Annotated in this window: 108 protein-coding genes (1 of these 108 only partly in view); 53 read left to right on the top strand and 55 right to left on the bottom strand. The window is 61.7% G+C overall.

Features of this window, described 5'->3' with window-relative positions:
- Window positions 1-6 precede the first annotated feature (6 nt).
- The 4 genes from GH983_RS16100 to GH983_RS16085 all read left to right on the top strand — a co-directional run bounded on the left by GH983_RS16100 (window position 7) and on the right by GH983_RS16085 (window position 4,180).
- Complete coding sequence (locus GH983_RS16100) at window positions 7-1,239, top strand: sugar ABC transporter substrate-binding protein (RefSeq protein ID WP_153762916.1); 1,233 nt, start codon at window positions 7-9, stop codon at window positions 1,237-1,239.
- A 138-nt stretch (window positions 1,240-1,377) separates the two neighbouring features.
- Window positions 1,378-2,280: a carbohydrate ABC transporter permease gene (locus GH983_RS16095; protein WP_054147777.1), complete on the top strand. Its 903-nt coding sequence runs from the start codon at window positions 1,378-1,380 to the stop codon at window positions 2,278-2,280.
- Window positions 2,277-3,104, top strand: coding sequence for a carbohydrate ABC transporter permease (locus GH983_RS16090; RefSeq protein WP_153762915.1), 828 nt, complete (start codon window positions 2,277-2,279; stop codon window positions 3,102-3,104). The genes GH983_RS16095 and GH983_RS16090 overlap by 4 nt, the downstream gene beginning before the upstream one ends.
- Window positions 3,101-4,180 (top strand): ABC transporter ATP-binding protein, encoded by a 1,080-nt coding sequence (locus GH983_RS16085; RefSeq protein WP_153762914.1) that lies wholly within the window; start codon window positions 3,101-3,103, stop codon window positions 4,178-4,180. Before GH983_RS16090 ends, GH983_RS16085 begins: the two co-directional genes overlap by 4 nt.
- A gap of 8 nt (window positions 4,181-4,188) precedes the next feature.
- On the opposite strand, the gene glnT is transcribed toward GH983_RS16085, so the two are convergent.
- From glnT to GH983_RS16025, 12 genes are all read right to left on the bottom strand, one after another.
- A complete protein-coding gene (glnT, locus tag GH983_RS16080) occupies window positions 4,189-5,496 on the bottom strand; it encodes a type III glutamate--ammonia ligase (RefSeq protein ID WP_153762913.1) in 1,308 nt (435 codons plus the stop codon).
- Between the two features lie 87 nt (window positions 5,497-5,583).
- The gene (locus GH983_RS16075) at window positions 5,584-6,912 is read right to left on the bottom strand and encodes an FMN-binding glutamate synthase family protein (protein ID WP_153762912.1); all 1,329 of its coding nucleotides are present in this window, start codon (window positions 6,910-6,912) and stop codon (window positions 5,584-5,586) included.
- A gap of 14 nt (window positions 6,913-6,926) precedes the next feature.
- Complete coding sequence (locus tag GH983_RS16070) at window positions 6,927-7,613, bottom strand: GXGXG domain-containing protein (RefSeq protein WP_069043212.1); 687 nt, start codon at window positions 7,611-7,613, stop codon at window positions 6,927-6,929.
- A gap of 26 nt (window positions 7,614-7,639) precedes the next feature.
- A complete protein-coding gene (locus tag GH983_RS16065; RefSeq protein ID WP_069043213.1) occupies window positions 7,640-8,545 on the bottom strand; it encodes a glutamine amidotransferase family protein in 906 nt (301 codons plus the stop codon).
- Window positions 8,546-8,634: 89 nt separating this feature from the next.
- Window positions 8,635-9,294, bottom strand: a complete 660-nt coding sequence (locus tag GH983_RS16060; protein ID WP_153762911.1) for an XRE family transcriptional regulator — start codon at window positions 9,292-9,294, stop codon at window positions 8,635-8,637.
- Window positions 9,295-9,375: 81 nt separating this feature from the next.
- Entirely contained in the window at window positions 9,376-10,422 is a 1,047-nt protein-coding gene (locus GH983_RS16055) for a YeiH family protein (RefSeq protein WP_069043215.1), read from the bottom strand.
- A gap of 97 nt (window positions 10,423-10,519) precedes the next feature.
- Window positions 10,520-11,575 (bottom strand): TRAP transporter substrate-binding protein DctP, encoded by a 1,056-nt coding sequence (gene dctP, locus GH983_RS16050; RefSeq protein ID WP_054147786.1) that lies wholly within the window; start codon window positions 11,573-11,575, stop codon window positions 10,520-10,522.
- 23 nt (window positions 11,576-11,598) lie between these two features.
- A complete protein-coding gene (locus GH983_RS16045) occupies window positions 11,599-12,888 on the bottom strand; it encodes a TRAP transporter large permease (RefSeq protein ID WP_054147787.1) in 1,290 nt (429 codons plus the stop codon).
- Window positions 12,888-13,478, bottom strand: coding sequence for a TRAP transporter small permease (locus GH983_RS16040; protein WP_054147788.1), 591 nt, complete (start codon window positions 13,476-13,478; stop codon window positions 12,888-12,890). The genes GH983_RS16045 and GH983_RS16040 overlap by 1 nt, the downstream gene beginning before the upstream one ends.
- Window positions 13,479-13,671: 193 nt before the next feature.
- Entirely contained in the window at window positions 13,672-14,190 is a 519-nt protein-coding gene (locus GH983_RS16035; RefSeq protein ID WP_069043217.1) for a flavin reductase family protein, read from the bottom strand.
- Entirely contained in the window at window positions 14,190-15,083 is an 894-nt protein-coding gene (locus tag GH983_RS16030; RefSeq protein ID WP_069043218.1) for an aldo/keto reductase family oxidoreductase, read from the bottom strand. The genes GH983_RS16035 and GH983_RS16030 overlap by 1 nt, the downstream gene beginning before the upstream one ends.
- On the bottom strand, window positions 15,083-16,240 hold the full coding sequence (locus GH983_RS16025; RefSeq protein WP_054147791.1) for an LLM class flavin-dependent oxidoreductase: 1,158 nt from the start codon (window positions 16,238-16,240) through the stop codon (window positions 15,083-15,085). The genes GH983_RS16030 and GH983_RS16025 overlap by 1 nt, the downstream gene beginning before the upstream one ends.
- A gap of 63 nt (window positions 16,241-16,303) precedes the next feature.
- On the opposite strand from GH983_RS16025, the gene GH983_RS16020 reads away from it, so the two are divergent.
- The 3 genes from GH983_RS16020 to treZ all read left to right on the top strand — a co-directional run bounded on the left by GH983_RS16020 (window position 16,304) and on the right by treZ (window position 20,069).
- Window positions 16,304-17,053, top strand: coding sequence for a GntR family transcriptional regulator (locus GH983_RS16020; protein WP_150127496.1), 750 nt, complete (start codon window positions 16,304-16,306; stop codon window positions 17,051-17,053).
- Window positions 17,054-17,090: 37 nt separating this feature from the next.
- A complete protein-coding gene (locus GH983_RS16015) occupies window positions 17,091-18,206 on the top strand; it encodes a Gfo/Idh/MocA family protein (protein WP_083229668.1) in 1,116 nt (371 codons plus the stop codon).
- A 93-nt stretch (window positions 18,207-18,299) separates the two neighbouring features.
- Window positions 18,300-20,069, top strand: coding sequence for a malto-oligosyltrehalose trehalohydrolase (gene treZ, locus GH983_RS16010; protein ID WP_153762910.1), 1,770 nt, complete (start codon window positions 18,300-18,302; stop codon window positions 20,067-20,069).
- Window positions 20,070-20,098: 29 nt separating this feature from the next.
- Here treZ and GH983_RS16005 read toward each other — a convergent pair whose 3' ends face one another.
- From GH983_RS16005 to GH983_RS15995, 3 genes are all read right to left on the bottom strand, one after another.
- Entirely contained in the window at window positions 20,099-21,025 is a 927-nt protein-coding gene (locus tag GH983_RS16005) for a B12-binding domain-containing protein (protein WP_236759280.1), read from the bottom strand.
- Between the two features lie 121 nt (window positions 21,026-21,146).
- Window positions 21,147-22,961: a 1-deoxy-D-xylulose-5-phosphate synthase gene (dxs, locus tag GH983_RS16000; protein ID WP_246727577.1), complete on the bottom strand. Its 1,815-nt coding sequence runs from the start codon at window positions 22,959-22,961 to the stop codon at window positions 21,147-21,149.
- A 279-nt stretch (window positions 22,962-23,240) separates the two neighbouring features.
- The gene (locus GH983_RS15995; RefSeq protein ID WP_054147794.1) at window positions 23,241-23,627 is read right to left on the bottom strand and encodes a cytochrome c family protein; all 387 of its coding nucleotides are present in this window, start codon (window positions 23,625-23,627) and stop codon (window positions 23,241-23,243) included.
- Between the two features lie 166 nt (window positions 23,628-23,793).
- Between GH983_RS15995 and GH983_RS15990 the strand changes: the two genes are divergently transcribed.
- Window positions 23,794-24,240 carry a TspO/MBR family protein gene (locus GH983_RS15990; protein ID WP_054147795.1) on the top strand — a complete coding sequence of 149 codons (447 nt, stop codon included), beginning with the start codon at window positions 23,794-23,796 and terminating at the stop codon, window positions 24,238-24,240.
- Here the strand turns inward: GH983_RS15990 and GH983_RS15985 are convergent.
- The 6 genes from GH983_RS15985 to GH983_RS15960 form a co-directional block, all read right to left on the bottom strand.
- Complete coding sequence (locus tag GH983_RS15985; protein WP_153762908.1) at window positions 24,207-24,509, bottom strand: hypothetical protein; 303 nt, start codon at window positions 24,507-24,509, stop codon at window positions 24,207-24,209. The two genes, GH983_RS15990 and GH983_RS15985, sit on opposite strands and share 34 nt — an antisense overlap.
- Entirely contained in the window at window positions 24,506-25,711 is a 1,206-nt protein-coding gene (locus GH983_RS15980) for a geranylgeranyl diphosphate reductase (protein WP_153762907.1), read from the bottom strand. The genes GH983_RS15985 and GH983_RS15980 overlap by 4 nt, the downstream gene beginning before the upstream one ends.
- Before the next feature lie 34 nt (window positions 25,712-25,745).
- Window positions 25,746-27,110, bottom strand: a complete 1,365-nt coding sequence (locus GH983_RS15975) for a BCD family MFS transporter (protein ID WP_069043222.1) — start codon at window positions 27,108-27,110, stop codon at window positions 25,746-25,748.
- Between the two features lie 11 nt (window positions 27,111-27,121).
- Window positions 27,122-28,045, bottom strand: coding sequence for a chlorophyll synthase ChlG (chlG, locus tag GH983_RS15970; RefSeq protein WP_069043223.1), 924 nt, complete (start codon window positions 28,043-28,045; stop codon window positions 27,122-27,124).
- 61 nt (window positions 28,046-28,106) lie between these two features.
- Complete coding sequence (gene ppsR / locus GH983_RS15965) at window positions 28,107-29,558, bottom strand: transcriptional regulator PpsR (protein ID WP_069043224.1); 1,452 nt, start codon at window positions 29,556-29,558, stop codon at window positions 28,107-28,109.
- Complete coding sequence (locus GH983_RS15960) at window positions 29,555-30,337, bottom strand: cobalamin-binding protein (protein WP_054147801.1); 783 nt, start codon at window positions 30,335-30,337, stop codon at window positions 29,555-29,557. Before GH983_RS15960 ends, ppsR begins: the two co-directional genes overlap by 4 nt.
- A 377-nt stretch (window positions 30,338-30,714) precedes the next feature.
- On the opposite strand from GH983_RS15960, the gene bchF reads away from it, so the two are divergent.
- The 15 genes from bchF to idi are packed head-to-tail and all read left to right on the top strand — an operon-like array spanning window position 30,715 to window position 47,067.
- The gene (gene bchF / locus GH983_RS15955; RefSeq protein ID WP_082347538.1) at window positions 30,715-31,260 is read left to right on the top strand and encodes a 2-vinyl bacteriochlorophyllide hydratase; all 546 of its coding nucleotides are present in this window, start codon (window positions 30,715-30,717) and stop codon (window positions 31,258-31,260) included.
- A complete protein-coding gene (locus GH983_RS15950; RefSeq protein WP_153762906.1) occupies window positions 31,257-32,561 on the top strand; it encodes a ferredoxin:protochlorophyllide reductase (ATP-dependent) subunit N in 1,305 nt (434 codons plus the stop codon). Before bchF ends, GH983_RS15950 begins: the two co-directional genes overlap by 4 nt.
- The gene (gene bchB, locus GH983_RS15945; protein WP_069043228.1) at window positions 32,558-34,120 is read left to right on the top strand and encodes a ferredoxin:protochlorophyllide reductase (ATP-dependent) subunit B; all 1,563 of its coding nucleotides are present in this window, start codon (window positions 32,558-32,560) and stop codon (window positions 34,118-34,120) included. The genes GH983_RS15950 and bchB overlap by 4 nt, the downstream gene beginning before the upstream one ends.
- A complete protein-coding gene (locus GH983_RS15940; protein ID WP_153762905.1) occupies window positions 34,092-37,865 on the top strand; it encodes a magnesium chelatase subunit H in 3,774 nt (1,257 codons plus the stop codon). Before bchB ends, GH983_RS15940 begins: the two co-directional genes overlap by 29 nt.
- The gene (bchL, locus tag GH983_RS15935; RefSeq protein ID WP_054147805.1) at window positions 37,862-38,791 is read left to right on the top strand and encodes a ferredoxin:protochlorophyllide reductase (ATP-dependent) iron-sulfur ATP-binding protein; all 930 of its coding nucleotides are present in this window, start codon (window positions 37,862-37,864) and stop codon (window positions 38,789-38,791) included. Before GH983_RS15940 ends, bchL begins: the two co-directional genes overlap by 4 nt.
- A 7-nt stretch (window positions 38,792-38,798) precedes the next feature.
- Window positions 38,799-39,515: a magnesium protoporphyrin IX methyltransferase gene (gene bchM, locus GH983_RS15930; RefSeq protein ID WP_153762904.1), complete on the top strand. Its 717-nt coding sequence runs from the start codon at window positions 38,799-38,801 to the stop codon at window positions 39,513-39,515.
- Entirely contained in the window at window positions 39,512-40,951 is a 1,440-nt protein-coding gene (locus tag GH983_RS15925) for an MFS transporter (protein ID WP_083229670.1), read from the top strand. Before bchM ends, GH983_RS15925 begins: the two co-directional genes overlap by 4 nt.
- 37 nt (window positions 40,952-40,988) lie before the next feature.
- A complete protein-coding gene (gene puhA, locus GH983_RS15920) occupies window positions 40,989-41,768 on the top strand; it encodes a photosynthetic reaction center subunit H (protein ID WP_153762903.1) in 780 nt (259 codons plus the stop codon).
- Window positions 41,765-42,439, top strand: a complete 675-nt coding sequence (gene puhB, locus GH983_RS15915) for a photosynthetic complex putative assembly protein PuhB (protein WP_054147808.1) — start codon at window positions 41,765-41,767, stop codon at window positions 42,437-42,439. The genes puhA and puhB overlap by 4 nt, the downstream gene beginning before the upstream one ends.
- A gap of 10 nt (window positions 42,440-42,449) precedes the next feature.
- Complete coding sequence (puhC, locus tag GH983_RS15910) at window positions 42,450-42,944, top strand: photosynthetic complex assembly protein PuhC (protein WP_054147809.1); 495 nt, start codon at window positions 42,450-42,452, stop codon at window positions 42,942-42,944.
- Window positions 42,941-43,246, top strand: coding sequence for a hypothetical protein (locus GH983_RS15905; RefSeq protein ID WP_082347540.1), 306 nt, complete (start codon window positions 42,941-42,943; stop codon window positions 43,244-43,246). The genes puhC and GH983_RS15905 overlap by 4 nt, the downstream gene beginning before the upstream one ends.
- Before the next feature lie 56 nt (window positions 43,247-43,302).
- Window positions 43,303-44,352: a magnesium-protoporphyrin IX monomethyl ester (oxidative) cyclase gene (gene acsF, locus GH983_RS15900; protein ID WP_153763626.1), complete on the top strand. Its 1,050-nt coding sequence runs from the start codon at window positions 43,303-43,305 to the stop codon at window positions 44,350-44,352.
- Between the two features lie 10 nt (window positions 44,353-44,362).
- Entirely contained in the window at window positions 44,363-45,262 is a 900-nt protein-coding gene (puhE, locus tag GH983_RS15895) for a putative photosynthetic complex assembly protein PuhE (protein WP_153762902.1), read from the top strand.
- Window positions 45,262-46,479, top strand: coding sequence for a 5-aminolevulinate synthase (gene hemA / locus GH983_RS15890; protein WP_153762901.1), 1,218 nt, complete (start codon window positions 45,262-45,264; stop codon window positions 46,477-46,479). Before puhE ends, hemA begins: the two co-directional genes overlap by 1 nt.
- 54 nt (window positions 46,480-46,533) lie before the next feature.
- Window positions 46,534-47,067 (top strand): isopentenyl-diphosphate delta-isomerase, encoded by a 534-nt coding sequence (gene idi / locus GH983_RS15885; protein ID WP_153762900.1) that lies wholly within the window; start codon window positions 46,534-46,536, stop codon window positions 47,065-47,067.
- A 179-nt stretch (window positions 47,068-47,246) separates the two neighbouring features.
- Here the strand turns inward: idi and pufC are convergent, their stop codons facing one another.
- The 12 genes from pufC to GH983_RS15825 form a co-directional block, all read right to left on the bottom strand.
- Complete coding sequence (gene pufC / locus GH983_RS15880) at window positions 47,247-48,416, bottom strand: photosynthetic reaction center cytochrome PufC (RefSeq protein WP_054147814.1); 1,170 nt, start codon at window positions 48,414-48,416, stop codon at window positions 47,247-47,249.
- Window positions 48,417-48,427: 11 nt separating this feature from the next.
- Entirely contained in the window at window positions 48,428-49,393 is a 966-nt protein-coding gene (pufM, locus tag GH983_RS15875; RefSeq protein ID WP_069043235.1) for a photosynthetic reaction center subunit M, read from the bottom strand.
- A gap of 13 nt (window positions 49,394-49,406) precedes the next feature.
- Window positions 49,407-50,252, bottom strand: a complete 846-nt coding sequence (pufL, locus tag GH983_RS15870; protein WP_054147816.1) for a photosynthetic reaction center subunit L — start codon at window positions 50,250-50,252, stop codon at window positions 49,407-49,409.
- Window positions 50,253-50,351: 99 nt separating this feature from the next.
- Window positions 50,352-50,549 (bottom strand): light-harvesting antenna LH1, alpha subunit, encoded by a 198-nt coding sequence (gene pufA / locus GH983_RS15865; RefSeq protein ID WP_054147817.1) that lies wholly within the window; start codon window positions 50,547-50,549, stop codon window positions 50,352-50,354.
- 12 nt (window positions 50,550-50,561) lie between these two features.
- A complete protein-coding gene (gene pufB / locus GH983_RS15860) occupies window positions 50,562-50,783 on the bottom strand; it encodes a light-harvesting antenna LH1, beta subunit (protein ID WP_006724822.1) in 222 nt (73 codons plus the stop codon).
- Window positions 50,784-50,899: 116 nt separating this feature from the next.
- Window positions 50,900-51,133, bottom strand: coding sequence for a hypothetical protein (locus tag GH983_RS15855; RefSeq protein ID WP_054147818.1), 234 nt, complete (start codon window positions 51,131-51,133; stop codon window positions 50,900-50,902).
- A 44-nt stretch (window positions 51,134-51,177) separates the two neighbouring features.
- The gene (gene bchZ / locus GH983_RS15850; protein WP_153762899.1) at window positions 51,178-52,629 is read right to left on the bottom strand and encodes a chlorophyllide a reductase subunit Z; all 1,452 of its coding nucleotides are present in this window, start codon (window positions 52,627-52,629) and stop codon (window positions 51,178-51,180) included.
- The gene (bchY, locus tag GH983_RS15845; RefSeq protein ID WP_153762898.1) at window positions 52,623-54,206 is read right to left on the bottom strand and encodes a chlorophyllide a reductase subunit Y; all 1,584 of its coding nucleotides are present in this window, start codon (window positions 54,204-54,206) and stop codon (window positions 52,623-52,625) included. The genes bchZ and bchY overlap by 7 nt, the downstream gene beginning before the upstream one ends.
- Window positions 54,207-54,221: 15 nt before the next feature.
- Window positions 54,222-55,229, bottom strand: a complete 1,008-nt coding sequence (locus GH983_RS15840; RefSeq protein ID WP_069043238.1) for a chlorophyllide a reductase iron protein subunit X — start codon at window positions 55,227-55,229, stop codon at window positions 54,222-54,224.
- Window positions 55,226-56,164 (bottom strand): chlorophyll synthesis pathway protein BchC, encoded by a 939-nt coding sequence (gene bchC / locus GH983_RS15835; RefSeq protein ID WP_153762897.1) that lies wholly within the window; start codon window positions 56,162-56,164, stop codon window positions 55,226-55,228. Before bchC ends, GH983_RS15840 begins: the two co-directional genes overlap by 4 nt.
- Window positions 56,165-56,276: 112 nt before the next feature.
- Complete coding sequence (locus GH983_RS15830; protein WP_153762896.1) at window positions 56,277-57,473, bottom strand: methyltransferase; 1,197 nt, start codon at window positions 57,471-57,473, stop codon at window positions 56,277-56,279.
- Window positions 57,474-57,477: 4 nt separating this feature from the next.
- Window positions 57,478-58,344, bottom strand: a complete 867-nt coding sequence (locus tag GH983_RS15825) for a polyprenyl synthetase family protein (RefSeq protein ID WP_054147823.1) — start codon at window positions 58,342-58,344, stop codon at window positions 57,478-57,480.
- A gap of 109 nt (window positions 58,345-58,453) precedes the next feature.
- Between GH983_RS15825 and crtD the strand changes: the two genes are divergently transcribed.
- On the top strand, window positions 58,454-60,037 hold the full coding sequence (crtD, locus tag GH983_RS15820; protein ID WP_153762895.1) for a 1-hydroxycarotenoid 3,4-desaturase CrtD: 1,584 nt from the start codon (window positions 58,454-58,456) through the stop codon (window positions 60,035-60,037).
- A complete protein-coding gene (locus GH983_RS15815) occupies window positions 60,034-60,885 on the top strand; it encodes a hydroxyneurosporene synthase (RefSeq protein WP_069043240.1) in 852 nt (283 codons plus the stop codon). The genes crtD and GH983_RS15815 overlap by 4 nt, the downstream gene beginning before the upstream one ends.
- Here the strand turns inward: GH983_RS15815 and GH983_RS15810 are convergent.
- From GH983_RS15810 to GH983_RS15765, 10 genes are all read right to left on the bottom strand, one after another.
- Window positions 60,882-61,046 (bottom strand): hypothetical protein, encoded by a 165-nt coding sequence (locus GH983_RS15810; RefSeq protein WP_153762894.1) that lies wholly within the window; start codon window positions 61,044-61,046, stop codon window positions 60,882-60,884. The genes GH983_RS15815 and GH983_RS15810 overlap by 4 nt on opposite strands.
- The gene (locus tag GH983_RS15805) at window positions 61,039-62,208 is read right to left on the bottom strand and encodes a phytoene/squalene synthase family protein (protein ID WP_153762893.1); all 1,170 of its coding nucleotides are present in this window, start codon (window positions 62,206-62,208) and stop codon (window positions 61,039-61,041) included. Before GH983_RS15805 ends, GH983_RS15810 begins: the two co-directional genes overlap by 8 nt.
- Entirely contained in the window at window positions 62,205-63,776 is a 1,572-nt protein-coding gene (locus GH983_RS15800) for a phytoene desaturase (protein ID WP_153762892.1), read from the bottom strand. The genes GH983_RS15805 and GH983_RS15800 overlap by 4 nt, the downstream gene beginning before the upstream one ends.
- The gene (gene bchO / locus GH983_RS15795; protein WP_054147827.1) at window positions 63,773-64,681 is read right to left on the bottom strand and encodes an alpha/beta fold hydrolase BchO; all 909 of its coding nucleotides are present in this window, start codon (window positions 64,679-64,681) and stop codon (window positions 63,773-63,775) included. Before bchO ends, GH983_RS15800 begins: the two co-directional genes overlap by 4 nt.
- Window positions 64,678-66,513: a VWA domain-containing protein gene (locus GH983_RS15790; protein WP_194842730.1), complete on the bottom strand. Its 1,836-nt coding sequence runs from the start codon at window positions 66,511-66,513 to the stop codon at window positions 64,678-64,680. Before GH983_RS15790 ends, bchO begins: the two co-directional genes overlap by 4 nt.
- The gene (gene bchI, locus GH983_RS15785) at window positions 66,506-67,555 is read right to left on the bottom strand and encodes a magnesium chelatase ATPase subunit I (RefSeq protein WP_153762890.1); all 1,050 of its coding nucleotides are present in this window, start codon (window positions 67,553-67,555) and stop codon (window positions 66,506-66,508) included. The genes GH983_RS15790 and bchI overlap by 8 nt, the downstream gene beginning before the upstream one ends.
- A 137-nt stretch (window positions 67,556-67,692) precedes the next feature.
- The gene (locus GH983_RS15780) at window positions 67,693-70,881 is read right to left on the bottom strand and encodes an efflux RND transporter permease subunit (RefSeq protein WP_153763625.1); all 3,189 of its coding nucleotides are present in this window, start codon (window positions 70,879-70,881) and stop codon (window positions 67,693-67,695) included.
- A gap of 53 nt (window positions 70,882-70,934) precedes the next feature.
- Window positions 70,935-71,912 (bottom strand): efflux RND transporter periplasmic adaptor subunit, encoded by a 978-nt coding sequence (locus GH983_RS15775; protein WP_083229674.1) that lies wholly within the window; start codon window positions 71,910-71,912, stop codon window positions 70,935-70,937.
- Between the two features lie 10 nt (window positions 71,913-71,922).
- Complete coding sequence (locus GH983_RS15770) at window positions 71,923-72,123, bottom strand: DUF2892 domain-containing protein (RefSeq protein ID WP_006724805.1); 201 nt, start codon at window positions 72,121-72,123, stop codon at window positions 71,923-71,925.
- 101 nt (window positions 72,124-72,224) lie between these two features.
- On the bottom strand, window positions 72,225-72,542 hold the full coding sequence (locus tag GH983_RS15765) for a metalloregulator ArsR/SmtB family transcription factor (protein ID WP_006724804.1): 318 nt from the start codon (window positions 72,540-72,542) through the stop codon (window positions 72,225-72,227).
- A 127-nt stretch (window positions 72,543-72,669) separates the two neighbouring features.
- On the opposite strand from GH983_RS15765, the gene GH983_RS15760 reads away from it, so the two are divergent.
- The 3 genes from GH983_RS15760 (at window position 72,670) to GH983_RS15750 (ending at window position 74,665) form a co-directional block, all read left to right on the top strand.
- Window positions 72,670-73,005, top strand: coding sequence for a TIGR01244 family sulfur transferase (locus GH983_RS15760; RefSeq protein WP_153762889.1), 336 nt, complete (start codon window positions 72,670-72,672; stop codon window positions 73,003-73,005).
- 124 nt (window positions 73,006-73,129) lie between these two features.
- Window positions 73,130-74,017, top strand: coding sequence for a MarR family transcriptional regulator (locus tag GH983_RS15755; RefSeq protein WP_153762888.1), 888 nt, complete (start codon window positions 73,130-73,132; stop codon window positions 74,015-74,017).
- Window positions 74,018-74,194: 177 nt separating this feature from the next.
- Complete coding sequence (locus GH983_RS15750; RefSeq protein WP_054147833.1) at window positions 74,195-74,665, top strand: chemotaxis protein CheW; 471 nt, start codon at window positions 74,195-74,197, stop codon at window positions 74,663-74,665.
- A gap of 332 nt (window positions 74,666-74,997) precedes the next feature.
- Here the strand turns inward: GH983_RS15750 and GH983_RS15745 are convergent, their stop codons facing one another.
- A complete protein-coding gene (locus GH983_RS15745) occupies window positions 74,998-75,723 on the bottom strand; it encodes a ParA family protein (RefSeq protein WP_153762887.1) in 726 nt (241 codons plus the stop codon).
- A 361-nt stretch (window positions 75,724-76,084) separates the two neighbouring features.
- On the opposite strand from GH983_RS15745, the gene ytfQ reads away from it, so the two are divergent.
- From ytfQ to GH983_RS15720, 5 genes are all read left to right on the top strand, one after another.
- Complete coding sequence (ytfQ, locus tag GH983_RS15740; RefSeq protein ID WP_054147835.1) at window positions 76,085-77,047, top strand: galactofuranose ABC transporter, galactofuranose-binding protein YtfQ; 963 nt, start codon at window positions 76,085-76,087, stop codon at window positions 77,045-77,047.
- Window positions 77,048-77,152: 105 nt separating this feature from the next.
- A complete protein-coding gene (locus GH983_RS15735; protein WP_153762886.1) occupies window positions 77,153-78,676 on the top strand; it encodes a sugar ABC transporter ATP-binding protein in 1,524 nt (507 codons plus the stop codon).
- The gene (locus tag GH983_RS15730; protein ID WP_054147837.1) at window positions 78,673-79,716 is read left to right on the top strand and encodes an ABC transporter permease; all 1,044 of its coding nucleotides are present in this window, start codon (window positions 78,673-78,675) and stop codon (window positions 79,714-79,716) included. Before GH983_RS15735 ends, GH983_RS15730 begins: the two co-directional genes overlap by 4 nt.
- On the top strand, window positions 79,713-80,693 hold the full coding sequence (yjfF, locus tag GH983_RS15725; RefSeq protein ID WP_054147838.1) for a galactofuranose ABC transporter, permease protein YjfF: 981 nt from the start codon (window positions 79,713-79,715) through the stop codon (window positions 80,691-80,693). Before GH983_RS15730 ends, yjfF begins: the two co-directional genes overlap by 4 nt.
- Window positions 80,690-81,427, top strand: a complete 738-nt coding sequence (locus GH983_RS15720) for a FadR/GntR family transcriptional regulator (RefSeq protein WP_069043252.1) — start codon at window positions 80,690-80,692, stop codon at window positions 81,425-81,427. Before yjfF ends, GH983_RS15720 begins: the two co-directional genes overlap by 4 nt.
- A 31-nt stretch (window positions 81,428-81,458) precedes the next feature.
- Here the strand turns inward: GH983_RS15720 and GH983_RS15715 are convergent, their stop codons facing one another.
- Entirely contained in the window at window positions 81,459-82,172 is a 714-nt protein-coding gene (locus GH983_RS15715) for a GntR family transcriptional regulator (RefSeq protein WP_054147840.1), read from the bottom strand.
- 260 nt (window positions 82,173-82,432) lie between these two features.
- On the opposite strand from GH983_RS15715, the gene GH983_RS15710 reads away from it, so the two are divergent.
- The 6 genes from GH983_RS15710 (at window position 82,433) to GH983_RS15685 (ending at window position 88,299) form a co-directional block, all read left to right on the top strand.
- Entirely contained in the window at window positions 82,433-83,521 is a 1,089-nt protein-coding gene (locus GH983_RS15710; protein WP_069043253.1) for an ABC transporter ATP-binding protein, read from the top strand.
- A gap of 32 nt (window positions 83,522-83,553) precedes the next feature.
- Window positions 83,554-84,843: a PotD/PotF family extracellular solute-binding protein gene (locus GH983_RS15705; protein WP_069043254.1), complete on the top strand. Its 1,290-nt coding sequence runs from the start codon at window positions 83,554-83,556 to the stop codon at window positions 84,841-84,843.
- A 134-nt stretch (window positions 84,844-84,977) separates the two neighbouring features.
- Window positions 84,978-85,883 (top strand): ABC transporter permease, encoded by a 906-nt coding sequence (locus GH983_RS15700; RefSeq protein WP_153762885.1) that lies wholly within the window; start codon window positions 84,978-84,980, stop codon window positions 85,881-85,883.
- 1 nt (window position 85,884) lies between these two features.
- A complete protein-coding gene (locus tag GH983_RS15695; RefSeq protein ID WP_153762884.1) occupies window positions 85,885-86,703 on the top strand; it encodes an ABC transporter permease in 819 nt (272 codons plus the stop codon).
- A 4-nt stretch (window positions 86,704-86,707) separates the two neighbouring features.
- Window positions 86,708-87,451: an aspartate/glutamate racemase family protein gene (locus GH983_RS15690; RefSeq protein WP_153762883.1), complete on the top strand. Its 744-nt coding sequence runs from the start codon at window positions 86,708-86,710 to the stop codon at window positions 87,449-87,451.
- A complete protein-coding gene (locus GH983_RS15685) occupies window positions 87,448-88,299 on the top strand; it encodes a GNAT family N-acetyltransferase (protein ID WP_153762882.1) in 852 nt (283 codons plus the stop codon). The genes GH983_RS15690 and GH983_RS15685 overlap by 4 nt, the downstream gene beginning before the upstream one ends.
- Window positions 88,300-88,305: 6 nt before the next feature.
- On the opposite strand, the gene GH983_RS15680 is transcribed toward GH983_RS15685, so the two are convergent.
- The 5 genes from GH983_RS15680 to GH983_RS15660 are packed head-to-tail and all read right to left on the bottom strand — an operon-like array spanning window position 88,306 to window position 92,719.
- Window positions 88,306-88,806 (bottom strand): GNAT family N-acetyltransferase, encoded by a 501-nt coding sequence (locus GH983_RS15680; protein ID WP_153762881.1) that lies wholly within the window; start codon window positions 88,804-88,806, stop codon window positions 88,306-88,308.
- Between the two features lies 1 nt (window position 88,807).
- Window positions 88,808-89,740: an ROK family protein gene (locus GH983_RS15675; RefSeq protein ID WP_153762880.1), complete on the bottom strand. Its 933-nt coding sequence runs from the start codon at window positions 89,738-89,740 to the stop codon at window positions 88,808-88,810.
- Window positions 89,737-90,921 (bottom strand): N-acetylglucosamine-6-phosphate deacetylase, encoded by a 1,185-nt coding sequence (nagA, locus tag GH983_RS15670; RefSeq protein WP_153762879.1) that lies wholly within the window; start codon window positions 90,919-90,921, stop codon window positions 89,737-89,739. The genes GH983_RS15675 and nagA overlap by 4 nt, the downstream gene beginning before the upstream one ends.
- Entirely contained in the window at window positions 90,918-91,940 is a 1,023-nt protein-coding gene (locus GH983_RS15665; RefSeq protein WP_153762878.1) for an SIS domain-containing protein, read from the bottom strand. Before GH983_RS15665 ends, nagA begins: the two co-directional genes overlap by 4 nt.
- A gap of 11 nt (window positions 91,941-91,951) precedes the next feature.
- Window positions 91,952-92,719: a GntR family transcriptional regulator gene (locus tag GH983_RS15660; RefSeq protein WP_069043263.1), complete on the bottom strand. Its 768-nt coding sequence runs from the start codon at window positions 92,717-92,719 to the stop codon at window positions 91,952-91,954.
- Window positions 92,720-93,200: 481 nt separating this feature from the next.
- On the opposite strand from GH983_RS15660, the gene GH983_RS15655 reads away from it, so the two are divergent.
- The 6 genes from GH983_RS15655 (at window position 93,201) to GH983_RS15630 (ending at window position 99,932) form a co-directional block, all read left to right on the top strand.
- Window positions 93,201-94,385, top strand: coding sequence for a Gfo/Idh/MocA family protein (locus GH983_RS15655; protein ID WP_153762877.1), 1,185 nt, complete (start codon window positions 93,201-93,203; stop codon window positions 94,383-94,385).
- 12 nt (window positions 94,386-94,397) lie between these two features.
- Window positions 94,398-95,282: a carbohydrate ABC transporter permease gene (locus GH983_RS15650; protein ID WP_054147853.1), complete on the top strand. Its 885-nt coding sequence runs from the start codon at window positions 94,398-94,400 to the stop codon at window positions 95,280-95,282.
- Entirely contained in the window at window positions 95,279-96,139 is an 861-nt protein-coding gene (locus GH983_RS15645) for a carbohydrate ABC transporter permease (protein WP_054147854.1), read from the top strand. The genes GH983_RS15650 and GH983_RS15645 overlap by 4 nt, the downstream gene beginning before the upstream one ends.
- Window positions 96,140-96,203: 64 nt before the next feature.
- Window positions 96,204-97,424, top strand: coding sequence for an extracellular solute-binding protein (locus GH983_RS15640; protein ID WP_054147855.1), 1,221 nt, complete (start codon window positions 96,204-96,206; stop codon window positions 97,422-97,424).
- Window positions 97,425-97,523: 99 nt separating this feature from the next.
- Entirely contained in the window at window positions 97,524-98,654 is a 1,131-nt protein-coding gene (locus GH983_RS15635) for an ABC transporter ATP-binding protein (RefSeq protein WP_153762876.1), read from the top strand.
- Between the two features lie 489 nt (window positions 98,655-99,143).
- On the top strand, window positions 99,144-99,932 hold the full coding sequence (locus tag GH983_RS15630; protein WP_153762875.1) for a hypothetical protein: 789 nt from the start codon (window positions 99,144-99,146) through the stop codon (window positions 99,930-99,932).
- A 35-nt stretch (window positions 99,933-99,967) separates the two neighbouring features.
- Here the strand turns inward: GH983_RS15630 and GH983_RS15625 are convergent, their stop codons facing one another.
- Genes GH983_RS15625 through GH983_RS15615 form a run of 3 tightly spaced genes read right to left on the bottom strand, consistent with a single transcriptional unit; the run spans window position 99,968 to window position 103,066 of the window.
- On the bottom strand, window positions 99,968-101,056 hold the full coding sequence (locus tag GH983_RS15625; protein ID WP_153762874.1) for a D-TA family PLP-dependent enzyme: 1,089 nt from the start codon (window positions 101,054-101,056) through the stop codon (window positions 99,968-99,970).
- Complete coding sequence (locus GH983_RS15620; RefSeq protein ID WP_153762873.1) at window positions 101,056-102,537, bottom strand: M81 family metallopeptidase; 1,482 nt, start codon at window positions 102,535-102,537, stop codon at window positions 101,056-101,058. The genes GH983_RS15625 and GH983_RS15620 overlap by 1 nt, the downstream gene beginning before the upstream one ends.
- A gap of 37 nt (window positions 102,538-102,574) precedes the next feature.
- Window positions 102,575-103,066: a hypothetical protein gene (locus GH983_RS15615; RefSeq protein ID WP_069043269.1), complete on the bottom strand. Its 492-nt coding sequence runs from the start codon at window positions 103,064-103,066 to the stop codon at window positions 102,575-102,577.
- Window positions 103,067-103,178: 112 nt separating this feature from the next.
- Between GH983_RS15615 and GH983_RS15610 the strand changes: the two genes are divergently transcribed.
- Genes GH983_RS15610 through GH983_RS15580 form a run of 7 tightly spaced genes read left to right on the top strand, consistent with a single transcriptional unit; the run spans window position 103,179 to window position 110,693 of the window.
- Complete coding sequence (locus GH983_RS15610; RefSeq protein ID WP_054147861.1) at window positions 103,179-103,565, top strand: RidA family protein; 387 nt, start codon at window positions 103,179-103,181, stop codon at window positions 103,563-103,565.
- 16 nt (window positions 103,566-103,581) lie between these two features.
- Entirely contained in the window at window positions 103,582-104,448 is an 867-nt protein-coding gene (locus GH983_RS15605) for a MurR/RpiR family transcriptional regulator (protein ID WP_153762872.1), read from the top strand.
- Between the two features lie 31 nt (window positions 104,449-104,479).
- Window positions 104,480-105,256, top strand: a complete 777-nt coding sequence (locus GH983_RS15600; protein WP_153762871.1) for an SDR family oxidoreductase — start codon at window positions 104,480-104,482, stop codon at window positions 105,254-105,256.
- Between the two features lie 25 nt (window positions 105,257-105,281).
- A complete protein-coding gene (locus GH983_RS15595; RefSeq protein WP_153762870.1) occupies window positions 105,282-107,213 on the top strand; it encodes a beta-N-acetylhexosaminidase in 1,932 nt (643 codons plus the stop codon).
- 13 nt (window positions 107,214-107,226) lie between these two features.
- On the top strand, window positions 107,227-108,666 hold the full coding sequence (locus GH983_RS15590; protein ID WP_153762869.1) for a M81 family metallopeptidase: 1,440 nt from the start codon (window positions 107,227-107,229) through the stop codon (window positions 108,664-108,666).
- Between the two features lie 59 nt (window positions 108,667-108,725).
- Window positions 108,726-109,937 carry an MFS transporter gene (locus GH983_RS15585; protein ID WP_069043272.1) on the top strand — a complete coding sequence of 404 codons (1,212 nt, stop codon included), beginning with the start codon at window positions 108,726-108,728 and terminating at the stop codon, window positions 109,935-109,937.
- Between the two features lie 9 nt (window positions 109,938-109,946).
- Window positions 109,947-110,693, top strand: a complete 747-nt coding sequence (locus tag GH983_RS15580) for a copper homeostasis protein CutC (protein WP_069043273.1) — start codon at window positions 109,947-109,949, stop codon at window positions 110,691-110,693.
- Between the two features lie 8 nt (window positions 110,694-110,701).
- Here GH983_RS15580 and GH983_RS15575 read toward each other — a convergent pair whose 3' ends face one another.
- Window positions 110,702-112,714, bottom strand: coding sequence for a bifunctional diguanylate cyclase/phosphodiesterase (locus tag GH983_RS15575; RefSeq protein WP_153762868.1), 2,013 nt, complete (start codon window positions 112,712-112,714; stop codon window positions 110,702-110,704).
- Between the two features lie 176 nt (window positions 112,715-112,890).
- Here GH983_RS15575 and GH983_RS15570 point away from each other — a divergent pair, with 176 nt between their 5' ends.
- Complete coding sequence (locus GH983_RS15570) at window positions 112,891-113,487, top strand: DUF922 domain-containing Zn-dependent protease (RefSeq protein ID WP_371418357.1); 597 nt, start codon at window positions 112,891-112,893, stop codon at window positions 113,485-113,487.
- A gap of 39 nt (window positions 113,488-113,526) precedes the next feature.
- Here the strand turns inward: GH983_RS15570 and pcaF are convergent, their stop codons facing one another.
- A protein-coding gene (gene pcaF / locus GH983_RS15565; protein WP_153762866.1) for a 3-oxoadipyl-CoA thiolase crosses the window boundary here: on the bottom strand, window positions 113,527-113,670 show its 3' portion. Its footprint extends 1,062 nt past the window's final position; only the last 144 of its 1,206 coding nucleotides appear in the window; its start codon lies beyond the right edge, outside the window; the stop codon is at window positions 113,527-113,529.

Below are 113,670 nucleotides of genomic sequence, written 5' to 3'. Positions count from 1 at the left end.
GAAACCATGGGTATTCGCAAGCATATCGCCTTCGGCGCCTTGGCGCTGGCCAGTGTCTCCTTGTTCGGGCTATCGGCCCAGGCAGAGGACGTGAAGATCACCGTCTGGTCGCTCGACCGCGACATCCAGCCGGCACCCAATCTGATCAAGGACTTCAATGCACTCGGTAACGGCATCACGGTCGAATACCGCCAGATCCAGTTCGACGACGTCGTCAGCGAGGCGATGCGCGCCTATTCGACCGGACAGGCGCCCGATATCATCGCGATCGACAACCCCGAGCATGCCTTGTTTGCCTCACGTGGCGCCTTTCTCGACCTGACGGACCGGATCGCGAAATCGGAAGCCATCAAGACCGAAAACTACTTTGCCGGACCGCTTAATTCGGTGACCTGGGACGGGAAGCTCTTCGGTGTGCCGAAGGCCACCAACACGATCGCCCTCTACTACAATGCCGACATGTTCAAGGAGAAGGGCCTCGATCCGGACAAGCCGCCGCAGACCTGGGCGGAACTCCTCGATGCCGCGCGTAAGCTCAACGATCCGGCGAAAAACGTCTACGGCCTCGCTTTCTCGGCCAAGGCCAGCGAAGAAGGGACCTTCCAGTTTCTTCCCTGGGCGCAGATGGGCGGTGGTGGCTATCAGACAATCAATGCCGAGGGCGCTGTGAAGGCGCTCGAGACTTGGAAAATCCTGATGGACGAGAAGCTCGCCTCTCCTGACAGCCTGACGCGCGGACAGTGGGATTCCACTGGCACCTTTAACTCTGGCAATGCGGCCATGGCGATCTCCGGGCCATGGGAGCTGAACCGGATGAGCGATGAAGCCAAGTTCGACTGGCGCGTGGCGCTTCTGCCGGTGCCGGAAGCCGGTGCCGAGCGCTCGTCGGCCATGGGTGACTTCAACTGGGCAATTTTCGCCAACACGAAGCAACCGGAAGAAGCCTTCAAGGTCCTGGAATACTTTGCCGCACAAGATGACCAGATGTTCGAGAAATTTGGCCAGCTGCCGGCCCGTTCCGACATAACCTTGCCGGCGACCGGCAACGAGAGGAAGGACGCGGCCCTCAAGGTCTTCCAGGAGCAATTGCAATATGCCCAGCCGCGCGGGCCGCATCCCGAATGGCCGAAGATCTCCAAGGCGATCCAGGATGCCATCCAGGCGGCGCTCACGGGTCAATCGTCGCCTAAGGAAGCGCTCGATCAAGCGGCTGAAACCATCGCGGCCATCACCGGTTGACCCTATCCGCAGGGCTCCGAAGACCTGCTCTCAACGTGTCGGATCCCTGTTCAACCTATCTCCCGGAGGGCCGTCCTCGTTCCGACAAGTGGCGGGGGCGGCCTGACCGGAGATGCCAATCGCGATGCGGAGACCAGCATGCGCAAGATACTGTCCAGCCTGACTGATGGCCGCGGTTTCGATATCGGCCTGATGGCGCTGCCGCTCGCCTTTCTCTTCGTTCTGTCCGGCTTGCCGTTGCTCTACAACGTGCTGATGAGTTTTCAGGAAGTCGACATGTTCTCGCTCGGGACGTTCTTCCGGCCCTTTGTCGGCTTCAAGAACTATGTCTCCTTGTTCGCTCAACGCGAGACCTGGCCGATCCTGAGCAACACGGCGATCTTCGTCGTGGCTTCGATCGCCGGGCAGTTCGTGATCGGCTTTGGTCTTGCTCTTTTCTTCTGGACGAATTTTCCAGGCGCGTCCTGGCTACGCGGTCTCTTTCTCGTCTCCTGGGTCATGCCCGGTCTCGTCGTCGGGGCGATCTGGAACTTGATATTGTCGGGTGATTTCGGCGTCCTGAACTACGTCCTGCGGGAAGCAGGCATCATCTCGCAGAACATCTTCTGGCGCTCGGATCCGAACTACTCGCTCTGGGCCGTGATCATCGCCAATATCTGGCTTGGGACATCCTTCAACATGATCCTGCTTTCCGTCGGTCTTTCCGGTATCCCGAAAGATCTCTACGAGGCAGCGGAGCTGGATGGTGCCAATGTCTGGCAGCGGTTCTGGACGATCACGTTGCCGATGATGCGCTCGACCATCGGGGCGATCATCTCGCTCGGGCTGATCTTTACCCTGCAGCAGTTCGACCTCTTCGCCGCCATCACATCGGGCGGGCCGAACAATTCGTCCAATGTCGCGCAATACTGGGCCTGGGATCAATCCTTCCGGCAATATGACTTCGCCCGTGGAGCCACGATCTCTGTCCTGATGATCGTCGTCGTGATGTTTGCTTCGGTGGTCTATGTCCGCTCGACCAAGCAGGAGGTACGCGGATGACCGAGACCTGGCGCAACCGACTGATGCTGGCGATCGCAATCGTGCTCGCCGCAATCTATCTCTTCCCGCTCTACTGGATGTACATCACCACCTTGAAGAGCGGTTCCGCGATGTTCGCCACGCCGCCCAGCTTTTGGCCGTCCGATCCGCAATGGTCGACCTATGCCTATGTCTGGGAGAGCCGAAACCTTGCCCGCTATATGTGGAATTCGCTGGTCATCGCGTTCGGCGCGGTCGCTCTGATCACGGTTCTCGGAACCGGTTGCGCTTACGTGCTTGCTCGCTATCGCAACGGATGGATCGATATCGGGCTCTTCCTGATCCTGATGCTGCAGGTGCTGCCGGCCTCTTTGTTGATTACCCCCATCTTCGTCGGCTTCTCGCAGCTCGGCATGCTCGAATACCCGCGTACCGCCGTGATCATCGCGATTGCTGCGAAGAGCATGCCCTTCTTCGTCGTGCTGGTGCGCGCCACTTTCATGAGCGTGCCGATGGAGCTCGAGGAGGCGGCGCTGGTCGACGGGAATTCGCGGATCGGTGCCTTCTTCCACATCGTTCTGCCGCTCGCGCGCAACGGCATCCTGGTGTCCGCCATCCTGATCTTCATGCAGGCCTTCGGCGAGTTCGTCTATTCGAAGTCGATCATCCAGGCGGTCGAATACCAACCCGCAAGCGTCGGCCTTAATTCCTTCATGGGGCCCAATACCAATGAGTGGAACAACATCATGGCCTTTGCCACGATCTATGTGACACCCATCCTTGCCGTTTTTGTTCTCTTGCAGCGCCGGATCGTCTCCGGGCTCACGTCTGGAGCTCTCAAATGACCCATCAGATCGAATTATCCGGCGTCAACAAATACTACGGCGCCTATCACGCGCTGCGCGACATCGATCTCAAGATCCGCAAGGGCTCCTTCGTGGCGCTGGTCGGACCGTCCGGTTGCGGCAAGTCTACCTTGCTGCGGTCGCTGGCCGGGCTCGAAAGCATCTCGGCCGGTGATCTCGTGATCGCCGGCGAGCGAATGAACGGCGTGCCGCCGCGCAAGCGCGATCTTGCCATGGTCTTCCAGTCTTATGCGCTATACCCGCATATGACGGTGGAGGAAAATCTCACCTATTCGCTGCGCATTCGCGGTGTGAAGAAGGCGGAGGCGAAGAAGGCGGCTGAGGAGGTGGCGGCGACGACGGGCTTGTCCAACCTGTTGCATCGTTATCCGCGCGAGCTCTCCGGCGGCCAGCGCCAGCGCGTGGCGATGAGCCGGGCCATCATCCGGCATCCGAAGGCGTTTCTGTTCGACGAGCCGTTGTCCAATCTCGACGCCGCCCTTCGCGTGCACATGCGCAAGGAAATCCGCTCGTTGCATGACCGGCTGGGTGCCACCTCCGTCTATGTCACCCATGACCAGATAGAGGCGATGACCATGGCCGATCATGTCGTCGTCATGCGGCAAGGCGTGATCGAGCAGCAGGGGCCTCCGCTGGAGCTCTATGATCGGCCGGTGAACAAGTTCGTTGCCGGCTTCATCGGTTCACCGGCGATGAACTTCATCCCGGCCAAGGTGGGAGCGGATGGGCGGTCACTGGTTTTCGAACTCGGCAATCCGCAAGTCGTGAGCCTGGATCGGCCTCTGCCGACAGCCTCAAAGCTGATTGTCGGCCTGCGGCCAGAGCATCTCAGGCTGGTTCAGGAAGCAGACGCACAGATCCGGCTGCCGGTCGGTGTCGTCGAGAGCACGGGCTCAATGACCTATATCACGTCTTCCACGACACCCGAGATCAACGTGGTCGTGACGGATCGTCAGCCTCTCAGGTCGGGCGAGATGATATCGCTTGGCTTCGATCCGGCGCATCTGCACCTGTTCGATGCCGACAGCGAACGACGGATCGATATCGCCGGCTGATCAGAGCGTCAGACGTCCAGTGTCGTCTGGCGCTCCCAGGCCGTGAAGTGCCCGCAATAGCTGTTCCACTCGTCATGCTTGAGCTTGAGATAGGCGTCTGAGAATTCAGACCCAAGCGCTGCTTTCAACACGTCGTCCAGTTCAAAGGCTCGTAGGGCATCGAGGAGGTTCAGCGGTAGCCGGGGCGCATCCTTCACCGTATGGCCGTCGCGGTACATGTCGATGTCGTAATGCGGGCCGGGATCGGCGTTGCTCTTGAGCCCGCTCAAGCCTGCCGCGATGATGATCGACTGCAACAGGTACGGGTTTACGGCGCCGTCTGGCAGGCGCAGCTCGAAGCGGCCAGGACCGGGTACTCGCACCATGTGCGTGCGATTGTTGCCGGTCCAGGTGACGCTGTTCGGTGCCCAGGTGGCGCCGGAGACAGTGCGCGGGGCGTTGATGCGCTTGTAGGAATTGACCGTCGGATTGGTGATCGCGGCGAGTGCCGAGGCGTGTTTCATGATGCCGCCAAGGAAGGTCTTGCCTTTTGCCGACAGGCCGAAAGGCATGTCCTTTTCGGCGAAGGCATTCACCTTGCCATCGATGTCCCAGACCGAGATATGCGCATGGCAACCGTTGCCGGTGAGACCCTTGAAGGGTTTCGGCATGAAGGTGGCGCGCAGCCCGTGTTTCTCGGCGACCGACTTCACCATGAACTTGAAGAAGGAATGCTTGTCGGCCGTCTTCAGCGCGTCGTCATACTCCCAGTTCATCTCGAACTGGCCGTTCGCATCTTCGTGGTCGTTCTGGTAGGGCTTCCAGCCGAGCTCCAGCATGTGGTCGCAGATCTCGGCGATCACATCATAGCGGCGCATCAGCGCCTGCTGGTCGTAACAGGGCTTTTCGGCCGTGTCGTATTCATCCGAGATCGTCTCGCCGTCTGCAGAGATCAGGAAGAATTCCGGTTCGACGCCGGTTTTCACGCGCAGACCCAGATCTGCCGCTTCCGCGACCAGGCGCTTGAGCATCACGCGCGGCGCCTGAGCGACCGGTTCGTCTTCCATCATGCAATCCGCGGCAACCCAGGCGACCTCAGGCTTCCATGGGAGCTGGATGACGGAAGAGGCATCCGGAATGGCGAAAAGGTCGGGATGGGCCGGCGTCAGATCGAGCCAAGCGGCAAATCCCGCGAAACCGGCGCCGTCCTTCTGCATCTCTGCGATCGCCTGTGCCGGGACCAGCTTGGCACGCTGGGCGCCGAAGAGATCGGTGAAGCTGATCATGAAGTATTTGATGCCTCGCTCCGCAGCGAAGCCTGCCAGATCCTGTGTCACGTCGTTCCCCTGTTTTTATGGATTGAGACACATGTGTTGAAAAAGAATGGCCGCATCCGTGGGATCAGGATGCGGCCATCAGGGCTTTTAAAAACCTCCCTTTCCAGGATACCAGCTGGTGCCGGCGAGGGGCACCTGGGCCATGGCGGCAGCCTCCATCGTCAGTGCGCAGAGATCCTCCGGCTCCAGATTATGCAGCTTGTTCTTGCCGCAGGCACGGGCGATCGTTTGCGCTTCCAGCGTCATGACCTTCAGGTAGTTGGCAAGGCGGCGACCTGCGGCGACCGGATCGAGGCGGGCGGCGAGCTCTGGATCCTGGGTGGTAATGCCGGCCGGGTCCTTGCCTTCGTGCCAGTCGTCATAGGCCCCGGCCGTGGTGCCCAGCTTCTGGTATTCCTCTTCCCACTTCGGGTCATTGTCGCCGATGGCGACCAGCGCTGCCGTGCCGATCGAGACGACGTCTGCACCGAGCGCCAAGGCCTTCGCCACATCAGCGCCCGAGCGGATGCCGCCGGAGATGATCAACTGCACCTTGCGGTGCATGCCGAGGTCCTGCAGTGCCTGAACGGCCGGGCGGATGCAGGCGAGCGTCGGCATGCCGACATTTTCGATGAAGACGTCCTGCGTCGCCGCCGTTCCGCCCTGCATGCCGTCGAGCACGACGACATCGGCGCCAGCCTTCACGGCAAGAGCGGTGTCGTAATAGGGGCGGGCGCCGCCGACCTTCACATAGATCGGCTTTTCCCAGTCGGTGATCTCGCGCAGTTCGAGGATCTTGATCTCGAGATCATCGGGGCCGGTCCAGTCTGGGTGGCGGCAGGCGGAGCGCTGGTCGATGCCCATCGGCAGGTTGCGCATCTGGGCAACGCGGTCGGAGATCTTCTGGCCGAGCAGCATGCCGCCGCCGCCGGGCTTCGCCCCCTGACCGACCACGATTTCGATCGCATCGGCGCGGCGCAGATCCTTCGGATTCATGCCGTAGCGGGAGGGAAGATACTGGTAGACCAGCTTTTCGGAATGGCCGCGTTCCTCATCGGTCATGCCGCCGTCGCCCGTCGTGGTTGAGGTGCCTGCGAGTGTTGCGCCGCGTCCCAAGGCTTCCTTGGCATTGCCGGAGAGGGCGCCGAAGCTCATGCCGGCAATGGTGATCGGGATCTTCAGCTCGATCGGTTTCTTGGCAAAGCGAGTGCCGAGGACCACCGAGGTATCGCACTTCTCGCGGTAACCTTCGAGCGGATAGCGGGAGATGGATGCACCGAGGAACAGCAGGTCATCGAAATGCGGCACCTTGCGCTTCGTGCCGCCGCCTCTGATGTCATAGATGCCGGTAGCTGCCGCTCGGCGGATTTCGGCGAGCGTATGATCATCGAAAGTGGCGGACTTGCGCGGCGGGGTAAACGGGTTGTGGTAGCTCATGGCTGTTCCTCGCCTCAGTACGCGTCGGCATTGTCTATGTTGAAGTTGTAGAGCTTGCGGGCCGAGCCGTAGCGCTTGAACTCTTCGGGTTGCACGTCGCTCACGCCGGCCTTGGTCAGCAGTTCGGCGAGCTTTTCGAGATGTTCGGCGCGCATTTCCTTTTCGATGCAATCGGCGCCGAGGCTTTTCACCGAGCCGCGTACGAAAAGTTTCGCTTCATAGATGCTGTCGCCCAGGGCCTCACCCGCATCGCCGCAGACGACGAGGTGGCCGGACTGGCCCATGAAGGCCGACATGTGGCCGATCGAGCCGTGCACCACGATGTCGATGCCCTTCATCGAGATGCCGCAGCGGGAGGCGGCGTTGCCCTTGATGACGAGCAGGCCGCCGCGACCGGTGGCGCCAGCATATTGCGAGGCGTCGCCCTCGATCACCACCGTGCCGGACATCATGTTTTCAGCCACGCCAGGACCAGCCGAGCCATGGATGGTGACGGTGCCACCGTCATTCATGCCGGCGCAGTAATAGCCGACCGATCCCTTCACCTCGACGGTGACAGGCGCATCGATGCCGACGGCAACAGCATGATGGCCACGCGGGTTCACCACCTCGAATTCTAGGTCGTTTGCGCCGGTGCCGAGATTGTGGAGCGCGCTGTTCAACTCGCGAAGCGGGGTATGGGAGAGGTCGAAGATTGGCACTGTGCAAGCTTTCTCGGTGTCGCGGTTCAGGCGGCCTTTTCATGGTCCCAGAAATAGACGGTCGCCGGCTCCGGCTCCCAGACGCGGGCGGTCTCGATGCCCGGCAGGTTGACCAGGGCGCGGTATTCCGAGCCGAAGGCGACATACTGGTCGGTCTCGGCCATGACGGCTGGCTTGCAGGCGATCGGGTCGCGCACGACGCCGAAACCGGTCTTGGTCCCGACAACGAAGGTGAAGAAGCCATCGAGATCATCAAGCGCACCGGTCAGTGCTTGCCCCAAATCCTTGCCCTTTGCCATTTCTGCCGTGAGATAGGCCGCTGCCACTTCGCTATCGTTCTCGGTCTCGAAGGACATGCCTTCGCGGATCAACTCGCGGCGCAGATTGTTGTGGTTCGACAACGAGCCGTTGTGCACGAGGCATTGGTCTGCGCCTGTCGAAAAGGGGTGGGCGCCGAGCGTGGTGACAGCACTCTCGGTGGCCATACGGGTATGGCCGATACCGTGGGTGCCACCCATGGTACGCACACCGAAGCGCTGCACGACGTCCTTGGGAAGGCCGACTTCCTTGAAGATCTCGACGCTTTCGCCGGAGCCCATAATGCGGACGTGAGGGCGGATTTCGGCAAGGGCCGCGCGGATCTCGGTCAACTGGGCTGCACGGATCGAAATGACCGCGTGAGTGCTCTTGAGGGAGACGGCTGCGTCGATCCCCGCCTTGGCCAGATCTTCGGCGAGGCCCGTAAAATCACTTTCCGGCGTGGCGGACTGGATCGTGACCTTGGCGGTCTTGCCGTCGACGCCGCCATAGATGGCGATGCCGGCCGAGTCCGGTCCTCGGTCGGTCATGATGATCAGCATGTCCGAGAGGAGGTCGCCGAGCCGGGGCTCCAGCGCCTTGTCCTTGAGAAACAGACCTACAATGCCGCACATCGCCACGCCCTCCAAAGTCTCTGGAGAAAGGGCTAGCAGCGGCGATCACGAAAATCAATCGAAGGGAATAAAGTTTTCCTGTTGGGCAACTATCGGCGTTGTGGATAGGAGATGATCGAGAGGTAGCGCGCCGGCAGGCTTACGAGCTCTTCCGGGCCGTGCGGGGCGTCGGCGTCGAAGAAGAGGCTATCGCCTGCCTGCATCCGGTAGAGGCTATCCCCGTGGCGATAAACTACTTCGCCCTCCAGCATGTAGAGGAACTCCATGCCTTCGTGCTGGAAAGTCGGAAAGACGTCCGATTCCGCGTTCAGCGTGATCAGATAGGGCTCGACGACGACGCCCGAGGTGTTGTTTTCGATATGGCCAAGCAGGCTGTAGTGATGTCCGGCGCGGGTTCCCCGGCGCTCCAGGTTCACGCCTTCGCCCGCTTTGACGAAGCTCGCCGATTTCGGCTCCTCGAAGCCACGGAAGAAGGCGGTGATCGGCATTCCCAGCGCCTTGGACAGCGCCTGAAGGGTGGTCAGCGAAGGCGATATATTGCCGTTCTCGATCTTTGAGAGCATGCCGACCGACATGCCCGTTGCCGCGGCGAGATCGGCAACTGTTATACCGAGCTTCTTGCGATAGGTGCGCACCTCATGGCCAATCGCCATTTCGAGATTGTTGGCGCGGGGCTCGCGTACGGCATGGGGATCCTGCGTCAGCGCCGGCTTCAGGCCGTTCGCCGGTGTCTTGGTTGTCTTTGCCATGGATCCTCCTCGCACTCCGCCGATTTTACCTGATGCTGTAACGGATTCTGCGTCGCTGCCCAATGGGCGAAGAGCAGGCGGTCACAGTCCGACAAAGACCAGGACGGCGAGCACGATTGCCGCCAGGAAGACGGTGTCGGCAACCAGCAGGCCTATCGCCCGTCCGCCGATCTTGAAAACCTCGGGCAGGGAGGTCTTCACACCGACGGCGGCGATTGCCACGAGCAGCGCCCAGCGTGAGACCATGCCCGCCCAGTCGCCGACCACGGGTGGGATGCTGACGAGCGAGTTCAAGGCAGCCAGCAATAGGAATGCGACCACGAAGCCAGGCAGGAGGGGCGGGCGCTTGACGTCGCCGGAGACCGTGCGGCGGAAGGCGAGTGCGGCGACCAGCACGACTGGGGCCAGCATAGTCACACGGATGAGCTTCACGAAAACCGCTGTCTCGCCTGCAGGGACGGAGACCGAGAAACCGGCGCCTGCGACTTGAGCGACGTCATGGATCGTCGAGCCCAGAAAGATACCGGTCTGGTGGTCGTCGAGACCCGCAAGGCTTGCCAGGATCGGGTAGAAGATCATGGCGAGCGTCGACAGCATGGTGACGCCGATGACCGTGAAGACCATCTGCTGGTCGGCTTCCTTGCTGCGGTTTCCAAGCGTCGCGGAGATCGCAAGGGCTGCCGAGGCGCCGCATATGGCGACCGCGCCGCCCGTCAGCACGCCGAACTGTGTGCCTTGGCCAGAGAGGCGCGAGGCGAGGATGCCGAAGAGGATGGTGAGCAAGACTGCGCCAACGATCATGACGATCACCGCAGCACCCAGTTCGGCGAACATCGCGACACTCACCCTGAGGCCGAGCAACGCAATGCCCACCCGCAGCACCGTGCGCGACGCGAAGTCCAAGCCTGCTGCCGTCTTCGGATCTTCTGCAAGGAAGTGCAAGGCCAGCCCGATCAGGATCGCCAGCAGCATGGCCGGTGCGCCGTAATGTTCAGACAGAAAGGCGGATGCGAGAGCGATCAAGACCGTGACGGACAGACCGGGAAACAAGGCTTGCCAGCGCTCGCGCAGGGTCAAGGGGCGGCTGTCCCGCTCCTGCTTGGGCGAGGCAATGGACGGGTCTGGCATGGATCACCTCTGGTAGAGCGCCCCGTGCATGGTGGTATCAGATGATGCGGAGGGCGGAATGAAGGGATGCGCGGCGTACCGCGCATCCCTGATGTCGTCAGTTCAGATCAGCTGCGCGTTCGGCGTCAACCTTCTTCTGGGCATCGGCAACCGCTGCTGTGAACAGGTCGAACACTTCGGCTCCGCCTGTCACATTCGTCTTGAACCAGTCGAAGACGGGCGAGACGGCGGTCTTGAAGGCTTCCTTCTCGGCAGGCGTCGGCACGTAGATCTCGCCGCCGGCCTTGGCAAAGTCCTGATAGGCGGCGATTTCCTTGCGCTTTGGCGAGGCGAAGGTCGCCTGCTGAAGGGCTGCGAATCCGTCAACGACGATCTGCTTCTGATCCGGCGTCAGGCCCTGGAAGCGGTCATTCGACATCCACCAGAAGGCGCCCATGTAGCTGTGGCCGTCGAGTGTCAGATATTTCAGGCCGGCATCCGGGAACTTCATGGACATGATGTCGGTGATGCCGTTTGCCGTGCCTTCGACCACGCCGGTCTGCAGCGAGGTGAAGAGTTCCGGCCACGGGATCGGGGTCGGCGCGGCTCCCACGGCGGTCGCCACCTGCTGCGGCAGATCGGCCGGGACGGTGCGCATCTTCAGACCCTTCAGATCTTCCGGTGTCTTCACCGCCTTCTGAGTATTGGCGTAGTTGCGCCAGCCGCCGGTGTTGCCGATGGTCATCAGGCGGATCTTGTTGTCGCTATCGGCCAGGGCCTTTTCGCGCAGCTTGCGTGTGAAGTCGCCGGTCAGCACGGTCTCTGCCACGCGGTCGTCGCTCATCAGGTAAGGCAGGTCGAGAACCTGGATATAGGGGAAGAGGCCGGCTGCCCCGCCCGAGGTCGAGATGTAGATATCGAGCGAGCCGTCGGCGACGCCCTGGAGGCATTCTTCACCCGTGGCGCAGAGCTGGGTACCGATGAAGAGTTCGACGGCGATCGCGCCGTTCGAGGCGTTCTCGACATAGTTCTTGAAGACGACAAGGCCATCATAATCCTCGTCGTTTTCGTTGGAGTTGGCGGTGGCGCGCAGCGTGATGTCTGCTGCCTGCGCAACACCGGTGATGGTGAGTGCGCTGGCCAGCAGCAAGGTTTTCAACATGGACTTGAGCATTCTGGTTCCTCCCTTTTCTCAAGTTAGTCGACGAAGCCCGCAAGGCGCGGGAGCGTGAGCGTCAAAGCGGGGAAATAGGTGATCAGGAAGATCACAACGATTTCCGCCGCCAAGAACGGCAGTGTGGCCTTGGCGATCGTCTCGACCTTTAGGCCGGAGACGGACGACGAGACGAAGAGTACCAGGCCCATGGGTGGGGTCAGAAGGCCAACCGTCAGGTTGACCGCCATGATGATGGCGAAGTGGACGGAATCCACACCCATCTGTGTGAATATGGGGCCGAGGATCGGGCCGAGAATGATGATTGCCGGACCTGCATCGAGGAACATGCCAACGACGAAGAGCAGCAGATTGATCAGCAGCAACAGGACTAGCGGATTTTCACTCAGGCTCAGGATGATCGAGGCCAGCAGCTCAGGCGTGTGCGAAAGGCTGGCGACCGTCTTGAAGGCCATTGCTGCGCCTACGAGAAGCAGGACAACCGCCGAGGTCATGGCGGCGCGCATCAGAATTCTCGGCATGTCGCCGAGTTTCAGACTGCGCAGCACGAAGAGGCCAATGAAGATTGCGTAGCCGACGGCAACGGCAGAGGCTTCCGTCGGCGTGAAGATGCCGCCGAGAATACCACCCATGATGATGACCGGTGTCATCAGCGGCCAGAAGGCATTGAGGCTTGCGCGGCCACGTTCGGACCAGGTTGCTCGGGTCGTCGCAGCGGGCAGGTTCTCGCGATCGGCAAGCAGGTAGACGATCGCCATGAGGCTGAGGCCGATCAGGACACCCGGAACGATGCCAGCCAGGAAAAGCGCAGCCACGCTTTCGCCCATGACATAGGCATAGATGATCATGATGCCGGACGGTGGGATGATCGGGCCGATGATCGAGGATGCCGCCGTGACGGCGGTCGCAAATTTTCGGCTGTAGCCCTGCTTCTCCATCGCCGGGATCAGCATCGAGCCAAGTGCGGATACGTCCGCCACGGCCGAGCCTGACAGGCCGGCAAACAGCATCGAGGACAAAATGTTGACGTGCGCGAGGCCGCCGCGCAGATGGCCGATCACCGCCTGGGCGAACTCGACGAGACGCATGGTGATGCCGGCCCGGTTCATCAGTTCCCCGGCCAGCATGAAGAAAGGGATCGCCATCAGCGGGAAGCTGTCCATCCCGTTATAGACATTGCGATAGAGAAGCACGATGTCGCGCTCCTGGCCGTTCAGCCAGAGCAGAATGCCGGGCGCTGCGATCAGGCCGAACACGATCGGAAAGCCGAGCAGCAGAAGGATCATGAAAAGGGGGAGGAAAAGTGTCAGCATCACTCGGCTCCCAGTCCTGCGAGCGAGGCGACCGGCTCGAGCTTTTCTTGATGTCCTGTCAGTTCGATAAGGCTGCGCAGGATCAGTTCGATGCTGACCACAAACATCATGGTTACACCCGTTGCGAGCGAAGCCATCATCCAGCCGCGCGGCACCTTCATCCAGGTGCTGAGGTCCAGAGATGTTGGTACGGAAATCGCCGGCATGGCAAATCGTCCGCCGAGCCCTGTCACTTCAGCCCAGCCGATGCGCATGGCGACATAAAGCAGGACCGCCGCCAGTCCAAGGAAAAGCAGGTTGATCAGGCCGCCGATCAGACGCGGAAAGATGTCGAGGATCATCGTGATGGCGACAAAGCCGCCCTGGCGGAATGCCGTCGGCACCATCAAGCCCGTCATCCAGAGCATCAGGAAACGGGAGCCTTCCTCACTCCAGGGCAGAGCATTGCCGAGGACGTAGCGAAAGAAGACCTGAACGAGAATGAACACGAGCATGATGCCGAGTGCGCCGGCCCCAAGCCACAATCCGACCGTCAACACGGCAGCGTTCAGCCGGCCGAGCAGATTGGTCAGGTTCGAAAGTGCCGTCATGTCTCCACCCGTTTCTTGTCATCGGTCAATTCGGCGCACTATCGAAGACTTGTTCCCGCCGCACAAACACGGCTGTTCCCCATTCAGATCCGCGCGGAGCAATCTTCTACTCGCAGACTTGTTCCGGATCGTCTTCGACCGTCGCGCCGCAGCATGTATTTCATGCTGCCGACGACCTCCTCCCAAATTCAATTCAGACGGCGAAGCGTCCGAACCGTCCCCCCGAGAAGCACAGCGGTTCTCCCTGCCGATGTGCGACCCTTAACACCCTGCCGATGATGATCGTGTGATCCCCGGCGTCATGCTGCGCCTGTTCAGCGCATTCGAAACGCGCGAGCGTGCCGGGCAGAACCGGCACGCCTTCGTCGTTGAACCTGACCTCGATCCCGTCGAAGCCATTGCCGCCGCGTGTGAAGGCGGCGCTCAGGTGATCCTGATCCGCGCCGAGCACGTGGATCGCGAAATGTCGGGCGCCCGTAAATGCGCCGTATCGAGATGAACTCTTGGCCGGCGACCAGAGCACCAGAGGCGGATCGAGCGAAACCGAGGCAAAGCTGTTCACCGTCATGCCGATCGGACCGTCTGAGGTCGTCGCGGTCACCACGGTCACACCCGTGGTGAAGCTGCCCAGTGCATTGCGAAAAGCACGATGGTTGTCGGCGCCGGGAACGAAGACGGCCTCCAACGCATGAATGTCATTAGCAGCCATCATCAGGCGACCTCCTGTCCGATCGCAAGAGTATAAAGCTCGAACCAGGTCTGGCGATCCAGCTCCACCTTCGTCGCGTCTGCAATCTTGGCAATACGATCGAGTGAATTGGTGCCCATGACCGGCATGATGGTGGCCGGATGACGCAGCAGCCAGGCACCCGCGACAGCCGTTTCGTCGACGCCATTTTCTGCGCCAATGCGCTTCAGGGCCGACAGGAGTTCCGGCTTCGATCCGTCGAGGAGGCGTCCGCCACCCAGCGGCGACCAGGCCATCGGCGACACCATGCGTTCCTGCAAATAGGCGAGATCGCCGTTCACAAAGGTATCTGTCGCAAGCAGGCTCATCTCGATCTGGTTGGTGACGAGGTTGTTCTCCATCGAAGACTGCAGCAGCGAGAAGTCCCAGGGGCGGAAATTGGAAACGCCAACGGCGCGTACCTTGCCGGACGCTACGAGCGCATCGAGAGCCGGGCCCGTTTCATCGGGATCAATCAGAGGGTCGGGGCGGTGGATCAGCAGCAGGTCGACATGATCGGTGCCCATGTCGGTGAGCGAGGCTTCGACCGAGGCGGTGATGTGAGCCGCCGACGTATCGTAGTACTTGACGCGGGCTGCCGAATGGCGACCGACCGGGGCGACGATATCGCATTTGGTGACGATCTCGAGCTTGTCGCGCAGGCCGGGGGAGGCCTTCAGCGCGTTGCCGAGGATCGCTTCTGCGGTGTAACCGCCATAGATGTCGGCCTGATCCATGGTGGTGATGCCCTGGGCGAGGCAGGCCTCGATCTTGGCCTGCACATGCTTGGGCGAGGTGTCGGCATCGTCGCCGATGCGCCACATGCCGTAGACCAGGCGGCTGAAGGTGAGATCAGGGGTAAGATTGACGCGCTGCATCAGCGGCGAACTCCATTTCCGAGAGGTGTGGGCGGCGTTTCCGAGGGGACGCGGCCATAAGCGTGGGGAAGCGAGACAGTCTTGAGTTCCGGCAGCACCTTGGTGCCGAAGTGAACCGCCTCGTCGATATGCGGATATCCTGACAGGATGAAGGCGCGGATGCCCATCTTCCTATACTCTTCCAGTTCCGAGAGGATCTGGTCGGTGGAGCCGACGAGTGCTGCACCACAGCCGGAGCGGGCGCGGCCGATGCCGGTCCACATGTGCGGCTCGATATAGCCAAACTGGTCGGCGAGCTCGCGGGCGCGGGCCTGATGGGCGACACCGAGCGAGATCGAGTCATGTGCACGATCGCGGATCAGCTTGCCATATTCGTCATCGAGCTTCGATACGATGTATTCGGCGTATTCGCGGGCTTCCTTCTCGGTGTCGCGGACGATCATGTGGACGCGCAGACCGTAATCGAGGGTCCGGCCATGGGCTTCGGCGCGCGCATGCACAGCCTTCATCCGCTCGGCGAGCTGGTCCTTCTTCTCCGGCCACATCAGATAGACGTCGCATTGCGCGCCGCAGAGCTCCAGCGCATCGGGGGAATAGCCGCCGAAATAGAGGAGTGGGCCACCGTTCTGCTGATACGGGCGGGCGGGCTCGGTCGAGACGCCCTTGAACTGGTAGACCTCGCCTTCGTGGTCGATCGTGTCACGCGTCCACGCCTGGCGGAGGATCTCGACCACCTCATGGCTGCGCTTGTAGCGGAAGGCACTGTCTGCGACTTCGCCTGGAAAATCCGAGCTGATGACGTTGAGCGTCAGGCGGCCCTTGAGCATGTGGTCGAGGGTCGCAACCGTGCGCGCCAGCATGATCGGCTGCATCTCGCCGCAGCGGATGGCGGCGAGCATGTTGATCTTGGACGTGATCGGGGCACAGCCGGCGACGAAGCTCAGCGTGTCCTGGCCTACCTGATAGGAGGAAGGGCAGAGGATGTTGCGAAAGCCCAGCTGCTCGGCCTTCTGGACGATGTCGGAGCAGTGCTCGAAGCTCGACCGCAAAGCTCCATCAGGCACCCCGAGAAATTGATAATCGTCAGAGCAAAGGGCTGCGAACCACGACACTTCCGCGCCATCGATATCGGCCGATGTGACAGGTACGACAGTCATTGAGGTCTCCTCCAAGGCTCCAACTTTCCTCTTGCCTAACACTCGATTTGATGTAGATCAATAGTGTATCAATTTTTTCTCGGCGATACCGAAGTGCCACAGAACTCCGCAACGCAGCCGCCCGGCAGCCTTCCCATCTATGTGCAGATTACCGAGCTTCTGGTGCGTGATATCGCGGCGGGACGGCTGATCGACGGTGAAAAGCTGCCGCCAGAGCGGGATATGGCCGAAGAACTCGGCATTGCCGTCGGCACTTTGCGCAAGGCATTGGCCGAGCTGCAAAATCGCGGGCTGCTGGAGCGCATTCAGGGCTCCGGCAATTACGTGCGGGCGATCTCCGATCCGAAATCTGTTTATTCGATGTTCCGGCTTGAACTCCCGGGCGGCGGCGGTTTGCCGACCGCCGAGATCCTGTCGATCGACCGACTGCCGAAACCGGACGGGCTGCCGACATTCGGCACGTCCGCGGAGGCGCATCGGATCCGGCGTTTGCGGCGTCTTTCCGGCCGTCCGGCGGCGCTTGAGGAAATCTGGCTCGACGGGTCTTACGTCGAGACGATTGACCCCGAGGCGGTCTCGGAATCCCTCTATCTGTTCTATCGCACCAAGCTCTCGCTCTGGATTGCGAGGGCCGAGGACCAGATCGGTCTCGACGTGGTGCCGGACTGGGCGCCTGCGAGCTTCGGTCTGAGGCCAGGCGCGCCCGCCACACATATTCAACGCATCAGCCAGGATCAGGAGGGAGCCCGTGCGGAAGTCTCGCGGACCTGGCTCGATCACACCGTCGCCCGATACGTATCGCGGCTGAAATGACATAACCGCGAGGAGCGGTTCAATTGAGGAGGAAAGCGTGGCAGGACTTCAATACGGGATCATCGGTTGCGGCATGATGGGGCAGGAGCACCTGCGCAACATCGCCCTTCTGCAGGATGCATCGGTGGTCGCGATCTATGAGCCGGATGCCGGCATGCGCGCGCTGTCAGCGGAGGCTGTCCCGACGGCAAAGATGGTCGCCTCGATCGAGGAGCTGCTTGCTGTCGAGGCCGTGAACTGCCTGCTGATCGCAAGCCCCAACTATCTGCATCTCGAGCAATTGGAAAAGATCGCTGGGATTCGGCCGCTGCCGGTGCTGGTGGAGAAGCCGTTGTTCACCGATTCTGCCGATGCTCCGCGCCTTGCCGCCCTGCGAGCTGCCTATCCGGCGCCGATTTGGGTCGCCATGGAATACCGCTACATGCCGCCGGTCGCGCGGATGATCGAACAGGCGGACGATGCCACCGGTGGCATCCGCATGTTGACCATCCGCGAGCATCGTTTTCCGTTTCTCGAAAAGGTCGGCGACTGGAACCGGTTCAATCGCAACACGGGTGGGACCCTCGTCGAGAAATGCTGCCATTTCTTCGATCTGATGCGGCACATCCTGAAATCCGACCCGGTTCGCATCATGGCTTCGGGTGGACAGTCCGTGAATCATGTCGACGAGGTCTATGACGGAAATCGCTCCGACATTTGGGACAATGCCTATGTGATTGTCGACTTTGCCTCCGGGGCGCGGGCGATGCTCGAGCTCTGCATGTTTGCCGAAGGTGCCCGCTATCAGGAGGAAATCTCGGCAGTTGGCCCCACCGGCAAGATCGAGTGCCTGGTGCCAGGACCCGGCCGCTTCTGGCCCGAACATCTCGGCGAGCCACCGATTGCTCAGGTCATCATCTCACCGCGTGATCCGAAAGGGCCGCGCGTCGTCGAAATTCCGGTTGATCCGCACCTGCTGGAAGCCGGTGACCACAACGGCTCGACCTTCTATCAGCACCAGCGCTTCCAGAAGGCGGTAAAGGGCGAGCGGCCGGTCGAGGTTGCGCTCGATGACGGCTGGTGGGCGGTGGCCATGGGGCTCGCAGCACAGAAGTCTGCAGAAACGGGGCAGGCGGTCACCTTTCCGCTGCCATTTTCACCCCAGGGATCATGACGCGATAACCGTCCTTCCACCTTTCGCGCTGGGGGGGCGAACCATTCACCACTTCCTGCGTTGCCTCCTCGTGGCAGCGTAGGAGAAGCAGCGGTGACAGATTATCTTTTTGGCCCCGTCATTGAAGATGACGGGGTTTTGTTTCGGTTGTGGGCGCCGCATTGCAAATCGGTGACGCTCGAAATTGACGGCGCTCCTGCGAAGGACATGGATCGGCAGGCGGATGGCCTGTTTCGCCTCAAAGTCACTGGGGCACGGCCGGGTACCCGCTATCGGTTTCGACTGCCGGATGGCCTCATTGTCCCGGATCCTGCAAGCCGGCACCAGCCCGAGGACGTCTTCGGGCCGAGCGAGGTCGTCGATCTTTCGACGCAGAAGACCCGCGACGCCATTTGGCGCGGGCGGCCCTGGGCGGACATGGTCATCTACGAGCTGCATGTCGGCACATTCACGGATGAGGGTACCTTCCGAGCTGCGATCGACAGGCTGGATCACCTCGGCAACCTTGGGATAACCGCCATCCAGCTGATGCCGATCGCCGATTTTCCCGGTCGTTGGAACTGGGGTTATGACGGTGTCATGCCGTATGCGCCGGACAGTCGGTATGGACGCCCGGACGAACTGGCGCTGCTCGTTCAGGCGGCCCATCAAAGGGGCATCTCCGTGTTCCTCGATGTCGTCTACAATCACTTCGGCCCGTCCGGAAACTTCATGCCGGCTTATGCGCCGCTGTTCTCGCCGCATCATCAGACGCCATGGGGCGACGGTATCAACTTCGATGATGCGCAGAGCGAGATGGTGCGCGCATTCCTGATCGAAAACGCGCTCTTCTGGATCGGGGAGTTTCATGTCGATGGACTGCGGCTCGATGCCGTGCACGCCATCCGCGACGACAGTGAACCGCACTTCTTGCACGAACTCGCGGCGCGTGTGCGGGAGCGTTTTGCCGATCGCCACATTCATCTGATCGTCGAGAACGAGGAGAATGACCCGCTTCTGCTCGAGCGGGGCCAGCCCAGTACCGACACGTTCGACGCTCAGTGGAACGACGATGTCCACCACGCTTTGCATGTGGCCACGACCGGCGAGACCTTTGGCTACTACGCCGATTACCGGGATGCGGGTGCGGCTCTTGCAAAGGCTCTGGCGGAAGGCTTCGTGTATCAGGGTGACGTGATGCCCTATCGCGGTGAACGGCGCGGCCGTCCGAGCGCACATCTCCCACCTTCGGCTCTGGTTTCATTCCTTCACAATCACGACCAGATCGGCAACCGTGCCCACGGTGACAGAGTGATGGCCGCGCTTCCCGAACAGGCGCTCGCCTTCGCCGTTTCGCTGATGCTGCTCTCACCGCAAATTCCCATGCTATTCATGGGCGAGGAGTGGTGTTCAAAAAAGCCATTTCCCTATTTTTGCGATTTCGACGAGGAGCTCAACGCAGCCGTACGCGACGGCCGGCGGAATGAGCTCTCGAAGTTGCCGGGTTTCGACGGGGACCATGTGCTCGACCCGACATCGGCGGAGACATTCCGCTCTGCGATCCTCGACTGGGAGCAGGCAGGTTCAAAACATGGTTCGACCTGGATCGAACGCTACCGCCAGCTCATTGCGCTTCGGCGAGAGCGTGTCGTGCCGTTGCTGGCGCGGATGCGTCAGGGCGGGCGTTATGCTGCCGAAAATGGCGTCATCCGAGTCGAGTGGCCGCTCGAGGACGGACGGCACTACATACTTGTCGCCAATCCCACATCGCATGCCGTGAGTGCTGCCTTTGAGGTGGATCCTATCGAGATCATCTATGCGCTTGGCGAGCGCCGGACTGACGCTCGCGGACCCTGGTCGCTGGTCTTTGGTGTCACGGGCTGACACTAGACACAACAGCGTCTGCGGTGCGGTCAAGCGCCCATCCGGTCCGCCAGATGCATGACCTCGAGTGCCGATTTCGCCACCATGTCGGCGCCGATATTGCCGAAGGCGCGCGGGTCCTTCATGACGGCCGGACCACCGACCGCGATCTTCATCGGACCCGGGCTGCGCCTGGACTGAACCCGGCGAATGGCAGAGGCGCATTCATCCACTTCGTCGACACGGCCGACCGAGATACCCAAAAGAGTGTAGGAGGAATTCGACAGGCGCATGTAGAGGCTGTCGTTGAGTTCGAGGTCCGCCCCACCTTCGACGTCCCAGCCCATGTCGCGAAAACAGGAAGCAACGATCGATACGCCGATGGTGTGCAGGGCGCCCGGGGTCCGCGCCAGTAACACGCGGCGCGCCTTTTGGCGATCGCGAATGGTCTGGCTGCGGTTCTGCGACAGATGGTTGACGATCATGCCGAGCCTGGTTGAGGCCACGGCAACCTGGATGAAATCGGTTTCGTCATTGCACCAGAGCCGACCGAGTTGCGCGGCGACAGGCGAAAAAAGCTGGATCGCGAGCGTGTGCATGGGCAGGTCAGTGCGCTGCAATTCCTCGATGATCTCCCGGTGACCACGAGGATCTGCCTGGACGAGGGCCTCAGTCAGCGCGGATCGGTAGGTGATCGCCTTGTCGGTTCCCGGCAACTCGCGCGCCTTCGGATCCAGTTCCGGATGCAGATGGAAATCGATTTCCGGCGGCATCTCGCTCACGCGCGGACCTTTTGTCATATCCGCATGGCTCGCTCCCACGAGCCGCGGCACGGCATCCCGGATCGCGCCTTCGAGAATGCGCTGCTCCAGGCTTGTCAGCCGCGTGTCCGACTTCGACAGCGAAGACCTACCATCACCATTGTACGGAGGTTCGTCCGCCCCGCCGGGTGGTCCCCCGTTCTTTTCACCCGCCATATCACCCTCCCGGTCATCGGCTTGGGCAGATCCGCTCATCCCGATGGGATATTAGTGCATTCTTGCGCCGACGCCAAACCTCTCGTAGTCGAATACGCCCGATGCCGTCTTGTGGTTTAGTTCAGCGGTCCTCCGCGCGGTGGAGGCGCGTCGGCAGTTCCTGCTGTCCGGCCCTTGTGGACCTGCGAATATCGGCATTAGGCCTTGCCACCGTAAGGCCGTTGCGCGCTGCAGCCGCAATGTGGCGGGCTGTCAGCTTGGCTTCCTCGTACATGTCCTCGGGGCTTGCCTGGGCGATGAACGTGTCCGGTAGCGTCAGGGTCCGGACGGCACAACGTCCGTCGAGCATGCCGTGATTGGCGAGGTGGTGAAGAACGAGTGCGCCGAACCCGCCGGTCGCGCCTTCCTCGACCGTCACCAGCATCGAATGGTTGTCGACGAGTTCAGCCAGAAGCGCGGTATCGAGCGGCTTGGCAAAACGCGCGTCGGCGACCGTCACGGAAATTCCTTCGAGTGCCAGAAGGCGGCGGGCCTTGAGACAGTCGGCAAGCCGGGTGCCGAATGACAGGAGCGCGATCTGGCCTCCCTGCTCGATGATGCGACCGCGGCCGATCGGCAGAACTTCGCCACGGATTGGAAGGGGGACGCCCGTGCCCTCGCCACGCGGGTAGCGAAATGCAATCGGGCCGTGATCATGGGCTGCCGCCGTCGCAACCATGTGGACGAGTTCAGCCTCATCGCTTGCGGCCATCACGGTAAAGCCCGGCAAATTTGCCAGGTAGAGGATATCGAAGGCGCCGGCATGGGTCGGGCCGTCAGCCCCGACCAGCCCGGCTCTGTCGATCGCGAAACGGACAGGCAACTGCTGCAGGGCCACATCATGGACGATCTGGTCATAGGCGCGCTGCAGGAAGGTCGAATAGATCGCGCAGAATGGTTTCATGCCGCTGGCCGCGAGACCGGCCGCGAAGGTGACGGCATGCTGTTCGGCAATGCCGACATCGAAGGTCCGATCGGGAAAGGCGGCTCCAAAGCGGTCGACACCGGTGCCGGCCGCCATGGCGGCCGTGATCGCGACAATGCGGTCATCCGTTTCAGCTTCCGCAATCAGGGCGTCGGCGAAGACCCGCGTGTAGCTCGGCGCCTTTGCTTCTGCCTTGTTTTGCTTGCCCGTTGACACATCGAACGGGTTCACGCCGTGATACTTGTCCTCGGCTGCTTCGGCCGGTGCGTATCCGGCTCCCTTGCGCGTGATAACATGCAAGAGGATCGGACCATCCTTCTCGTCCCGCAGTTCTGCCAGAAGTGGAACCAGCACGTCGAGATCATGCCCGTCGACCGGTCCACGATAGTCGAAGCCGAAGTTCTCGAACACGTTGCCGACATTCGTCCCGGCTTTCCGGCGGACGTCCGAGAGGTGGCGGTTGAGCGCTCCGGTCGAGGCTGAAATCGACATGTCGTTGTCGTTGAGAATGACGATCAGCGGGCGGCCTGATGCCCCGGCATTGTTCATCGCTTCGAAGGCCATGCCTGCGGACATCGCGCCGTCGCCGATGATGCACACGACATGTCCGTCTTCCCCCTTCAAGTCCCGGGCAGTGGCAAAGCCGAGGCCTGCTGAAATCGACGTGGACGAGTGAGCGGCACCGAAGGGGTCGAAAGGGCTCTCGCCACGACGGGTAAAGCCGGACAGGCCGTCCTTCTTGCGCAGGCTGCGCATGCGGTCCCGCCGTCCGGTCAGGATCTTGTGCGGATAACACTGGTGGCTGACATCCCAGATGATCGTGTCGCGCGGGGCTGAGAAAGAGGCGTGGATGGCGACAGTCAGCTCTATCACGCCAAGACTGGAGCCGAGGTGGCCGCCGGTTTCGGAGACAACCCGAAGTGTCTCGCCGCGCAGTTCCTGCGCGAGACGACAGAGCGCCGCCTGGTCCATGCTTTTCAGGTCGTCAGGGACGCGCACCTGGTCAAGCAGAGGGGTGGCGACGTCATTCGCAAAAGAAAAACCCACTGTGCTCTCCTCCCACGAAAGAGCCCAATTCTCCTGGGTCCGCTGTCGCTGCGAGCGCCGATTTGGCGCATCCGGTGGGCGGTTGCCTGAGACTGGTGCAATATCTGCATATTCGGAGAAGACGAGCGATATGTAAACTTTTTTTTACACTTTTTCGCGGAATTCCGCCGGAATCTGCATCCCGGCGGAACGAGCCCCCAGAGATCAGGGGGCCGGGAAGGTTTTCATATAAGCGATTACGTCGGCGATTTCCTTCGGATCCTTCAAGCCGGCAAAGGCCATGCGCGTGCCCTTGACCACGCCACGGGGATTCTCGAGGTAAGCGGCCAGCTGTGCGTCATCCCATACCTTGCCGGCGCCGAAATCGGTCATTGCCTTGGAGTATTTGAAGCCTTCGGCTATGCCGGGCTGGCGCCCGATCACGCCCTGGAGAGAGGGGCCAACCTTATGTTTGGCGTCGGCGACGTTGTGACAGGCCGCGCATTTCTTGAACACGGCCTCACCGGCTGCAGCGTCTCCTTCCTGCGCGAAAGCGTTCTGAGACAGCAAAAGGGCTGCGACGGTGCAAGCGGCTGCAATTATCCTCGACATGTGTATCCTCCCATGGCATCGCGGATGAAGTAACAAATCATGCTGGCATAAAATTGACCCGTCCGGTTCACTCGCCGGGTGGTTCGCCTCTCATTCTGAAGCCAAGCTTGGAACCAGAATGCAGGCGATATGCTTCAATATACGGAAACCAACCCGGAGCTGGATCATGGCCGCAGTCGTCTTTCTCGTCATTGTTCTCGCAGCCGCCTCGAGCGGCGCGGTCTTCAAGCCCGGCGAGTGGTACGAGAACCTGCGCAAACCGAGCTGGACACCGCCCAAATGGGCCTTTCCCGTCGTCTGGACGATCCTTTATGTGCTGATCGGCTATGCAGGCTGGCTGATCTGGGATGTCGCCGGCTGGTCCCTGCCCATGGCCGTGTGGTCAGTGCAGATTGTGGCCAATGCTCTCTGGTCCTATTTCTTCTTCGGCATGCGGCGTATGGATCTCGCGCTCGTGGATGTTTCAGTTCTCTGGCTTTCCGTTGCGCTGTTCATCCTGGTTGCCTGGCCTGTGGCGCCGCTCGCATCGGTCTTGTTCGTTCCCTATCTCGTCTGGGTGACGGCTGCCGGCGCACTCAATCAATCCGTTCGCCGCCTCAACCCGGAGTCCTGAGCCGCAAGCCTGATCCGTAAATCGATCAGGAAGGCGACCAGCGAGATAGCCAGCAGCAGGGCCAGCCACAGAACCTGTGTCTGGCGCATGGCCAGCCCGAAGGCGGCGAGAAGAGCGCTGCCCGAGATGGCATTGGGCGCGAGATTGACGAAAGTCGATCGTGGCTCTGGTGATCGCCGGGCGACGATCAGGGTGATTGCCCACAACAGCGCAATCGCCACCGCACTGATCCAGCCGGACGTGAAGAGGAAGACCAGCGATGCCGTCATCTTTGCCCTGCAGGGATGCCGAACAGCTTCGCGAGATCTTTGAAGAAAACGCGCAAATGGGCGAGGGGGTCACGGCGCACGAGTTTCTTGTTGAGATAGGATTCCCAGGTCAGCCGCTGCACGTCGGGATCTGCGCACATGGCCACGAACTTCTCGCGCAGCCTGTCGTTGCGATACCAGATCTTCTGCATGATGCCGAGGATCAGGAAGACCCTGCCATGAGCCCGCATGAAGGTCCGGCGCGCATCGGCCAATGCCCGCCCGCTATTCGACAGCAGTGAGTGGTGCACGGCGTCTGCCGATAGCCTTCCGCAGAGCATGGCGTAATATATGCCTTCGCCCGAAGACGGGGCGACGGTGCCTGCGGCATCGCCAGCCAGCAGAACGTTGCGGCCGTTGTCCCAGCGCTTCATCGGCTTCAAGGGCAAGGGCGCCCCTTCTCTTCGGATGACCCGACAGTCGCCAAGGCCGGCCGCAAGCTTCAAGGCCCGCGTCGCCTCCCGGATGTTGTGACCCTTGACGGCCGTGCCTGTGCCGATGCTGGTGTGGCCCCCATGGGGGAAGACCCAGCCATAGAAGTCAGGCGAGATGCGGCCATCATAGACGACGTCACAGCGGTCGGCCTTGAAGACGGACTCATCGGCGTTGGACGGGCTTTCGACGATCTCGTGATAGGCAAAGACATAGGGCGGCTTGCGGGAGGCCGGGAACATCAGGCGCCGCACGGCCGAGTTGGCGCCGTCTGCACCGATGACGCGTCGGGCCCGGATCTGGATCGGTTCCGGACCGGCATCCTTGGCCGTCGATTCCACTGTCAGTTCGAGCAGGCCGCCGTCTCCTTCCGCCATCTTGTCGAGCTTGCCGCAAAGTCTCTCCGCTCCGGCGTCGGCGGCGCGCTGACGAAGGTAAGGGTCGAAGGCGGCGCGATCGACCATGCCGACATAACCGATGTCGCCGATCGTCATGTCCACGGTCCGACCTGATGGTGCGATGATCCGCGCCGCATTGGCGCGCGCCACCAGCTGGGCCTCGGGAATGGCGAAATCGGCCAGCGCTCTCGACGGGATTGCCCCACCGCAGGGCTTGATCCGGTTGTCCGGGTCGACGAGGAGCACGCTATGCCCCTTCTCGGCCAGCCGCTCGGCGGCCATGGCACCACAGGGGCCTCCACCGACAACGACAACGTCATAAATCTTCGACATGCGCGTCTCCCTGCCGGGCATCCGGCCTCAGGGTTCATTCTCCAGGCATGATAGCAGCGTCTTGAATCGGGGCTTGCGATCGCATCGACTGATGTCCGATACGCGTTGCGACGAGTGCCGACACGAGGAAAAGGCCCGCCTCAATCGAGAAGACCGCCGCGAAAGCATGTGCATCACTCGCCATCAGCCAGCGGCCGAGATCGAGCGCCACCGTTCCCAGGACGCCGCCGAGTCCAAAGGCGATAGCCTGTGCTGCACCCCAGACGCCCATCCGCATTCCGTAGTTGGATGTCCGGCCCTGTCCCGCAAGGATCATCATCGTGCCGACGGCTGCTACCGCAAAGGCGCCGTTGGTCGCGCCGAGCAGGAAGATGTTGAACTCCAGCGGCCAGAAGGGTGCGGCTTGCGTGGACAGCGCAAGGGCGCCCAAAGCCACTGCCGAGCCGAAGCAGCCCCAGGTGATGAAATGTCTCGGCAGATTGGGATAGTGTTTTCCAAGGAGCGCGCCCGAAAGCCCAACTGTCATCATGCCAAGCAGCACGCCGCCATGCTGGATGCCTGAGAGCGCCGTCGTTTCGCCCGGCGTCATGCCGAAGAGAAGGCCGGCATAGGGCTCAAGGATGAGGTCCTGTGTGGCGAAGGCCAGCATGGAAAGGAAGATGAACAGTGTGAAGAGTCGCGCCTCGCGGTCATCGAGTACGTCTCGCAAGCTTTCCCGGAAGCCCGCAACCGCGGGGCGCTCTTCCGATGCCCCCACCGTCGGTCGGGCCTCCATGCCCGCCACTCCGACGATGCCGATGAGGAAGGCAACCACGCCGGTCGCTGCCGTGACGGCGACCAGGCGCTCGTGGGAATAGGGATCGAGCTGCGCGCCAACGACGATGGATGTCACGATGATGCCTGTGATCATCAGCATCCAGGTGATCGTCGCGGCTGCTGCGCGTTTTTCGACTGCCGTCTTCATGGCGATCAGCGCAAGCAGAGATGTTCCAGAGGCGCCAATGCCGATGCCGATCAGGATATAGGCGACGATCGCTGCCATGATGCCGGCGAGAACCGACTGCTCGAAGAGAAGTGTCGTTGCAGCCGCGCCCGTTCCAGAAACGGCGAGGAGGGCAAGGCCGCCGAGGATCCAGTGTGTTCGGGATCGGCCGGTATCGGACTTGTGGCCCCAGATGGGGCGGGTGATCTGGACGCCGTAGTGCAGGCCGACCAGCAGACCCGGGATGACGGCGGCGAGACCGAGTTCGACGATCATCACCCGGTTCAGGGTCGAGGTCGTCAGCACCACGATTGCGCCGAGTGCTGCCTGGACGAGGCCCAGCCGGATGATCGCGAACCAGCCGAGGCCCTCGTCTGCGGAGCGGCTGGATTGGGGCTTGATGGCAAGCTGACGCATGATCGCGCTTTCTATCCGAGGGATGGCGCGGGGGGCGTCAGTGATCCGAGCGCCACAGCTGCCGCCATCATACCGGTGACATAGAGACCCACACCCACCGCCGAGTACCAGACCGCCTTGCCTTCGGGATCACGCAGGAAACGGATCATGCAGAGGAGTTGCAGGGCGAGAACGACGCCGACGAGGATTGCCCCTGTCTCTAGGCCGGCCTGTGCGAGCAGAAGGATGACGCAGGCCTGTGGGACGGCCATGACGAGGCAGGCAATCCGGGCAGCGTTGAGGGCGCCGTGCAGAACCGGCAGCGTGTCGACGCCCATCTGCTGATCGCCCTTGATCGATTTGAAATCATTCAGCGTCAGGATGCCGTGAGCGCCGACGCCGTAGAGAAGCGCAATCAAAAGGGTGCGGGTGGACGGCGCATGGCCGAGCGCTGCCGTCGCGGCCGTGATCCAGGGCAGGGTCTCATAACTCAGGCCGACAACGCCATTGCCGATCCAGCCATTTTGCTTGAAGCGGAAGGGTGGCGCGCTGTAGCCCCAGGCGAGCGCGAGGCCAACCAGAGCAGCGGCAAAGACGAGTGGTCCAAGAAATGCTGCAACGGCCATGGACAGAACGGACATGACTATTGCGATGGCCAGTCCCCATTGGCCGGGCATTCGGCCCGATGGAATGACCCTATGCGGCTCGTTGATCGCGTCGACGTGGCGATCGAACCAATCGTTGACTGCCTGGCTCATGCCACACAGCAGCGGTCCGGCGAGGAGTACGCCGAGCGCGATCGGAAACCACCGGTCGCCTATGCCAGCTCCCGAGGCAATCGCGCCACAGGCAAAGGCCCACATCGGCGGAAACCATGTAATCGGCTTCAACAACTGCACCACCGCCTTAGGCGACGGGTAGGAGGCTGCCGGGACATGGGAAGGGATCTGAGCCATGGGAGGAGGCTAGTCCGCACCCTGGGATGTGTCAACTAAAATTGACAGTCTTGATCGTCTGTCAGGCGTGACGATCGGAGCCGGGACGGTAGTCCTCAAGCCCGTGGCGCCGCAGCTTGATATAGAGGCTCTGGCGCGAAAGGCCTAGGATCTCCGCTGCATAGGCGCGGTTGTTGCTGGTTTGGTCGAGTGCCGCCTCGATGCAGATCTTTTCGATCACATCGAGGGATTCCCGGATCAGGTCCTTGAGCGGAACCTTGCCCACGAGTGCGGAAAAGCCCTCGGCCTGGTCGGACATGCCCGGAGACGGAATGGTCAGGCGCTCATTGCCCGTCTGCTGTGGGATCACGATCAACTGGATCGTGTTGCTGCTGGCATTGAGCCGGGCCGAGATGCTGACGGCGCTTTCGCCGGAAAGATTGTCGGTCAGGGTCGAGGTGAAGCCGCGAATGGACGGCTCGTCCAGGAGGCGCGTGTAGAGCACGCGGATATCGATGGCGGCGCTCGTGAACCAGGATCCGATGTTGCGGCCGAGAACCTGGGTCAGGGACGGCGCATGAATGAGGTCTAGAAACAGGGTATTGGCCGCGATGACGACACCTTCGGCATCCGTCAGCAAGACGGCCTCAGGCAGATCCGCAATCTCGACCCCCGTGCCGCCGACCGGCCGCTCCGTACGCTGGCGCTTGCTTTCCTTGTCCTGGTCGGCTGGCCAGATCGCCAGAAGAACATTGGTGATGCCGTTTTCCCGATAGGAGCGGATCGTGAGCGAAACGGGCTCGCCCTTGGCGACGCTTACGCCATCCACATTGACCGGATTGGGACTGTGGCGTGCCTCGCTGATCGCGTCTCCAACCCGATCGCGGTCTTCCTTGGCGAAGAGGTCGCGGATGGACTTGCCGGACAGGGGGGCGCCGGTCGAGGACAGAAGCGTGCTGGCAGCCGGATTGGCATCCAAAATCGTACGCCGTTCGCCATCGAGCATGACATAGGCGACGGTTGCGACCTTGAAAGCTGTCCGATAACGGGTCTCGGCTTCCTTCAGTTCGCGGTAGTCGGCCTCCAGTTCCATCTGCGTCTGGACGAGGCGCTGCTGGTCGAGCATCTGCTGGCGCAGCTCGCGGCCAACCACGATGGTATAGGGAAAGTCTCGGGCGGTGTAGGCGGAGTAGACGACCGGAAGATCGGGCTTCCCGCTGCACTTGTGGTTGACCTGGTAGCCGCGCAGGGGGCGGTGGCTGGTCTCTGCCGACAGCATGGAGTCGATCTTCGGGACCGACTCGATCGTCACGCAGTCCTGAAGCCGCTTGCCAACCGTCTTTGACAAGCCATAGTCGGCAAGATCCTTGTTGGTGAAATAGACTTGTGAGATGATCGAGGACTGGTCGACGAGCAGAACGACGTCTGCGCCGAGGCTCACCAGCGAGCCTATCGAATCCGGATCGAGCGTCTTCAACAGGCTGTCTGCAACCGCGAAGCCATCTGTACCGCTATGACCGTTCAGTGGCTTCATGGAGTGAGCCAATCGATTCCGCTGGGTGTAACCACTGCCGTTCGGCCGGCGGCGCTAGCCTGCTGGCTGATTCTTTCCAATTCATAGTAACTTTCGCAGATCTTAACGGCGGAGTAAACGCTGTCACAGATGCAGTCAATCCCCAAACCTACAAGAAAATCAACGGAATCCAGCGCTGCTGCGCCGCCGACGATGAGGGGTAGGCGCGGCCCGGGGCGAAGCTTGCGCACATCCTGAACCAGGGTCTTGAATTCTGTAGCAAGCCGGATGTTGCTCCAGCCGATGCAGGCGACATCCGCCTCTTCGACGGCACGTGCGAAGGTCGGCGTTCTCAAGGCCGAGGGCTCAAGCACCTCGCTTGTCCAGCCAAGGCTGTCGAAGAGCAGGCCAATCAGATGCGGCATCAGCGTATGCTGCTCGCCAGACGGCGTCATGATCAGCGCTGCGGGCGCATTTCGATTGCGATCGGCTTCCCGCAGGTCGAGCGACAGGGAGATTGCCAGCGCCTGCAGACGGGAGGTTCCTATTGTGACGTCGATGAAGTCGCAGTCATCCGAGACCCATTCCCGGCCGAGCAGGCGCGCGACGGTTTCCAGGAACAGAACCTTGACATAGTAGGGCCGGCCCCGCGGAAGTTCGTGGTCGAGAAACGCGCGCAGGGACGCCATGCGCGTGCGCGGGTGAAGAACGAGAATACGAAACTCAGCGAGCGCCCTTTCGTAGAGGCGATCGTGCTCCAGACCTCGGTCGTAACGTGTCGACAGCTTTTCGGCGGTCATCGAAGCCACCGTTCCCTCGATTAGGCGGCGGAGCTTCTCCCCGTCGCTTTGGGCTAGGTATGCTCTCTTGCCTTCCACGGCAACCCTTGTGAGCGGCTGCAGGCCCTCGCAATGCGACGGGGCCGTGCCATTTGGCCTCTCATTCATCCCTTGAAGTGATCCGTCCATCATCCCGCGCCGTGCTCCCCGCCCGCGAAACCGTTTCAATGCGGCGTCAGGCGTGGACGGCAGGCATCACGTCAGACGAGCAGGGGTACAATGTACTCACTTTTCATTTCTGTAAATAAAAATATACGTCAATCTAAGTTGACACTTCTGCTGTGGCGGGCGTAGTCTTGACCCAATCCGATTTCCTTTGGGAGGGGATGGGAGAAGGGATGACCGCCATGCGCATACCCACACCATCGGCATCAAGCCGAGCCCTTTACACACCGGACGAGCGCCGCAGGCGCGATGAAAGTGTCTGGACCTTGGTGCAGGGTATTCTTGCTCCCGTGCAGTTCTTTGTTTTCCTTGTCAGCCTCGGTCTGATCTTTCGCTTTCTGGCGACGGGTGAAGGCCTGTTTGCCGCCCAGGTGTCCATCGTCGTGAAGACGCTGACGCTCTATGCGATCATGATCACCGGCTCGATCTGGGAAAAGGTCGTGTTCGGCCGCTATCTGTTCGCCCGCCCGTTCTTCTGGGAAGACGTCTTCTCGATGCTGGTCCTGGCGCTGCACACCGCCTATCTCATCGCCCTGTTTGCCGGTTCGCTGACCTCGGACGCGTTGATGGCGCTCGCGCTTGCAGCCTATGTCACCTATGTGATCAATGCAGGCCAGTTCCTCTGGAAGCTGCGGCTTGCGAGGCTCGATCATGCCGAAAAGCTGAGATCGTCTGCTGCACTTGGCAATGGCTCCTCTCTGACTGGGGGCGCGTCATGAACCAGCCGCTCGTCTCTTGCGCGACACCTTCGGCCACCATCCGGCAGCGCGGCCAGCATGAAGTCTTCTGTGGTCTGACGTCCATCATCTGGCTGCATCGCAAGGTGCAGGATGCCTTTTTCCTCGTGGTCGGGTCGCGCACCTGCGCCCATCTCATCCAGTCCGCTGCCGGCGTGATGATCTTCTCCGAGCCGCGTTTTGCAACGGCCATCATGGAGGAGCGCGATCTCGCTGGCATGGTCGACATGCATGACGAACTCGACCGTGAAGTCGCTCGCCTGCTCGAGCGCCGTCCCGATATCCGGATGCTGGTGCTGGTCGGCTCCTGTCCATCGGAGGTCATTAAGTTCGACCTCAACCGCGCCGCCGAACGGCTAGACAAGCGTTTCGGCTCGAAGCCGCGCGTCCTTTGCTATTCCGGCAGCGGCATCGAAACGACCTTTACCCAGGGTGAAGACAATTTTCTCGCGGCTCTGGTGCGCGACCAGTCCGTGCATGGCGCAGGCGACAAGGTCGCCAAGCTCGTTGTCGCCGGCTCGGTTGCCGATGTGGTGGAAGACCAGTTTGCCCGGCTGCTCGAAGATCTCGGTTTGGAAGACGTCGTCTTCCTGCCAGGCCGCAGCAGCGAACGTCTGCCTCAGATCGGCCCCCACACCCGCTTCATCCTCGCTCAGCCCTATCTTGGTGCCACAGCCGCCGCACTCGAAAGCCTCGGCGCAACGCGCATCAATGCAATCTTCCCGCTCGGCGAAGAGGGTACCACGGCGTGGCTTAAGGCGATTGCCGATACGTTTGGCGTGTCGCCGGCCCGTTTTGCTGCCGTCACCGAAGCTCCGCGCCGCCGCGCGCTCGAAGCGACCGCGCATTACCGCAGTGCCCTCCAGGGCAAGCGTGTCTTCCTCTTCCCCGACAGCCAGATGGAGCCGTCTCTCGCCCGCTATCTCAGCCGCGAGCTCGACGCCACGATCATCGAAGTCGGCAGCCCCTATCTGCACCGCGAGCATGTGGCTGGCGAACTCGCCATGCTGCCGCCGGGCGTCTCCATTTCCGAGGGCCAGGACGTCGAGATCCAGATCGACCGTTGTCGCGCGGCAAAGCCCGACCTCGTCGTCTGCGGCATGGGGCTTGCCAATCCCTTCGAGGCGCAAGGCATTGTTACCAAATGGTCGATCGAATTCGCCTTCACACCGATCCAGGGCTACGAACAGGCCGGTGACCTCGCCGAACTCTTCGCCCGTCCGTTGACGCGCAAAGCCATGATCGCGGGCGACCGCTCCGGAAATCGGAGGGCCGCATCATGAAGCTCACCATGTGGACCTATGAAGGACCGCCGCATGTCGGTGCCATGCGGATCGCCGCCTCGATGAAAGGCGTGCATTACGTGCTGCATGCGCCGCAGGGCGATACCTATGCCGATCTGTTGTTCACCATGATCGAGCGTCGCCCCTCGCGTCCGCCCGTCACCTACACCACTTTCCAGGCGCGTGATCTCGCAGGCTCCACGGCCGATGTGTTCAAGACCGCCTGCCGCGATGCGGTCGAGCGCTTCCAGCCGGATGCGCTTCTGGTCGGCGCCTCCTGCACGGCCGAACTTCTGCAGGACGATCCGGCGGGGCTTGCCAAGACGCTCGATGTCGGTATCCCGGTCGTGCCGCTGGAGCTTCCTTCCTATCAGAAGAAAGAGAACTGGGGTGCGGCGGAGACTTTTTATCGGCTTGTGCGCAGCTTTGCCGGCGGTCGCGAGCGTCCCACTGAGATTGCCCCGAACAGCTGCAACATCCTCGGTCCTTCAGCCCTCGGTTTCCGTAACCGTGACGACGTCACCGAAATCTGCCGACTGCTTGCCGCGAACGGTATCGACGTGCGTGTCGTGGCACCCCTCGGTGCAACCGTAGCCGACCTCGCCCGCCTGCCGGACGCCGCCTTCAACATCGTGCTCTATCCCGAGATCGGCGAGAGTGCGGCGCGCTATCTGAAGAAGACCTTCGGCATGCCCTTCGTCTCGACCGTGCCGATCGGCATCGGCGCGACGCGCACCTTCCTTGCGGAGGTCCGAGCGCTAGCAGGCCTTTCGAACGATGAACCTGTCGGCGAGGCTGAGGACCGGGCAACCTGGTATGCCCGCTCGGTCGACAGCAATTACCTCACCAACAAGCGCGTTTTCGTCTTCGGTGACGCGACCCATGCGATCGCTGCTGCCCGTATCGCTGCCCGAGAACTCGGCTTCAAGGTCTGCGGCATCGGCACCTACATGCGCGAGTTCGCCCGCGAAGTGCGTGAGGCTGCGGAAGAGTTCGGCGTTGAGGCCTTGATTTCCGACGACCATCTCGATGTCGAGCAGGCCATCATCGACGCACGCCCGGAGCTTGTTCTCGGCACGCAGATGGAGCGCCACATCGCCAAGCGGCTGCGCGTTCCCTGCGCCGTCATCTCGTCCCCCGTGCATGTCCAGGATTTTCCGGCCCGCTACTCGCCGCAAATGGGCTTCGAGGGCGCGAATGTCATCTTCGACAGCTGGGTTCATCCGCTGATGATGGGGCTTGAAGAGCACCTTCTGCAGATGTTCCGGGATGACTTCGAGTTCAACGATCAGGCGCAGGCATCGCATCTGCATGCCCACGCCCCGGCAGCCGCGGCTGCTGCGACCGAAGTGGTCTCCGACGATGAGACGCTTGTGCTTGCCGAGGTGCCCGCCGATGACGCTGCCTGGACGCCAGATGCCGAGCGCGAGCTGAAGAAGATCCCCTTCTTCGTGCGTGGCAAGGCCCGCCGCAACACCGAACTCTTCGCCGCCCGCAAGGGCATCCGCCCCATCACCGTGGAGACGTTGTATGACGCGAAAGCCCATTTCGCCCGCTGACGCGACCCCGGTCCGGGTAGTGTTCGTGACACTCGACAATCATATTGTCGCAGCTGTCGATGATGCGCGGCGCAGCCTCGCACAAGACCTGCCGGGGCTCACACTCTCCGTGCATGCCGCAACTGACTGGAACGACAATCCAGCGAGCCTTGAAGCCTGCCGCGCGGCGATCCTTGGTGGCGACATCATCATCGTCTCGATGATCTTCGTCGAGGAGCATGTGCGCGCCATCGCAGACGTGCTGGAAGCACGCCACCTCGAATGCGACGCAATGGCCTGCTGCATGTCGGCTGGCACGATCATGAAATACACGACCATGGGTCGCTTCAAGATGAGCGAGGAGCAGAAGGGTCCGCTGGCACTCCTGAAGAAGCTCCGTGGAAAAAGCTCGCGTGGTGGCAAGGACAGCGGCCGCACCGCAGGCGAACGCCAGCTCGCCATGCTGCGCCGCCTGCCGCAATTGCTGCGCTTCATTCCGGGGACCGCGCAGGACGTGCGCAACTACTTCCTGACGCTGCAATACCGCATTGCGGCTTCGGACGAGAATATCGCCAACATGGTCCGCCTGCTTGTCGGTAAATATGCCAAGGGCGAGCGCAAGGGCCTCCAGGGCCGCATTACGGTTGGAGATCCGGTCGAATATCCCGACATGGGTCTCTATCATCCGGGCCTGAAGCCACGGGTCACGACTCAGCTCTCGAGCCTGCCGCACAAGGCGGGTGCGCGCGGGACGATCGGGCTTCTGCTTCTGAGAACCTATATCCTGTCTGGCGATACCGGCCACTATGATCGTGTCATCCGCGAGCTGGAACTGCGCGGTTTCAATGTCGTGCCGGTGTTCTCGAGCGGTCTCGACATGCGCGGCGCAATCGAACGCTTCATGACGCCAGCTGCCGGTGGTTCGCGCATCGACGCTCTCTGCTCGCTGACCGGTTTCTCGCTGGTTGGCGGACCGGCTTATAGCGATGCAGCTGCCGCTGCCCAGACACTTGCGGCGCTCGATGTTCCCTATTTCTCCGCGATGGTAACCGAGTTTCAGAGCAAGGAAGTCTGGTTTTCGTCGACGCAGGGGCTGACCCCGATCGAAACCACGCTGATGGTGGCAATCCCGGAACTCGACGGCTCCATCGGTTCCATGGTCTTCGGCGGTCGCTCTGACGCGGGTGGTGAGGCGAGAGCCTGCATCTGCTCGAGAGAGCTTGCCTCCTGCCCGTCCGGCAGGGCCTGCATGCAGCCCGATGACGAACGCGTCGTGCTGCTCGCCGATCGCCTCGCGGCCATGGTCGACCTGCGGCGCAAGGAACGTGCCGAGCGCCGTATCGCCATTGCGATGTTCAACTATCCGCCGAACAGCGGCAGCATCGGCACCGCCGCCTATCTCTCCGTCTTCGAGAGCCTGTTCGAGACCATGCGCCGGCTGAAGTCGGAAGGGTACGATGTCGACTTGCCCGCCGATGCCGAAGCGCTGAAGGACGGCATCCTTGAAGGCAATGCAGCTCTTTATGGCGTCGAGGCGAATGTCCACACGGTCATCCCCGTCGACCAGCATGTGCGCAATGAAAAACACCTCGCCGATCTCGAATCAAAGTGGGGACCGGCTCCGGGACGTGTTCTCAGCAATGGGCGTGGCATCTTCGTGCTCGGCCGCCAGTATGGAAACCTGCTGATCGCGATCCAACCGCCCTTCGGTTATGAGGGCGACCCGATGCGCCTGTTGTTCGAGGGCGGCTTTGCCCCGAACCATGCCTTTGCCGCCTTCTACCGCTATCTGCGCGAAACCTACCGCGCCGATGCCGTCTTGCATTTTGGCACTCATGGTGCACTGGAGTTCATGCCGGGCAAGCAGGTGGGCCTCTCTGCAGATTGCTGGCCGGATCGCCTCCTGGGCGCGCTTCCCAACTTCTATCTCTACGCCGCCAACAACCCGTCCGAAGGCACGATCGCCAAACGGCGGTCGGCTGCAACGCTGATCTCCTATCTGACGCCGCCGATCACGCATTCCGGGCTCTACAAGGGCCTGACTGAGATCAAGGGCAGCCTGGACCGCTATCGCAGTGCAGCGCCCGAGGCGCGCGTCGAGCGCGAGAGGCTGTTCCAGCTCATTCAGGTGCAGGCCGAGCAACTGGACCTAGGCAAGAATGGTATCGCGCTCGCCGAATCCGACGTGGTGCTGGCGCTCGTGGCCGAGGTGGCTGAAGTCGAATACGCGCTCATTCCGCACGGTTTGCACATTGCCGGTCGCGCAATGGAAGAGAACGAGCGTTTGGAAATGCTCGACCATGTCGCCGCCAACATGCCGCCTGCCGTGCGTCCGCACCTTCAGACTGAGTTGATCGCCGCGATCGCCAAGGGTGACGCCGCGACGATTACGCGGATGACGAAGAATGCCGTGGGTGAGCTCAAGGACAGTATCGACAAGCTGGTGACGATGAACCGCGAACTGGCGCACAACGGCGAGATCGATGGCCTCGTCAGGGCGCTGGACGGCCGCTATGTCTTGCCGTCGCCCTCTGGTGACCTGTTGCGCACGCCGGAACTGCTGCCAACCGGTCGCAATATTCACGGTTTCGATCCCTTCGGCATTCCGAGCGCCTTTGCCATCCAGGATGGCGAACGCCAGGCAGCGAAGGTGCTCGAACGCTATCTCGCGACCGATGGACGCCTGCCGGAAACGGTGGCCGTTGTTCTCTGGGGCACCGACAATCTGAAGACCGGCGGCGCGCCGCTGGCGCAGGCCATGGCACTCATGGGTGCGCGGCCCAGACTCGATGCCTATAACCGCGTCTGCGGCGCCGTTCTGGTGCCACTCGAAGAGCTCCAGCGTCCGCGCATCGATGCGGTCATGACGCTGTCTGGCATCTTCCGGGATCTCCTGCCGATCCAGGCGAGCATGCTGGCCGAGGCGAGCTATCTCGCAGCTGTCGCAGACGAACCGGTCGAGATGAACTTCATTCGTAAGCATGCGCTCGCCTATTGCGAAAGCCATGGCTGCGACATCGAGGCGGCGGCTTACCGAGTGTTTTCGAATGCCGACGGCGCCTATGGCTCCAACGTCAACATGCTGGTCGCCTCGTCCTCCTGGAGTGACGATGACGAGATCGCGCAGACCTACAGCAATCGCAAGAGCTTCGCGATCAACCGTCGCGGCAAGACCAGCGCGCAGGCCGAGGTCTTTGATGCGATGATCGGGCAGGTCGACATGGCCTACCAGAACCTCGATTCCGTCGAGATCGGAGTGACCACGATCGAGAACTATTTCGACACGCTGGGTGGCCTGACCAAGGCTGTCAACAGGGCCAAGGGTGGCGGTTCGCTGCCGGTATTCATCTCCGACCAGACGCAGGGCGAGGGACGTGTCCGCACTCTCGGCGAGCAGGTCGCGCTGGAGACACGGACACGCACGCTGAACCCGAAATGGTTCGAGGGCATGCTGAAGCATGGCTACGAGGGCGTGCGCAATATCGAGACGCAGGTAACCAACACATTCGGCTGGTCGGCCACGACAGGCGATGTCGATCCCTGGGTCTACCAGCAGATCACCGAGACCTTCGTGCTCGACACCGAAATGCGCGAACGGCTGGCCACACTCAATCCGGCTTCTGCCGCCCGTGTGGCCAACCGGCTGATCGAGGCGCATGAGCGCAACTATTGGCAGCCGGATGCAGAAACGCTCGCCGCTCTGAAACAGGCCGGTGAAGAATTGGAAGACCGTCTCGAGGGGCTGGTCAGGGAGGCTGCCCAATGAACATCTACACCCATGGCAAGATTGCCGAACGCGAGGCACGCATCGCCGAGAAGCTCCGGGAGCGCGCAGATGGCGAGGGCAGCGTTCAGGTGCATCTCGACCCGACGATGGAAATCGACGGCGCCAAGGTCTTCGCGGTCTACGGCAAGGGTGGAATCGGCAAATCGACGACATCGTCGAACCTCTCGGTTGCCTTCTCCATGCTCGGCAAGCGCGTGCTGCAGATCGGCTGTGACCCGAAGCATGATTCGACCTTCACGCTGACCAAAAGTCTGATCCCGACCGTCATCGACGTTCTCGAAAAAGTCGACTTCCATTCGGAAGAACTCCGTCCGGAAGACTATATGGTCGAGGGCTATAACGGCGTTCAATGCATCGAGGCGGGTGGTCCGCCGGCCGGCACCGGCTGCGGCGGTTACGTCGTTGGCCAGACGGTGAAGTTGCTCAAGGAGCATCATCTGCTCGACGACACCGATGTCGTGATCTTCGACGTTCTCGGCGACGTGGTCTGCGGCGGCTTTGCCTCGCCGCTGCAGCATGCCGAACGCGCGGTCATCGTCGCCGCCAACGACTTCGATTCCATCTTCGCGATGAACCGGATCGTCGCCGCCATCAAGGCGAAGTCGAAGAACTACGATGTGCGCCTCGGCGGCGTGATTGCCAACCGTTCGCGCGAAACGGACCAGATCGACCGCTACAATGCGGCGATCGGGCTGACGCGCCTCGCCCATGTGCCTGATAGTGACCATGTGCGGCTGAGCCGGCTGAAGAAGAGCACGCTGTTCGAGATGGGCGACAGCCCGGAGATCCTCGGCATCCAGAAGGAATACATGCAACTGGCCGAGCGCCTCTGGGCAGGCACCCCTGCGCTTGAGGCCGAGCCTATGAAGGACCGGGAAATTTTCGAATTTCTCGGTTTCGAGTGAGGTTGTCATGAGCCAGACCGATTACATCAGACGCACCGGCGAGATCGAACACTACTTCGACCGCACCGCGCTCGATGCCTGGAAGCGGCTGACCGGCGACCAGCCGGTGAGCGGCATTCGCGCCACCGTGCGCAAGGGGCGCGAAGAGATGCGTGGCACGCTTGCTTCGTGGCTGCCGCAGGACCTCACAGGCTGGCGCATCCTCGATGCAGGCTGTGGCTCGGGAGTTCTGTCCTTCGAGCTCATCGCACGTGGTGCCGAAGTCGTCGGCATTGATCTGTCCGCGCAAATGATCGCGCATGCCCGCCAGCGGGCGCATGACCTCGAAGCCGCCCATGGTCGTTTCAAGGGCTCCGTCACCTTCCACAGCGGCGACATGCTCGACCCACGTCACGGGCGTTTCGATGCCGTGGTCGCGATGGATGTACTGATCCACTACCGCCCGGCAGACGCCGTGCGTGTGCTTCACACTTTGGCCGAGCGCACCTCCCGCCAGATGATCTTCACGCTGGCCCCTGGATCCCGCCTGCTGCGGGCGATGCTTGCTGCCGGCAAGGTTTTCCCGCGCGGCAATCGTGCGCCGGCGATCTACCCGGTCGATCCAGCGCGACTTGTCGCACAGATGGTCAACCATCCGGAGTTTGCCCATTGGCAGGCCGGTCGCAGCCACAAGGTTGCCGTCGGCTTCTACACATCGCAGGCCATGGAGGTGATCCGGTCATGACGATCGCTGCCGCCAACCGCAAAATGATCTCGTTCTGGCAGAAGCTCGGAACGCGCTTCATGCCGTTTGCGGATGCGGCGTCGGCAGAGATGCCGTTGTCGAGGTTGTTGCGGCTGTCGCTCTTCCAGATCTCTGCCGGTTGCGTACTCGTCCTTTTGACCGGGACACTCAACCGCGTGCTGATTGTCGAACTCGGCGTTTCCGTCGCGCTCGTCTCGGCGGTGGTTGCCATTCCGGTTCTTGCCGCTCCGCTCAGGCTCCTCTTCGGTTTCCGGTCGGACACCTATAAATCGGTGCTTGGCTGGCGGCGTGTGCCCTATGTCTGGCTTGGCAGTCTGCTGCAGTTCGGTGGTCTGGCGATCATGCCCTTTGCGCTGCTGCTCCTGCAGTCACAGACCATCGGACCCGACTGGGCGGGCGCTGCGGGTGCGAGCCTCGCCTTCATTCTCACCGGCTTCGGCATGCACATGTCGCAGACGGCGGGTCTGGCGCTCGCCAGCGACCTCGTGCCCGAGGAAAAGCGCCCGCGCGTCGTCGCGCTTCTATACTTCATGCTGCTCACCGGCATGATCGGGGCCTCCAGCTTCTATAGCATCTTCCTGGTCGATTTTTCCCCGAAGGTGCTGATCCAGGTCATCCAGGGCACGGCGCTGCTCACCATCATCATCAACGTCATCGCCATCTGGAAGCAGGAAGCCCGCGACGTGCGCCGCTCGGCCGTTGACCGGGATCTGTCGAGCTTCTTCGATGCTCTCGACGATTATCGCAGCGCCCCTGGTGTCATGCGTCTGCTGCTCGCCGTTGCCATCGGATCGGCTGCCTTCTCGATGCAGGACATCCTGCTCGAGCCCTATGGCGGGGAAATCCTCGGCCTCACTGTCGGCGAGACGACGCGCCTGACCGGCATTTGGGCCTTCGGCACCATGGTCGGCTTCGCCTGGGCCGCCCGCAGCCTGCAGCATGGTGCTCAGATGTACCGGGTGGCGGCGCGGGGCTTGCTGATCGGTCTCGGCGCCTTCTCGGCCGTCATCTTCGCCTCGCCGCTCGGCGTTACCGCGCTCTTCCATCTCGGTGCCTTTGGCATCGGGCTCGGCGGCGGTTTGTTTGCCGTCGGCACGATGCTCGCCGCCATGGGTATCGCCGAGCGCTCGGACAGTGGTCTCGTCGTGGGCGCCTGGGGTGCCGTGCAGGCTACCGCCATCGGTGCGGCCATGCTGGCCGGCGGGGTGATCAAGAACACGATCAATTCACTGGCGCTCAATGGCTCGCTGGGTGACGTCATGATGACGCCGGCTGCTGGCTATCTGGTCGTCTACAGCTTTGAAATCATTCTCCTCTTTCTGTGCCTGGCGGTTCTCGGTCCACTGACCGGCCGGCGCTATCAGAGGGACTATCTGCAAGACATGCGTTTTGGATTGGCGGAGCTGCCCGGCTGATTGCCGGCAGATACGCTTTACACGGGAGGGTCTGGATATGACCGGGTCGCTGGTTGGGAATATCGATGTCGCACAAGTGGTGCTCTATGTGTTTTGGCTCTTCTTCGCGGGGCTGATCTGGTATCTGCGCCAGGAAGACCGCCGCGAGGGCTATCCGCTCGAAGAAGATGTCTCGGGCCGTTACAACAAGAGCCCCTGGCTCTTCGTGCCGCCGAAGAAGACCTTCATCCTGCCGCATGGCCAGGGCGTCCGGCATGCTCCTGACTTCAAGCGTGACGAACGCACCTTCTTGAGCCGCCGCATCGCGCCGGCCCCGGGCTATCCGATCGAGCCGGTTGGCAATCCGCTGCTCGCGGGCATCGGCCCCGGCTCCTGGGCCGAACGTTCCGACAAGCCTGACGTGACCGCCCATGGCGATGCCCGCATCGTGCCGCTCCGTGTCGCCGAAGGCTTCGGCCTTGCCGAAGGCGCTGCCGATCCGCGTGGCCTTGCCGTTCTCGGTTGTGACAAGCAGATTGCCGGCACCGTCAAGGATATCTGGGTCGACAGGGCCGAGCATCTGATCCGCTACTATGAGGTGGAACTCGCCGATGGCGGACGCACCGTGCTTTTGCCGAACAACTTCGTCGTCTTCCAGACCGGTCGCGGCAATGTCCGGTATCTCTACGTGCATGCTGTCACCGCCGCGCAGTTTGCCGATGTGCCAGCCACCGCTCGTCCGGAACTCGTGACCCTGCTCGAGGAAGACAAGATCGCCGCCTACTTCGGTGCGGGTCTCCTCTATGCGGATCGCTTTCGTCAGGAGCCACTGCTGTGAAACAGTTCGTCACACGAGAACATGAGATCGAGCCGCTGCCAGGCCTTCCAGGCGTGCCTCCGGCCGGCGAAGTCATTCTCTGGCAAGGGCGGCCATCGTCTGCCCTTGTCGCCCGCCATCTTTTGAAAGTCCGCTGGATCGTCGGCTATTTCCTGATCCTCGCCAGCTGGGCCGTGCTCGCCGGCTTGAACGATGGTCAACCTGTCGGCGGCATCGTCTTTTCGGTGGCTGTCCTGACCGCCTTGGCCGGGGTGCTGATCGGCATGATCGAGCTCTTCGCCTGGGCCGTTGAAAAGACGACCCTCTACACGATCACCACGGAGCGCATCGTCATTCGCTTCGGTGTGGCAATTTCGATGACGCTGAACCTGCCGTATCGGCAGGTCGACGGTGTGGCTCTCGCACGGCTCGGCGAAAAGGCGGGCATGATCGCCATTGCCCTTCTGCCAGAGCAGCGCCTGTCCTGGCTCATTCAGTGGCCGCATGTGCGGGGCTTCCGTTTCTCAAGGCCGGAGCCAAGCCTGATCTGCCTGCCCGACGCGGACAAGGTGGCGAATGTGCTGTCGGCCGCGATCGGCCAGTATCGTGGCGCGCGTGCCGAGCAGCCACGGATCATCATGCAAGAGACGGCCGGAAGCGCCATGCCGCCTTCCGTCGTTGCAGCCGAATAGGAGCCGTGTGATGGGATCGGCCTCGCATCTCGGTTACTGGGCGGACCGCAAGGGCAAGACGCCCAATCGTGTGCCTCGCGGCGTGTTTCTTGGTCTTGTCGGTCTCCTTGCGTTTACGGCAGGCGCAATCCTTTTCGGAACAACGACAGGGATCGGGCTGGTCAAGCAGCAGCAGGCTGCACCGATCGCCATCCGCGATCTCACCATCACCCGCACCACTTCAGATTTCGTCGTGGTGAGAGACGCTGCGACTGGCCAGGAGATTGCAAGCTATGCGCCACAGGCCGGTGGCTTTGTGCCAGGCTCCTTGCGTGCATTCGAGCGCATGCGCCAGGTCTCCAAGGTACCGTTCGATACGCCATACCGACTGATCAAGTGGGATGCGGGCGGACTGAGCCTGTCTGATACGGGCACCGGCGAGCGAATCTATCTCGATGCATTCGGCCCGGACAACGTGGCTGCATTTGAAGCCCTTCTGGGCTCACAGGGAGGAGAAAACCAATGAACCCGGTCTTTGCCTTGATGCGACGGAAGGAGACGGTCGATTGTACCGTTGAGATCAACAACACCTTCGAGGCGCTCGGTGCGCACTTACGGTTCGACAACGGCGTGGTGGTCCATCCCGGTGACGAAGTGCAGGTGCATGGCGCACCGGTCTCCATCCCCTATGGCTCCTGCCAGAATTTCCGCCGCAAGGCGACCATCACCCGGGCGGGTTTCCTGGAGCGGGCCTGGACCCGCGCAACCGGGGATCTCGACATGATGGAATTGTGCGAATTCAGCTTCACGGAGAGGGCACTGTCATGAACAACCATGTTTCGCCTGTTGATCTTGCCGATCACGAGCCAACCGTCGAAGAACGCATGGCCGGGGTCAGCGACACGACCCGCAGCGCTCTCGTCTCCACGATGCTGACACCGCGCTTCTACACCACCGATTTCGAAGAGATGGACAAGATCAATGTTGAGCCGGTGCGCGCCGAATGGGACGTGCTGATCGCGCAGATGAAGAGCGATCCGAACCGCGGGCACTTCAAGCGCAACGAACAGTGGGACGATATCGACATCGACGCCCTGCCGGACGATCTTCGCGAGGAGTTCATCGATTTCCTGGTTTCCTCGCTCACCTCGGAATTTTCCGGCTGCGTGCTCTACAAGGAGATGAAGCGACGCGGCAAGAACCAGGAAATCTGCGAGCTCTTCGGCTATATGAGCCGTGACGAGTCGCGCCATGCCGGCTTCATCAATGATGCGCTGAAGGAATTCGGCATCGGCGTGAACATGGGCTTTCTGGCAAAGGCGAAGAAGTACACCTTCTTCAAGCCGAAGTTCATCTACTATGCGACCTATCTCTCCGAGAAGATCGGCTATGCCCGCTACATCACCATCTTCCGGCATCTCGAAAAGCATCCGGACAAGCGCTTTCACCCGATCTTCAAGTGGTTCCGTGAATGGTGCAATGACGAATTCTCCCATGGCGAGGCCTTCTCGCTGATCATCCGCTCCGACAAGCGGCTGATGGAGGGCATGAACAAGTACTGGATCAAGTTCTTCCTGCTTGCCGTCTTCGCTACCATGTATGTGCGCGACCACATGCGGCCGGCCTTCCACAAGGGTCTCGGCGTCGATATCGACGACTACGACATGAAGGTCTTCCGGCTGACGAGCGAGATCTCGCGCCAGTGCTTCCCGCTCGTGCTCGATCTCGACAATCCGGCCCTGCATGAAGGCTTCCGCCGGATGGAGCGGATCAACCGCAAGGTCATGGCGGCTGACGCAAAGGGTGGCCTCTCGGGCAAGATCGCCAAGGGTTTCTGGTCGGCGGCCGCAGCGGTCAATTTCGTCCGGATGTATGCGATCCCGACCAAGTCGAACGCCATCCCGGCGACGTCCCGCCTGCAGCCGGTCTGGTGAGGAGATTGCCATGACCTTCACGCACCCGCTCGCTGTCGTTCTGGTCGCCATCTCCGTATGGTGGCTTTCGACCGGGCTGGTGCTCGCCATGGTCAACCGATCCGACGGGCCGCGGGGCAGGGGCCTTGTTCTGATGGGGCTGATGACCGTGATCGGCGCATTCGGTTTCGGGCTGATGCTCTGGGGCGCACAGGAGCCGACGGTGCTCGGCTCCTATGTCGGCTTCTTCGGAGCGCTGCTCGTCTGGGCTTGGCACGAGGCTGCTTTCCTGACAGGGCTACTGACAGGACGACGGACGGGTGAGTGCCCGCCAGGGCTGACCGGCTTCAGCCGATTCCGGGCGGCCTGGGAGGCAGTCAGCGATCACGAGATCGCCATTCTGGTGACCGCGATTGCCTTGTGGTTAACGCTCGAGGGATCGGCCAATCTCTTCGGGCTCGCCGCCTTCGGTTTGCTCTGGGGTATGCGGATCTCTGCCAAGCTGGTGATCTTCCTCGGCGCACCGCATGCCGTCAGCGAGCTGATGCCGAAGGGTATCCGCCATCTCAAAAGCTATTTCAAGACCGACCGGATGACGCCGCTGTTTCCGATCTTTCTGGCGATCGCGGCCGGCATCTTTGCCGTCCTCGTCGTCGGTGCCAACCGCGCGACACATGCGCATTCGGTGGTCGGACACACATTGCTCGCCACCTTCATGGCGCTTGCCATCGTTGAGCATCTGGTTCTCGTCCTTCCCGTCTCGGACACGGCGCTCTGGCGCTGGGCGATGGCGCGCCAGGATCGGGCCAATCTTGCCATCCGCCCTGCGGCGGACGGCGTTTCCGCACTCAAGGAGGGTGGGCCGGTGTCCGTGCCGCACACCTCCTGGACAGCAATTGCAAAAGACACGATCGGGAAGAGGAAAGACTGATGACTGTTTTCCAGCACATGGAAGAGGCGCTTGCCGGCCTGCATACTGCCGGCAATTACCGCGTGTTCGCGGATCTTGAGCGTCACTGCTCGGCCTTTCCGAAAGCCGCGTTTCACCATGGTGACGGGACGGCCCGCGACGTCACCGTCTGGTGCTCGAACGATTATCTCGGCATGGGCCAGAACCCGCTCGTGACGGAACGGATGATCGAGGTTGTGCGTAAGTGCGGCGCCGGTGCCGGCGGCACGCGCAACATCTCCGGTACCAATCACTATCATGTCCTGCTCGAGCAGGAGCTGGCGGACCTGCATGGCAAGGAAGGCGCGCTGATCTTCACATCAGGTTACGTGTCCAACTGGGCAGCGCTCGGCACGCTGCTCGCAAAGATCCCCGGCATCATCTGCTATTCGGACTCGCTCAATCACGCCTCGATGATCGAAGGCATCCGTCATTCCCGCTGCATCAAGCGGCAGTTCCGGCACAATGACTACAAGCATCTGCGCGAGTTGATGGCAGCGGACGATCCTGCCGCGCCGAAACTGGTCGCCTTCGAGAGCGTCTACTCGATGGATGGCGATATCTCGCCGATCAAGGAGATCTGCGATGTCGCCGACCAGTTCGGTGCCCTGACCTATCTCGACGAGGTGCATGCGGTCGGCATGTACGGGCCGCGCGGCGGTGGCGTGGCTGAGCGCGAAGGCCTCATGGACCGGTTGACGGTCATCGAGGGCACGCTCGGCAAGGCCTTCGGCGTCATGGGCGGCTACATCACCGGTCCCGCCGTGCTGGTGGATTTTGTTCGCTCGTTTGCGTCAGGCTTCATCTTCACCACCGCGATCCCGCCGGCGCTTGCCGCCGGGGCGACTGCGTCGATCCGCCATCTCAAGGAAAGCCCCTTCGAGCGCCATATGCATCAGGCGACGGTCGCGAAGGTCCGGCGGGCGCTCGACGTGCGGGGTATCCCGCACATGCACAACCCGAGCCACATCGTGCCCGTCATGGTCGGCAACGCGGCCAAGTGCAAATGGATCTCGGACGTGTTGCTCGACGACTTCGGCATCTATGTCCAGCCGATCAACTATCCCACGGTCGCCGTTGGCAAGGAAAGACTGCGCATTACACCGACGCCGCTTCACACAGACGCGGATATCGAACACCTTGCCGAAGCGCTCTGTTCGCTGTGGTCGAAATGTGCATTGGCCAGGGCGGTTGCCTGAGGATTACAAAAGCCGTATCGGCACGGCGCAGCCAGGAGTTTGGAGCCGGACAGGATGACGGACAGCATTTACATTCCGGCGATTGCCGGCGACGGATCGCTCTATCCGATCGAAAAGATGCAGGCGCATCTCGACGGACAGCTGCATCTGGCCGTGTCCGTCTTCGTCTTCGACGGTGACCTGTTGCTCATCCAGAAACGTGCATCGACGAAGTATCACTGCGCCGGACTCTGGGCGAATACCTGCTGCACCCATCCCCATTGGGACGAAACGGTCGAGGACTGCGCTGAGCGCCGCCTGACCGAAGAGCTCGGCTTTACCTTACCGCTCACGCGCCATCAGACCGTGGAATATGCTGCCGATGTGGGCCAAGGGCTGAAGGAGCACGAGCGTGTGACGCTGTTCAGCGCCCAGGTCGACAGCCGGACACTGCAGATCGCGCCTGTGGAAGGCGAGGTCGAGGAGACCCGCTGGATTGGCCCTCGTGAGCTGATGCGGGAGGTCCTAGAGCGTCCGCAGGATTTCACACCTTGGTTCCGCATCTACTTGCAGCGCTTTCCGGGCTTGAGTTTCGCTGAAGCTGCCTGATAACCCACACCGATCCCCCCATCTCTCCTCATCTCAAACATAGTCAGCATCGGTAGCCTGAAGGTTACCGACGCTGACTACGTTTGCTGTGGTGGTACTACAAGCAGACGGGCGAAACGCGCAAAAGGAAAGGGAGCCCGAGAGCTCCCCTTCCCCATGCGGCCCGCCTTGGGAGGCCGTCAATCGCTGGCGGTCTGGTTCTCGGCCGGTAGCACTGCAGCGGCCGTCTGAGAGGTTGTCTTCATCGGCAGTGCACTGCTCTGCTCTGCCGGTGCCATCCGTTGGGTCACGCCCGGCTGATAGGTCGTGAAGTCCGGCACCGTGATCGGGCCCTTCTTGGCCAGGGAGTCGACATAGTCCTGGAGCATCGAGACACCGTAGAGCGGCTTCTGCACACCGGCATGGCAGGTTGCGCAGCCGACCTTGAAGACATCGCCTTCCGGTCCCTTGCGGGTGTCAGGGAAGACCGGCGTCAGGCCAACCATGTAGTTGGCGTTGATGTCGCGGGTCATGCGGATGCCGTGCCAGGCGGTTACGCGCTGCGGTGGGCTTTCATCCCAGGCATTGAAGGCTCTGGAGTTGTGGCAGGTGGTGCAGTTCACGCCGAGCGATTCCGACATGTGCATCATCAGTGACCAGGTGGCTTCGGTTTCCTTCGTCCCGGCGAGGTTGGTGCCGGTCGGCAGAGCCGTCGTCGAATGAACACGGATCTGCTCGGCTTCGAGAAGGTAGTCCTTCAGCACGTTCTGTGGCAGGGACGAATTGCCTGCGAACTTCGCCACGACATTCTGGCCCGCGCGGTTCTGGGTCATGCCGCCGGCCGGCTTGGGCTCCAGATCCTCGTACCAGTAGTTGGCGGGGATCGCCTGGCCACGGTGACAAGTGTAGCAAGTGGCGCCAACCTGACCGACATGGGCAGTCCAATCGACATTGATCGCCTGAGTCATCTGGATCATGCGGCGGGAGACAACTTTCTGGTAGACCTCGTCGGATGCGAGGTTTTCCGGATTATGGCAGTAGTTGCAACCCACTTCAGGCGCGATCCATTCGGTGATCGAGGCCATGAACTGGTTGAACTGGTCGTCCGAGAGATCGCCGAGGATCTGCACATTTTCGTAGATGTCGCCTGCCCTGTCGCCCGCGGGGTCAGCTTCCCATGGGGCTGGCGGCACGACGTTCGCCAGCTTCAGCGCTTCCTGCTTTTCGACATCCCGGTGGACATACATACCGGTGCCGCGAAAGCCGATCTGTTCGCTCTCGACGGGCGGAGCATCCCAACCGGCGCCGACGAAGCTTGCGATCGTCAGCAATGAACCGGCGGAGACGGCGAAGGGAATCCAGAGTTTCATCGTCGTTCTCCTCAAAGCGCCGGGTCGACGACGCCGGGATAGCCCGGCAGCGGGGACACGATCCCGTGGTTGATGCCCCAAAGGTACCAGTTGTCGACAACGGTGCCTGTCAGCAGGATGCCGATGCCGCCGGTGATCGGGGTCAGAATGGCGAACCACCAGGCCCAGCGGTGGACAGATTCCATGGTGGCGTTGAAGCCCATGGTCCATCTCCAGAAGAGGGCTGCGCGTTCGGAAGCGGTGCCGCGATCGGTGATCTGTTCCAGTTCGCGTTCACCACCATACTTGCCGACGGCCAGGATCGTCGCGCCATGCATCGCAAAGAGCAGCACGGAGCCGTAGAGGAAGACGATCGAGAGGCAGTGGAACGGATTGTAGTAGAGGTTGCCGTAGCGGATCGAGAAAGCAGCCGTCCAGTCGAGATGCGGGAAGATGCCGAAGGGCACGGCTTCCGAGAAGTTGCCCATCAACAGTGGACGAATGAAACCGAGCACCAGGAACAGCCAGATTGCGGCTGCAAAGGCCCAGGCTACATGAGTCCCCATCTCCAGCTGGCGTGCCCGACGATAGACGCGCACCCACCACAAAAGGACCGACATGGTCAGGAAGAAGCCTGCGATCAGCCACCAGCCACCTTCCGCGAGCGGCGGCAGGACCTTCAGGCCGTATTGTGCAGACGGCGGTTCGAGCCCCAGCCAGAAGAGCTGCCGTACGAACTGGATCGGATCCCAGCCGACCGAAGCCAGCATGTTGAGGCCGATGATTTCGAAGGCGATCAAGCCGAAGACCAGCGACAGTGTGCCGAGCCAGCCGAGATAGATCGGTCCGATCTGGGCATTGCCGATGATACCGAACAGGCGGACGAAGATCGGTTTGCCGGTGCGCGGGCTGTCGCCTGCGGGAAGGGGCATGCCTTCTTCCGCTGGACCGCTGACCTGGATCGGCGTGATGATGTTTTGATATTGCGCTAAGAACATGGTCCGGTCCCCCTCAGTTCCAGATCGGCAGCGTCAGCCACCAGTTCCACCATTGCGGCCAGCCCTGGTTCCAGAACGGTCCGCTGATGACGATGCAGACGGCGCTCCAGAAGCCCGCGTTCAGCGCCAGGATCAGGCCGAGGCGGTGGATGCCCAGCGTGCCGATCGAGTAGCCGATGATGTCGCGGAAGAATGTGTCTTCGTATTCCGGCGTCTTCACCTCTGCCTGCTTTCCGGCTTCGGTGATCGATGAACCTGGATTGGCAGCGGACAGGATGAGGCCACCATGCAGGGAGAGCGCCAGCGTCGTGGTGAAGAAGAAGGTCACCGCGATCATGTGCGCTGGATTGTAATGGAAGTGCAGATATTGGTAGCCGACGTTCGAAACCCAGTCGAGGTGGCTGAAGATGCCGTAGGGAAAACCATGTCCCCAGGCGCCGAGCAGCAGCGGACGGAAAACGACGAGCGTCGCATAGGCGAAGATCGCGACGGAGAAGGCAAAGGGTACGTGGTAGCCCATGCCGAGCTTGCGGCAGATCTCCACTTCACGCAGGGCCCAAGATATGAACGCGCCCAGCGCGCAGACGGTAACTATCTGCCAGAGGCCGCCTTCCTTGAGTGGCGCCAGCGCTAGACCGTAGGACAGGTCGGGTGGCGCGATCGAGATCCGCCAGATGTTCCAGGTCGGACCGATGGCCGCGCCATAGACCAGAAGTGCAGTCCCGAGGATCGCGAAGAATGCCGTGGTGACGCCGAAGAACCCTACATAGAAGGGTCCTACCCAGAAATCGAAGAGATCGCCCCCGAGCAGTGTCCCGCCTCGTACGCGATATTTGCGTTCAAAACTCAGCAGCGCCATGTTCGTTTCCTCCAGAGGTGATCAGCCAGGCGGCGTTGTCGGGTCATGCCGTTTGGCGGCGGGCGAGACCGAGGTGCCGCCCGCTGCCGTCTTGGTTCTTCAGCCAATGAGCCGGAAATCCACGCCTTCAGAGTGGGACTGCTCGACAGAGCTGGTCGTGAGGGGCTTGCCCTCGAACCAGTTGTAGCGGTCCGTGCTCAGCAGGATGAAGTGGATCAGGATCGCTAGCGTGAACAGGAATACAGACAGTGCAACCAGCGCCTTGCGCGGGTCGAACATAAGCCAGACTCTCCACATATCGCGTCCTCCTCAGGTCAACATCGGCAGAAGCGTGAGAGCCGTCTGGTTAATGCCCTCGAGAGAGCTGTAACCTTCCGGACCCGGGATCCAGGGACGCCACATCCAGACCAAGATATGCGCGACGATGGCAATCGCCGTGAATATCATGAAGCCTTGGATGAAGAATCCATGGACCTCGCGCGCTTCGCTTTCGGTCAGACCCGAAAGTGAAACATTTGATGTTTCAGCCATCAAATTCACCTCCTAGTCTCGAACACCGCGGCGCCCCCGCGGCGGGGTTTCGGGAGGTCTTTGAAAAGACCTGCCGGGTTTCTGCCGGTGTCGAGAACACCGGCAAAGGGATCGGGTCACGCGTGGAAGGCGTAACCGGCAGCTGCATAGGCCGAGGAGCGAGCCTCGGCGAAGATCGATTGAGCTGGCCGCTCGGCGGCCTCTTCCGCATGGCCGGTCATGCGCGACGCGACGGCCGCGAACAGGCAGAGCGGATAGAGGAGCAGGTAGAGGCGCCGCATGTTCTGGCGCTCGGACTGGCGGTCGCGATGTCGACGCAGGTCCTGATCGGATCGGGTTGCAGTGACCATGGCTTTGCCTCCAGTTGTCCCGTTGATGGGTCTCGTTCCAGTGTTCATGCGTAGGCTCCCTCTAGGCGGGCGGCCGTTTCGACATGATCGCGGGTAACTTCGTTATCTTCGGCGCGGCGGGCTTCGCGTTCCGCTGCTTCCCGCAGCCGCTTGGCGGCCGAGATGCGGACGAGGACCGGCTCGTTGCCGATGAATTTTTCGAGCGACGCCTGGGCATCGGATTGCCAGGCCATATCCGTGCGCGGACGGGCCGTGGTCGCCTCGATCGCATCAAGCTCTCCGGCGCGCGGCAGGATGTCGAACAGCATGTCGAAAAGCGCGTTGCAGACTTCTTGGATCAGCCAGGCCGCACCCGAATAACCCATGACAGGCGTGCCGGGATGGCGGCGCACGATGGCGCCGGGATAGGACAGCTGCACGAACTTGCCGCGGGCCCCGCGCTCGGCCATGTACATGCGCTCGTTGAACGAGCCGAACATGATCATCGGCGGTTTCTTGGCGATCAGTTCCGCAACCTCGATATTGTCGGTCTTCGATCCGGCCTTGCGCGGGATCGCGAAGTTGCAGGGCAGTCCCATTTCCTCTTCGAGGAAATTGCGGATGCCGCGCACATAGGTCTCGTTTGCGACGATCGCGAAGCTTGCTGTTGCAAAGAAGTCCTGGGTGACGGAGCGCCAGAGATCCCAGAGCGGCTTCAGCGTCGTGTGTTTTTCCTTCAAAATGAAGGGTTCAGGGTCGAGCCCGAGCATTTCACCGAGTTCGCGCAGGAAGGCTGTCGTCGAATGGATGCCGATCGGTGCCTGCAGATACGGGCGGTCGAGCGTTTCACAGAGCAGGCGGCCGAATTCGCGGTAGAGGCAGATATTGGCATCGGCATCGGCGAGCTTGCGGACGTCTTCGAGATGGCTGCCCAATGGGAAGACCATGTTGATTTCGGCGCCCAGCCCCTCGACGAGACGGCGGATTTCCGCCAGATCCGAAGGCATGTTGTAGGTGCCGTAGATCGGGCCGATGATGTTGACGCGGGGCTTTGCGCCTTCCGGACGTCTGCGCGGTGCGGGCACCTTGCCGCCCTTGGGGCCGAATTCTGTCCAGAGCCATTTCAGGGCGCGGTCGGCGCTCTGCCACTGGTCTTCGTCGATCGTGCGGGGCAGGAAGCGGACGATGTTGGATCCCTCAGGCGTCACGCCACCACCGATCATTTCGGCGATCGAGCCGGTAACGACGACGGCCGGCAGGTCCGGATCGAGCGCCAGGCGCGCCCGCTTCATGGCGCCTTCCGTGCCATGTTGACCGAGTTCGTCTTCGGAAAGACCCGACACGACGATCGGCAGCTCGTGCGGAGGCAGGGCGTCCGTGTAGTGGAGGACCGAGGTGACCGGCAGGTTTTCGCAGCCCACCGGGCCGTCGATGATCACCTGGAGACCCTTGATCGCGGTGAAGGCATAGACACTGCCCCAGTATCCGCCGGCTCTGTCGTGGTCGAGGATCAGCATCCGACACTCTCCCCATTGTCGACGGCGTTGCGGGACTGCTTGACCTTGGCGGCGAATTTCTTGCGATAGGCGCTGCGATCTTCCGGCACGTCTTCCCAGATGCCGGCGCCATCGCCCTGGCCTACGCCTTCAAAGAAGGCGTTCATGGCGAGGAAGCGGTCCTTGTTGCCGATCGCGGCGTTGATCACGGCGGGCAGCGAGGCGACGCCGGCCGGACCCATCAGTGGCCGGGCAGAGATCAGATTGGTGAAGTAGAGGGCAGGGGTGGCGCTCTCCTTGGCCTTCTGCACCACGGGGGTCGTGCCGATGGCGAGGTCCGGCTTGAACTCATGGAAGGCGGCGAGGTCCTGCTCCAGCGATGCGCGGAAGCGCAGTTCCACACCATGCGCGGAAAGCCATTCGGCGTCCTCGGAGTTGTAAGGCGTCTTCGGACAGGCCGTGCCGACATAGCGCAGGTCCGCGCCGAGTTCGACGAGCAGGCGTGCGACCAGCAGTTCGGAGCCTTCGTAGCCTGACAGCGTGATGCGGCCGTTGATCTTGTGCTCGGCGAGTGCTGCCTTGATTGCGCCGCGCATGGCATTGCGGCTGATATTGGTCTTCGCCTCCGGGACGTTGCAGCTGTCGCCGATCGCCTTCAGCCAGGCATCGGTACCGTCGATACCCACAGGGGCCGATCCGACGATCGGACGACCGGCCGCCTGGAATTCGCGGATGCTTGCCGTGTAGAAGGGATGGATCGCAGCCACAGCGGCGCAGTCGAGAGCAGAATAGAGCTCGCGCCATTCGCGGACGGGAACGGTCGGGCCGGCAGCAAGGCCCATGGGCTCCAGCATGCCGCCGATCACAACTGGATCGACCGGGAACATTTCGCCGAGCAGGGTGACGGTCGGTCGATCCTTCAAGCCACCACGCGGACGCTGGACCGGGCCTTCGCCGATTTCCTGGCGGGCATAGGCGAGCATCGCGCCTGACAGCACGTCTTTCGCTTCCGCATGGGTCGGGACACCAAAGCCGGGGACGTCGATGCCCACGATGCGGACGCCGTCGATTTCGCGTGGCAGCATGCGGAGCGGCACGCCCGAGGCCGAGGGGACACAGAGGTTGGTGACGACGACGGCGTCGAACTTCTCCGGATCCGCCATCTGGTGCACGGCCTCGACGATGTCCTCGTATAGTTTGCCGGTGACGAGCGTTTCGGAGGAGAAGGGCACATAGCCGACCGAGCGCTTCGCGCCGTAGAAATGCGAGGTGAAGGTCAGGCCGTAGACGCAGCAGGCAGAGCCCGAGAGGATCGTGGCGACACGGCGCATACGCAGGCCGACGCGGAGCGAGCCGAAGGCCGGGCACATGGATTGCGGCTGATCATGAGGGCCCTTGGGATAGTCCGCCTCGAAGCGATCCATCAGTTCGCCCTGGCCAGCGGCACGGGCCGCTGCCTTGGAAAGCTCGACGCCGCCATGGCATCCAATGACGTTTGTGTCTGCGGTCGCCATGTCGCCAAGGACGGCGGCATCGTTGCCGACGGGAGCGATCCCGCCAGCGTCGTCCAGCTCGAATTCCTTGCGCAGGTCATCCATGATGTTCACCCGATCTCACACGTTGTCGTAGACGACTTCCAGCGACGGCCGTTTCAGCGCGCCCGTGGCGCACATGTCTTCCGGCAGGGCTGGCTGGAGCTTGTAATCGGCGCCTGTTTCGCTGGCGTCGAAGAGGCCGAGCAGGCCATCCTGATCGAGCGGCTTCGGGAGGATCGGCGGCGCTTCGGCCAGATTGATCGAGAGCGCCTCGAAGAGGGGACCCCAATGGCTCTCATGCGTGCCGATGATCTGATAATTCGCGCTCTTGCGCCTGATGTCGTCGTCCTGCGGGATCGAGGCGAGCACCGGGATGCCAACGGCGTCCGCAAAGGCTTGGGCTTCACCCGTACCGTCATCCTTGTTGATGACGAGACCCGCGACGCCGACATTGCCGCCGAGATTGCGGAAGTATTTCACCGCAGAGCAGACATTGTTCGCGACATAGAGCGATTGCAGGTCGTTGGAGCCGACGACGACGACCTTCTGGCACATGTCGCGGGCGATCGGCAGGCCGAAGCCGCCGCAGACCACGTCGCCGAGGAAGTCGAGCAGGATGAAATCGAAGTCCCATTCATGGAAGCCGAGTTTTTCCAGGGTTTCGAAGCCATGGATGATGCCGCGTCCGCCGCAGCCGCGACCGACTTCCGGTCCGCCGAGCTCCATGGCAAAGACGCCGTCGCGCTTGAAGCAAACGTCGGAGATCGAGACTTCCTGACCAGCTTCCTTACGGCGCGAGGCCGTCTGGATGATGGTCGGGCAGGCGCGGCCGCCGAAAAGCAGCGAGGTCGTGTCGCTCTTCGGGTCGCAGCCGATCAGCAGGACCTTCTTGCCGAGCTGGGCCAGCATGTAGGAAAGATTGGCGAGCGTGAAGCTCTTGCCGATGCCACCCTTGCCGTAGATCGCGATGATCTGCGTATCCTTGGTCACCTTGCCGGTCGCCGGGGCATCGGGTTCGATGGCGGCTTCGTCACGAAGGTTCTCCTGCAGGCGCTCCAGGCCGTCTTGTGCGAGGTCGAGGCTCATGCTGCATTCCTCCAGTCGATGATCATTTTCAGGCAGTCGGGGTCGTTGAATGCGGTCCGATAGGCCGAGGCCGCATTCGATGGGGCGGAATGGTGGGTAATCAGGCCGCCTAAGGAGAGGCGCCCGGAGTCGACAAGGGCGAGCACCGCCTGGACATCCGCCGGCGTAAACTCCGCGGAGATTGCGATGGAGGCTTCCTTCATGAAGGCCGCCGGGAAGGCGAAGTCGAGCCGTTCGCCATAAAAGCCCGCGAGCACGAGTTCTCCGCGCCGGTTGAGGCGCGCGATGGCCTTGTCGACAACGCTGGGATCGCCGCTTGCATCGATGATGGCGTCGTGACGCTGGTCGCCGGCGGCCTCTGGTGTCTCGACGACATATCCGGTCGCTCCATCGCGGCGGGCAAGGCGTGTCTCCCAGACGGTCGGCGCCGAATGCCCGGTTGCCATGACAATCCGGGCAATCAGGCGGCCGAGGACGCCATGGCCGATGACAAGTGTAGCTGGATGTGCCGACCGACAGACGGCGTGGTGTGCGGTTGCCGCCAGCGCAAGCAGGGCTGCCTCTTCCGCATTCTCAAATTGGGTCTTGACGGTGCGGGCACCGGGAACCACGAGCCTTGCGGCGCTGGCACCGAACAGTCCGGCAGCATCTTCATAACAATTGGCGCCCGGGACGAAGACCTGATCTCCGACGGAGCGGCCGGAGTCTGGCCCGGCCTCGACCACCGTGCCAACCGTCTCATAGCCTGGGACGAGTGGATAACGCATGCCCGGAAAGGCTGGCATGGTGCCGTCGTAGAGCAACTTCTCTGTGCCACTCGAAACCCCGCTGAAGCAGGACTCGACAACCACGTCCGACGCCTCGGGCGCACAGAGCGCCAATCGCCTGACGGCGAGTATTCCCGGTTTTTCAAAGACGATGGCTGAACTGCGCATTGTCGTGCCCTCCCCGGACACGGGATGCTTTCTGCTCCCAATTGTCATCTTAAGATTACGCATCAAAGTGTCAATCAAAATTTACACTTGGGGCTGTGAAGTTCACCAACAATCAGCGCTTGGCGATCACAAGGCCTGCCAGGAGGGGATTTATTGTGGTGGCAACCTTCGCGCCGGCGAAGCCGCTACGGGCCAAGAGTGCGATGATTTCACTGGCGGTCCGGCAGCGGCCGGATCCCATGGCGGTGAAATAACTGGTGAAATAGATGGCTGCGAGGTTGGGGCCGTCCGTATTGCCGGCCATGGCTTCCGCGACCAGGAGATGGGTGCCGGGTGCGAGATGCCGGTGCAGGTTGGCAAGGATCTTCAGGACGCGGTCGTCATCGTGATCGCAGAGAATCCGGACCAGCGTCACGCAGTCCTGGTCGGCCGGAATGGGATCGCGCGTGAAATCACCGGGGTGCAGTCTACTGCGGGTCAAAAGACAGCGCTCCTGCAGGTGGCGGGTTGCAAGCTGTGTGACCGCGGGCAGATCGAACAGCGCGAGCCGTGTCGAGGGATGCCGCGCGCCAATGGCTGCGAGGAATGCGCCTTCGCCGCCGCCGACATCGAGTACGGATCGGTATTGGCCGAAGTCGTGGGATGCAAGGAGACAGTCGGCCAGCATCGCCTGGCTCTCGCGCATCAGCGCGGAGTAGGGCGCAGCCTCCTCGTTGCCGATGCTGGCGGGGTCGCTGCCCCTCACATAGGCCCAGTAGCGGCGGAGTTCTGTATCGCTGCGATCGCCGCGCCAAAAGGCGGGCGCATCGGCGAGATCACGGTATAACATGTCATGGTGCCGGATCATCTCCCGCAGACCGCGATCGGCGGCGAGCACCGTGCCGGCATCCGAGAGCAGCCAGAGATCAGGGGCGAGGCTGACGACGAGATCGAGCCGTCTTGCCTGCTCGAGCAGACGCCGCATGGCGTCCGACGGCATGCCGCAGCGGGCAGCAATTGCATTCGTGGACAATGCCTCGCCGTCCAGGGCCTCGAAGATCCCGACACCCACACAGGCAGACAGGATCTGGGTGTGGACGAAGCCTGTTGTCAGGCGAAACAGATGATTGGCCTTGCGGTTGGCGATCTGCCGCAGCAGCGGCATCCGCGAAACGAACGCGCGGAAGCGGGGCGAGGCTATCTGGCGGCTTCGCCAGAGACGAAAACCGATCGCCACCGACTGCAGGAGGCTTTGTCGAGGCTCCCCTCGCGCCTCGCTGGTGCGGATCGGCGGGCTGGCATCGAAGCCTCTTCCGCCTCCGGTGTCCATGATCTTACGCCGCGCTGGTGGCGAGCGTTTTCGGCATCAGCCGTGTCGCTTCGTTACGGATCATCGCGCGGAAAGCTTCCGCACCGGGGCAGTCGGGCACGCTCTCGACCGCCTCGGTGACGAGACGCTTCAGACGAACCAGCGCCGCTTCGAGGCCGATGCTGGCGACGATGTTCGGCTTGCCATTGCGGCTGTCCTGTCCGGCCGGCTTGCCCGCATCGGATTGGCCCACAGCGTCATAGAGATCGTCTGCCACCTGATAGGCAGCGCCGAGCGCGTCTGCGAGCACCAGCCATTCCCTCGGATTGCCGCCCGAGGCGATCGCGCCGGTCGACACGGCACCGCTGAACAGCGAGGCGGTCTTGGCGCGATGATAAGCGGTGATGTTGATTTCGGGTTCGCTTTCCCAGGCCTGGCCGGCCACGAGGCCATAGGGGCTGCCCACAGCGTTGGCGATGGTGGCGATCATTGGTGCGGTCAGAAGCGGTGTCTGCTGTGTTTCCCGGGCGACCGTCTCGAAAGCTGCGATGATCAGGCCGTCGCCGACAAGAAGCGCGATCTCTTCACCGAATTGGGCATGTACGCTTGGCGCGCCTCGACGCGTCAGCGCATTGTCGAAGCATGGCATGTCATCATGCACGAGGGATGCGCAATGCAGGAGTTCGATGGCCACGGCAGCACTGTCGGCGGCATTCGGCTCACGGTCACCGCAGGCGGCCGCGACCGCAAGGCAGAGCCGAGGCCTGATACGCGCACCTCCGGGAAAAACCGCATGCCGAAGGGCTTTCGCCAGGATGGGTGGGCATCCATTGGCGGTCGCATAACGCAGGGCGCGCTGCATGCCGGTTTCGATGCGCTCGGGGAAATCCATTGGGTTGACCTCCGGAGAATGCGCTGTTGTAAAATTTGCGCAACTCAATAATGTGTAAATCAAGATTGACACATTAAGTCCGTAAGTCAACTGGCCACAGGAGACGAAGGTGCCTGTTTCGACAGACGATACCGTGCTGGTGATCGGTGCCGGCATGGCGGGGCTCTCGGCTGCCATTCGATTGGCTGCGGCCGGATATCGCGTCGTTATCTGCGAGGCGCAGGCCGAGGCCGGCGGCAAAATGCGTCGTGTCGAAGCGGCTGGCAGAGGCTTTGATGCGGGGCCGACGGTGCTGACGATGAAATGGGTCTTCGAGGCACTCTTTGCCGCTGCGGGACGCAGAATTGAAGACGAACTCAGCCTGGTCCCATCGAGCGTGATCGCGCGCCATTACTGGCGGGGCGGGGTCTGTCTTGATCTGCATGCAGACCATGACGAAACGATCAGGGCGATCGGAGACTTTGCCGGACGGCGCGAGGCAGAGGGATACCGGCGCTTCGCGGCCGACAGCCGGCGGACGTTTGAGGTGTTGAAAGACAGTTTCATCGACGCCACCAGACCCAATCCGGTTTCCCTGTCTCGTCGCATCGGGCTCGGTCGGCCGTCTGATCTGCTCGCGATCAAGCCGTTCTCGACGCTCTGGTCGGCGCTTGGCAGCTATTTTTCCGATGTGCGCCTTCGCCAGCTTTTCGGTCGTTACGCCACCTATTGCGGCTCTTCGCCCTTCCTGTCTCCGGCAACGCTGATGCTGGTTGCGCATGTCGAGCAGGAGGGTGTCTGGACCGTCGAGGGCGGGATCAGGGCGCTTGCCATGCGTCTCGAAGCGCTGGCTGTCGAGCTCGGCGTCGAGTTTCGCTATGGCGATCCCGTCAGCGAGATCCTCATCGATCCCTCGCGTCGGGCCGTGTCCGGTGTGGTCACGCGAACTGGCCGACGGGTGGATGCCCGGCAGATCGTCTACAACGGAGATGTCGCCGCGCTGCCCCGGCTGATCGGCGCCTCGCCTCCGGACCCGGCTCGCAGTCGGGCACAACGGTCTCTGTCAGCCCTTGTGTCATGCAGCGTCGCCGAGCCTAAAGGTGTCGAGATTGCGCATCATACGGTGTTCTTTTCCGACGACTACGAGCGCGAGTTCGAGGCGATCTTTAAACGGCGCGAGGCACCTTCCGATCCGACCGTCTATCTCTGCGCTCAGGACCGCGATGCGACCGGTCGCCTAAAGGCCGGCGGTGTCGAGCCGGAGCGCATCTATGCCCTGATGAACCTCCCGGCGGATGGAGATCGTCACCGGTTCGATGAAAGCGAGGTCAATGCATGTCTGAAGAGCATGGAACGGCGACTGTCACTGAACGGTCTGACGCTCTCGAACCCACAGGCTACGGCGAACATCACGACTCCGGATCGCTTTGCGAGCCTCTATCCGGGAACGGGGGGAGCGCTATACGGGATGGCCTCGCACGGGTGGATGGCATCCTTCGCCCGGCCGGGATCGGAGGGGCCGCTGCCGGGGCTTTATCTGGCGGGGGGCAGCGTACATCCGGGGCCGGGGCTGCCGATGGCGGCGCTTTCCGGCAAGCTCGCGGCCGAACGGTTGATGGCGGACCGGCCTTTGACCAGGCGGTCGCACCTGGCGGCTATCACTGGTGGTATGCAGACGGAACGAGTGACTGCGGACAGTTCGCCTTCACGGTGATCGCCTTCATCGGCTCCGTGTTTTCGCCCTACTATCACTGGTCCGGCCGGCGTGATCCGGAAAACCATATTGCCTTCAATGTCGCGCTCTACGGGCCGCAGGGTCACGCCTGGGCGATGACCGAGCGTGGCAAGGCCCGGCTCAGTCGCGACAAGCACTCCCTGGCGATCGGCAAAAGTTCGTTCCGCTACGATGGTTCAGGCTTCGTGATCAGCTTCGACGAGATCTTCCTGCCCTGGCCCGGCCAGCGTTTGCTGCCAAAACGCATGCGGGGCGAAATCCGGCTAGTGCCGGATTTTCTTGGTGCGCGGGCCTATGGTCTCGATCGCGCCGGGTTTCATGCCTGGCAGCCAGTCGCCCCCAATGGGCGGGTCACCGTCGCCTGCGAGGCGCTGCCCGATGGTGGATGGACGGGGGCGGGCTATCACGACATGAACCATGGCGCCCGTCCGCTTGAGACGGATTTTTCCGGCTGGGACTGGGCCAGGGGCAATACGGGCGATGGCCGTACGGTGATCCTCTACGATTCCGTGCTTGCCGACGGGACGAACAGCCGCTTCGGCCTCGTCTGCGGTCGTGACGGTGCGGTGGCGGACTTCGATCCCCCGCCACGAAAACTGCTACAGCGCGGGTTCTGGGGCGTCGGCGGCGGTATCGCCTGCGACGGTGGCACAACTCCCGTCTTGAAAAACGCTCTCGAAGACACGCCGTTTTACCGGCGCTCGCTGGTCGAAACGGTGATTGCCGGGGATCCGGTCGAGATGATGCAGGAGACGCTCGATTGTCGCCGACTGGCAAATCCGGTCGTCAGGCTGATGCTTCCGTTTCGCATGCCGCGCCGCGCCTAGTCGGTTTTCGGCTCGTCCGTAAGAGGCTGGCTCGCTTGCCGCTCGCGGGCTTCCGCCTCGCGCTTCGCTTTTTTCAGATCGCGCATCTGCCAGACATAGAAGGCGATCGCCAGGCTGAAGACGAAGATGGCTTCGATGATGCCGAAATAATGCTCAAGCAAGGCTCGCCGCCTTTTCCCGCGCCGCGTCTCGGCGTCTCAGCGTCTCAATACGTGCGTCGGCATGAAGCCTCAGCAGAATGTCGGTTACCCGTCCCACGGCCGTCTCCCCATCAGAGGCTGGCGTGTCGGGGCGTTGCGTCGGGGCACTCTCCCGCAAGATGCCGCTGAGTGTCACCAGCGATCGTGCGACAGGTTCCGTCCCGGCATGGAGATCGCGCACGGCCGTCGCCGTCCAGCGGCTATCGTCGGAGCGTGCCTTGATCAGGAGGCCAAGCTTGGTGCTGAGTCCCGTTGTCGCGCGATGGTTGACGCTGTCATAGCCATTGGCTGCAATGCCCTGGCCGATCGCCTCATAAACCAAGGCGGCAGTGCGGATCGCATGACGACAGGATTTCGGCAGGCTGCGGATGCCGGCATGGCCGAGCCGGTAGTGGCGGGCAGCCTCGTCGAGCAGTCGCCTTACCACCAGACCGAGCGCGGGGGTGAATTGCGGATTATGCAGGAAGGCCGCGACGTCGACACCCTGTTCATCCAGCCAGTCGAGCGGCAGATAGAGCCTGCCGTTTCGGGCGTCTTCCCCGACATCGCGGGCGATGTTGGTCAGTTGCATAGCGATCCCGAGGTCGGCCGCGCGGGAAAGCGCAGCCCTGTCGCTGACGCCCATCACCGATGCCATCATCAGCCCGACGCTTGCAGCAACACAGGTCGCATAGGCTTTCACGTCGTCAATGGTCGCGTGGCGCCGCCCGTCCAGATCCATGGCAAAGCCGTCGAGCAGGGCTTCGACCACCGGCTTGGCGATGGCATGGTCGTGCACCACCCGTGCGAAGGCGCGGTCGCAGGCAAAGGGTGCCGGTGCCCCGGCATAGATCAGGTCCAGCCGCTCGCGCAGGCGCTGGAGGGCTGGCATGCCGCTGCGTGGATCATCGATCAGGTCGTCGGAATGCCGACAGAAGGCATAGAGCGCGCGCGCGGCCTCGCGAGTCGGTCCCGGCAAAAGCAGAGAGGCGAGGTGAAAGGATTTCGACCCTCGACGAATGGCGGCCGAACAGGCTCTTTGATCCTCGAAGTCTCCGGAAAAGCCATAGTTCAAGAGGATTGGCCGACGGATCGTCGGACGGGCCAGATAGGCTTCGGAGTGGGACGGGTGTGTGTCTGTCATTGTGCAGATCCTCTTCCGCGACCTTCCCAAGTGCCGGCTGGCAGGGTTGCCGGATCCGGCACCAGATCGGCGACGATGCGCGCCGACGACACGACGCCGGGCAGGCCTGCACCGGGATGCGTGCCGGCACCGCAAAGGAAGAGATTGTCGAGTTCCTCGCTTCTGTTGTGCGGTCGGAACCAGGCGCTCTGGAGGAGCTTGGGTTCGAGTGCAAAGGCGGCCCCCTGCCACGAAAGAAGTCTGTCCCGGAAGTCGAGCGGGGTCGCAATTCGCGAGGAGACGATGCTCGCTGAAAGACCGGGCAGCATGGTTTCCTCGAGCCGTTTTTCGATCTTGCGCCGGTAGATTTCTGTTGCCTCGTTCCAGTCGGTCCCGCTTTCGAGGTTTGGCACCGGGCTCAAGACGTAGAAGGCATCGCCGCCGGGCGGAGCCAACGAGGGATCGCTGGCCGTCGGTCGATGCAGGTAGAGGCTGAAATCGTCTGCGAGGCGGTGGTTCCGGAAGATGTCGTCGAGAAGTCCTCGATAACGCGGGCCGAAGAGCATCGTGTGATGCAGGACATCGTCATAGCGGCGGTTCGTGCCGAAGTACCAGACGAAGAGGCTCATCGAATAGTCGCCACGTTTAAGCTTGGCATCGGTCCAGCGTTTCCGGGGATGGTGCTTCAGGAGCTTGCCATAGGTGGTGGCGGGATCGGCGTTCGAAACGATGATATCGGCAGCGATCCTCTCGCCGGAGGCCAGCCGCACGGCAGTTGCCCGACGTCCCTCCGTCTCGATGTCAGTGACCGTCTCGTTCAGCCGGATGCGTCCGCCGTTGCGGGTGACAAGCGAGGCGATGCCGCGCACCAGCGCGTTCGTGCCGCCGATTGCATGATGCACGCCGTATTTGCCCTCGAGATGGGCGATCAGGCAGTAGAAGGAGGTGGCCGAGAAGGGATTGCCGCCGATCAGCAGCGGATGGAAGGAGAAGAGGGTGCGCAGCTTGTCGCTCTTGAAATGCTTCGAGACGACCGAATAGACCGAGCGATAGCCGCCCAGGCGCACCAGACCGGCAAGCGTCTTTGCCGTGAACAGCAGGCTGTGGAACGGCTTGTGCGCCAGTTGCTCGAAGGCGACTTCATAGATCCGCCGGCTCTCGTCGAGAAAGCTGCGATAGCCCGCGACATCCCTGGGTTCGATCCTCGCGATCTGTGCTTCCATCGCCGCGCGGTCGCCGGAATAGTCGAAGACCGTACCGTCGTCGAAGCGCACCCGGTAAAAGGGGGTGTTTGGCCGGAGTTCGACATCGTCACTCAGGCGACCGCCGCAGTCATGCCAGAGCTTTTCGAAAAGCCAGGGGGCGGTGATGATGGTCGGTCCGGCGTCGAAGGTGAAACCGTCCTGGCGATGGGCATAGGCCCGTCCACCGGGTTCGTCCAGCGGATCTATGATCGTGACACGATAGCCTTTGGCGCCGAGCAGGGCACCGGTCGCGAGACCTCCCACGCCAGCACCGATCACGATCGCATGCGGTCTGTTGTCGATGGGTTTGGGCTTGTGTCTGGGAAAGCGGCCGGCGACATTCATGCTGCATCCGCTCCGTTCGGTCGCTGGTTTCCAATGGCCTCGTCCAGCCACCGCACGACGTCGGCGGGCCGGCATTCATGCAGAAGGTGTCCGCCCGTGTCGGTCAGCACGAGCCGGCTCCCCGGAGCCTGTCGCGCTGCGTGGCTGGAGTTTTCGATCGGTACCATGGGGTCGTCCTTGGCGGCGATGAGCGTCATGGGAAAGGGCAGGCGCTGCAAGGTGGCGTCGAAACGGGACAGGTCCCAGGCGGCCATCATGCCGAGCGCGCCGCGAACGTGGGCGGGGGAGGCGAGCAGCATGCGGTAGATCGCGCGCCCTTCCTCATCGATCGGTGAGCCGGTGGCGGTCAGCAGATTGCCGCCGAGCGGCGTCACCCGTGACATCAGGGAAAACATCGAGGCGGAAAATGGGTTGGCGAAGAGCGCCTTGGCCAGCGGCGAAAACAGTGCGTTGCCACGGATCGGCAGGTAGGCGCCGTTGATGCCGATGACATGGCGCGGCACGGCGGAGGCCTTGCTGGCCGCCAGCGTGACGGCGATGGCCGCACCTGCCGAATGTCCAAGAATGACGGCGGGGCAGCGATCCAGTCGAGAGACCAGTTCCGTCAATGCCCGCACCATCCCGGGAAGCGAGGGGTCTGTTGGTCCGCACGGCCGGGTGAAGCCGTGGCCGGGAAGGTCGGGCGCCACGACGCGAAAGCGCGCGCTGAGTAGCGGCAACAGATGCCGCCAGGAATGGGAGGATGCACCCGTCCCGTGCAGCAGCAGGATCATGGGTGCGGTGTCCTGCCCCGCAATCTGCACATGCCAGTCACAGGCATTGGTCTTCACGAACTGGCTTGCGCTGCGGTTCGGCCAGTTGCGCCCGTCCGTTTCCCAGTTCAGTCGATCGCGCCCGAGTGTCATACACGCGCCTCCTGCATCGAACGGTCCACGAGCTGCGACACATGACCGGCATCGGCTTTTCGCAAGATGTGCAAGTCGGCGCCGAGCATGCTCGCAAGAGTGGTCACGCTTTCGCGCGGGCGGCGTGCAATATCGATGCAGATTGTCTTCAAGTCCCTCGCTTTGCAGTTTCGGGCAAGACGCGAGAGTTCTTCGGCGGCCAAGGCCCGATCAGGTGTGCCATCGAGGGCGATGTTGCCGCTCCCATCGGTCAGCAGGACAAGCACAGGGCTGCTGCCGCGTCGCTCGACGGAGAGCGCGAGCTCTAGGCCGGCCTTAAGCCCCGCGGCAAGCGGCGTTGGCCCGCCGCCGGGAAGGGCGGCGAGTTTGCGTTTCGCGGCGGTGAGCGAGCGGGTCGGTGGCAGAAGCAGCTCGGCGCTCGTACCCCTGAAGGCGATCAAAGCCACTTCGTCGCGGCGGACATAGCATCGCGCCAGCAGCTGTTCGATCGCGCCCTTGGTTTCGCCGAGGCGTTCCAGTGCGGTGGAACCCGAGGCGTCGACGACAAAGATTGCCGTCGAGGGGGCTGCATGGCGCAAACGCAGATACCGGAAGTCATCGCGGCTGACATAGGCGCGCGGCGCCGTGGCTCCTGACGATGGACGAGGGTTCGCCACACTCAGAGCCTGACGTTGGGCCGCGCGGATACGCTGAAAGGGCGCTGCTGCGCGCAGGGTCGCGATGATGTCGGGCCTAGCCTCCGCATGAGGCGGCGCCAGTCCGATGCCGTAGGGCCGACCCCGCCGGGTATTCTTGTGCAGGTCACCCGATTTACCCGCCCCGCCCGCATTGCGGCTGGGGCGCTGGGCGATGGTGAGCCAGGGATCTGCCGATAGCGAACCTGCCTTGATGGCCGCCAGCATTTCCGTCAGCGCGTCGAGCTGTGTCGGCTTGTCGGAATTGCTGTCTTGATCCTGATCGGCCGGGTCCGTGGGAGCCGAGGGGGCAACCGGTTCTTCGAGCTGTCCGGGAGTAGCATCTGTCGATTGATCGTCCGGCTGCTCGGCTGGCGCTTCAGCCTGAGGCGCCAGTCGCAGACCGAGGCACAGGCGAAGGGCTGTCAGCGCGTCGCGCTCCACAACTGCCGTACGGTCCTCGCGACATGCCAGAAGCCGTGCCGTGCGTGCGAGATGCGCCAATATGCGGGTCGAGCTATGGCCGGCCATCTGCGAGAGGGTAGCAAGGCCTTTCAGCAATCGATCATTGATCGTCACATCCCGCCAAGTGGTCAGCGAGTTCCGCGGTCGTGCTGGCTCTGTCTCCTGGCCGTTCACGTGATGCCAGCCGATGCCATCGAGATCGATACGCAGCGCGAGGCGATCGGCAAGTCCGCTGGAAAGCGGGGCTTCATCATCAAGGGATTCATCGAGGGCGACCAGCAGAAAGCTGCTCTCTGCAGGTTGATCCATCGCGCGGGCGACCATGGCTGCGAGCGATGGGTCGAGGCGCTCCGCCATGGGAACCATCAGTCCGCCGCCTTCGGCCCGAGCCAGAAGCCCCTGTTGCCGGACGAGGCTTCCTGTCGCAGCGGTTGCCGCGAGGTCGACGCCGCCTGAGAGATTGGCCGCAGATGTACCGGGTGGCAGGCGGACAAATCCGATATTGAGGCGTTCCTGCAGGAGGGAAATGACGTGATCGCGTACGCCACCCGACCGGGCCCTGAGCCAGACGCCGCCGAGGCTTGAGCCTCCCAGGCCAAGTAGCTCGATCGCCAGCTGCGCATCCGCCCAGAGTTCCGCGCCCCTGTCATCAAGGGCTTTCTCATAGGCGTCGTGGGGGCCGAGTTCAGCCATGGGCGTGACGGTCTTTGCCGGTGTCGTCGATCGACGCCAGGGCGCGCTCAATGCGGGGTGCAGAACCGGCATCGTCGAGCGGGTCACGGCGCAGACGGTGGCAAAGTACCATGGGTGCGATATCGGCGACATCATCCCATGTGACCTGAAGACGCGCGGAGAGCGCTGCGGCAGCCCGGCTGGCGCGCATCAGGGTCAGCTCGCCGCGCATGCCGTCGATCCCGAGACGCAAACAGAGCTGCGACATGCGCCTGACCACATGATCAGGGATCTCCACCTGACGGAGAATTTTTCGCGCGGCGATCACGCGGCGACCGACTGCGGCATCGCGCTTCGCCCAGAGCTTGATGAAACCGCGCGGGTCCGTCTCGTAGGTGTCACGGCGACGGATCACCTCGATGCGTTGGTCGAGATCGTCGATGGTGCGGACGTCGACGGAAAGACCGAAGCGATCGAGCAATTGCGGTCTGAGATCTCCTTCTTCCGGATTGCCGCTGCCGACGAGGACGAAACGGGCGGCGTGACGGATGCTCAGGCCTTCGCGCTCGACGACATTGACGCCAGAGGCGGCTGCGTCGAGCAGCAGATCAACAAGGTGATCCTCCAGCAGGTTGATCTCATCGATGTAGAGGAAGCCACGGTTGGCGGCGGCCAGGAGCCCGGGCTCGAAGTGCTTTTCCCCGGCGACCAGGGCCTTTTCGATGTCGAGCGAGCCGCAGACGCGATCTTCCGTCGCGCCCAGAGGAAGATCGATCATCGGTGCGCGATGCTTCACTATAGCAGGTGGCTTCAGGCCGCTTGAGGGATTGCAGACGGTGCAGGCGGATTGCGGCTCTGCCGGGAGGCAGTTGTAGCGGCAACCGTTGCGCGTTTCGATCGGTGGCAGCAGCTCCGTCAGGGCGCGGACTGCCGTGGATTTTCCCGTGCCGCGATCGCCGAAGATCAGCACGCCGCCGAGCAGAGGCTCGACGGCCGCCATCAAGAGGGCCTTCTTCATGTCCTCCTGGGCGACGATGGCGGCGAATGGGAATGGTTGGGCCATGGGTCCCGCCTCAGCTTGAGTGTAAAATTAAGTTTACACTTTTTAATGTCGCTTTGAAGGGGGTGTGCTGAGAATCTTCTGTCCAAATTAAAATGGCCGCGCTTGCCGCGCGGCCATATGTCCTCAGGTCAGTCCTTTCAGGTGCGTAGCACCCGGTAGATTGCGGGGATCACCAGGACCGTCAGCAGGGTCGACGAGATCAGGCCAAAGAGCAGCGAGATCGCCAGCCCCTGGAAGATCGGGTCGGTCAGGATGACGGCTGCACCGATGATCGCCGCAAGCGCCGTCAGGAGTATCGGCTTGAAGCGGATCGAACCGGCTTCGATCAGGACATCGGTCAGTGTTTTCCCGGTGTGATCGGCGTGGCGGATGAAATCCACCAGCAGGATCGAGTTGCGGACGATGATGCCGGCGAGCGCGATGAAGCCGATCATCGAGGTCGCTGAGAATGGTGCACCGAAGAGCCAGTGGCCGCCGAGGATGCCGATGAAGGTCAGCGGCACCGGCGTCAGGATGACCAGCGGCACCTTGAACGAACCGAACTGGGCGACGACGAGGATATAGATGCCGAGGAGCGCAATCATGAAGGCGGCGCCCATGTCGCGGAAGGTCACCCAGGTGACTTCCCATTCGCCATCCCAGAGAAGCGTTGCCTGATCTTCGTTGGTCGGCTGGCCGTTGAGGGAGATCACCGGCTTGGGAAGTCCCGTCCAGTCCTGCGCGTCGATCGCTTCCTGCACGGCGAGCATGCCGTAGAGGGGGGCCTCGAAGTCGCCGGCGAGTTCTGCCGTCACCATCTCGGCATTGATGCCGTTGTGACGGAAGATCGGCAGCGTGGTCTTTTCGTCGATGACGCGCACGACGTCGCCGAGTTCGACGACACCCTTGTCGCCGGGCAGGACATTGGCCGGCATCGGCGTCGAGAGCAAACGCTCGTCGATCACCTTCTCACTCTTGGCGCGTTCCAGCCGGATCGGGATCGGCGGACGGCCTTCGCCGCGATGCGAGTAGCCGATGGTCTTGCCGTTCGCGAGGATCGCGATGGTGTCGAAGACATCGCCTTCCTCGACACGGTAGAATTCCGCGTCGTCGGTCGAGATGACCAGCCGCTTGCGCGGTGCTTCCACGCCATAGGAGTTGTCGACGTCGACGATGAAGGGCACCGAGCGGAAGGCTGCCTCGACCTTTTCGGCCACGGCGCGGCGGATCTCAGGCGTTGGGCCATAGATCTCGGCGAGCAGGGTTGCCATGACCGGCGGTCCCGGCGGTGGCTCGACGACCTTGAGGCTGGTGCCCTCGGGCATGGCAATGCCCGAAATCTTCCGGCGGATATCAAGCGCAATGTCGTGGCTCGTGCGATCACGCTCCGCCTTGGGCGTCAGGTTGATGGCCACGTCACCCTGATAGGAAGCGGCGCGCATATAGGCGTGGCGGACAAGACCGTTGAAGTTGAAGGGGGCTGCTGTTCCGGCATGCGTTTGGACGGAGACCACTTCCGGCATATCGAGCACGGTGCGCCCCACGGCCTGGGCTACGGCATCGGTCGCCTCGACGGATGAGCCTTCCGGCAGGTCGATGGTGACCTGCAGCTCCGACTTGTTGTCGAAGGGAAGCAGCTTCACCGTGACATGCTTCGTGTAGAAGAGGCTCAGCGATCCGAGCGTCAGTACGCCGACGAGGATCAGGAAGACCCAGCTGCGGGTCTTTGTTGCGAGGATGGGGCGGGCGGTTGCCGCGTACATCCGGCCCAGTATGCCGCCGGTCTCGTGATCGGCATGGGTGTGCACGGGTGCGTTGCCGGCGACCTTCAGCATCAGCCAGGGAGTGACCATGACGGCGACGAAGAAGGAGAAGATCATCGCGGCCGAGGCATTGGCCGGGATCGGGCTCATATAGGGGCCCATCATGCCGGAGACGAAGAGCATCGGCAGGAGGGCGGCGACGACGGTCAGTGTCGCGACGATCGTCGGATTGCCGACCTCGGCTACCGCCTCGATGGCGCTGCGCTGGCGCGAGCGCTTGTCGCCCATGCCCCAGTGGCGGGCGATATTCTCGATGACGACGATGGCGTCGTCGACGAGAATGCCGATCGAGAAGATGAGCGCGAAGAGCGACACCCGATTTAGCGTGTAGCCCATCAGCCAGGAAGCGAAGAGGGTGAGCAGGATCGTCACGGGAATAACGATCGCCACGACCAGCGCTTCGCGTCTGCCGATCGCCAGCCAGACCAGCGCGATGATCGAAACGGTCGCGAGGCCCAAGTGATAGAGGAGCTCGTTCGCCTTTTCATTCGCGGTTTCGCCGTAGTCACGGGTGACCTCGACACGGATGTCCTCTGGGATCAGCTTGCCTTCCAGGGCTTCGACGCGCTCGAGGATCGCCTCGGCGACCACGACCGCGTTGGAGCCGGCGCGCTTGGCGATGGCAAGTGTGACAGAGGGCACGCGTTCGACGGTATCGCCGTCCTTGCGCAGGGTGGAAACGAGGGCTTCGCTGGTGTCTGTGGCAAAGTCGATGGTCGCGACATCGCGGACATAGACCGGCCTGCCATCGCGGGCCGTCAGCAGGAGATTGCCGATCTCGGCCGGGGAAGCGAGGGTTTCGCCGGCGATTACATCGATCTGACGACCGTTTTCGCGGACCTGAGAGGCCGGCATCGCCGTATTGGCGCCACCGACCTTGCCGGCAAGCTGCTGCAGCGTGATGCCGTAAAGGGCGAGCTTTTCCGGCTGTGGCGAGATGCGGATGATCTCGTTGGTTTCGCCGACGACATAGGTGAGGCCAACATTATCGACCTTGGCGACCTCGTTGCGGACTTCGCGGACGATCCGGGTCAGGTCGTTTGCGCCCACATGGCCGCTCGCGTCTTTCGTCGGGGAGAAAGTGAGGGTGACGATCGCAACGTCATCGATGCCACGGCCGACCACCTTGGGCTCGGCGATGCCGACGGGGATGCGGTCGATGTTGGCGCGCACCTTGTCGTGGACGCGCAGCACCGCGGCATCCGCGGAGGTGCCGACCAGGAAGCGGGCGGTGACCATGACCATGTTGTCCATGGACTGGGAGTAGATGTGCTCGACGCCGTTGATGCTCTTGACGATGGTTTCCAGCGGCTCGGTGATCAGCTTCTGCGCATCGTCGGCGCGCAGGCCCGGGGCCTGGACGATGATGTCGACCATGGGCACGGAGATCTGTGGCTCTTCCTCACGCGGGAGCGAGAGCAGGGCCACAAGACCGAAGGCGAAGGCGGCGATCAGGAAGAGTGGTGTTAGCGGCGACTTGATGAAGGCGCGTGTCAAATGACCGGCAATGCCCAGATTGGTCATTGGCGTGTCGTCATCCGGCCCTGCGGGATTGGGTGAGTTGTCGACGGGAGTGCTCATTCTGTCACCACGATATCGCCGGCCGCGAGGCCTGAGAGTATTTCGACCTGTGTCACTCCGCCGATCTCCAGGGTTTCGCCAGCGACCACGGCGCGCTCGACGACCTGATCGTTTTCACGCACGGCGACGAAGTTGACGCCTGACCTGTTCGACAGGGAGGCTGCCGGCACCACGAGTGCCCGGCGTTTGCCGATCGGCAGTTCCACCAAAACCCTTGCCGCGACGAAATCGGTATCGAGTCCGTCTACCTCGACATCGGCTGTCACCCGGCCACCTTCGATCTGCGGATAGATCTTCACGAGTTCGCCTTCGAGCGTCGTGCCGCTCGCTTCGATGCGGATCGGCGCCCCCTGTGTCAGGTCCTGTGCATGACGCTCGGGGATCGCGAGCCGCAGGAAGAAGCCGCCGCCGGCGATGGTCGCAATCGTCTCGCCTGCCATGACGACGGAATCGCTGGTCACGGGAACGGCGATGATACGCCCTTCAGAGGGGGCCAGCACTGCGCCTTCCGACGCCTGCTGGACTAGAACGGAGCGCTGGGCTTCTGCCTGGCGTACCTGGTTGGTCATGACGTCCAGCTGGGTCTTCAACTGATCGAGGCGCTGGGTGCTGGTAGCGCCACTGCGCACCAGCCGGTCAGCACGATCCAGTTCGACCTGAGCATCCCGCAGAGAAGCGTTCAGGCCCTGAAGCTGGGCATCGACGGCCTTGATCTGGAAGTCGATCTTGTCGTCCTTCACCTCGGCGATCACATCGCCAGCCTTGACGATGTCGCCTTCGGTGACATTCAGCTGGACGAGGGTGCCGCCCAGCCTTGCTCGGGCCAGTACGCTGTTGCGTGGCTGGATCTGGCCGTAGACCGCCTTCATCTCTGTGATGTCGACGGCTTCGAGTTTGAGATCAGCGGCATGGCTGACGGTCAGTCCCATGGCTGTCGCAGCCGCAAACAGGGCGATGAAGGCGGATTTCGGCATGACTTGTTCCTTAGAATGCTGTGCCGGGGCGAAGCCCCAGCTTGCGGAAAATCGTGGCCGCCGGGCAGAAGCCGGTGAAGGCCGACTGTATCATGTTCACGCCGATAAAAGCGGTGAACCAGACGAAACCTGGATGCACGAAGTATGTCAGCAGGAGGGAAAGCAGGATCATGAACCCTGCAAAGACGAGAACGGCGCGATCGATCGACATGTTTTTCTCCTTAAGATACATATCTACGATGATACGTATATATTAGATAAGCTTGTGTCAAGCCGTCATCCGCAGAATGGATGACGGTGTCGGCTGCCGCGTCAGGCGGCGCAGTCGGATGTTTTGCAGAAGCTGTCGTATAGAGTGCCGATGATGGCGCGCGCCGGTTCGCTCTCGATCCGGTACCAGATGGTCTGACCGTCACGCCGTCCCATGATGATCTTTTCCCGGCGCAACAACGCCAGATGCTGCGACACGGTGCTGTCGCGAATCCCGAGGAATTCGGCAAGCTGACCGACGGAATGCTCGCCGTCGGCAAGGCGGCAGAGGATCAGCAGTCGATATCGATTGGATAGCGACTTGAGGAGTTCGCTGGCCATATCGGCACCAGCCTTCATCTGTTCAGGATCAATCTTCATAGATACGAATATATATGAGAAATCGGCACTGGCAAGTGTTGACACCTACGACAGATCTTAAATATATAAAAAACGTTATGTGTAAAGCGGCGACTTCGGTGGGCAGCCGTCTCAAGAAGGAGTTCTCATGAGCATTCGCAGCATCGATCCAAGTTTCCATGTCACCGGACAGATCAAGCCGCAGGAGCTGCAAGCGATTGCCGAACTCGGCTTCAAGGCCGTCGTCTGCATGCGGCCGGACAAAGAAGGCTTCTTTCAGCCGGCCTTTGACGAAATTGCAAATTCAGCCCGTGAGGTCGGGCTCGACGCGCATTATCTTCCGGTAGTCCCGGGCTCCATATCCCTTGATCAGGCGCGCGAGCTGAAAGCGATCATCAGCCGGCAGTCGGGACCGATCCTCGCTTATTGCGCATCCGGCCAGCGATGCGCCGCAGCCTATGATCTTGCCAAACGCGTTCCCTGAAGCGGAGCGATGCGTCCCATGGTGCCTTCAGATCTTCGTTGATTAGGGCTCACTACTAAAATTACCAATCGACGGCATCGGTGAATTGCCGTCCTATGCGCAACTCTGATCTGGAGTTGTGCCCATGGATCAATTGCGTGCCAAACTTGATCGGGACCGATTGGTCGTCCATCCCGGTGTCGAGAAGCATCTCGGGGAACCCGTGTGGCAATTGGCGAGCGGCTATCTTGGCCATTCCGGCTTCGACAGGGCTGTGCTCGCCTATTGCCGCAGCATGGTGGAAGCCAATGCCTTCCGCTGGCCAGCCAACAAGATCTTCGCGCAGAAGATGCGCTACATCACCTGCTATATGCTGATCGGGCTGTCGGCACGTTTCGAGGAGGGCACGGGCCCTGCGCCGACCATGACCCTGCTGCAGACGTTGGTGCCCGGCAGCGCACGCCAGGTCAGTGATCTCATTTCGGGCCTGCGGGCCGGTGGCTATGTCGTGGCAGAACAGAATGCGCGAGACCGGCGAGAGATCAGGTTGCGTCCAACGCCGCCCCTCGTCATGGAGATCGCCCGCTCCCCTCTTGCCTTCATTTCCTCTTCCGCCCTGCTTGAAGGCCATTCGCTTCGGGAGGCCCTGGACGCCGATGTGTCGCTGGTCTACCGCCTGATCGGCCGATCGACCATTGCCTTCCAGTCGATGGATGTCCTGTTCACGCCCTTCGAGACGGTCGTCGACTTTACCGGTCGCGACAGCGGATATCTCATTCTTTGTGCAGTCATGGGTGCCCACCTGGCCGGCGCGCTGGGTGAAGACTGGCCGCTTGCGCTCACCTATGATGCATTGTCGCAGCGGTTTCAGGTGTCTCGCCAGCACGTTGGAAATGTACTGGCGATCGCGACGACGCAGGGGAGACTCAGCATTCACGGTGGTCGGATCGGCGCGGTCGAGCCCTCGCTGCTGCAAGAATTTTCCTGGTGGAGTGCCGGACAGATGGCGCATTTCACCATGCTCGCCCGATGACGGCCATGTCCGTGGCACCAGTTGCGGATTCTCCTGATTGATTTAGATATTCTTTAATTACTGGTGGGCTAAATTGATTTGGAGTGCAGGGCAGGCCTCTGCCGCCGGGATCCCCGGTGAACCAATATCGTGACACGGTGCCAGCCGACGCAGGCTTGCAGCAGGAGGAAATCGCAGATGAATACGACGTCGAACACCGCCGATGCCCTCGAAATCATCGCCTTTCGGCTTCATCAACAGGAGTTCTGCGTCAAGACGACATCGATCCGCGAAATCCGCGGTTGGGCTCCGGTTACGCCCATCCCGCACTCGCCCTATGAAGTTCTCGGCGTCATGAACCTTCGCGGAACGGTCATCCCGATCGTCGATCTCGCCGTGAAGCTCGGCATGCCGGCCGCCCAGGCGACGGAGCGCAGTGCCGTGGTCGTCACCGAAGTCAACGGCATGACCGTCGGTCTGCTGGTCGACGGCGTCTCCGACATTCTGACCGTGTCTGGCAGCACGCTGCAGCCTCTTCCTGCCGCGACCGGTCCAAGTGCAGCCTTCTCCGATGGCATCATCGCCCATGACAAGAGCATGATCTGCTTCCTCAGCCTCGAGCGCATGTTCGGCGATGACGACCCGTCCGCCTGGGGCATGGCAGCCTGAAATAACTCCGGGGGCGTAAGCCCCCTTAAGTCTTCCGGCCGACGCTGACTGACCATCACACTTTGCTTGCGATTCTGCCCGAAAGCGGCGTCGCTTGGGCGCGGCCCCTGGTGGAGCTGCGACTTCATCAAGTGTTAGGGGCCAGCTCTGATAGCAAACAGCTTCTGAAATTCCCATGTTTGTAGCAGAATGTCGCCGGTCGAGCGCCGAGGTGACGCCGTGTCTGCATAATCGGACAAAAGCCCTTCTGGGCTACCTAGGCGCAGGCCTTGCCGGTACGCATGGACGCGAGTGGCCTCAGGGCCGCCGGTTGTGTTTTCGATGCGCGCCCTTCAGGCCGCCGTGTCCAGGGTCTGTAGATCGCGTCGTGTTGCATAGGCCGGGGCCGCCGCCGCGCCGACGTCGACGTGCGACAACACTTCGTCTGCGAAGGCCTGTGCATTCAAAATCGCCTTCTCGCTGCCTGGAGTCTGGGCGTTGTCCAGCTTTCGAAGCGGGCGATGCATGTCAAACATTTCGCGGAAGGCGGCGCGTTCGGCAATCGGTGTGTCGAAGACACGGATGTCCTGTTCCGACAGCAGACGCTTCACCGCCTGCATCGATCGCGTTGTGATGGCCGGATTGACCCTGGACAGGACGACGGAATGCGGGATGCGGATGCCGGCCTTACGGTCGAGGTAGCGCAGGAGATCGAGGACCTGAGCGCCGCCCTGGGCGTCCATGCTCGAGCCCTGGATCGGAACGATGACGTGATCCGACAAGCCGACGGCCGAGGCGAGCAGGGGTGACTGTAGGCCCGGCAGATCGATGATGACGAAATCCCACTGGCTGCGGCGCTCGTGGACGATCTTCTGGATCGTCGGCGCCGACACATAGGTTTCGATGGAGAGCCTCGGCATCAATGCTGCGCCTTCGTACCACTTCGAGAACCACCGCTGGGGGTCGGCGTCTATCACGCAAACTCGATAGTTGCGGTGGAGAAGTTCAGTGGTCAGAAGGAGGGCCGCAGTTGTTTTTCCTGCGCCACCCTTCGTATTCGCGAAGGTGATCACTGCCATTGGGTATTCCTGTCTCGAATAGCGGGAGCCGGAATCGCTCATGCGGAGGCACAGGCATCGTGCGTCGGGAAATATAAAGAAAACTGGTTAACAGAAAATTACGAAATTTAGGGAGGGCGAGCCGTAACCCCTGTATTTCAGGGCTTTCTCGTTCTCCTGCTTTGCCTATACTCGGCCAGTGCGGTCGGGTCGGTTAACCTTTCGACCTTCGAGGTTGCAGTGTGGGACGGTGAAGTGTAGCTAAAGTTTATGCTGCGATGCACAACATATAATAGTACTTTTGGACTTTACAGGTCTCGAGCCTTTGCCTATGCATAATGCCAGGCACCGTGGAGGCGGTGTCTTTTCAAGGGAGGACATCATGACATTTCTTCGCAAGCTTGCGCTCAGCGCAAGCGTGATTGCACTCGGCTGCTCGTCTGCCATGGCTGCAGACCTGACCGTTGGCTTCTCGCAGATCGGTTCGGAATCCGGCTGGCGCGCTGCTGAAACTTCCGTCACCAAGCTTGAGGCTGAAAAGCGCGGCATCGAACTGAAGTTCGCCGACGCACAGCAGAAGCAGGAAAACCAGATCAAGGCTATCAGAGGCTTCATCGCCCAGGGCGTAGATGCCATTCTCGTCGCACCTGTCGTCGCAACTGGCTGGGAAGACGTTCTGACCGAAGCCAAGGAAGCCGAAATCCCGGTCATCCTGCTCGACCGCGGCGTTGACGCTCCGCAGGATCTTTACCTGACCTCGGTCGCTTCCGACCAGGTGAAGGAAGGCCGCGTTGCCGGCGAATGGCTTGTCAACACCGTCGGCGACAAGCCGTGCAAGGTCGTTGAGCTTCAGGGTACCGTCGGTTCAACGCCTGCGATCAACCGCAAGAAGGGCTTCGAAGAGGCTATTGCCGGCAAGGCGAACATCACCATTGCCCGCAGCCAGACCGGTGACTTCACCCGCGCCAAGGGTAAGGAAGTCATGGAAGGCTTCCTGAAGGCCGAAAATGGCGGCAAGGACATCTGCGCCATGTACGCCCACAACGACGACATGGCCGTCGGCGCCATCCAGGCGATCAAGGATGCCGGCCTTAAGCCGGGCACTGACATTCTCGTCGTCTCGATTGACGCTGTTCCGGATATCTTCGCCGCCATGGTTGCCGGTGAAGCCAATGCGACCGTGGAACTGACGCCGAACATGGCAGGCCCTGCCTTCGATGCGCTCGACGCATTCATGAAGGACGGCAAGCAGCCGGAGAAGTTCATCATCACGGAATCCAAGCTCTACACGCCTGCGGACAACCCGCAGGGCGAGTATGACAACCGCAAGGGCCTCGGTTACTAAGGTAACCCTCCCGGCCGAGACCCCGCCCCACCCTGGTGGCGGGGTCTCTGTCGCTTTCTCCCGGCTTCGATCGGGGATAGCTTCATGGGAGAGGGGGAAGAGGCAATGACCGAGCATCCATCGATCGTGCTTGCAGCGGCGGGCATCACCAAAACATTCGGAAATCATACGGCGCTCGACGGCGTCGATATCGCGTTTCATCGGGGCGAAGTACACGCACTCCTCGGCGAAAACGGTGCCGGCAAATCGACGTTGATCAAGATCCTGACGGGCGCCTACATTCCCGATGGCGGAATGATCTCCGTCGATGGCGAGAACGTCAATTTCACGACGCCACAGCAGGCCCAGGCACTCGGCATCGGCACGGTTTATCAGGAGGTCAACCTTCTGCCGAACATGACCGTGATCGACAATCTCTTCATCGGCCGACAGCCGACCAACCGCTTCGGTCTGGTCGACAAGCGTCGGATGGAGCGCGAATCCCGCGAAATACTGACCACCTATGGTCTCGACATCGATGTGAAGGCCGAGCTTTCGACCTTTTCCGTTGCCGTCCAGCAGATCATTGCGATCGCGCGCGCCGTCGAACTCTCCGGCAAGGTGCTGATCCTCGACGAGCCGACCGCCAGTCTGGATCGGTCGGAGGTCGAGAAGCTCTTCGGCATCGTCCGGCAACTGCGCGACCGTGGGCTTGCCATCGTCTTCATCACCCATTTCCTCGATCAGGTCTTCGAACTCTCGGACCGCGTGACGGTTCTGCGTAATGGACGCCTTGTCGGGACGCAGGCGATTGCCTCGCTCGATCGGACCAGCCTGGTACGCATGATGCTCGGCAAGGACCTGGCATTCCATCATCCCGACGTTCTCGGCGAAGAGGGCGAAGTCGGCGAGACGCTGATGCAGTTCGAAGGTTTCGGTCTCACCAACAGCGTCCAGCCCTTCGACCTGAACATCCATCGCGGCGAAGTCGTCGGTGTTGCGGGTCTGCTCGGCTCCGGTCGTACCGAGATGGCGCGGCTGATGTTCGGCATCGATCAGTCCGATAGCGGCTCGATCAAGATCGACGGTTCGACGCGTCAGGTGCGCAATCCGCGCGAGGCGGTCGAACTCGGCTTCGGCTTCTGCCCGGAAGATCGCAAGATCGACGGCATCTTCGGCGACCTCTCCGTGCGCGAGAATATCGTGATCGCCATGCAGGCCCGGCTCGGCTGGTTCAAGGCGCTCAACCGCGACGAACAGCTGGAAATTGCCGGCAACTTTATCGAGGCGCTCGACATCCGCACGGCGTCTGCCGAGCTTCCGGTCAAGCTGCTCTCCGGCGGCAACCAGCAGAAGGTGATCCTCGCCCGCTGGCTCGCCACCGACCCGCGTTTCCTGATCCTCGACGAGCCGACGCGTGGCATCGATGTCGGTGCCCATGCCGAAATCGTGCGGATGATCAGCCGATTGCGGGAAGACGGATTGGCTCTCGTCGTCATATCCTCAGAGCTCGACGAGATCGTCAGCTATTCCTCGCGTGTTGTCGTCATGCGCGATCGCAAGATGGTCGCCGAACTGCATGGCGCCGACATCACTCCCGGTGTCATCGTCCAGACCATCGCCGCGCTGCCGGCGGAGGTCGAGGCATGAAAAGGCTTTCCATGTCGCGCATCATTTCCCCGCAGCTACTTGCCTTGGCCGGTGTGCTGTTCTTCAACTGGCTGGTCTTTCCCGGTTTCTTCAACATCACATGGCAGGATGGCCGGCTGTTCGGCAGCCTGATTGACGTCATCAATCGCGGTGCACCCGTCGCAATCCTGGCGATCGGCATGACCGCGATCATCGCGACCAAGGGGGTAGACCTTTCGGTTGGTGCCGTGATGGCGGTCGCCGGAGCTGTCGCTGCGACCTCAGCCGTCGCCGGGCAGCCCCTGATCGTGACGCTTGCCGCGGCGCTTGCCGTCGGAGTGCTGTGCGGTCTCTGGAACGGAGTTCTGGTCGCCTATCTCGGCATCCAGCCCTTCGTCGCCACACTGGTGCTGATGGTGGCGGGGCGAGGGGTGGCACAGCTGATTACCGAGGGGTCGATCGTCACCTTCTCCGATCCGGCGCTGATCTTTGTCGGCACAGGTTCGCTTTTCGGACTGCCGATGCCGGCCGTCATCGCGATCGTTCTCATGATCGTTGCGCATCTCTTCATGCGCCGCACGGCAATCGGCCTGTTCATCGAAGCCATTGGCATCAATCTTTCGGCGGCCAATTATACGGGGCTCCGCAGCAGGCTCGTGATCCTTTGCATCTATGCCTTCGGTGGATTTTGCGCAGCTATGGCCGGCATCATCGCCGCTGCCGATATTCGCGGGGCCGATGCCAACAATGCCGGCCTCTGGCTCGAGCTCGACGCGATCCTCGCGGTCGTCATCGGCGGTACCTCGCTGCTCGGCGGGCGCTTCTCTATTCCAATGTCGGTGATGGGTGCGATCATCATCCAGGCGATGAATACCGGCGTGCTCGTCTCGGGCTTCCCGCCGGAATTCAACCTGATCGTCAAGGCCGGCATGATCATCATCATTCTGGTGCTGCAATCGGCCCGGATCGCCCAGTTGCTCGGGCGCAAGTTCGGCCCACGCCAGGCGGTTCCGACCACCCCCACAAAGACCGCAGACCAAACTTCGGGACAGGCACGATGAATCCGCGTTATCGCCCTCTCGCCGCGACCACACTCATCTTCGTGATCGCCTACGCCATCTGCATTTTCCAGTTTCCGGCGATGTGGTCGACGCGGGTGTTCGGCAACTTCCTGACGGACAATGCCTTTCTCGGCATCGCGGCAGTTGGAGCCACCTTCGTCATCATTTCCGGCGGCATCGATCTCTCCGTCGGGGCGGTGATCGGCCTGACCGGCGTGATCACGGCCATTCTGATTTCCTGGGTCGGCATCCATCCCATGGCGGTCTTTGCGATCGTGCTGGTTCTGGCCGCGGCCTTCGGGGCGTCGATGGGCGCGGTCATTCATTTCCTCCAGGTGCCACCCTTTATCGTGACGCTGGCCGGCATGTTTCTCGCTCGCGGTCTGGCATCGGTGCTCAGCCAGGATTCCATCCCGATCGACCACGAATTCTATCGGACGATCTCCAGCCTCTACTACCGGCTGCCCGGTGGCGGACGTCTGAGCTTCATCGGCCTGCTCATGCTCGCCACCTTCCTCGTCTTCGGGTTCATCGCCCACAAGACGCGGTTCGGCTCCTATGTCTACGCCATCGGTGGCAACGTCAATTCCGCGTCGCTGATGGGGGTTCCGACCGGGCAAGTGACCATCGGCATCTATGCCTTGTCGTCCTTCCTGGGCGGGCTCGCGGGGATCGTCTACTCGCTCTACACTTCCGCGGGCTACCCGCTGGCGGCGGTCGGCATCGAACTTGACTCGATTGCAGCCGTGGTGATAGGCGGAACCTTGTTGACGGGCGGTTATGGTTTCATCTTCGGAACCCTGATCGGGGTCATGCTGCAGGGCCTTGTCCAGACTTACATCGTCTTCGATGGGACGCTCTCCAGCTGGTGGACTAAAATCGCCATCGGGTTCCTGCTGTTCATGTTCATCTTGCTTCAGAAGCTGGTGTTTACCGCGCAGACCGGGCGTACGCGCCTGAAGAAGGCCCCTGCATGAGTGAGCCGGGGAGCCTTCTTCGCTCCCTGTCCGGGCGGTCGACGGCGCGTAACTACCATTCGCATGTGATCAACGAGATCGGGGCCGGGGTTATCTCCGGCCGTTACCCGATCGGCACGACACTGCCGAATGATGCTGAATTGATGGAGGAATTCGAGGTCTCGCGCACGGTGTTGCGCGAGGCCTTGAAGACTTTGGAGGCCAAGGGGCTGCTCGAAGCCCGCCCGAAAGTTGGCACCAAGGTCGCCAAGAAAAGCCGCTGGAGCCTTTATGATCCGCAGGTGCTCGCCTGGCACCTGGAAGCCCCTGTTGATGCGGAGTTTCTGTCCGGGCTGCATGAGGTGCGCCGCTCGCTGGAGCCGCAGGCGGCGGCCGAGGTGGCGCGGCGTCGCACCGCCGACCAGATCCGCCTGATGCTCTACTGGATCCACCAGATGGAGACCTCGCTCGGCTCCTTGCAGAATTTTGCACTCGCGGATTTCGAACTGCACCGCATCATCGCGGATTCGGCGCATAATCCCTTCGTGCGGGCACTATACGGCGTCATCGAACTTGCCCATGCGCTGGCCTACAAGGCGCTGATGGCGGCACCGGATCCCTGCCTTCTGGACGCGGTCCTCGACAAACACCGGCTCTTGGTCAACCGGATCGAGTATGGCGACGAGGCCGGAGCCAGAAATGCCATGCTCGAGACCATTGAGCACGACCGCGAGGTGGCGCAGCGATCCGGCTGACACGCTCCAGGGTTGGCTGAGGTCGACAAGTTCAGAGAGCGAGCGCGTCCTTGAGTGTGCGGGCTTCGGCCATGGTGAGGTCGAGATCGGCCTCAATATGGTCGATGTGGTGCAGCATGAGATGCGTCGCCTTCTTGGTGTCGCCCTTTTCCAGCGCATTCAGGATTTCGTCGTGCTCGTCATGTCCGCAGCTCGAAATGCCGGTGCGGCCGTAAAGCGCGATGACGAGAGACGAGCGGGCGACAAGTTCGTCCATGAATTTTTCCAGCACTTGGTTGCCCGCCACCTTGGCCAGCATCAGGTGGAAATCACCCGACGCCTTAATCTCGGCGCGTCTTGCGTTCGCGCCGCGTTCGGTGCGGTAACGCGCCTCTTCCTTCAGGTGTTCGCGCAGGGCGGCGATATCGGAAGGCGTGATGCGCTCGGCGGCGGCGGCAATGATGCCGGCCTCGATCAGGCGGCGCGATGCGAAGACCTGGCGTGCCTCTTCCGTGCTCGGATTGGAGACGAAGGCCCCCCGATTTCTCTCGGTGCGGACCAGACCCTCGAAGGCCAGCATCTGCAGCGCGTCGCGCACGACCGTCCGGCTGACGTCGAAAAGCGTGCCGACTTCGGCTTCGGAGAGCTTTGTGCCGGGGGCAAGGCGTCGGTCGACGATCGCGTCACGCAAAGCGTCGCGGATCGCCCGGGCGCGGTCTTCGAGATTGGGGTCGAGTTGCCTGCGGAGTGAGCTGTTGGCGGTCATGGGATCATCCGGTGTCTGATAGTCTTGTAGCCCGCAGATCGAACTTGCGAAAGATCTATCCGACACCAAGGCTCCATAAGATTGCATACAATTTAGATCTCAATTTGAAGGCAATCGATTAATTGCTGTGCATGCAGTCGTATCAGTTGCTCATTCCTTTTGCGCTGCAGCAATTGCTTTCATGGGATTCAAGCACTTAGCGACGTGGCGTCGAACTGGCACGGCTTATGCATCGTCCTTTGCGAGACGAAGGAGCCGCCATGACGAAAGCCGCCGACATCGAACTCGCTGCCGTGACCAAGGTTTACGGTGCTGCGACTGCAGTTCATGCCATCAGCCTCAAGATTCCGGCTGGTACTTACTGCTGCCTGCTCGGCCCTTCCGGTTGCGGCAAGACATCGACGCTCAGAATGGTCGCCGGGCATGAAAGCGTGTCGTCTGGCGATGTTGTCTTCGGCAATAACAATGTGACCACGCTGCCGCCTGCGCAGCGTGGCACGGCGATGATGTTCCAGTCCTATGCGCTGTTCCCGCATCTCGATCTTGTCGACAATGTTGCGTTCAGCCTGAAGATGAAGGGTGTCGACAAGGAGACGCGCCGCGCGCAAGCGCTGGAGATGCTCAAGCTGATGCAGCTCGAGCCCTATGCCGAGCGTCGTCCGGCCCAGTTGTCCGGTGGACAGCAGCAGCGCGTAGCACTTGCGCGTGCCTTGATCACGAGGCCCGAGGCTTTGCTGCTAGATGAGCCCCTCTCTGCGCTCGACCCGTTTCTTAAGATCCGCATGCGCGCCGAACTGAAGAAACTGCAGACCTCGCTCGGCATCACTTTCGTGCATGTGACCCACAGCCAGGAAGAGGCGATGGCGCTCGCCGATTTGATCGTCGTGATGAACGAGGGGCGCATCGAGCAGGCGGCGACGCCGCGTGCTGTCTTCGAGCGGCCGGCCACGGCCTTTGTCGCGCGCTTCATGGGCGACCACAATGTGCTCACCGGGCGCATCGTCGAGCGCACCGCCGATGGCTTGTTTATCGAGGTGATCGGTGGCGGCCGCTTCTTCGCGCTCGGTGCAGCACCTGTCGAGGATGAAGCGGCCGATATCGCCATCCGCACGGATCATGTGCGCATTGGTGCTGTGCCGGCCGATGGTCTCGGCTTCGACGGTATCGTCTCGAATGTCGAATATCTCGGCGCCAAGGTGAAGCTGACCGTCACCACCGCCTTTACCGATGAATTCACCGCCGTCCTTACGGACGCGGCCTTCTTTGCCTCTCCGGTTCGCGTCGGGGAAGGCGTCACCCTGTCATGGGATCAGCCGGATTCGATCGTCCTCGGACGCATCGTGAAGTGAAGTCAAACCAATAAAACCAGGAGAACAGCGCAATGTCAGACAGCAGCAAGACGAAGAAGGGCGTATCCCGCCGCACATTCCTGAAGACCGCATCGGCCGCCGCCGGCCTCGCCGCCGGTTCGGGTGCCATCACCGGCTTCCCGACAATCTGGGCGCAGAACCCGATCACGCTTCGCCAGTTCGGCACGGGCGTGTCGAACATCAATGCCATCGCCCAGAAGTGCAAGGAAGACCTCGGCATCACGCTTGAGATGACGGCGACGGATTCGGACGCTGCAGCCCAGCGCGCCGTGACCCAGCCGATGTCCTACGACATCGCCGACATCGAATACTGGATCCTGAAGAAGGTCTATCCGACCGGCGTCATCCAGCCGATGGAAACCTCGAAGCTCAAGTTCTACGACAAGGTCGTTCCGCTGTTCAAAAACGGCAAGCTGCTGCCGGACAGCGTGATTGCGCAGGGGACTGCGCCGCACACGGTCGGCTATGTCGAAAGCAAGGATGCCAAGACTTTTGCGTCCGGCGAAACCGAACTCTTCACGATGATGCCGACCATCTACAATGCCGATACGCTCGGCATCCGTCCGGACCTCGTTGGTCGTGAGATCTCGTCTTGGGCCGACATCATGGACCCGGCCTTCAAGGGCAAGACCTCGATCCTCAACATTCCATCGATCGGCATCATGGATGCCGCCATGATCTGCGAAGCCATGGGCATCATCAAATATGCCGACAAGGGCAACATGACGCAGGCCGAGATCGACACGACGATCGACTTCCTCATCAAGGCGAAGCAGGACGGCCAGTTCCGCGCCTTCTGGAAGTCGTTCGATGAGTCAGTCAACCTGATGGCATCGGGCGAAGTCGTCATCCAGTCGATGTGGTCGCCGGCCGTTGCCGCCGTCCGCTCGAAAGGCATCGCCTGCAAGTATCAGCCGCTCAAGGAAGGCTATCGCTCGTGGGGTGGTGGTCTGGGTCTTGCCGCCCACCTCACCGGTGCGCAGCTCGACGCGGCCTATGAATACATCAACTGGTACACCTCCGGCTGGGTCGGCGGCTATCTCAACCGCCAGGGCTACTACTCGGCCTGCATGGAAACCGCGAAGGAATTCATGTCTGCCGACGAGTGGGGCTACTGGATCGAAGGCAAGGCCGCGACCGGTGACATCATGTCTCCGGAAGGTGCCGTGATGGAAAAGGCCGGTGCGGTTCGCGACGGCGGTTCCTTCGAAGAGCGCATGGGCAAGGTCGCCTGCTGGAACTCCGTCATGGACGAAGATCGCTACATGGTCCGCCGCTGGAACGAGTTCATCGCGGCTTGATCTACCACCCTCCCCTTGAGGGGGAGGTTAGCCACAAATGCCTTCTCCCCGCTTGCGGGGAGAAGGAGGCGGCAGCCGGATGAGGGGCAACCTTCCCGGTCCGCTCTTTTCGAAGCGACAGGAGACCTAACATCATGGTGGAAGTGCGATTTCTGGGTGTCGGCAAGCCGAAGCCGAAACGCGTCATCCGTGTGCCGCTTAGGCTCGTCTCCTATCTGCAGGCGACGCCGCTCATGCTCATCCTCGGCGCCTTCCTGCTGCTGCCGATCCTGATGATCGGGACGGTGTCCTTCTGGGACTACGACTTCGCCCAGATGTATCCTGACTTCGTCACCTTCAACTACACCGAGACACTCGGCTCCTGGGTCACCTGGAAGATCTATTTCAACACGTTGAAATTCGCCTTCATCGTCTGGGGGATCACGCTCTTCGTCGGCTTCTGGGTCGCCTATTTCCTCGCATTTCACGTCCGCACCTCAACGATGCAGAGCGTGCTTTTCCTCGTCTGCACCGTGCCGTTTCTGACATCCAATATCATCCGCATGATTTCGTGGATCCCGGTGCTCGGGCGAAACGGGTTGATCAATACCGCGCTGGTCAATGCCGGCATCGTGCCACAGCCGATCGAGTGGCTGCTCTATTCCGATTTCGCCGTGGTGCTTGCCATGGTGCATCTCTACACGCTGTTCATGGTGACGCCGATCTTCAACACGATGATGCGCATCGACCGGTCGCTCTTGGAAGCCGCGCGTGATGCCGGTGCCAGCGGCTGGCAGATCCTGACCAATGTCATCATCCCCCTGTCGAAACCCGGCATGGCGATCGGTACGATTTTCGTCGTGACGCTTGTTATGGCCGATTTCTCTACGGTGCAGGTCATGTCCGGCGGGCAGAGTGCGTCTGTTGCGCTGATGATGAAGAACCAGATGTCGCTGCTTCAATATCCGGCAGCTGCCGCCAACGCCGTCGTGCTCTTGGCGCTGGTTCTGCTGATGGTTGCCGCCATTCTGCGTGTCGTCGATATCAGGAAGGAGCTTTGAGATGAACACCGAGAAACGATCGCGCGAATTCTACGTGCTCGCCATCTTCTTCACCCTCTTCGTACTCTTCCTCTACGGCCCCTTGTCTGCAATTGTGATCCTCTCCTTCCAGGGGCCGAATGGCGGCCTTACCTTTCCGCTGAACGGGGTCTCGCTGCGCTGGTTCGCCAACCTGTTCGAGCAGCAAGCGGTCGGTGATTTCGGCGGTTCGTTTCGCCGTTCCTTCGCGCTCGGCTTCATGGTCATGGTGGTCACGGTGGTCGTTTCGCTGCTGGCGGGCCTTGCCTTCCGCCGCAAGTTCGCCGGGGCGACGGCGCTTTTCTATCTCTCGGTTGCCAGCCTCGTTGTGCCCTCGATCATCATTTCGCTCGGCATCGGCGTGTTGTTCAGCCAGCTGGGTCTTCAGCCGGCCTGGTATACATCCGGTTTCGGCGCGCATCTTACCTGGACGCTGCCTTTCGGCGTGCTGATCATGTTCGCGATCTTCAACCGTTTCTCACCTGCTTACGAAGAAGCCGCGCGCGATCTGGGTGCCACCTCCTGGCAGACCTTCCGCCACGTTGTCTTGCCGATGATCGCGCCGCCGCTGATCGGGGTCGGGCTCTTCGGCTTCACGCTATCCTATGACGAGTTTGCGCGTACGCTGATGACCTCGGGGACCTACAACACGCTGCCGCTCGAGATCTACGGCATGACGACCAATGTCACGACGCCTGTGCTCTACGCGCTCGGCACGGTGACAACGCTCTTCTCCTTCCTGGTGATCGCGGGAACGCTCGGCATCATCATGGCCATGAACCGCCGCAGAAGTCGGGGTTGATGGCATGAAGATTGCCGTCATCAATCCGAATACGACGACTAGTATGACTGCGACGATCGCGGATGCGGCGCGCCGTGTGGCACATTCGGAAACCGAAATCCTGGCGATCACCTCGTCGATGGGGCCAGTTTCGATCGAGGGCTATTATGACGAGGTCTTCGCGGTGCCTGGCCTGCTGGTGGAAATCGCCAAGGCGGAACGCGAGGGGGCAGATGCGATCGTCATTGCCTGTTTCGACGATACGGGGCTGGATGCAGCCCGGGCGCTGGCTGCTATTCCGGTCATCGGCATCTGCGAGGCAGCGGTCTCTACAGCCGCATTCATAGCCCAGCGTTTTTCGATCGTGACCACCATGGAGCGCTCGCGGCTCCCCGTCGAACATCTCGTGCACCGCTATGGCATGGGCAGCCGCTGCAAGGTGCGGGCGGCAGATGTGCCTGTTCTGTCCCTGGAGGATCCGAATTCCAACGCCCGCGATCGGCTGCGCAGCGAGATCTCCGCCGCTCTGAAGGACGACAGGGCCGAGGCGATCGTGCTCGGCTGTGCTGGTATGGCCGATCTAACGGCAGCGTTGCGGCAGGAGTTCGGCGTGCCTGTCGTTGATGGCGTGGCGGCGGCCGTGAAACAGGCGGAAAGCCTTGTTGCGCAGGGCTTGTCAACCGCCAAGCGCGGCTCCTATGCGACGCCGGTCTCCAAGACCTATCACGGCGAGCTCGCCCGTTTCTCTCCCGCTGCCATGGGCGTATGAGCGTGGCAGAGGATGTGCAGATCAGGGTGCTGACGGCTGGCGAAGTCGAGTATCTCGTTGGCTGGGCGGCGCTCGAAGGCTGGAACCCGGGGTATGGCGATGCCGCAGCCTTCCGTTCCGCCGATCCAGAAGGTTTCATTGGCTGCTTTGTCGACGGGCGGCTCGCCGCCGGGATTTCCGCCGTGCGCTATGGGGACGGCTTCGGCTTCATCGGGCTCTATATCTGCCGTCCGGATTTTCGGGGCCAAGGGCTCGGACGACAGGTGTGGGATGCAGGAATGGCGCATCTCGGGCACCGTGTTATCGGCCTCGACGGGGTTGTCGAGCAGCAGGCGAATTATGGCCGCATGGGTTTTGCGCCCGCCTATGACACCGTGCGCTGGAGCATCGAGCGCATGCCTGCCCTGCCTGCGAGCTTCGCACGGTGCGAGGCGATCACCGAGGGTGATACCGGCGAGATCCTTGGGCTCGATCGGGCTTTCTTTCCCGCGCCGAGAGAAGATTTCCTCACAGACTGGCTCAAGCCTCCGCGCCGCGCCTTCCTCTGCCGTCGGCAGGGTGTGGTGGCCGGCTATGCCGTGATGCGACCTTGCCTCAACGGCTACAAGATCGGGCCGCTGTTTGCCATGGATGGGCGAACGGCGGAGGATCTGCTCAAGATCTGCCTTGCAAACCTCAAGGGCGAGGAAGTGCATCTGGATGTGCCGGAATACCAGGAAGGGTTCCGCTACCTGCTCGGCCGTCTCGGCTTCAGGCAAGGTTTCCAGACGTCGCGCATGTATCGAGGCGAGCCGCCTTCCGTGCAGAAGACGGGCGTCTATGCGATCACCACACTGGAACTCGGCTGAGGTTTCTCAGTCCGCCATGCCTGACGGTGCGGCAAGCGGCAGCATCTCCTTGTAAATGCCGGGCGACGAGCCGGGGATGGCGATGGCACCGACACTCTTTTCATAGAAGCCCATGGGGCCGGCGCCGCCGATGATCGCATAGCCGTATCCCTGGTCGCGCATGTCGAGGAGCGTGCGGATCAAGAGGGCATGGCCGATGCCCCGGCCGCGGGCCTTCTCATCCACGCCGGTCGGGCCAAAGAAACCCTTCATGGTGGCCTCGTGGCAGGCAAAGCCGAGCAGCGTTTCGCCTTCATGGGCAATCCAGCAGGTCACAGGCTGGCGCATGATTGCCGCCGTCGCTTCGGCTGCCCAGCCGGCGCCGAAACGATGCTCGATCCAGGCCGTTATTCCGGCAAGTTCGGGTACCAGTGCGCGCCTTATGGTCACGCCCTGGGCCGTCATACGCTGTTCAAGGTCCGGATCGACGTGAAGCTCATAAAGCTTCACCAGCATGTCTGCGGCCATGTCAGTCTCCCCTGTGGTCTTTGGCGAAGTCGAGGCCAAGGATGGCAGCGCCGACGAGGCCCGGCTCCACACGGCAGGCTGCGGGAACGACGATCGGATTGCCGAACTTGCGCAGGATGCGTGCTCGCAAGGCCTTATCGATCCGGGTCAGCAGTTCCGGAACATTCGAAAGACCACCGCCAACGGGCAGGATGGTGGTTCCGGTGACATTGACCACGACCGAGAGCGGATCGGTGAGGATGTCGACATAGACATCGATGGTGCGTTCGGCCTTCGCGTCACCCGTCAGCCAGTCGGCGATGATTTCTTCGCTCGTCAGCTGTTCGGCGTGAATGTGCTTGTGCAGCTTTTCGAGGCCCCGCGCGCTGCAGATCGCATCGATACAGCCGATCTGGCCGCAGCCGCACTGGAAGCGTGGCACGTGTATCGGAGGCGTGCCGGCTTCCGTCGGCTGTATCGGCCCATGGCCCCATTCGCCGGCGAAGCCGCTCTCGTTGATCAGCTTGCCGTCTATGACGAGGCCGCCGCCGACGCCGGTGCCGAGGATGACGCCGAACACGACCCGATGGCCGCGTGCTGCGCCGATGCCGGCTTCGGCAAGCACGAAACAGTCGGCGTCATTGGCGACGATGACCGGCAGGCCGAGGGCGGCTTCGAGATCGGCCTGCAGCGGCCGGCCATGGATGCAAGGGATATTGGCGACAACGGCGTTCGCCGTATCCGGATCGATGACGCCGGCGATCGAGATCGCAATGCAGGCAGCGCGCTCCCCGGCGATGGCTTCGGCTTCCGCGATGACGGAGGCAAGTGTTGCGACGAAGGCGTCGAAATCGTGGATCGGGGTCGGCTTGCGCGGGAAGGGGCGGATGTCTTCGGGGTTCGTTGCGAGCGCACCCTTGATGGCCGTACCGCCGATGTCGAAGCAGACGATCATGCGAAGGCCCTGCTCGGCGCGGTGTCGGCAGCATGGACGCAGGCGCCTGCGATCCAGGTCGAGTGGATGTCGAGATCCGGGCTCAGGGCAATGAAGTCGGCATCCTGGCCTGCGGCTAGGCTTCCCTTGGTCTTGGCCCCAATGGCCTCAGCGGGATAGAGCGATGCCATGCGCAGCGCTTCTTCCAGGGGCTGTCCCAGTTTTTCGTGCACGTAGCGAACACAGGATAGCATGTCGATGTCGGCGCCGGCCAGTGTTCCGTCTGCCAGCGTCAGGCGACCATCGCGGCGGTAGACGGTTCGGCCGTTCAGGTCGAAGCTTGTCTCATCAGAGCCAATGGTCGACATGGCATCGGTGACGAGGAAGATGTGGGCGGTGCCGGTCTTGGAGGCGAGCGCGATCTTCATGGTGACAGGATCGACATGGAAGCCGTCAGCGATCAGGCCGCAATGCAGGGCAGGCGAGGTGAGGGCAGCACCCACGAGGCCGGGTTCGCGATTGCCAAGCGGGCTCATGGCGTTGAAGAGATGGGTGACGAGCGTCGCCCCGGCTTCAACATAGGCCTCGACGCTGGCGCAGCTCGTGTCGGTGTGGCCAAGGCTGACGCGGTAGCCAGCCTCAACAAGGCGCTTGACCTGATCCGGTGTGACACTTTCCGGTGCGACGGTGATCATCGGGATGCCGAAACGCGATGCCTGCTCGACGAGATAGTCGAGATCGGCTTGCGCCATCGGGCGGATCAGGGCCGGATCATGGGTGCCCTTGCGGGCGATCGAGAGGTGCGGGCCTTCCAGATGCAGGCCGAGATAGCCCGGCTCGCCAGCGGTAGCTGCTGCCTCGCCGGCGGTGATTGCCTCGCGCTTGATCTCCGGTGCATCCGTGATCAGCGTGACCATAAGCGCTGTTGTGCCGTAGCGGGCATGGGCCTCGCAGATCGTGCGGATGCCGGTGACAGTCGGATCGTTGTTGAACAGCACACCACCGCCGCCGTTCACCTGCAGGTCGATGAAACCGGGGGCAATCAGCGCATCGCCCAAATCCTGCCTGATTATGCCGGCGGGCAAATCGGCGCTGGATAGAACAGCCTTCACCTGGCCGTTGTCGACCAGGAGGGCTGCATCTTCGTGGAACTGGTGCCCATCGAAGATGCGGCTTGCAGTGATGGCGAAGGCTTGTCTCATTGGGTCTCGGTGACTTTCTTCAGTGCGACCGGCTTGTCGGGATTGAAGCCGCGGGCACGGGAGAGGGATTCGATAAAGCCATAATAGGGAACGATGAGGGCCAGCGCATCCGTGATTGGATGTCCGGTTGCGATGAAGGGCAGCTTGTGGCCGGCCGTCGCCTGATCCGAGGTGATGAAGCAGGTGGCATTGCTGGCCGCAAGCTTCGAGACGGTGCCGGCGATCGAGGCCTCGGCCTTGTCGCGGGCGGCAAAGGCAACGACGGGAAAATCACGACCGACGATCGAGACCGGACCATGCAGGACTTCGGCGGAGGAATAGGCCTCGGCGTGCAGTTCGCAGGTTTCCTTGCATTTGAGCGCGGCCTCGGCGGCAATGGCGAGTGCTGGGCCACGACCGAGCATGTAGAGAGAGTCTGCCGACTTCAGCGGTTCGAGCAAGGCGCTCCAGTCGAGGGCAAGCGCCTTTTCGAAATGCTCGGGCAGCGTGTTCACGGCGCGAGTGAGTGCGTCGTCACGGCTCCAGCTTGCAAGGATGGCAAGGCCTGCCACGATCGAATTGACGAAGGACTTGGTGGCGGCAACCGCGATTTCGGGACCCGCCTTGATGTCGATGGCGAAGGTTGCGGCATCGGCGAGCGGCGAGGGCAGGGTGTTGACCAGGCTCACCGTGGTTGCGCCGCCGTCCCGGGCTGCTCTGGCCATGGCAACGATGTCGGGGCTTGCGCCGGACTGGGAGACGGCAAAGGCTGCGGCCTTGCCGAGCTTCATCGGCGTCTCGTAGATCGAGGCGAGCGAGGGACCGAGCGAGGCGACCGGCAGGCCCATCTGCAGCTCGATTGCATATTTCAGGAAGTGCGCCGCATGATCGGAAGAGCCGCGGGCGATCGTGACGACCACGCCTGGGTCCTTGTCGCGCAGCGCGTTCGCCGCTTCTGATATCACGGTCCTGGAGCTATCCAGCAGTCGGGCAGCGGCTGCGGGGATCTCGTCGATCTCCTCACGCATCTTGGTGGTCATCGGGCAAACTTTCAGTCTTGAGGCTTCATGGGCGAGCCGATGCCGAGTTCGGCAACCAGGTCATAGGCATCGCTGCGATAAAGTGCGCGCGACATTTCCATCACGCGGCCGGTTTCGAGATAGGCAATGCGCTGCACCGAGAGGGCCGCAGAGCCGGGGGGCACGCCGAGCAGCTTGGTTTCCTCGTCCTTCAGGAGGACGGCAGAGATGCGCTGATTTGCCCGTACGGGCCGGATCCCGGCATCCAGCAGGCAGAGATAGAGGGAATCCTCTATTCTGTCCGGATCCGGCAGCAGGTCGTCCGGCAGGCTCGTGCGCTCCAGCGCAATCGGCATGTCGTTCGCCGTTCTCAGACGGTCGATCCGGGCGACACGGGCGCCACCGACGAGGCCGAGCATCATGGTTTCCTCGGCGGTCGGATAAAACAGGCCGCGTCCCAGCCAGCGAGAGCCTGCGACCATGCCGCGCCGGCGCATGTCTTCGGTAAAGGATGTCAGCTGGCTGAGCGGCTGTTGCATGCGTGGGACGGGTTTGACGACGAAGGTGCCGGACCCACGACGACGGATGAGCAGGCCTTCTTCCACGAGTTCGTCGATCGCCTTGCGCACTGTGACGCGGCTGATATCGGCCGCCTCGGCGATGTCGCGTTCGGCCGGGAGTGCGTCGCCATGCTTCAGGCGACCGGACGCGACGGCGTCCTCGATCATCTTGCGGAGCTTGACGTAAAGCGGTCCGCCACGGACCGATTGAAGCTGTTCCAGGGGAAGGGACGTGCTCATGCGGTTCCTCTGGCTTCGTGTTGGGGGACGCGCCGTCGGAGGGTCGATGTGCAATCCGTCATCAGCATCGGCATGTTTCCGTCCCTCGGTGGTCTTTGTGAAAACAATACCAACCAGAAACCTATTTCGCAAATGGTTTTGAAAAGGGTGGGCTCGATAACGGTGAAATGTAGAAATTTCATCGTCAAAACAGCGATTTGCACGATTTATCTTCGGATTCCTGGGGTTCTGGCTTTACGATTGGACTAGTTTTGGTATCTTAAATTAACGATTGGAGAGGGGCCAATCCAAAGCCTTTCCTCTTTGCCGCCGAATTGGAGTGCGCGGCGCTGGGAACTGCGATGTTTCGCTCTTCATCCGATTTCGGCGACTGATGTGAAAACTATTTTCATAGGGCGTGGGAATTTTGCTTCCCATGTTGACGATGTTGGATTTTTGACGCAGTCTACGAAAAATAATTACGAAACCAGGGGAATGCACTATGAAGGTCGCCATTATCGGACTCGGATTCCGTCTGGGGTATCTGGGTCGGGTGTTCAGGGAGATCGACCCGACTTTCGAGATTGTCGGTTATGTCGATCCGGCGCCGGCCGGCATGGCGACGCTTGATGAGCATGGTATCTCTCCCGGCAAGGTCTATGACACGCCTGAAGCCCTGATCGCCGGCGAAACATTCGATCTTCTGATGATTGGGTCGCCGAACCACCTGCATCTCGATCATATCCGGCTCGGCCTTGAGGCTGGTCTGACCGTTTTCACCGAAAAGCCGATCGTCACCAGCATCGAGGAGAGCTACGCGCTCGCCTCTCTGCTCAACACATACGGCCACGACCGCCTGCTGGTCGGTCTGGTCCTGCGTTACTCCCCGCTCTATCGCGATCTGCGCAAGGCGCAGGAAGAGGGGCGTCTCGGCAATGTCGTCTCGATCGAGGCCTCCGAGCACATTCAGCCCTATCACGGCGCTTTCTTCATGCGCGACTGGCGTCGCTACGGCCGTTATGCCGGCGGCTTCATGCTGGAGAAGTGCTGCCACGACCTCGACCTTTACAACGGTGTCGTCGGCGCGCGCCCGCGTTTCGTAGCAAGTTTCGGCGGCCGCAAGAGCTTCGTGCCGGAAAATGCGCCTGAGGCAGAAGGTGTCAACGATCTCAACGTCTATCACCGCAAGCCGAGCGGCTGGCAGGGCTCCGACAAGGTCTTCGACAGCGACGGTGACATCATCGATTTCCAGACCGCGATCGTCGAGTACGAGAACGGCGTGTCGATGACCTTCCATACCAATCTCAATGTGCCGGACGAATTTCGCCGCTTCTGCGTGATCGGTTCGAAGGGCATGGCGGAAGGCGATTTCGTCCGCGGTTTTATGGACGTGCATGACGCCCGCACCAACGAGAAGGTGATCGCCAACACCTACAAGGCGCCGTCCTCGCTGTCACAACATTATGGCGCCGACGAGCAGATGGCCGAGGATGTCATCGCCTTCGTTCAGACGGGCGCCAAGCAGCCCGTTTCCGCCATCGATGCGCTGGAGGCCGGTATTCTGGCGCTCGCCATGGACGAGGCACGCCTCGCCCGCAAGGTCGTGGATCTGAAGCCGGTCTGGGAAAAGTTCGATGCATGCCTGCATGGCGCGTCGGACGCTTCCGTCCGCGCCCGGTCAGCGTAAGGGAGCGGTCGGATGCAAGCTCGCCAAAGTGCCATCATCTTCGCCTGGCTGCTGATCGCGCCGGCTCTTCTCTACATTGCCGTCATCGTCGCCTATCCGCTGGTCGATACCTTCATCCTGTCCTTCACAGATGCGTCGCTCCGCAAGACGACGAACTGGGTGGGCTGGACGAATTACGAGAAGATTTTCAACGACACCTTCGGCGAAGTCATCGTCAGGACCTTCATCTGGACCTTCTTCTCGGTGTCGATCAAGATGATCATCGGTACCTTCGGTGCGGCCATGCTGAATGCAGCCGTGCCTGGCCGGACGCTCTTTCGTGTGTTGACGATGCCGCCGTGGATCGTGCCCATGGCGATTGGCATCTTCATGTGGGGCTGGATGTATAACGGCCAGTTCGGCATGATCTCCGGCGTGCTTCAGCGCATGGGCGTGGTCGATGGCCCCGTCGCCTTCCTCGCCTATGGTTCAACGGCCTTCTGGGCGACGATCTTCACCGATGTGTGGATCGGCGTGCCGATGGTGACGCTCTACATGCTCGCTGCCATGCAGGCGATCCCGCAGGATCTCTACGAGGCTGCCTGGACGGATGGCGCCGGTCGTTTCTATCGCTTCCGCCGCATCACTATGCCGCTGATCCTACCCGCCATGATCACCATGTCGATGCTGTCTTTGATTGCGACCTTCAATTCCTTCGACATCATCTGGATCCTGACGCGCGGCGGTCCGAGCGGTGAAACGACCACGATGATCATCGACACCTATCACACGGCGATCGGCTCGAAGAAGTATGGCGAGGGCGCTGCCCGTGCGGTGCTCATCTGCATCTTCCTTTCGATCTTCTGCGTCGCCTATTTCCGCGTCACCAGCCGTCTCTCGCAGGAGCATGCCCGATGAGCTACGACAAGACAGCCCTGATCAACCGCTATCGCTGGTATGAACTGGTTGGCATCTATGCCGGGATCGCGGTGTTCCTGACCTTCGTTCTGGCGCCCTTTGTCGAAGGCTTCCTGGTGTCGCTGAAGCCGCTCAGCCAGCTCTTCTCCTCGCCCTACCGCTTCTTCCCGGAGAACGGCTCCTTCGATGCCTACATCACGATGTGGGACAGTGTGCCGGGCTTTGCCCGCTATATCTTCAACTCCTTCTTCATCTCGACGATAGCGACCGTCGTTGTCCTCCTACTGGTCGTGCCGGCATCCTATGCCTTCGCCCGTTTCGAGTTCCGCGGTCGTGGTCAGTTGCTCGCCGCCTTCCTTGCGGTCAACATGTTCTCGGGCGCCGTATTGCTCATTCCACTCTTCCGGCTCATGCGCTCGCTCGGCGTGCTCAACACCTATTTCGCGATGATCGTGCCGGGTGTCGCCTTCCTCATTCCGTCAGCCATCTGGTTGCTCCGCACCTATATGATGCGCATTCCGCGTGAGCTGGAAGAGGCCGCCTATGTGGATGGCGCGGGCTATTTCTACACCTTCCGCCGGGTGGTCCTGCCGCTTGCCACGCCGGGCATCGCCGTGGTCGCGATCACCACCTTCATCGGCGCCTATGCCCAGCAGTTCATCTTCGCACTGACCTTCAACTCCAAGACCGAATACATGCCGCTGCCGATCGGGTTGTTTGCCTATTTCGGTCGCCAGGAGGTCATCTGGAACGAGCTGATGGCGGCGAGTTTCGTGGGGATCGCACCCGCCATGATCGTGATCTTCTTCCTGCAGCGCTACCTCGTCAGCGGCCTGACCGCCGGCGCGGTCAAATAAGGGCTGCCAACCAAAATTCGGGCCAACCGGACGCTTTCAACCTGTCAACAAAGGGGAACTATCGATGACAAGAAAATTGACCATGCTCGCAGGCTCATTCGCCTTGCTCGCAAGCTCGGCGCTCACCACGCTGGCCGCGGACCAGGAAATCAGCTGGATCTATTGCGGCGACAAGATCGACCCGATCCACGAGAAGTACATCGCCGAATGGGAAGGCAAGAATGCCGGCTGGAAGGTAAAGCCCGAAGTCGTCGGCTGGGAGCAGTGCCAGGATAAGGCCACCACACTCGCCGTCGCAGGCACGCCCGTTGCCATGGCCTATGTCGGCTCGCGCACGCTGAAGGAATTCGCCCAGAACGAACTGATCGTCCCGGTTCCGATGACGGATGAGGAAAAGGCCTCCTACTATCCGAACATCGTTGACACCGTGACCTTCGAGGACACGCAGTGGGGTGTTCCTGTCGCTTTCTCGACCAAGGCCCTCTACTGGAACAAGGATCTGTTCAAGGCTGCCGGCCTCGACCCGGAAAACCCGCCGAAGACCTGGGCTGACACCATCGCTGCCGCCAAGCAGATCAAGGAAAAGACCGGCACTGCCGGCTATGGTCTGCCGGCGAAGACCTTCGACAACACCATGCACCAGTTCATGCATTGGGTTTACACCAATAACGGCAAGGTCATCGACGGCGACAAGATCGTCATGGACAGCCCCGAAGTCCTCGCCGCGCTTCAGGCCTATAAGGACATCACGCCTTACTCCGTTGAAGGTGCGACTGCTTACGAGCAGAACGAAATCCGCGCGATCTTCCTCGACGGCAAGGTCGGTATGATCCAGGCGGGTTCGGGCGCTGCCTATCGCCTGAAGGACACTTCGATCAACTGGGGTGTTGCCCCGCTGCCGGTCGGTCCGGCTGCCAAGGGTGAAGGTACGCTGCTGATCACCGACAGCCTTGCGATCTTCTCCGGTTCGGGCGTCGAAGAAAAGGCGATCGAGTTTGCCAAGTACATCACCTCGACTGATATCCAGCACGAATACGAGCTGCAGGGAGGCGCTGGCCTGACCCCGCTGCGTCCAGGTGCGGTTGTCGACCAGTTCGTCGCCAACGAACCCTTCTGGAAGCCGTTCATCGACGGCATCGCCTATGGTGGTCCGGAGCCCCTCTTCACCGACTACAAGGGCTTCCAGAACGTCATGATCGAAATGGTCCAGTCGGTTGTCACCGGCAAGACCGAGCCGGCCGAAGCGCTGAAGAAGGCTGCAGCCGATCTCGAGCAGTACAAGTAATCTCGGGTGACCGAGGCTCCGCGGGCCGGGATCGGCCCGCGGATTTCATCAAGCGGATTTGGCCGGTCCTTTGAGGAACGGCAATGGAGACTGAGGGTCGTGGGTCAGCTATTTCTGAAAAAGGTGCGCAAGTCGTACGGGCATTTCGAGGTCATCAAGGGTGTGGATCTCGAGGTGAAGGACGGCGAGTTCGTCGTTTTCGTCGGTCCCTCGGGCTGCGGCAAGTCCACGCTGCTCCGCATGATCGCGGGCCTCGACGATACGACCGATGGTGACATCGTCATCGATGGCGAGCGCGTCAATGACAAGCCGCCCGTCGAGCGCGGCATCGCGATGGTCTTCCAGTCCTATGCACTCTACCCGCATATGTCGGTCTTCGAGAACATCGCTTTTCCGCTGCGCGTCGAGAAGCTCTCCGAAGAGCAGATCCGCGAGAAGGTGGGTGCGGTCGCCAAGATCCTGCAGCTTGATCAACGCCTGCAGCAGCGTCCCGGCCAGCTTTCCGGCGGCCAGCGCCAGCGTGTTGCCATCGGCCGCGCCATCGTGCGCGAACCGAAGATCTTCCTTTTTGACGAGCCGCTGTCGAACCTTGATGCAGCCCTTCGCGCCGACATGCGCATCGAACTCACAAAGCTGCATCGCGACCTCGAAGCGACGATGATCTACGTCACCCACGACCAGATCGAGGCCATGACCATGGCCGACCGGATCGTGGTGCTGAATGCCGGTATCATCGCCCAGGTGGGTGCGCCGCTCGAACTTTACCACAAGCCAGAGAATACCTTCGTCGCCGGCTTTATCGGCAATCCCAAGATGAACTTCGTGCCGGTCACCTGCGTCGGTGTCGACGCGATCGGGGTGACGATTTCCTATGAAGGCCAGACGGCGCTGATCCCTGTCGAGGCGCGTTCGGACCTCGTCGGCCAAAAGCTGACGCTTGGCATCCGGCCTGAACACACGCGTCTCAGCGAAGGCGATATCAACATCATGGTGACGCCCAGCGTCGTCGAGCGGCTCGGGATCAACACGATCGCCTATGCTGCGTTGCAGAACGGCGAACCCTATTGTGCGCTCTTGCCGGGCTCGGCGCCGATCCGCGTCGAGCAGCTGATGGTGACAGGCATCATGGCGGCCGATTGCCACCTTTTCGATGCCAATGGCCAGGCGCTCGAACGCCGCATCGACTGGCGCACCCTTGACCTTCCGGCCTCCGTCACGGCGGCCGAATGATACCAAATCTCGACGATAGGAACCTATAGGATGGCTTACTGCCGGTCTCTGGCTAGGCGCGGCGTGCCGGGCGACGCTTGTGCATCGGCCAAGCGGCGCAACAACGCCTGAGACCGGCAATAGGCCACCTTCGGTCGGCTTCCCGGAGCTTTTGGCGTCGTCGAGTTCCTTGACCGATGCGAAAGCATCGCTCGTCGGACCTCTCCTAGCCAGAAGGACCGCTCGAGCCGATCCTATAGGCTCCTATCGTCGAGACTTGGTATTCGTTCCTCCCGGCCATGCCAAAGGCCAATCCCCTGGTCCGCCTTCGGGCGGACCTTTTTTCGTTTGGGGCTCTATCGCATTCAGCAGATTGCGACCGGGTCCAACACTGGCAATCTTCGCGACATGAGTGTATAAATGCACCTTTAGTGCAACTAAAATTACGGGCCTCCTCTGCTGTTCAAAGGGATATGTAGATCCGTATAGTGAGATGGATTGGGGCCAGGATTGAAAACGCCCACGAGGGATAAATTCGCTCGGCAAGGCTATAGCTTCCTGATCATTTGCCTGTTTCTCCTCGCGATCTTTCTCGTGAGTGGCCCGTATAAGGCGGGTACGGACTATTCCGCAGCGCAGCTGCGACAAGCCTCCGACTATGTGCAGGCGCTCGTGCCGGATACTCAGATTTTCCTCTATCCAAACGGGCAGCCAACCACCAAAATTCATGCTGATGCGATCTTTGCACGCGCTGTCTCCGAGAGCCTTATGCGTGGAAGACCCGGTCGTTATCGGCGGGCATGGGGAACGGAGGATATCGCGATCGTCGCTGTCGAGAACTTCTTCACGGCCGATCGGGAAGCACGACTAAGGCAGCTTCGGGACCTTCCTCTGCCTGATTTCCTCAAGGAGGGCATGCTTGTATTGCCCGAGTCAGACCTTGGCTGTCATGCCGCAAGTTTCCAACAGTTCGGTTGGGCTGTTGGCGGCTACGTCCTTGTTGATCTCGGTTATTACCGTGAGGATTCCAAACCCGCAATTGACTGTGTCTTGGCTGGGTTCGATGCTGTCGATGGAATGCCGCTCAAGGGCAATTCATTTGATCAGGCGCTTCTGCCCGGTGCCGATGTCCGGCTCGTCATCGAGGATTACGTACGCCTCTGCGCCCATAAGGGCGTGTCGGATGCGCAAGACGGTCTGCGTTCGAGGCACGGCATCAGTTCTCTGCCGTCGATTGGGTGCGTCAGGCAAGAACTCTCAATGGCACTCAGCCAAATTCCGGAGCCTTCGGCCAAGTAGCAATAGAATGTGCCGGTTCGGAATTGGGCGAGACGCTACCAGACAAGCCCACGCGCCGCGACGTCCTCCACGCGGGTGACGATGCCGTCGCGGTGGAAGGTCATGACATCGAAGAGGTTTGAGACGACGCAGGTGTGGTTCGGGATGATCCTGACCTTCTCGCCGATCTCGGGGCGTCGCCCCTCAACCTTCGACAGATCGACCGTGCCGTGCTCCTCGGAGAGGCCGCAGATCATGGCGTCCGGATACTCGACGATCATGCCGTAGTTGGACAAGCCGAGGAGGTCCGAGGTGAGCGCCTTGGAGCCTGAATCAAGGATGGCGCGATCCTTGGTCGGGCGTGAGACAACGGTGGCCAGGATGTGCATGGCACAGTCGTCGAGGCTGCAGTGACCCGAGCGGGCCATGGCACGATCGTTGTAGACATAGGTGCCGGCGCGGTGCTCGGTCGCCGATGTCACCTTGTGGGCGGAGAAGAGGCTGGGCGTGCCGCCATTGGAGACGATGGGGCAGGCAATGCCACGGGCCGCGAGGCCGGCGATCGTGGTCGCGAAGAATGCCTCGACGGCTTCCTCGGTGTCGGCCTTGGGGTAAGTCAGGATACCGCCAAAGGTGAGGCCGGGGGCGGCGACGATTGTCTCGGCAAGTGCTACGGCCGCTTCAGGACTCTGGACGCCACAGCGTCCGCCGCCCGTGTCGCATTCAACGAGAACCGTGAGCGGGTGCGTCTGTGAGAAAGCGCAGGATAGACCGCGCACGGTGGTCTCGCTGTCCGCGACGACCTTCAGGCCCGAAATGCGGGCGTTCAGATCGACGAGACGCTTGTGCTTCTCGCTGCCGAGAATGTTGAAGGTGATCAGCAGGTCTTCAAATCCGTGATCGGCGAAGATCTCGGCTTCGGTGATCTTCTGGCAGTTGATGCCCTTCGCCCCCGCCTTCACCTGTTCTGCAGCGATCTCAGGGATCTTGTGGGTCTTGATGTGCGGACGGAAGGCGAGGCCATGGCTGTCCATGTAGGTCTGGACGCGGGCGATGTTGGCGGCGAGCTTCTGTTCGTCGATCAGTGGAAGCGGGGTCGAGAGTTCTGATATCGACTGGCCGGGCTTTGGGCGCGGGAGTTCCATCAGGCGGCCTCGCTGCCTTCGGGCGTCTCGTGCGGATTGGCCATGATCGGCCAGATATCGCGGCGCACATGGCGATAGGCGGTCTTGGCCGGATCATTCGGATAGGGCGTACCTGCGGCGCAGTAGAGAATTTCCGCGGCGATCTGCGAGAAGGCCGCATAGAAGTGGTTGGTCGACTTGATGACCAGGAGATGTTTGCTCGTCGGGTCGATGCCGAGTGCCTTGAAAAGCGAGGGGTCGTAGCTCTGGACGCGGACCGAGCTCAGGATGATGTCGATGCCCTCAAGCCGGATATGGGCGGCATCGCCAAAGGGGGCGATGCTGTCGCCGAAGCGCATTTCGGCATTTGGCACCACCTTGACCACCTTCACCAGCCCGTCGATCGGGTGACCGGTGCCGGGGGCGGATTTCGCGCCGAAACGAAGCGGGATCTCGGCGCCTTCGCCTGCCGCCATGCAGATCTGTACGGCGATCGGATCCCAGATCATGCCGATCGCGGCGTTGGTAACGCCACGCGCCAGCATCTCCTCCAGGATTACGGTCGCGTCTCCCGCCGTTCCGCCACCCGGATTGTCCCACATGTCGGCGATGACGACGGGGCCTTCAGGGTAGGCGAGCGCCTGGTCGAGCGCTGTCTTTTCGTCGATCTGCGGCATCATGAAGGTGCCGCGCTTGGCAAAGAGCTCAAGGCCGAGATCGCGGGCGAGCATCGCGCCTTTATCGGCATTGCCGTTGGTCACCGCGATCGTCTTGGTGCCCATCTCGGGCACGTCGCCGGCCATGAAGCCATGAATGACAGAGAGCGACAAAACATCTACATCCACCTTTTCGATGGCCATAAGTCTGTCAACAAAGCTGCGCATAGGCTCGCGCGAGGTCGGGAAGATATCGATCATCCGGCAGTCGAAGACCGACATGACCGGCTTGACGCGGCCTTCCAGCGTGTCGACTGCGATCCGCCAGAGATCTTCGGCGCGGTCGACGAAATCCGTATGCGGGAATTCCTTGAAGACGACGAAGAAATCGGCGGCAGCGACACGTTTTGCCGTCAGGTGGCTGTGTGGATCGAGTTCTGCGCAAAGAAGGATGTCCGGGCCGATGATCTCGCGGATGCGGGCCAGCAGATCACCTTCCGGGTCGAGATAGCCGTCAGCGACCATGGCGCCATGCAGGCCGAGAACGACAGCATCGACGGGCATGGCTGCGCGCAATTGATCCAGGATCTCGTCGCGCAGGCTCTCAAAGGTCTGTCGGTTGACGAGACCCGCCGGGTCCGCCCAGGTCGCGGTGCCCTCTATCAGTGTCCAGCCCCTGTCAGTGCAGACCTTGCGGCCGACTGTGATCGGCGCGGTGCAGAGCGTGGGGGTCGCGGGATGTTGTCCCGGAGGTGCATAGAGCGAATCCTCGAAGGCGCGCCGGTCGATGCAGATCGGGGAGAAGGTGTTCGTTTCCGTTGCAAGCGCGGCGGTGAATATGCGCAAAGGCTGACCTCCGGGGTCTTGAGGGTTTGAGGGCGGTTCAGCGCTTGCCCATCGGATTGGGCAGATAACCGGTAAAGCCGGAGATTTTCCAGCGGCCTTCATGCAGGCGGCAATAATAGAGCGTCTGCCAGCGCATGACGTCGAGTGTGCCATCCGTCTTCTTGATGCCGCCGTCGAACTTCTTGCGTACGAGCGCCGTCTCGCCTGAAATCTCGATCTCTTCCAGCGTCGTCGTGGTGAAGATCGCGGTGCGCGGGTCCTCGCCATAGGTCTGGGCAGCGAAGTCCTTGGCCTGCTTCAGCCACTCGTCGCGATAGGCGGGAAGATTGGGGAAGGCCAGCGTCCACTTGTCCGGATCTTCTTCGCGATTGCCGCTGATGCCGATGAAGCCGTCTTCGACAAAGTCCTGGGCAACCATGCTCCAGTCAGCGGCGAGAAAGGCATCGATATCGCGGGGGACAAGCATCTCCCAGATCGAGTGGCGGGCTTCGTCCGTTGCCGGAAACGGATTGTGGAATGGGTCGCGCATTTCTTCCCCGTTTTTAAATTCTTTTCATGAATGTCGATTTTGTCTGGTCAAAATCCGTTTTTTGTGGTCGCTTGTCAACGATCGAAGAAAATAATTTGCACGAGGGGTGTCCATGACGATCAAGCGTTACGGGGCCGAGAAGGCGGGTGCGGGTGGCCAGCGGCTGCCGTTCGCCCGCGCCGTCGAGGCCGATGGCTGGCTCTATGTCTCCGGCCAGGTGGCCATGGAAGACGGGGAGATCATCCCGGGCGGCATCATCGAGCAGACCCACAAGACGATCGCCAATGTCATCGCCATTCTTGAAGAGGCAGGTTACGGCCTCGAGCATGTCGTGCGCTGTGGTGTGTGGCTCGATGACCCCCGCGACTTCTGGACCTTCAACAAGATCTACCAGCAGTATTTCGGCGAGCACCCGCCGGCGCGGGCCTGTGTTCAGGCCTCGATGATGGTTGATTGCAAGGTTGAGATCGACTGCGTAGCCTTCAAGCCTTCGAAATAAGAGAGAGGGCAGGGCATTGGATATCTTCGCGCGCATTCAGGAAGAGGCAGGGCAGTTTTCGGCCTCCGAGCAACGCATAGCGGATATCCTGCTCAATTCCTTCGACTTTGCGGTCAATGCCTCGATCATCGAACTTGCCGAGAAGGCAGAGGTCTCACCGCCCACGGTGACGCGCTTCTGCCGCCGTCTCGGCTGCCAGAACTTCGCCGATTTCAAGGTGAGCCTGGCGCGCACGGCCTATGTCGGGGTGCGCTATCTCAACCCGGAGGCCCAGAGCACCGAGCCTGCCGACGTCGCGAGTGATGTGATCACCAAGGCGCAGAACGCCATGTTCATGGTGCATCGGGCGCTCGATCCTGTCATCCTCGACAAGGTGGCGGACCGGCTGGCGCGGGCAGAGATGGTCTATGCCTTCGGCTCCGGGGGCAATTCCTCTATGATCTCGGGCGAGATCCAGAACCGCCTGTTTCGTCTGGGGTCGCGGGTCACGGCCTCGGCCGATCACAACATGCAGCTCATGCTGACGGCGGCTGCGCGCTCCAACGACGTTTTGATCGGCTCCTCGTTTTCGGGGCGCAACTCCGAACTGGTGAAGTGCTTCAAGCTTGCGCGCGAGAACGGCATCACCACGATCGCGCTCACCCAGAGCAACAGCCTGGTGGCCGAAGCGTCCGAACTCGTCATCGGTATCGACCTGCCGGAGGGTGAAAACATCTTCCGGCCGACCTCGACGCGCTTTGCCTATCTCGCGGTCGTCGACGTGATCGCGAGCCTGGTTGCCTATCGCAATCGCAAGCAGTCGCAAGTGACGCTGCGCCATATCAAGCAACAGCTGGTCGAACACCGCGATGGCGGGGACGACCGGCAACTTCTCGGAGACTGAGCCATGTCCGCATCGATGTCGGAGATCCGCCGTGACGCATAAGGTTGCCGTCGTAACGGGTGCTGCCGGAGATATTGGTCGGGCGATCGCCAAGCGTCTGGCCGACAGCCATGACGTCGTCGTGCTGCTCGATCTGGATTCTGCTGCATTGGACAAGGCAATCGTTGAGCTCGGAAGCGATCCGCGTTTCGTGCCGCTCACCTGCGATGTGACGGACGAGACGGATCTCGCCGAGACCGCTGCTCGCGTGGCCGGCCATGGGCTCGTCCATACGCTGGTCAACAATGCCGGTGCGGCGCGGGCCGTCAGCCTCGGCGATACCGATGGCGAGATCTGGCGCAAGGACAATGCGCTTAATCTCGAAGCGCCCTTCTTGTGCTTCCGCGCTTTTGAGGAGGCGCTGAAGGTGTCCAAAGGCGCTCTCGTCAACATTTCCTCGGTCAATGGGATGGCTGTCTTCGGTCATCCGGCCTATAGCGCCGCCAAGGCCGGACTCATCCACCTCACCAAGCTGATTGCCGTCGAATACGGCAAATACGGCATCCGCGCGAATGCCGTCGCGCCCGGCACTGTGCGCACCCAGGCCTGGGAGGCGCGCGCTGCGGCCAATCCTCAAGTCTTCGAAGAGGCCAAGCGCTGGTATGCGCTGCGCCGGATCGCGACTGCGGAAGACATTGCCAATGCGGTGTTCTTCCTCTCGAGCGATCAGGCGGCGGCCATCACGGGCGTGTGCCTGCCCGTCGATTGCGGGCTGACGGCCGGTCAGGCCGAGCTCGCGCGAACCTTCTCGCAATCCGACAATTATTGATATCGTAAAGCCCGGAGCATTCCCCATGGCAACAGAAGTCCAGTTCCGCCTCGAAAACGCGTGGCATCCGGTGGAGGGCGACGCTTGCGGCGCCTTCGTCTTCACGCTGGTCAATCTCTCCGATGTCGCGCTTGCCGATTTCAAGCTCGCCTATACGTCGCTGACCCGCGTCAAGGACACCGAAGAGCCGATCCTCGAGAATGCCGTGTTCCTGAAGCGCAATGCCAATTTCCACCAGTTCGCGCCGCCGGCCGGCTTCGTACTGCAGCCGGGTGCCTCCTGGACATTCCGGGTCGGTGGCCTCTGGCGCCCAGCCAAGCATCGGACGGATGGGGCGAAGTCCGCCTACATCACGCTCTCGACCGGCCAGCATGCGGCCGTTGCGGTCGCGGATTTGATGCTCGGCGGAGGCAACAGCGCCCCGCCGCCGGCCTTGTTGCCCGAGGGCAAGGTGTCCCAGCCCTTTGCCATGCTGCCCTGGCCGGCATCGGCCGAGCTGGTGGCCGGCGAAGGCTTCCCCGTCGCGCTTTATCCGGCGGAAGGCGCCTCGCTGGTTGAACTACGCGCCGTCGAAAACGTCCTGCGTCTCTTCTGCCGCCTCTTCGCGGTCGGCCATGCGCCGCTGTCGCTGGCACCTGTGCATCAGGGGCGGGCGATCGTCCTCAAGTCCGACGAAGCGCTTGGCGCCTCCGCCTATCGGCTGGACTTTGCCGCTGATGGTATCACGCTCGCCTATGGCGATGTCGCGGGCCTGCAATATGCGCTGACCCTGCTCTCGCAGACGCTGCACGGTGCGCGCACGCAGCCGGAGACGTTCCGTTTCCCGATTTCCGGCACCATCACGGACAAGCCGCGCTACGACTGGCGTGGTTGCCATCTCGATGTCTCCCGCCAGTTCTTCCCCGTTGCCGACGTCAAACGTTTGATCGACATCCTCGCCTGGTTCCGGATGAATACCTTCCACTGGCATCTGTCCGACGACGAAGCCTGGCGCCTTGAAATCAAGGCCTTCCCGCAGCTCACGACCCTTGGCGTGTTGCGCGGCCCGGACGAACCGCTCCTGCCGCAGCTCGGCAATGGCGCCGAGCCTGTCGGTGGTTTCTACGCTCAGGACGAGGTGCGCGACATCGTTGCCCATGCCGCCGCCCTTCAGGTCGAGGTGGTGCCGGAGATCGATGTCCCCGGCCACAGCACCGCGATGCTGGTGGCCCTGCCTGAACTCGTCGACGGCCAGGAAGCGCCTGACAGCTATCGCTCGGTCCAGGGCTATCCGAACAATGCGCTGAACCCGGCGATCGAATACACCTACGAGGTGCTGGGCAAGGTCTTCGACGAAATGGTCGAGCTCTTCCCGTCGAAGCTTATCCATATCGGTGGTGATGAAGTGGCGGCCAATACCTGGATGGCTTCGCCACTTGCCCGCAAGCTGATGCAGCAGGAAGGCATCGAAGGCACCTTTGGGCTTCAGAGCTATTTCATGAAGCGGATCCAGAAGATGCTGGCCGAGCGCGGCCGCAAGCTCGCTGGCTGGGACGAGGTCAGCCATGGCGGCGGCGTCGATCCGGAGGGAACGCTGCTGATGGCCTGGCAGAAGCCGGAGGTCGGGCTGGAACTCGCCAAGGCAGGCTACGATGTCGTCATGACGCCGGGCCAGGCCTATTACCTTGATATGGTGCAGGACGAGGCCTTTCAGGAGCCGGGTGCAAGCTGGGCCGGCACCGTGCCGCCGCACCACACTTATACCTATGAGGCGGTCGCCGAGTTTCCAGCCGAACTTGCGGCCCGTATGCGCGGCGTGCAGGCCTGCATCTGGTGCGAACACTTCCTGACCCGTGACTACTTCAACCACCTCGTCTTCCCGCGCCTTCCGGCCATCGCCGAGGCCGCCTGGACGCCGAAGGACAGCAAGGACTGGCTGCGCTTTGCGGCCATCGTCCGTCTGAGCCCCCGCTACTGAGGATTTGAGCCCTATGACCTTCCGCATCGCCGTTGGCGGTATCCACACCGAGTGCTCGACCTCATCTCCCGTTCTGATGCAGCCCGAGGATTTTCGCGCGCTGCGCGGGGCGGAGCTGCTGGCGCATGAGTATTTCGACTTCCTCGATGCCGAGGGCGTTGAACACCTCCCGCTGCTGCATGCGCGTGCCGTTCCCGGTGGGCCCCTGGCGCATGGCACCTATGAGGGGTTCAAGGCGGAGTTCCTTGAGCGGCTGAAGGCTGCACTGCCCATCGACGGGCTCTATCTCGCCATGCATGGCGCGATGAATGTCGAAGGCATTGATGATGCCGAGGGTGACTGGATTTCGGCAGCCCGTGCTGTTGTCGGATCGGATGTGCCGGTGGCGGCGAGCTACGACCTGCATGGCAATGTCACTCAGAAGATCGTCGATCAGCTCGATATCTTTGCCGGTTATCGGACGGCGCCGCATATCGATGTGCGGGAGACCATGGTTCGTGCCTGGTCGATGCTGGTTCGGGCGCTGAAGACCGGCGAGAAGCCGGGCGTTGCCTGGGCGCCGGTGCCGGTTCTTCTGCCCGGTGAACGGACGTCAACCGAAGACGAGCCGGCAAAGAGCCTTTATCTGAAGCTTCCGGAACACGACGCCGTTCCCGGTGTCTGGGATGCCAACCTGATGGTGGGCTATGTCTGGGCTGACGAGCCGCGCGGCACGGCCTGCGCCGTCGTCACGGCCGTCGACAAGGCTGCGGCGGAAAAGGTTACGGCTGCCATTGCCCAATCCTACTGGGATGCACGCGAAGACTTCCGCTTCGGCCCGGTCACGGGACCGCTTGAGGACATGCTCGACATTGCCGAACGCACCGAGACACGGCCGATCATCCTCGCCGATTCCGGTGATAACCCGACCGGGGGTGGTGTCGGCGACCGGGCGGATGTGCTCAAGGCGCTTCTGGCGCGGTCGATCGATCACGTGCTGATCGCCGGAATTACCGACCGTCCCGCCGTCGAACGCTGCTTTGCAGCCGGCGCCGGTGCACGGGTTTCGTTGAAGGTTGGCGGCTCTCTCGATCCTGCAAGCCCTTCCGTCGAGGTGGAGGCGGATGTCGTCTTTCTCGACGATCCCGGCTCGGCGGGCGAGAGGCAGGCCGTCGTCAAGATCGGCGCTATCACGCTGGTGCTCGCAGCGCGGCGTCGGCCCTATCACAACATCGCGGATTTTACCCGGCTTGGGCTCGATCCGACCACAGTGCGGCTGCTTGTCGTCAAGTCCGGCTATCTCTCGCCCGAGCTTGCGCCGATCGCCAATCCCAACCTGATGGCGCTGACGGATGGTGTGATCAACCAGGACATCGAGAACCTGCGGAGCCATCGTCGCCACCAGCCAAGCTATCCCTTTGTCAAGGATTTCAGCTATACGGCAAAGGTGTTCTTCTCGACGCGATTCCCTTGAGACATTGATGTCGGTGCCGCCCTTCCGGCGGCACGATCCCCAACTCGATTGTACCCTTGATGTTGTCCTCCTTTTCGGTGGTCTATCGCCACAAGCCGATCCGGGTCAGTGCGGCCGCGATCTTCTTCTTCGGCTTTTCTGGCGCCGCGACGTCCCCCTACATGTCGCTGATCGGCATCCGCGAACTCGGACTGTCGGACGCCGTCTATTCGGTGCTGATCTTCCTGGCTGCTGTGGTGAATGTCAGCGCCAGCGTGACCGCCGGGATCATTGCGGACAGGCTAGGCCATTTTCGCTCGCCGATGATCCTGGCCGCCATCTTCGGCATTATCGGCTTCGGGCTGGTCTATGTGGTGCCGACGCCAGTGATGTTTGCGATTGCGACGCTGGTGTTGATCCCGGTCTTCGGCACGATCAATTCGCTGATCTTCGCCAATATCCGCGCGGTTTCCTCCGGCATGGCGGTGCGCGAGTTGATGGCGGTGAACTCTGCTGTTCGTGCCATCCTATCCGCCTCCTGGGTGCTGGTGCCCGGGATCGTCGGTGCTCTTTTGATCGGGCAGCCGAGCATGCTGCCGGCCTTTCTTCTGGCGAGCCTCGCCTGTGTCGTCTGCCTCCTGCTCTTCGTCTTCGGGCTTGAGCAACTGCCGCCGGTGCAGGAGGGGGAGCGGCAGCACTACTCCTTCTTCCGCTCCATCCGGCAGATCGGTTCGGCAAGCGTGTTGCCACGGCTTCTGGCGATTTCGCTGATCTCGGCGATGCTGCATGCCAATGGCACAGTCCTCCCCTTGATCGTCACCGGCAAGGCCGGCGGAACACCGGCGGATGTCGGCGTGATCGTCGGCATCGTCGCCTTTCTCGAGATCATCTTCATCCTCTTCTGGGGATGGGTCGAAGCCAGAACCTCGATCCTCTTCGCCATGGTCACGGCAGCGCTGATCTATTGCAGCTATCTCGTCTTCCTCGGCCTCGCCGACCGTCCCATGGACGTCTATTTGCTCACGATCGTTGCAGGCCTTGGGGCGGCCGGCATCATCGCGATCCCGATCACCTATCTGCAGAACCTGATCGCTGACCGGGCCGGTCTCGGCAGCTCGCTGATTGCGGTCAACATTTTCCTCAGCGGTGGAATGGCCTCGCTGATGTTTGCGCTGGGCACCAGCATAAGCGACTATGCGGGTACGGCGATCATCGCGTCGATTGCGGGCTTTGTCGGCGTCGGTCTCTTGTGGGTGCTCGACAGGACGCCTCGCGTAAAGATGGAAGGTTGAGGGAGGAGCATGGTGATATCTCGGCAGGAAGCCCCCGGACCGCTGCTCGAAATCTGCGTCGATGACGTTGCGGGTCTCGAGGCTGCCATTGTCGGTGGGGCAGACCGTATTGAGCTTTGCTCTGCGCTCGGCTCGGGCGGCCTGACACCGTCTCGTGGGTTCATGGCCATCGCTGCAAATGCACCGATCCCCGTCCATGCGCTGATCCGTCCGCGTGCCGGGCATTTCACCTATTCGAAGGATGAGATCGCCGTGATGGAGGCGGATATCCTGGCTGCGCGGGAGGCGGGGCTTGCCGGTGTGGTGATCGGGGCGACCACGATGGATGCCGCGCTGGATATCGATGCGATCCGTCGGTTGATCAGGGTCGCTGAAGGCCTTGATCTGACCCTGCATCGGGCGATCGATGTGGTCGCCGACATGGAGGCCGCACTCGATCTTGCCATCGAACTCGGTTTTTCCCGCGTTCTCACCTCAGGCGGCGCGCGTCATGCGGAGGAGGGGCTGGCGGTGATCAAGCGCCTCGCCCGCCACGGCGCAGGTTGCATCTCGATCATGCCCGGTGGTGGCGTTCGGCCGGAAAATGCCGCCATTTTTCTCGCTGTCCCTGAAATCCGCGAACTGCATGCTTCGTGCAGCCAGGCTGACATGGGGCAGGATCGACTGGTCGAACTCGGTTTTGAGGATCAATCCGTCCGTCGCACGGATGCCGACACGGTTCGGAGGCTCAAGGTGTCGATGGTTATGCGCTCTTAGTGACGTCTTCAGGATGCGAGGGCCTGAGTGTCCTGCAGGGCGAGCCGCTTCAACGTCTCCTCCGCTGTCATAGGTTTCCCAAAATAATACCCCTGGACTGCCCGGACACCGAGATTTTCGAGGATGCGCAGTTCCTCTTCGGTTTCGACGCCCTCTACGATCGCTTCCAGCTCCATCTCGTAGCACAGCGCCAGCACCGACTTGACGATGTTGAAGCTTGTGCGGCGGGTGTGAATGTTGCGCACGAAGCTGCCGTCGATCTTGATCTTGGTGAGCGGCAGCTTGTGCACGTGGTTCAAGCTCGAATAACCGGTGCCGAAGTCATCCAGCGAGATGCCGGCGCCGAGCTCACGCAGCATCTGGATCGACGCGCTTGCCTGCTCGAAGTCATGCATGACGGCGGTTTCAGTGATTTCGAAATTGATGCGGCGTGGGTCGAAGCCGCTCTTCAGGACAATCGAGACGATCTTCAACGTGTTCTCCGGTGACGTCAGATCGTGCGGAGAAAGGTTGAAGGAGAGATAGACGTTGTCGGGCCAGAGCGCGGCGGTCTTCAGCGCCCGCTTCAGCAGCATGCGTGTCATCAGCGTGATGCGGCCGTTGTGCTCCGCAACGGGAATGAATTCCGCAGGTGATACCTGACCGATCCGCGGGCTTTCCCAGCGGGCAAGAGCTTCGAAGCCTATGCAGACGCGCCGATCGACGCAGGTGATCGGCTGGTATACGAGCGAAAGTTCCTTGTCGAGATCAGCAGAAACAAGGGCTTCCTCGACGATCTTCTGTCGGTTCAGTTCATTTGCCTGGATGGCATTGAAGATGACCGTGCCGGCACGGTGACGCCGTTTGGCGGTATAGAGGGCGTAATCGGCGAGTTCGTAGATTTCCTGGCCGGTTGCGCCGACGTCAGGATAGAGCGCAAAGCCGACCGAGCCGGTCACCTGCACCATGCCGCTGCCAATATTGATGCGTTCGGCAATCAGTTCGCAGACCTTTTCTCCGAGCGCCACTGCATCGCTTTCGGCCACGCCGCCCTGCAGAAGCAGACCGAATTCGTCGCCGCCGAGACGGTAGACCGATAGCCGCTCGTCCGTGATCGTCGACAGGCGGTTGCTGATCTCGATCAGCACCTTGTCACCGGCCGAGTGACCGTAGAGATCGTTGACGGGCTTGAAACCGTCGAGATCGATAACACCCACAGCCAGCCTGCCATTGCTGCTGCTGGCGCGGCTGAAGGCCGTTTCGAGCATATGGAAGAAGCTGCGGCGGTTGGCGAGCAGGGTCAGGCTGTCGAGATTGGCAAGGCGCAGGTTCTCGTCCGAAAGCGCCTGCATCGCCTTGTTCTGCTCCTGGAGGGCGTGCTGCTGCAGCATCAGGACATTGCGGGATTCATGCAGTTGGCGAAAGTCGCGGTAATGCGAGACGAGGATCATGATCATCGCCATCGTCACCAGAATGACATTCACGCCGGTCGCAATGAAGGTCGGCTCTCCCGACAGGAGCATGACCACGAAAAAGGGCAGGTTGACCGTGACCGTGACTATCAGGGCTGCCGACCTCAGATGCATCAGGCAGAAGATGCAGCCGATGACGGTGATTGCCATGAAGAAGGCGACATGGGCCTTCTGGTATGGGTCGCCATAGGGCAGAAGCGAGACCGACCAGGCGGTACAGAACACCGCGATCGGAAAGGACAGAATGTTGGTGGCCTTCAGCTGCCGATAGGCCTGTTCCGGCGTGCGCTCACGTGTGCGCCCGCGCAGCCAGATGAGCGAGCGTAGTGCAAAGAGGGTCGCCATGACCACCGGCAGATAGACGACGAGATAGTCGGGCGCCGCACCCTGGTGTGTCCAGGCCAGCGAGACCATGTTGGTCGCGAGAATGAAATACAGAAGCGGGACCTGCTTCGAAAAGGCTTCGAACTGAGCAGCGGTCAGCGCTGGATTGCCGTTCGGAACCTTGAGTAGGTCGAGCCAGCGTCCTGCATGTTTCCGGATGCCCTGTGTTGTCCCCTTGTCGTTCACGCTTGCAGCTTCTCCCCGTCGCTTCAAGTCGAATAACCTATATGAGATTCCGTTAAAATTACGGAAATTGCTGATTATCAAATTCCGGCGATGCGGCGCGCTTCAGGCCAGATGCTCGTTGCAGTTCCCATGTGCCGCAGATATCAGGATTGCTGATCCAGGGAGCTTTTTTGATCGTGACAGCAAGACTTCATGCGTTTGTTGGCCTTTTCGTGGTTCTCAGTGCAGCGATGCCGGCCGCCGCTCAGGAGTGGCAGGCGACGGAAAAGGTCGATCACTATAACGTCAATGGTGCATCGCCGATGGCGCTCTACCAGTCGATCGGCGAGCGCGGCCCGAAACTGAGCCTTGGTCGCGTAATTGCCCATACGACCTTCAAGCTCACCTGGCAGCGGGATTATCAACAGCAGGGGCAGGCTTGCGTTCTGGCGTCTGCCAAGCCGAGGCTTGTTATCACCTACACGCTGCCGAAGCCCGCTCAGAAGCTTTCTCCCGACGTGGCGGCAAAGTGGCAGGCCTTTTACGACGGCATCGTCGCGCACGAGAAACTGCATGGGCAGTTCATGAAGGACCTCACGCAAGCGATCCAGGATGTGTCCATCGGCTTGCGCGATGAAAACGATCCGGGCTGCAAGAAGGTCCGCGCGGCGCTGCAGGCCCAGCTGAAGCCGATATCGGATGCGCATGTGGCGCGCCATAGCGAATACGACCAGGTCGAGATGTCACCGGGAGGTGCTGTGCATCAGCTGATCCTGGCCTTCCTCAACCCTTGAAATGAAAAGGCGCCCACATGGGGCGCCTTCAATTCTCTATCAGACCCGTTCCAGGGCGATCGCGATGCCCTGGCCGACGCCGATGCACATGGTGGAGAGCGCATAGCGCCCGCCTGTTTCCTTAAGTTCCAAAGCTGCCGTTCCGGCAATGCGGGCGCCCGACATGCCGAGCGGATGGCCAAG

The sequence above is a fragment of the Agrobacterium sp. MA01 genome, assembly GCF_009650195.1.
Taxonomy (GTDB): Bacteria; Pseudomonadota; Alphaproteobacteria; order Rhizobiales; family Rhizobiaceae; genus Allorhizobium.
This window is presented reverse-complemented; position numbering and strand designations above follow the sequence as displayed.

Excerpts from the sequence above, each read along its gene's own strand:
- GH983_RS16100 (WP_153762916.1), top strand. The coding sequence starts at position 7 with ATGGGTATTCGCAAGCATATCGCCTTCGGCGCCTTGGCGCTGGCCAGT.
- GH983_RS16095 (WP_054147777.1), top strand. The coding sequence starts at position 1,378 with ATGCGCAAGATACTGTCCAGCCTGACTGATGGCCGCGGTTTCGATATC.
- GH983_RS16090 (WP_153762915.1), top strand. The coding sequence starts at position 2,277 with ATGACCGAGACCTGGCGCAACCGACTGATGCTGGCGATCGCAATCGTG.
- GH983_RS16085 (WP_153762914.1), top strand. The coding sequence starts at position 3,101 with ATGACCCATCAGATCGAATTATCCGGCGTCAACAAATACTACGGCGCC.
- GH983_RS16075 (WP_153762912.1), bottom strand. The coding sequence starts at position 6,912 with ATGAGCTACCACAACCCGTTTACCCCGCCGCGCAAGTCCGCCACTTTC.
- GH983_RS16065 (WP_069043213.1), bottom strand. The coding sequence starts at position 8,545 with ATGTGCGGCATTGTAGGTCTGTTTCTCAAGGACAAGGCGCTGGAGCCC.
- GH983_RS16060 (WP_153762911.1), bottom strand. The coding sequence starts at position 9,294 with ATGGCAAAGACAACCAAGACACCGGCGAACGGCCTGAAGCCGGCGCTG.
- GH983_RS16055 (WP_069043215.1), bottom strand. The coding sequence starts at position 10,422 with ATGCCAGACCCGTCCATTGCCTCGCCCAAGCAGGAGCGGGACAGCCGC.
- dctP (WP_054147786.1), bottom strand. The coding sequence starts at position 11,575 with ATGCTCAAGTCCATGTTGAAAACCTTGCTGCTGGCCAGCGCACTCACC.
- GH983_RS16045 (WP_054147787.1), bottom strand. The coding sequence starts at position 12,888 with ATGCTGACACTTTTCCTCCCCCTTTTCATGATCCTTCTGCTGCTCGGC.
- GH983_RS16040 (WP_054147788.1), bottom strand. The coding sequence starts at position 13,478 with ATGACGGCACTTTCGAACCTGACCAATCTGCTCGGCCGGCTGAACGCT.
- GH983_RS16035 (WP_069043217.1), bottom strand. The coding sequence starts at position 14,190 with ATGATGGCTGCTAATGACATTCATGCGTTGGAGGCCGTCTTCGTTCCC.
- GH983_RS16030 (WP_069043218.1), bottom strand. The coding sequence starts at position 15,083 with ATGCAGCGCGTCAATCTTACCCCTGATCTCACCTTCAGCCGCCTGGTC.
- GH983_RS16025 (WP_054147791.1), bottom strand. The coding sequence starts at position 16,240 with ATGACTGTCGTACCTGTCACATCGGCCGATATCGATGGCGCGGAAGTG.
- GH983_RS16005 (WP_236759280.1), bottom strand. The coding sequence starts at position 21,025 with ATGGCGGGTGAAAAGAACGGGGGACCACCCGGCGGGGCGGACGAACCT.
- dxs (WP_246727577.1), bottom strand. The coding sequence starts at position 22,961 with ATGGACCAGGCGGCGCTCTGTCGTCTCGCGCAGGAACTGCGCGGCGAG.
- GH983_RS15995 (WP_054147794.1), bottom strand. The coding sequence starts at position 23,627 with ATGTCGAGGATAATTGCAGCCGCTTGCACCGTCGCAGCCCTTTTGCTG.
- GH983_RS15990 (WP_054147795.1), top strand. The coding sequence starts at position 23,794 with ATGGCCGCAGTCGTCTTTCTCGTCATTGTTCTCGCAGCCGCCTCGAGC.
- GH983_RS15985 (WP_153762908.1), bottom strand. The coding sequence starts at position 24,509 with ATGACGGCATCGCTGGTCTTCCTCTTCACGTCCGGCTGGATCAGTGCG.
- GH983_RS15980 (WP_153762907.1), bottom strand. The coding sequence starts at position 25,711 with ATGTCGAAGATTTATGACGTTGTCGTTGTCGGTGGAGGCCCCTGTGGT.
- GH983_RS15975 (WP_069043222.1), bottom strand. The coding sequence starts at position 27,110 with ATGCGTCAGCTTGCCATCAAGCCCCAATCCAGCCGCTCCGCAGACGAG.
- chlG (WP_069043223.1), bottom strand. The coding sequence starts at position 28,045 with ATGGCTCAGATCCCTTCCCATGTCCCGGCAGCCTCCTACCCGTCGCCT.
- ppsR (WP_069043224.1), bottom strand. The coding sequence starts at position 29,558 with ATGAAGCCACTGAACGGTCATAGCGGTACAGATGGCTTCGCGGTTGCA.
- GH983_RS15960 (WP_054147801.1), bottom strand. The coding sequence starts at position 30,337 with ATGACCGCCGAAAAGCTGTCGACACGTTACGACCGAGGTCTGGAGCAC.
- bchF (WP_082347538.1), top strand. The coding sequence starts at position 30,715 with ATGACCGCCATGCGCATACCCACACCATCGGCATCAAGCCGAGCCCTT.
- GH983_RS15950 (WP_153762906.1), top strand. The coding sequence starts at position 31,257 with ATGAACCAGCCGCTCGTCTCTTGCGCGACACCTTCGGCCACCATCCGG.
- bchB (WP_069043228.1), top strand. The coding sequence starts at position 32,558 with ATGAAGCTCACCATGTGGACCTATGAAGGACCGCCGCATGTCGGTGCC.
- GH983_RS15940 (WP_153762905.1), top strand. The coding sequence starts at position 34,092 with ATGACGCGAAAGCCCATTTCGCCCGCTGACGCGACCCCGGTCCGGGTA.
- bchL (WP_054147805.1), top strand. The coding sequence starts at position 37,862 with ATGAACATCTACACCCATGGCAAGATTGCCGAACGCGAGGCACGCATC.
- bchM (WP_153762904.1), top strand. The coding sequence starts at position 38,799 with ATGAGCCAGACCGATTACATCAGACGCACCGGCGAGATCGAACACTAC.
- GH983_RS15925 (WP_083229670.1), top strand. The coding sequence starts at position 39,512 with ATGACGATCGCTGCCGCCAACCGCAAAATGATCTCGTTCTGGCAGAAG.
- puhA (WP_153762903.1), top strand. The coding sequence starts at position 40,989 with ATGACCGGGTCGCTGGTTGGGAATATCGATGTCGCACAAGTGGTGCTC.
- puhC (WP_054147809.1), top strand. The coding sequence starts at position 42,450 with ATGGGATCGGCCTCGCATCTCGGTTACTGGGCGGACCGCAAGGGCAAG.
- GH983_RS15905 (WP_082347540.1), top strand. The coding sequence starts at position 42,941 with ATGAACCCGGTCTTTGCCTTGATGCGACGGAAGGAGACGGTCGATTGT.
- acsF (WP_153763626.1), top strand. The coding sequence starts at position 43,303 with ATGGCCGGGGTCAGCGACACGACCCGCAGCGCTCTCGTCTCCACGATG.
- puhE (WP_153762902.1), top strand. The coding sequence starts at position 44,363 with ATGACCTTCACGCACCCGCTCGCTGTCGTTCTGGTCGCCATCTCCGTA.
- hemA (WP_153762901.1), top strand. The coding sequence starts at position 45,262 with ATGACTGTTTTCCAGCACATGGAAGAGGCGCTTGCCGGCCTGCATACT.
- idi (WP_153762900.1), top strand. The coding sequence starts at position 46,534 with ATGACGGACAGCATTTACATTCCGGCGATTGCCGGCGACGGATCGCTC.
- pufC (WP_054147814.1), bottom strand. The coding sequence starts at position 48,416 with ATGAAACTCTGGATTCCCTTCGCCGTCTCCGCCGGTTCATTGCTGACG.
- pufM (WP_069043235.1), bottom strand. The coding sequence starts at position 49,393 with ATGTTCTTAGCGCAATATCAAAACATCATCACGCCGATCCAGGTCAGC.
- pufL (WP_054147816.1), bottom strand. The coding sequence starts at position 50,252 with ATGGCGCTGCTGAGTTTTGAACGCAAATATCGCGTACGAGGCGGGACA.
- pufA (WP_054147817.1), bottom strand. The coding sequence starts at position 50,549 with ATGTGGAGAGTCTGGCTTATGTTCGACCCGCGCAAGGCGCTGGTTGCA.
- pufB (WP_006724822.1), bottom strand. The coding sequence starts at position 50,783 with ATGGCTGAAACATCAAATGTTTCACTTTCGGGTCTGACCGAAAGCGAA.
- GH983_RS15855 (WP_054147818.1), bottom strand. The coding sequence starts at position 51,133 with ATGGTCACTGCAACCCGATCCGATCAGGACCTGCGTCGACATCGCGAC.
- bchZ (WP_153762899.1), bottom strand. The coding sequence starts at position 52,629 with ATGCTGATCCTCGACCACGACAGAGCCGGCGGATACTGGGGCAGTGTC.
- bchY (WP_153762898.1), bottom strand. The coding sequence starts at position 54,206 with ATGGATGACCTGCGCAAGGAATTCGAGCTGGACGACGCTGGCGGGATC.
- GH983_RS15840 (WP_069043238.1), bottom strand. The coding sequence starts at position 55,229 with ATGAGCCTCGACCTCGCACAAGACGGCCTGGAGCGCCTGCAGGAGAAC.
- bchC (WP_153762897.1), bottom strand. The coding sequence starts at position 56,164 with ATGCGCAGTTCAGCCATCGTCTTTGAAAAACCGGGAATACTCGCCGTC.
- GH983_RS15830 (WP_153762896.1), bottom strand. The coding sequence starts at position 57,473 with ATGGACACCGGAGGCGGAAGAGGCTTCGATGCCAGCCCGCCGATCCGC.
- GH983_RS15825 (WP_054147823.1), bottom strand. The coding sequence starts at position 58,344 with ATGGATTTCCCCGAGCGCATCGAAACCGGCATGCAGCGCGCCCTGCGT.
- GH983_RS15805 (WP_153762893.1), bottom strand. The coding sequence starts at position 62,208 with ATGACAGACACACACCCGTCCCACTCCGAAGCCTATCTGGCCCGTCCG.
- GH983_RS15800 (WP_153762892.1), bottom strand. The coding sequence starts at position 63,776 with ATGAATGTCGCCGGCCGCTTTCCCAGACACAAGCCCAAACCCATCGAC.
- bchO (WP_054147827.1), bottom strand. The coding sequence starts at position 64,681 with ATGACACTCGGGCGCGATCGACTGAACTGGGAAACGGACGGGCGCAAC.
- GH983_RS15790 (WP_194842730.1), bottom strand. The coding sequence starts at position 66,513 with ATGGCTGAACTCGGCCCCCACGACGCCTATGAGAAAGCCCTTGATGAC.
- bchI (WP_153762890.1), bottom strand. The coding sequence starts at position 67,555 with ATGGCCCAACCATTCCCATTCGCCGCCATCGTCGCCCAGGAGGACATG.
- GH983_RS15780 (WP_153763625.1), bottom strand. The coding sequence starts at position 70,881 with ATGACCAATCTGGGCATTGCCGGTCATTTGACACGCGCCTTCATCAAG.
- GH983_RS15775 (WP_083229674.1), bottom strand. The coding sequence starts at position 71,912 with ATGCCGAAATCCGCCTTCATCGCCCTGTTTGCGGCTGCGACAGCCATG.
- GH983_RS15770 (WP_006724805.1), bottom strand. The coding sequence starts at position 72,123 with ATGTCGATCGATCGCGCCGTTCTCGTCTTTGCAGGGTTCATGATCCTG.
- GH983_RS15765 (WP_006724804.1), bottom strand. The coding sequence starts at position 72,542 with ATGAAGATTGATCCTGAACAGATGAAGGCTGGTGCCGATATGGCCAGC.
- GH983_RS15760 (WP_153762889.1), top strand. The coding sequence starts at position 72,670 with ATGAGCATTCGCAGCATCGATCCAAGTTTCCATGTCACCGGACAGATC.
- GH983_RS15755 (WP_153762888.1), top strand. The coding sequence starts at position 73,130 with ATGGATCAATTGCGTGCCAAACTTGATCGGGACCGATTGGTCGTCCAT.
- GH983_RS15750 (WP_054147833.1), top strand. The coding sequence starts at position 74,195 with ATGAATACGACGTCGAACACCGCCGATGCCCTCGAAATCATCGCCTTT.
- GH983_RS15745 (WP_153762887.1), bottom strand. The coding sequence starts at position 75,723 with ATGGCAGTGATCACCTTCGCGAATACGAAGGGTGGCGCAGGAAAAACA.
- ytfQ (WP_054147835.1), top strand. The coding sequence starts at position 76,085 with ATGACATTTCTTCGCAAGCTTGCGCTCAGCGCAAGCGTGATTGCACTC.
- GH983_RS15735 (WP_153762886.1), top strand. The coding sequence starts at position 77,153 with ATGACCGAGCATCCATCGATCGTGCTTGCAGCGGCGGGCATCACCAAA.
- GH983_RS15730 (WP_054147837.1), top strand. The coding sequence starts at position 78,673 with ATGAAAAGGCTTTCCATGTCGCGCATCATTTCCCCGCAGCTACTTGCC.
- yjfF (WP_054147838.1), top strand. The coding sequence starts at position 79,713 with ATGAATCCGCGTTATCGCCCTCTCGCCGCGACCACACTCATCTTCGTG.
- GH983_RS15720 (WP_069043252.1), top strand. The coding sequence starts at position 80,690 with ATGAGTGAGCCGGGGAGCCTTCTTCGCTCCCTGTCCGGGCGGTCGACG.
- GH983_RS15715 (WP_054147840.1), bottom strand. The coding sequence starts at position 82,172 with ATGACCGCCAACAGCTCACTCCGCAGGCAACTCGACCCCAATCTCGAA.
- GH983_RS15710 (WP_069043253.1), top strand. The coding sequence starts at position 82,433 with ATGACGAAAGCCGCCGACATCGAACTCGCTGCCGTGACCAAGGTTTAC.
- GH983_RS15705 (WP_069043254.1), top strand. The coding sequence starts at position 83,554 with ATGTCAGACAGCAGCAAGACGAAGAAGGGCGTATCCCGCCGCACATTC.
- GH983_RS15700 (WP_153762885.1), top strand. The coding sequence starts at position 84,978 with ATGGTGGAAGTGCGATTTCTGGGTGTCGGCAAGCCGAAGCCGAAACGC.
- GH983_RS15695 (WP_153762884.1), top strand. The coding sequence starts at position 85,885 with ATGAACACCGAGAAACGATCGCGCGAATTCTACGTGCTCGCCATCTTC.
- GH983_RS15690 (WP_153762883.1), top strand. The coding sequence starts at position 86,708 with ATGAAGATTGCCGTCATCAATCCGAATACGACGACTAGTATGACTGCG.
- GH983_RS15685 (WP_153762882.1), top strand. The coding sequence starts at position 87,448 with ATGAGCGTGGCAGAGGATGTGCAGATCAGGGTGCTGACGGCTGGCGAA.
- GH983_RS15680 (WP_153762881.1), bottom strand. The coding sequence starts at position 88,806 with ATGGCCGCAGACATGCTGGTGAAGCTTTATGAGCTTCACGTCGATCCG.
- GH983_RS15675 (WP_153762880.1), bottom strand. The coding sequence starts at position 89,740 with ATGATCGTCTGCTTCGACATCGGCGGTACGGCCATCAAGGGTGCGCTC.
- nagA (WP_153762879.1), bottom strand. The coding sequence starts at position 90,921 with ATGAGACAAGCCTTCGCCATCACTGCAAGCCGCATCTTCGATGGGCAC.
- GH983_RS15665 (WP_153762878.1), bottom strand. The coding sequence starts at position 91,940 with ATGACCACCAAGATGCGTGAGGAGATCGACGAGATCCCCGCAGCCGCT.
- GH983_RS15660 (WP_069043263.1), bottom strand. The coding sequence starts at position 92,719 with ATGAGCACGTCCCTTCCCCTGGAACAGCTTCAATCGGTCCGTGGCGGA.
- GH983_RS15655 (WP_153762877.1), top strand. The coding sequence starts at position 93,201 with ATGAAGGTCGCCATTATCGGACTCGGATTCCGTCTGGGGTATCTGGGT.
- GH983_RS15650 (WP_054147853.1), top strand. The coding sequence starts at position 94,398 with ATGCAAGCTCGCCAAAGTGCCATCATCTTCGCCTGGCTGCTGATCGCG.
- GH983_RS15645 (WP_054147854.1), top strand. The coding sequence starts at position 95,279 with ATGAGCTACGACAAGACAGCCCTGATCAACCGCTATCGCTGGTATGAA.
- GH983_RS15640 (WP_054147855.1), top strand. The coding sequence starts at position 96,204 with ATGACAAGAAAATTGACCATGCTCGCAGGCTCATTCGCCTTGCTCGCA.
- GH983_RS15625 (WP_153762874.1), bottom strand. The coding sequence starts at position 101,056 with ATGGAACTCCCGCGCCCAAAGCCCGGCCAGTCGATATCAGAACTCTCG.
- GH983_RS15615 (WP_069043269.1), bottom strand. The coding sequence starts at position 103,066 with ATGCGCGACCCATTCCACAATCCGTTTCCGGCAACGGACGAAGCCCGC.
- GH983_RS15610 (WP_054147861.1), top strand. The coding sequence starts at position 103,179 with ATGACGATCAAGCGTTACGGGGCCGAGAAGGCGGGTGCGGGTGGCCAG.
- GH983_RS15595 (WP_153762870.1), top strand. The coding sequence starts at position 105,282 with ATGGCAACAGAAGTCCAGTTCCGCCTCGAAAACGCGTGGCATCCGGTG.
- GH983_RS15590 (WP_153762869.1), top strand. The coding sequence starts at position 107,227 with ATGACCTTCCGCATCGCCGTTGGCGGTATCCACACCGAGTGCTCGACC.
- GH983_RS15585 (WP_069043272.1), top strand. The coding sequence starts at position 108,726 with ATGTTGTCCTCCTTTTCGGTGGTCTATCGCCACAAGCCGATCCGGGTC.
- GH983_RS15580 (WP_069043273.1), top strand. The coding sequence starts at position 109,947 with ATGGTGATATCTCGGCAGGAAGCCCCCGGACCGCTGCTCGAAATCTGC.